At 71.3% G+C, this 115,343-nt stretch carries 93 protein-coding genes (1 of these 93 running past the window's edge); 37 read left to right on the forward strand and 56 right to left on the reverse strand.

Annotated features, from left to right (window positions below):
• Window positions 1-386 precede the first annotated feature (386 nt).
• The gene (locus LQU92_RS02885) at window positions 387-1,328 is read right to left on the reverse strand and encodes an aldo/keto reductase (protein WP_230660693.1); all 942 of its coding nucleotides are present in this window, start codon (window positions 1,326-1,328) and stop codon (window positions 387-389) included.
• A 178-nt stretch (window positions 1,329-1,506) separates the two neighbouring features.
• On the opposite strand from LQU92_RS02885, the gene LQU92_RS02890 reads away from it, so the two are divergent.
• Complete coding sequence (locus tag LQU92_RS02890) at window positions 1,507-2,880, forward strand: MFS transporter (RefSeq protein ID WP_230660696.1); 1,374 nt, start codon at window positions 1,507-1,509, stop codon at window positions 2,878-2,880.
• On the opposite strand, the gene ppgK is transcribed toward LQU92_RS02890, so the two are convergent.
• Both ppgK and LQU92_RS02900 read right to left on the reverse strand, forming a co-directional pair.
• Window positions 2,853-3,689: a polyphosphate--glucose phosphotransferase gene (gene ppgK / locus LQU92_RS02895; RefSeq protein ID WP_230660699.1), complete on the reverse strand. Its 837-nt coding sequence runs from the start codon at window positions 3,687-3,689 to the stop codon at window positions 2,853-2,855. The two genes, LQU92_RS02890 and ppgK, sit on opposite strands and share 28 nt — an antisense overlap.
• A gap of 344 nt (window positions 3,690-4,033) precedes the next feature.
• Window positions 4,034-4,486 carry an Lrp/AsnC family transcriptional regulator gene (locus tag LQU92_RS02900; protein ID WP_230660702.1) on the reverse strand — a complete coding sequence of 151 codons (453 nt, stop codon included), beginning with the start codon at window positions 4,484-4,486 and terminating at the stop codon, window positions 4,034-4,036.
• Between the two features lie 131 nt (window positions 4,487-4,617).
• On the opposite strand from LQU92_RS02900, the gene LQU92_RS02905 reads away from it, so the two are divergent.
• A complete protein-coding gene (locus LQU92_RS02905; protein WP_230660705.1) occupies window positions 4,618-5,235 on the forward strand; it encodes a LysE family translocator in 618 nt (205 codons plus the stop codon).
• A 161-nt stretch (window positions 5,236-5,396) separates the two neighbouring features.
• Here LQU92_RS02905 and treS read toward each other — a convergent pair whose 3' ends face one another.
• Window positions 5,397-7,751, reverse strand: a complete 2,355-nt coding sequence (treS, locus tag LQU92_RS02910) for a maltose alpha-D-glucosyltransferase (protein ID WP_230660708.1) — start codon at window positions 7,749-7,751, stop codon at window positions 5,397-5,399.
• Window positions 7,752-7,895: 144 nt separating this feature from the next.
• Window positions 7,896-8,549 carry a LysE family translocator gene (locus LQU92_RS02915; RefSeq protein ID WP_230660711.1) on the reverse strand — a complete coding sequence of 218 codons (654 nt, stop codon included), beginning with the start codon at window positions 8,547-8,549 and terminating at the stop codon, window positions 7,896-7,898.
• Window positions 8,550-8,613: 64 nt separating this feature from the next.
• On the opposite strand from LQU92_RS02915, the gene LQU92_RS02920 reads away from it, so the two are divergent.
• A complete protein-coding gene (locus LQU92_RS02920; protein ID WP_058857440.1) occupies window positions 8,614-9,714 on the forward strand; it encodes an alanine racemase in 1,101 nt (366 codons plus the stop codon).
• Window positions 9,715-9,730: 16 nt separating this feature from the next.
• Here the strand turns inward: LQU92_RS02920 and ygiD are convergent, their stop codons facing one another.
• From ygiD to LQU92_RS02950, 6 genes are all read right to left on the reverse strand, one after another.
• Window positions 9,731-10,609 carry a 4,5-DOPA dioxygenase extradiol gene (gene ygiD / locus LQU92_RS02925; RefSeq protein ID WP_230660714.1) on the reverse strand — a complete coding sequence of 293 codons (879 nt, stop codon included), beginning with the start codon at window positions 10,607-10,609 and terminating at the stop codon, window positions 9,731-9,733.
• Window positions 10,610-10,731: 122 nt separating this feature from the next.
• Window positions 10,732-12,276, reverse strand: coding sequence for a PTS ascorbate transporter subunit IIC (locus LQU92_RS02930; RefSeq protein ID WP_230660717.1), 1,545 nt, complete (start codon window positions 12,274-12,276; stop codon window positions 10,732-10,734).
• A gap of 13 nt (window positions 12,277-12,289) precedes the next feature.
• Complete coding sequence (locus LQU92_RS02935) at window positions 12,290-13,117, reverse strand: PTS sugar transporter subunit IIA (protein WP_230660720.1); 828 nt, start codon at window positions 13,115-13,117, stop codon at window positions 12,290-12,292.
• 60 nt (window positions 13,118-13,177) lie between these two features.
• The gene (locus tag LQU92_RS02940) at window positions 13,178-14,083 is read right to left on the reverse strand and encodes an esterase-like activity of phytase family protein (RefSeq protein WP_230660723.1); all 906 of its coding nucleotides are present in this window, start codon (window positions 14,081-14,083) and stop codon (window positions 13,178-13,180) included.
• A 394-nt stretch (window positions 14,084-14,477) separates the two neighbouring features.
• Entirely contained in the window at window positions 14,478-16,337 is a 1,860-nt protein-coding gene (locus LQU92_RS02945) for a hypothetical protein (RefSeq protein ID WP_143709865.1), read from the reverse strand.
• 412 nt (window positions 16,338-16,749) lie between these two features.
• Window positions 16,750-17,622: a potassium channel family protein gene (locus LQU92_RS02950; protein WP_230660725.1), complete on the reverse strand. Its 873-nt coding sequence runs from the start codon at window positions 17,620-17,622 to the stop codon at window positions 16,750-16,752.
• 193 nt (window positions 17,623-17,815) lie between these two features.
• Here LQU92_RS02950 and LQU92_RS02955 point away from each other — a divergent pair, with 193 nt between their 5' ends.
• The 4 genes from LQU92_RS02955 to LQU92_RS02970 are packed head-to-tail and all read left to right on the forward strand — an operon-like array spanning window position 17,816 to window position 21,173.
• On the forward strand, window positions 17,816-19,063 hold the full coding sequence (locus tag LQU92_RS02955) for a sodium:proton antiporter (protein ID WP_230660728.1): 1,248 nt from the start codon (window positions 17,816-17,818) through the stop codon (window positions 19,061-19,063).
• 49 nt (window positions 19,064-19,112) lie between these two features.
• Entirely contained in the window at window positions 19,113-19,631 is a 519-nt protein-coding gene (locus LQU92_RS02960) for a DUF421 domain-containing protein (protein WP_230660730.1), read from the forward strand.
• A complete protein-coding gene (locus LQU92_RS02965; protein WP_230660733.1) occupies window positions 19,628-20,383 on the forward strand; it encodes an ion transporter in 756 nt (251 codons plus the stop codon). The genes LQU92_RS02960 and LQU92_RS02965 overlap by 4 nt, the downstream gene beginning before the upstream one ends.
• A complete protein-coding gene (locus LQU92_RS02970) occupies window positions 20,370-21,173 on the forward strand; it encodes a ZIP family metal transporter (protein ID WP_230660736.1) in 804 nt (267 codons plus the stop codon). The genes LQU92_RS02965 and LQU92_RS02970 overlap by 14 nt, the downstream gene beginning before the upstream one ends.
• 11 nt (window positions 21,174-21,184) lie before the next feature.
• Here the strand turns inward: LQU92_RS02970 and LQU92_RS02975 are convergent, their stop codons facing one another.
• Window positions 21,185-21,727: a hypothetical protein gene (locus tag LQU92_RS02975; protein WP_230660739.1), complete on the reverse strand. Its 543-nt coding sequence runs from the start codon at window positions 21,725-21,727 to the stop codon at window positions 21,185-21,187.
• A gap of 185 nt (window positions 21,728-21,912) precedes the next feature.
• Between LQU92_RS02975 and LQU92_RS02980 the strand changes: the two genes are divergently transcribed.
• Complete coding sequence (locus tag LQU92_RS02980) at window positions 21,913-22,569, forward strand: Pr6Pr family membrane protein (protein WP_230660742.1); 657 nt, start codon at window positions 21,913-21,915, stop codon at window positions 22,567-22,569.
• On the opposite strand, the gene LQU92_RS02985 is transcribed toward LQU92_RS02980, so the two are convergent.
• The 6 genes from LQU92_RS02985 to LQU92_RS03010 form a co-directional block, all read right to left on the reverse strand.
• Window positions 22,547-23,086, reverse strand: coding sequence for a hypothetical protein (locus LQU92_RS02985; protein WP_101851397.1), 540 nt, complete (start codon window positions 23,084-23,086; stop codon window positions 22,547-22,549). The two genes, LQU92_RS02980 and LQU92_RS02985, sit on opposite strands and share 23 nt — an antisense overlap.
• Window positions 23,087-23,221: 135 nt before the next feature.
• On the reverse strand, window positions 23,222-24,622 hold the full coding sequence (gene xylB / locus LQU92_RS02990) for a xylulokinase (RefSeq protein WP_180814614.1): 1,401 nt from the start codon (window positions 24,620-24,622) through the stop codon (window positions 23,222-23,224).
• 29 nt (window positions 24,623-24,651) lie between these two features.
• Entirely contained in the window at window positions 24,652-25,410 is a 759-nt protein-coding gene (locus LQU92_RS15200) for an AraC family transcriptional regulator (protein ID WP_143709864.1), read from the reverse strand.
• Between the two features lie 146 nt (window positions 25,411-25,556).
• Window positions 25,557-26,666 (reverse strand): NAD(P)-dependent alcohol dehydrogenase, encoded by a 1,110-nt coding sequence (locus tag LQU92_RS03000; protein WP_101851395.1) that lies wholly within the window; start codon window positions 26,664-26,666, stop codon window positions 25,557-25,559.
• 14 nt (window positions 26,667-26,680) lie between these two features.
• The gene (locus LQU92_RS03005) at window positions 26,681-27,961 is read right to left on the reverse strand and encodes an MFS transporter (RefSeq protein ID WP_101851394.1); all 1,281 of its coding nucleotides are present in this window, start codon (window positions 27,959-27,961) and stop codon (window positions 26,681-26,683) included.
• A gap of 205 nt (window positions 27,962-28,166) precedes the next feature.
• Window positions 28,167-28,829: a YitT family protein gene (locus tag LQU92_RS03010; RefSeq protein WP_372906770.1), complete on the reverse strand. Its 663-nt coding sequence runs from the start codon at window positions 28,827-28,829 to the stop codon at window positions 28,167-28,169.
• Between the two features lie 217 nt (window positions 28,830-29,046).
• On the opposite strand from LQU92_RS03010, the gene LQU92_RS03015 reads away from it, so the two are divergent.
• On the forward strand, window positions 29,047-29,526 hold the full coding sequence (locus LQU92_RS03015; RefSeq protein WP_230660745.1) for a general stress protein: 480 nt from the start codon (window positions 29,047-29,049) through the stop codon (window positions 29,524-29,526).
• 153 nt (window positions 29,527-29,679) lie between these two features.
• Here the strand turns inward: LQU92_RS03015 and LQU92_RS03020 are convergent, their stop codons facing one another.
• Complete coding sequence (locus LQU92_RS03020) at window positions 29,680-30,300, reverse strand: helix-turn-helix domain-containing protein (protein ID WP_230660748.1); 621 nt, start codon at window positions 30,298-30,300, stop codon at window positions 29,680-29,682.
• A gap of 179 nt (window positions 30,301-30,479) precedes the next feature.
• On the opposite strand from LQU92_RS03020, the gene LQU92_RS03025 reads away from it, so the two are divergent.
• On the forward strand, window positions 30,480-31,505 hold the full coding sequence (locus tag LQU92_RS03025; RefSeq protein ID WP_230660751.1) for a zinc-dependent alcohol dehydrogenase family protein: 1,026 nt from the start codon (window positions 30,480-30,482) through the stop codon (window positions 31,503-31,505).
• Window positions 31,506-31,562: 57 nt separating this feature from the next.
• Here the strand turns inward: LQU92_RS03025 and LQU92_RS03030 are convergent, their stop codons facing one another.
• Both LQU92_RS03030 and LQU92_RS03035 read right to left on the reverse strand, forming a co-directional pair.
• Window positions 31,563-32,273 (reverse strand): HNH endonuclease family protein, encoded by a 711-nt coding sequence (locus tag LQU92_RS03030; protein ID WP_083529166.1) that lies wholly within the window; start codon window positions 32,271-32,273, stop codon window positions 31,563-31,565.
• Between the two features lie 135 nt (window positions 32,274-32,408).
• Window positions 32,409-32,906, reverse strand: coding sequence for an Lrp/AsnC family transcriptional regulator (locus LQU92_RS03035; protein WP_230660756.1), 498 nt, complete (start codon window positions 32,904-32,906; stop codon window positions 32,409-32,411).
• A gap of 121 nt (window positions 32,907-33,027) precedes the next feature.
• On the opposite strand from LQU92_RS03035, the gene ald reads away from it, so the two are divergent.
• Both ald and LQU92_RS03045 read left to right on the forward strand, forming a co-directional pair.
• Window positions 33,028-34,149, forward strand: coding sequence for an alanine dehydrogenase (gene ald / locus LQU92_RS03040; protein ID WP_230660759.1), 1,122 nt, complete (start codon window positions 33,028-33,030; stop codon window positions 34,147-34,149).
• Between the two features lie 120 nt (window positions 34,150-34,269).
• Entirely contained in the window at window positions 34,270-35,523 is a 1,254-nt protein-coding gene (locus LQU92_RS03045; protein WP_230660763.1) for a phosphatidylserine/phosphatidylglycerophosphate/cardiolipin synthase family protein, read from the forward strand.
• A gap of 31 nt (window positions 35,524-35,554) precedes the next feature.
• Here the strand turns inward: LQU92_RS03045 and LQU92_RS03050 are convergent, their stop codons facing one another.
• Window positions 35,555-36,367 (reverse strand): riboflavin kinase, encoded by an 813-nt coding sequence (locus LQU92_RS03050; protein WP_230660766.1) that lies wholly within the window; start codon window positions 36,365-36,367, stop codon window positions 35,555-35,557.
• A gap of 76 nt (window positions 36,368-36,443) precedes the next feature.
• Window positions 36,444-37,691: a flavin reductase family protein gene (locus LQU92_RS03055; protein ID WP_230660768.1), complete on the reverse strand. Its 1,248-nt coding sequence runs from the start codon at window positions 37,689-37,691 to the stop codon at window positions 36,444-36,446.
• Window positions 37,692-37,959: 268 nt separating this feature from the next.
• Here LQU92_RS03055 and LQU92_RS03060 point away from each other — a divergent pair, with 268 nt between their 5' ends.
• The 7 genes from LQU92_RS03060 (at window position 37,960) to LQU92_RS03090 (ending at window position 48,546) form a co-directional block, all read left to right on the forward strand.
• Entirely contained in the window at window positions 37,960-39,765 is a 1,806-nt protein-coding gene (locus LQU92_RS03060; protein ID WP_230660771.1) for an iron ABC transporter permease, read from the forward strand.
• 8 nt (window positions 39,766-39,773) lie between these two features.
• Entirely contained in the window at window positions 39,774-40,886 is a 1,113-nt protein-coding gene (locus tag LQU92_RS03065) for an ABC transporter ATP-binding protein (RefSeq protein ID WP_230660774.1), read from the forward strand.
• A 34-nt stretch (window positions 40,887-40,920) separates the two neighbouring features.
• Window positions 40,921-42,033, forward strand: a complete 1,113-nt coding sequence (locus tag LQU92_RS03070) for an ABC transporter substrate-binding protein (RefSeq protein ID WP_230660777.1) — start codon at window positions 40,921-40,923, stop codon at window positions 42,031-42,033.
• Between the two features lie 153 nt (window positions 42,034-42,186).
• Window positions 42,187-43,206, forward strand: coding sequence for an MBL fold metallo-hydrolase (locus tag LQU92_RS03075; protein ID WP_230660780.1), 1,020 nt, complete (start codon window positions 42,187-42,189; stop codon window positions 43,204-43,206).
• 263 nt (window positions 43,207-43,469) lie between these two features.
• Window positions 43,470-45,095: a bifunctional 3-(3-hydroxy-phenyl)propionate/3-hydroxycinnamic acid hydroxylase gene (locus LQU92_RS03080; protein WP_230660783.1), complete on the forward strand. Its 1,626-nt coding sequence runs from the start codon at window positions 43,470-43,472 to the stop codon at window positions 45,093-45,095.
• 41 nt (window positions 45,096-45,136) lie between these two features.
• Window positions 45,137-47,140: an NAD(P)/FAD-dependent oxidoreductase gene (locus LQU92_RS03085; protein ID WP_230660786.1), complete on the forward strand. Its 2,004-nt coding sequence runs from the start codon at window positions 45,137-45,139 to the stop codon at window positions 47,138-47,140.
• The gene (locus tag LQU92_RS03090) at window positions 47,137-48,546 is read left to right on the forward strand and encodes a carboxylesterase family protein (protein WP_230660789.1); all 1,410 of its coding nucleotides are present in this window, start codon (window positions 47,137-47,139) and stop codon (window positions 48,544-48,546) included. The genes LQU92_RS03085 and LQU92_RS03090 overlap by 4 nt, the downstream gene beginning before the upstream one ends.
• Window positions 48,547-48,745: 199 nt before the next feature.
• Here the strand turns inward: LQU92_RS03090 and LQU92_RS03095 are convergent, their stop codons facing one another.
• From LQU92_RS03095 to LQU92_RS03110, 4 genes are all read right to left on the reverse strand, one after another.
• A complete protein-coding gene (locus tag LQU92_RS03095; protein ID WP_230660792.1) occupies window positions 48,746-50,158 on the reverse strand; it encodes an MmgE/PrpD family protein in 1,413 nt (470 codons plus the stop codon).
• Between the two features lies 1 nt (window position 50,159).
• A complete protein-coding gene (locus tag LQU92_RS03100; protein WP_230660795.1) occupies window positions 50,160-51,602 on the reverse strand; it encodes an MFS transporter in 1,443 nt (480 codons plus the stop codon).
• A gap of 143 nt (window positions 51,603-51,745) precedes the next feature.
• Window positions 51,746-52,630, reverse strand: coding sequence for a VOC family protein (locus LQU92_RS03105; protein WP_230660799.1), 885 nt, complete (start codon window positions 52,628-52,630; stop codon window positions 51,746-51,748).
• A gap of 76 nt (window positions 52,631-52,706) precedes the next feature.
• On the reverse strand, window positions 52,707-54,191 hold the full coding sequence (locus LQU92_RS03110) for a 4-hydroxyphenylacetate 3-hydroxylase N-terminal domain-containing protein (protein ID WP_230660802.1): 1,485 nt from the start codon (window positions 54,189-54,191) through the stop codon (window positions 52,707-52,709).
• A 207-nt stretch (window positions 54,192-54,398) separates the two neighbouring features.
• Here LQU92_RS03110 and LQU92_RS03115 point away from each other — a divergent pair, with 207 nt between their 5' ends.
• Window positions 54,399-55,088, forward strand: a complete 690-nt coding sequence (locus tag LQU92_RS03115; protein ID WP_230660805.1) for a GntR family transcriptional regulator — start codon at window positions 54,399-54,401, stop codon at window positions 55,086-55,088.
• 28 nt (window positions 55,089-55,116) lie between these two features.
• On the opposite strand, the gene LQU92_RS03120 is transcribed toward LQU92_RS03115, so the two are convergent.
• On the reverse strand, window positions 55,117-56,703 hold the full coding sequence (locus LQU92_RS03120; RefSeq protein WP_230660808.1) for an FAD-binding oxidoreductase: 1,587 nt from the start codon (window positions 56,701-56,703) through the stop codon (window positions 55,117-55,119).
• A gap of 40 nt (window positions 56,704-56,743) precedes the next feature.
• Window positions 56,744-58,075, reverse strand: coding sequence for an LLM class flavin-dependent oxidoreductase (locus LQU92_RS03125; protein ID WP_230660811.1), 1,332 nt, complete (start codon window positions 58,073-58,075; stop codon window positions 56,744-56,746).
• A 268-nt stretch (window positions 58,076-58,343) separates the two neighbouring features.
• Here LQU92_RS03125 and LQU92_RS03130 point away from each other — a divergent pair, with 268 nt between their 5' ends.
• Window positions 58,344-59,246, forward strand: a complete 903-nt coding sequence (locus tag LQU92_RS03130; RefSeq protein ID WP_230660814.1) for a fumarylacetoacetate hydrolase family protein — start codon at window positions 58,344-58,346, stop codon at window positions 59,244-59,246.
• Between the two features lie 33 nt (window positions 59,247-59,279).
• Here the strand turns inward: LQU92_RS03130 and LQU92_RS03135 are convergent, their stop codons facing one another.
• From LQU92_RS03135 to LQU92_RS03150, 4 genes are all read right to left on the reverse strand, one after another.
• Entirely contained in the window at window positions 59,280-60,179 is a 900-nt protein-coding gene (locus LQU92_RS03135) for a sucrase ferredoxin (RefSeq protein WP_308071574.1), read from the reverse strand.
• Window positions 60,176-61,393, reverse strand: coding sequence for a JmjC domain-containing protein (locus LQU92_RS03140; RefSeq protein ID WP_230660817.1), 1,218 nt, complete (start codon window positions 61,391-61,393; stop codon window positions 60,176-60,178). Before LQU92_RS03140 ends, LQU92_RS03135 begins: the two co-directional genes overlap by 4 nt.
• 2 nt (window positions 61,394-61,395) lie before the next feature.
• Window positions 61,396-61,794, reverse strand: a complete 399-nt coding sequence (locus LQU92_RS03145; RefSeq protein WP_230660820.1) for a hypothetical protein — start codon at window positions 61,792-61,794, stop codon at window positions 61,396-61,398.
• 117 nt (window positions 61,795-61,911) lie between these two features.
• Window positions 61,912-62,364 carry an Lrp/AsnC family transcriptional regulator gene (locus LQU92_RS03150; RefSeq protein ID WP_112254704.1) on the reverse strand — a complete coding sequence of 151 codons (453 nt, stop codon included), beginning with the start codon at window positions 62,362-62,364 and terminating at the stop codon, window positions 61,912-61,914.
• Between the two features lie 124 nt (window positions 62,365-62,488).
• Here LQU92_RS03150 and LQU92_RS03155 point away from each other — a divergent pair, with 124 nt between their 5' ends.
• From LQU92_RS03155 to LQU92_RS03175, 5 genes are all read left to right on the forward strand, one after another.
• Window positions 62,489-63,919 (forward strand): DUF6421 family protein, encoded by a 1,431-nt coding sequence (locus LQU92_RS03155; RefSeq protein WP_230660824.1) that lies wholly within the window; start codon window positions 62,489-62,491, stop codon window positions 63,917-63,919.
• A 3-nt stretch (window positions 63,920-63,922) separates the two neighbouring features.
• Window positions 63,923-64,600: an SDR family oxidoreductase gene (locus tag LQU92_RS03160; protein WP_230660827.1), complete on the forward strand. Its 678-nt coding sequence runs from the start codon at window positions 63,923-63,925 to the stop codon at window positions 64,598-64,600.
• Between the two features lies 1 nt (window position 64,601).
• The gene (locus LQU92_RS03165; RefSeq protein ID WP_230660830.1) at window positions 64,602-65,675 is read left to right on the forward strand and encodes a low specificity L-threonine aldolase; all 1,074 of its coding nucleotides are present in this window, start codon (window positions 64,602-64,604) and stop codon (window positions 65,673-65,675) included.
• Window positions 65,676-65,903: 228 nt separating this feature from the next.
• Entirely contained in the window at window positions 65,904-67,319 is a 1,416-nt protein-coding gene (locus LQU92_RS03170) for an aldehyde dehydrogenase family protein (RefSeq protein WP_230660835.1), read from the forward strand.
• Between the two features lie 75 nt (window positions 67,320-67,394).
• Window positions 67,395-68,897 (forward strand): amino acid permease, encoded by a 1,503-nt coding sequence (locus LQU92_RS03175; protein ID WP_374229626.1) that lies wholly within the window; start codon window positions 67,395-67,397, stop codon window positions 68,895-68,897.
• Window positions 68,898-69,017: 120 nt separating this feature from the next.
• On the opposite strand, the gene drmB is transcribed toward LQU92_RS03175, so the two are convergent.
• From drmB to LQU92_RS03195, 4 genes are read right to left on the reverse strand one after another with little or no spacing between them, the layout of a single operon-like run.
• Entirely contained in the window at window positions 69,018-70,835 is a 1,818-nt protein-coding gene (gene drmB, locus LQU92_RS03180) for a DUF1998 domain-containing protein (RefSeq protein WP_230660838.1), read from the reverse strand.
• 1 nt (window position 70,836) lies between these two features.
• Entirely contained in the window at window positions 70,837-74,016 is a 3,180-nt protein-coding gene (locus LQU92_RS03185; RefSeq protein WP_230660841.1) for a helicase-related protein, read from the reverse strand.
• Window positions 74,013-75,524, reverse strand: a complete 1,512-nt coding sequence (locus LQU92_RS03190) for an NERD domain-containing protein (protein ID WP_230660844.1) — start codon at window positions 75,522-75,524, stop codon at window positions 74,013-74,015. Before LQU92_RS03190 ends, LQU92_RS03185 begins: the two co-directional genes overlap by 4 nt.
• Window positions 75,521-80,314: a DEAD/DEAH box helicase gene (locus LQU92_RS03195; protein WP_230660849.1), complete on the reverse strand. Its 4,794-nt coding sequence runs from the start codon at window positions 80,312-80,314 to the stop codon at window positions 75,521-75,523. The genes LQU92_RS03190 and LQU92_RS03195 overlap by 4 nt, the downstream gene beginning before the upstream one ends.
• A 670-nt stretch (window positions 80,315-80,984) precedes the next feature.
• Here LQU92_RS03195 and LQU92_RS03200 point away from each other — a divergent pair.
• Window positions 80,985-82,172, forward strand: a complete 1,188-nt coding sequence (locus LQU92_RS03200; RefSeq protein ID WP_230660852.1) for a DNA cytosine methyltransferase — start codon at window positions 80,985-80,987, stop codon at window positions 82,170-82,172.
• Window positions 82,173-82,283: 111 nt separating this feature from the next.
• On the opposite strand, the gene LQU92_RS03205 is transcribed toward LQU92_RS03200, so the two are convergent.
• Entirely contained in the window at window positions 82,284-83,420 is a 1,137-nt protein-coding gene (locus tag LQU92_RS03205) for a DNA cytosine methyltransferase (protein WP_230660855.1), read from the reverse strand.
• A 34-nt stretch (window positions 83,421-83,454) separates the two neighbouring features.
• Between LQU92_RS03205 and LQU92_RS03210 the strand changes: the two genes are divergently transcribed.
• Window positions 83,455-83,904, forward strand: coding sequence for a very short patch repair endonuclease (locus tag LQU92_RS03210; RefSeq protein WP_308071584.1), 450 nt, complete (start codon window positions 83,455-83,457; stop codon window positions 83,902-83,904).
• A gap of 150 nt (window positions 83,905-84,054) precedes the next feature.
• Here LQU92_RS03210 and LQU92_RS03215 read toward each other — a convergent pair whose 3' ends face one another.
• From LQU92_RS03215 to LQU92_RS03240, 6 genes are all read right to left on the reverse strand, one after another.
• Window positions 84,055-84,843: a DUF6339 family protein gene (locus LQU92_RS03215; protein ID WP_230660859.1), complete on the reverse strand. Its 789-nt coding sequence runs from the start codon at window positions 84,841-84,843 to the stop codon at window positions 84,055-84,057.
• The gene (locus tag LQU92_RS03220) at window positions 84,840-85,739 is read right to left on the reverse strand and encodes a hypothetical protein (protein WP_230660863.1); all 900 of its coding nucleotides are present in this window, start codon (window positions 85,737-85,739) and stop codon (window positions 84,840-84,842) included. Before LQU92_RS03220 ends, LQU92_RS03215 begins: the two co-directional genes overlap by 4 nt.
• Window positions 85,736-87,580 carry a hypothetical protein gene (locus LQU92_RS03225; protein WP_230660866.1) on the reverse strand — a complete coding sequence of 615 codons (1,845 nt, stop codon included), beginning with the start codon at window positions 87,578-87,580 and terminating at the stop codon, window positions 85,736-85,738. Before LQU92_RS03225 ends, LQU92_RS03220 begins: the two co-directional genes overlap by 4 nt.
• Complete coding sequence (locus LQU92_RS03230) at window positions 87,577-88,590, reverse strand: PD-(D/E)XK motif protein (protein WP_230660869.1); 1,014 nt, start codon at window positions 88,588-88,590, stop codon at window positions 87,577-87,579. Before LQU92_RS03230 ends, LQU92_RS03225 begins: the two co-directional genes overlap by 4 nt.
• On the reverse strand, window positions 88,587-91,145 hold the full coding sequence (locus LQU92_RS15205) for a Z1 domain-containing protein (RefSeq protein ID WP_230660872.1): 2,559 nt from the start codon (window positions 91,143-91,145) through the stop codon (window positions 88,587-88,589). Before LQU92_RS15205 ends, LQU92_RS03230 begins: the two co-directional genes overlap by 4 nt.
• 382 nt (window positions 91,146-91,527) lie before the next feature.
• Complete coding sequence (locus LQU92_RS03240) at window positions 91,528-92,634, reverse strand: zinc-binding dehydrogenase (RefSeq protein WP_230660877.1); 1,107 nt, start codon at window positions 92,632-92,634, stop codon at window positions 91,528-91,530.
• A gap of 170 nt (window positions 92,635-92,804) precedes the next feature.
• On the opposite strand from LQU92_RS03240, the gene LQU92_RS03245 reads away from it, so the two are divergent.
• The 4 genes from LQU92_RS03245 (at window position 92,805) to LQU92_RS03260 (ending at window position 96,723) form a co-directional block, all read left to right on the forward strand.
• Complete coding sequence (locus LQU92_RS03245; RefSeq protein WP_101851367.1) at window positions 92,805-93,173, forward strand: GntR family transcriptional regulator; 369 nt, start codon at window positions 92,805-92,807, stop codon at window positions 93,171-93,173.
• A gap of 39 nt (window positions 93,174-93,212) precedes the next feature.
• A complete protein-coding gene (locus tag LQU92_RS03250) occupies window positions 93,213-94,133 on the forward strand; it encodes an ABC transporter ATP-binding protein (RefSeq protein ID WP_101851366.1) in 921 nt (306 codons plus the stop codon).
• Window positions 94,130-94,864, forward strand: a complete 735-nt coding sequence (locus LQU92_RS03255; RefSeq protein ID WP_230660880.1) for a hypothetical protein — start codon at window positions 94,130-94,132, stop codon at window positions 94,862-94,864. Before LQU92_RS03250 ends, LQU92_RS03255 begins: the two co-directional genes overlap by 4 nt.
• A gap of 281 nt (window positions 94,865-95,145) precedes the next feature.
• On the forward strand, window positions 95,146-96,723 hold the full coding sequence (locus LQU92_RS03260; protein WP_230660882.1) for a NupC/NupG family nucleoside CNT transporter: 1,578 nt from the start codon (window positions 95,146-95,148) through the stop codon (window positions 96,721-96,723).
• A 10-nt stretch (window positions 96,724-96,733) separates the two neighbouring features.
• Here the strand turns inward: LQU92_RS03260 and LQU92_RS03265 are convergent, their stop codons facing one another.
• Together LQU92_RS03265 and LQU92_RS03270 are read right to left on the reverse strand one after the other, a co-directional pair.
• Window positions 96,734-97,810, reverse strand: coding sequence for an aldo/keto reductase (locus LQU92_RS03265; protein ID WP_230660897.1), 1,077 nt, complete (start codon window positions 97,808-97,810; stop codon window positions 96,734-96,736).
• A gap of 84 nt (window positions 97,811-97,894) precedes the next feature.
• A complete protein-coding gene (locus LQU92_RS03270) occupies window positions 97,895-98,800 on the reverse strand; it encodes a LysR family transcriptional regulator (RefSeq protein WP_230660906.1) in 906 nt (301 codons plus the stop codon).
• Window positions 98,801-98,987: 187 nt separating this feature from the next.
• Here LQU92_RS03270 and LQU92_RS03275 point away from each other — a divergent pair, with 187 nt between their 5' ends.
• The 3 genes from LQU92_RS03275 to LQU92_RS03285 all read left to right on the forward strand — a co-directional run bounded on the left by LQU92_RS03275 (window position 98,988) and on the right by LQU92_RS03285 (window position 103,048).
• On the forward strand, window positions 98,988-100,385 hold the full coding sequence (locus LQU92_RS03275) for an MFS transporter (protein ID WP_305067848.1): 1,398 nt from the start codon (window positions 98,988-98,990) through the stop codon (window positions 100,383-100,385).
• A 145-nt stretch (window positions 100,386-100,530) separates the two neighbouring features.
• A complete protein-coding gene (gene mmsB / locus LQU92_RS03280; RefSeq protein ID WP_230660914.1) occupies window positions 100,531-101,451 on the forward strand; it encodes a 3-hydroxyisobutyrate dehydrogenase in 921 nt (306 codons plus the stop codon).
• Between the two features lie 40 nt (window positions 101,452-101,491).
• The gene (locus LQU92_RS03285) at window positions 101,492-103,048 is read left to right on the forward strand and encodes a CoA-acylating methylmalonate-semialdehyde dehydrogenase (RefSeq protein ID WP_230660918.1); all 1,557 of its coding nucleotides are present in this window, start codon (window positions 101,492-101,494) and stop codon (window positions 103,046-103,048) included.
• A 103-nt stretch (window positions 103,049-103,151) separates the two neighbouring features.
• Here LQU92_RS03285 and LQU92_RS03290 read toward each other — a convergent pair whose 3' ends face one another.
• Window positions 103,152-103,514 (reverse strand): hypothetical protein, encoded by a 363-nt coding sequence (locus LQU92_RS03290; RefSeq protein ID WP_230660920.1) that lies wholly within the window; start codon window positions 103,512-103,514, stop codon window positions 103,152-103,154.
• A gap of 225 nt (window positions 103,515-103,739) precedes the next feature.
• Here LQU92_RS03290 and LQU92_RS03295 point away from each other — a divergent pair, with 225 nt between their 5' ends.
• Window positions 103,740-103,922, forward strand: coding sequence for a hypothetical protein (locus tag LQU92_RS03295; RefSeq protein ID WP_058857475.1), 183 nt, complete (start codon window positions 103,740-103,742; stop codon window positions 103,920-103,922).
• A gap of 60 nt (window positions 103,923-103,982) precedes the next feature.
• On the opposite strand, the gene LQU92_RS03300 is transcribed toward LQU92_RS03295, so the two are convergent.
• On the reverse strand, window positions 103,983-104,681 hold the full coding sequence (locus LQU92_RS03300; RefSeq protein ID WP_230660923.1) for a hypothetical protein: 699 nt from the start codon (window positions 104,679-104,681) through the stop codon (window positions 103,983-103,985).
• 308 nt (window positions 104,682-104,989) lie between these two features.
• On the opposite strand from LQU92_RS03300, the gene LQU92_RS03305 reads away from it, so the two are divergent.
• Window positions 104,990-105,970 carry a LysR family transcriptional regulator gene (locus LQU92_RS03305; RefSeq protein ID WP_230660926.1) on the forward strand — a complete coding sequence of 327 codons (981 nt, stop codon included), beginning with the start codon at window positions 104,990-104,992 and terminating at the stop codon, window positions 105,968-105,970.
• Between the two features lie 6 nt (window positions 105,971-105,976).
• Here the strand turns inward: LQU92_RS03305 and LQU92_RS03310 are convergent, their stop codons facing one another.
• From LQU92_RS03310 to LQU92_RS03345, 8 genes are all read right to left on the reverse strand, one after another.
• A complete protein-coding gene (locus LQU92_RS03310; RefSeq protein ID WP_230660931.1) occupies window positions 105,977-107,227 on the reverse strand; it encodes an acyl-CoA dehydrogenase family protein in 1,251 nt (416 codons plus the stop codon).
• Window positions 107,224-108,825, reverse strand: coding sequence for an MFS transporter (locus LQU92_RS03315; protein ID WP_230660934.1), 1,602 nt, complete (start codon window positions 108,823-108,825; stop codon window positions 107,224-107,226). Before LQU92_RS03315 ends, LQU92_RS03310 begins: the two co-directional genes overlap by 4 nt.
• The gene (locus LQU92_RS03320) at window positions 108,822-109,277 is read right to left on the reverse strand and encodes a thioesterase family protein (RefSeq protein ID WP_230660936.1); all 456 of its coding nucleotides are present in this window, start codon (window positions 109,275-109,277) and stop codon (window positions 108,822-108,824) included. Before LQU92_RS03320 ends, LQU92_RS03315 begins: the two co-directional genes overlap by 4 nt.
• A complete protein-coding gene (locus LQU92_RS03325) occupies window positions 109,274-110,509 on the reverse strand; it encodes a CaiB/BaiF CoA-transferase family protein (protein WP_230660939.1) in 1,236 nt (411 codons plus the stop codon). The genes LQU92_RS03320 and LQU92_RS03325 overlap by 4 nt, the downstream gene beginning before the upstream one ends.
• A 70-nt stretch (window positions 110,510-110,579) precedes the next feature.
• Window positions 110,580-111,464 (reverse strand): 3-hydroxyacyl-CoA dehydrogenase family protein, encoded by an 885-nt coding sequence (locus LQU92_RS03330; protein ID WP_230660942.1) that lies wholly within the window; start codon window positions 111,462-111,464, stop codon window positions 110,580-110,582.
• A gap of 70 nt (window positions 111,465-111,534) precedes the next feature.
• Complete coding sequence (locus LQU92_RS03335; RefSeq protein ID WP_230660945.1) at window positions 111,535-112,323, reverse strand: enoyl-CoA hydratase/isomerase family protein; 789 nt, start codon at window positions 112,321-112,323, stop codon at window positions 111,535-111,537.
• A 17-nt stretch (window positions 112,324-112,340) separates the two neighbouring features.
• Window positions 112,341-114,377: a TRAP transporter fused permease subunit gene (locus tag LQU92_RS03340; protein WP_230660948.1), complete on the reverse strand. Its 2,037-nt coding sequence runs from the start codon at window positions 114,375-114,377 to the stop codon at window positions 112,341-112,343.
• On the reverse strand, window positions 114,364-115,343 hold the 3' portion of the coding sequence (locus LQU92_RS03345) for a TAXI family TRAP transporter solute-binding subunit (protein ID WP_230660953.1). The gene runs 214 nt beyond the window's last position; 980 of the gene's 1,194 nt are visible here — the last part of the coding sequence; its start codon lies beyond the right edge, outside the window — the gene reads right to left on this strand; the stop codon is at window positions 114,364-114,366. Before LQU92_RS03345 ends, LQU92_RS03340 begins: the two co-directional genes overlap by 14 nt.

A 115,343-nucleotide genomic window follows, 5' to 3' on the forward strand; every position in this document is an offset into this window, starting at 1 on the left:
GCGACCCGCGGTGCCGGGACCGCGCGGTGGACAGGAGTTGCCGCGGACCGGGACGCGCCGGCGCCCGCACCCCGGACGGGGAGCGGGCGCCGGCCGGCCGGCACCCCCGAGAGCGATGCCCCAGGACGCGGCCGTGCGGGACCTCAGCGCAGCGAGGCGAGGAAGTCCAGGACCATCCCGAGGATGGCGGTGAAGTTGGGGTTGAAGAAGGCGTCGAGGACGAGGGACAGCTCGATCATGGGGGTTCCTTCCGAAGGGGGATGAAGGCGGTGCACGGACGACGACGGGGGTGCCGCCGCCCGACCTCAAGTTAGCCGAAGCGAACGCGGCGGCCCAGGGTCACGGCCCAGATGACGGCCCCGGCGGCGGTCCGTCCGCGGGCCGGGTCAGGCGAAGGGCCGGGAGGCCTCGTCCAGGGCGGCGACCTCGTCGGCGGTGAGCTCGAGGCCGGGTGCGGCCACGAGGGCCGGGACCTGCTCGGGCGCCGAGGCGGAGGCGATCGGGGCGGTGGCGCCCTTGGCGAGCAGCCAGGCGAGGGCGACGGTCGCGGGCTCGGCCCGGTGCGCCCCGGCCACGGCGACGAGGGCGTCGACGACGGCGAGGCCCTGCTCGTTCAGGTGCGCGGCGGCGGCCCCGCGGCGGGCGCGGCCCTCGAGGTCGGCCGGGGTGCGGTACTTGCCGGTGAGGAACCCGGAGGCCAGCCCGTAGTAGGGCAGCACGGCGGCGCCGTGCTCGCGGGCGACGGGGGCGATCTGCCGCTCGTAGTCCCGCCGGGCCACGAGGTTGTACTCCGGCTGGATGGCCGCGGGCACCGTCAGGCCCTCCCGCTCGGCGGTCTCGAACCACTCGCGCAGCCGCTCGGAGCCGTAGTTGGACAGCCCCACGGCGCGGATCTTCCCGGCGCGCACGAGCTCGTCGAAGACGGCCGCCTGCTCGGCGACGGGCACCGACTCGTCGTCGTGGTGGGCGTAGTAGAGGTCGATCCGGTCGGTGCCCAGCCGCCGCAGGGAGTCCTCGAGGGCGGCGACGACGTTCGCGCGCGCCAGCCCCGGCCGCTGCGGGTGGGCGCCGACCTTGGTGGCGAGCACGATCTCGTCACGGTTGCCGCGGGCGGCCAGCCACTGCCCCAGCACGGTCTCGGACTCGCCGCCGGTGTGGCCGTCGACCCACGCCGAGTAGACGTCGGCGGTGTCCACGAAGTTGCCGCCGGCGGCGGTGTAGGCGTCGAGGACGGCGAAGGACGCGTTTCGGTCGGCGGTCCAGCCGAAGGTGTTGCCGCCGAGGTTCAGCGGGAAGAGCTCGAGGTCGGTGCGGGGCAGACGGGCCATGGCGGGGCACTTCCGTTCTCTCGGGGGGCATCTCGTGGGGTCTCCACCCGGCACAAGCGGCGGCGGGCCCGGGCTGTTCCCGGCGGCCCCTTCCCCTGGCGGCGGGGATCCCTAGAATCGAGGGGTCCCGCCGCGGCGCCCGTCGTCGTCGGCGCCCTGACCCGAAGGATCCCCGCGCATGACCGCCTCCCCCGCCGCCCCCGCGTGGCCCGTGCCCCGGACGACGACGAACCGCGTGCTGCTGGCGTGCTGGCTCGCGATCCTCGCCGAGGGCTACGACGTCGGCGTGCTCGGCGCCGTCCTGCCCGCCCTCGCCGAGTACCGGGCGTGGGACCTGACCCCGCTCGAGCTGGGCGGGCTCGGCTCCTACGCCCTGGTCGGCATGCTCGTCGGGGCGATGGTCATCGGCACGCTCTCCGACCGGGTCGGCCGCCGCCGGATGATGCTCGTCTCGGTGGCGCTGTTCACCACGATGCAGCTGGGCGCCGCCCTGGCGCCCAGCCCGGAGCTGTTCGGGCTCTTCCGCCTGCTCGGCGGGCTCGGGATGGGCGGGATCATCCCGGTCGCGGCCGCGCTGACCATCGAGTACTCCCCGCCGCGGCGGCGCTCCTTCAACTACGGGGTGATGTACTCCGGCTACTCGCTGGGCATCCTCGTCGCGGCCCTCGTGGCCCTGGCCCTGCTCCCGGAGCTGGGCTGGCGCTGGGTCGTGGGCGTCGGCGCCCTGCCGGTCCTGCTGCTGCCCCTGCTGTCCTTCCTGGTCCCGGAGTCCCTCGAGCACCTCATGGCCAAGGGGCGCCACGAGGACGCCGCCCGCACGGCCGGGCGGCTGGGCGTGGACCCGTTCGTGCCCGCCGACTGGACCCCGGCCCCGGCGGCCGGTGCCACTGCCCGTCCGGTGGGCTGGAGGCAGTCCCTGGCGGCGATGTTCGCCCGCGGCTGGCTGCGCCCGACCGTCTTCTTCTGGATCTCCCTGTTCTGCGGGATGGTCCTGGTCTACGGGCTGAACACGTGGCTGCCCGCGATCATGCGCGCCGCCGGCTACGAACTGGGCCCGGCCCTGATGTTCCTCGTGGTCTTCAGCCTGGCCTCGGCGATCGGCGGCATGGTCCTCGGGCGGGCGGCCGACGCGTGGGGCAAGAAGCTGGTCCTCGTGGTGTTCTACCTGCTCGGCGGGGCCGGGATCCTGCTGCTGATGTTCCCCAACAGCCTCGTGGTCAACTACGTCTTCGTGGCGCTGGCCGGGGTCGGCTCGATCTCGACCTCGCTCGTGCTCACCGGCTGGGTCGCCGAGTACTACCCCGCGCACTCGCGGGCCACGGCCACGGGCTGGGCGCTGTCCTTCGCCCGCGTGGGGGCGATCTCGGGGCCGCTGATCGGCGGCTGGATCGGCTCGGCCCAGCTGCCGTTCCAGTGGAACTTCGGGGTCTTCGCCGCCGTGGCCCTCGTGGCCGCCGGCGCCGTGGCACTGATCCCGCGCACGCCGCGCACCCCGGCGGCGGGCGGACCGGCCGCGGCGGACGGTCAGGCCGCGGCCACGCTCGCCCGGTAGGCCTGCAGGGCGGTCCCCACGATCCCGGCGGCGTTGCGCAGCTGCGCCGGCACCACCCGGGCGCGCAGGCGCAGGTGCGGGACGAACTCCTCCTGCCGCTCGCTGATCCCGCCGCCGAGCACGATCAGGTCCGGGGAGATCAGCATCTCCAGGTGGGTGAGGTAGCGCTGCACGCGGTCGATGTAGGTGGGCCAGTCGAGGCCCTCGGCGATCCGCGCGGAGGCACCCGCCCAGCCGTCGACGTCGCGCCCGTCCAGCCACACGTGGCCGAGCTCGGTGTTGGGCACCAGGGTGCCGTCGAGGAACAGGGCGGAGCCGATGCCGGTGCCCAGGGTGATCATCAGGACGGTGCCCGGCTCGCCGCGGGCCGCGCCGAAGCCGGCCTCGGCGAGACCGGCGGCGTCGGCGTCGTTGAGCACGGCGATGCTCCGGTCGAGCCCCTCCGTGAGCAGCCGGCGGGCGTCGACGCCCAGCCAGGAGTCGTCGAGGTGGACGGCCGAGCGCACGATCCCGTCGTCGACGATCCCCGGCACACCCACGCCCACCGCGGCGAGCGGCTCCTCCGCCTCCGCCTCGAGCTCGGTGAGCACGCCCTGCAGGGCGGCCACCACGGCCGCGGGGGTGGCCGGGGAGGGGGTGGGCACGCGGCGCACCGGCCCGGTCGTGGTCCCGCGCAGCGGGTCGACCAGGGCGTACTTGATCGCCGTGCCGCCGATGTCCAGGCCCGCGCACAGCGGCGCGGACCGGCGCCCCTCCGGGGCGGCAGGGGGTGCGGGGATCGCCACGCCGGGCGAGGAGGTGCAGGTCATGAGGCGGTCCTGGTTCGAGGGAGAGCTGCGCGCCCACGGCAGGACGGCATCTCGTCGACTTTACCGCCGGACCCCGACGACGGACGTCGCCGCGGGCCGGCGCGGAGGAGCACCCCGGGCGCGGGCGTCCCGCCCCGGGCGGGACGGGCACACGAAGCGGCCCGGCGCGGGCGGGGCGCCGGGCCGCTTCCCCACACTCGAGGGGCGGTGTGGTCGGGAATCCGCTCGACCGTCCCGGGGAGGGTGGGAGCCTGATTCACCTCGCCGGGCGGCGGCCCGACGTTCCTCAGATTCTAGGCGCGATCCGTGTCCCTGTCACCCGGGACAGGGGAATCCCCGGGCGGTCACAGCGGCAGGGGCCGGTCCTCCACGACGCTCTTCATCACCAGCGTGGAGCTCAGCCGCTGCACCCCGGGCAGGGTCGCCAGGCGGTCGTCGTAGAGCACCTGGAAGGCGGGCAGGTCGGCGGTGACCACCCGCAGCAGGAAGTCGGGGTCGCCGAACAGCCGCTGGGCCTGCACCACGTTCGGGATCTCGGCGATCGCCGACTCGAAGGCCGCGACCGTGCCGCGGTCCTCCTCGCGCATGGTGACGAAGACCAGGGCCTCGAAGGCCAGCCCGAGGGCCCGGGCGTCGAGCTGGGCGCGGTAGCCGGTGATGGCCCCGGAGGCCTCCAGCGCGCGCAGCCGGCGGTGGCACGGCGAGACGCTGAGCCCCACCCGCGAGGCCAGCTCGGTCAGGCTCAGCCGCCCCTCCTGCTGGAGCTCGGCAAGAATCGTGCGATCGACGTGGTCCATGGAGCTGATTCTTCCCCGAACACCCCGGTTCCGGGGGAATCCTGGAAGCACTTTCGGCCCCGTGGCGCCTAGTCTCTGTCGAGGACCCGCCGGGTCCGGGGAGTCCAACTGCGGGCAGAGCGAGGTCGGGCATGGAGCTGAGCACGGTGGCCGCCTTCTGGGCGGTGTCCTTCCTGCTGGTACTGGTGCCGGGCGCGGACTGGGCCTACGCGATCACCGCCGGGCTGCGGGAGCGCACGGTGCTGCCGGCGGTCGGCGGGCTGGTCGCGGGCTACGTGGGGCTGACCGCCGTGGTCGTCGCCGGCGTGGCCGCCCTGGTCGCAGGCTCGCCGCTGGTCCTGACCGTGCTCATGACCGTCGGGGCGGGCTACCTCGTGTGGCTGGGCGTCGGGGCCCTGACCCGCCCGTCCGCGCCGGCGGCGGCCGGGGCCGCGAGCACGGGGTCGTGGCTGCGCCAGGCCGTGAAGGGGGCGGGGGTGAGCGGACTCAACCCCAAGGCGCTGCTGCTGTTCCTGGCGCTGCTGCCGCAGTTCACCGACCCGGGTGCGCCCTGGCCCTTCGCCGCCCAGATCGCCCTGCTGGGGCTCGTGCACACCGCCAGTTGCGCGGTCGTCTACACCGCGGTGGGCACCGGGGCCCGCCGGGTGCTCGGTGCGCGCCCGGCCGCGGCCCGCGCGGTGACCCGCCTGTCCGGTCTCGCGATGGTCGCCGTCGGCGTGGCCCTGCTCGTCGAGCAGCTGCCGGGCTGATCACCGCCGCGGACCGGTTCCGCGCCCGGCCGACCGGACCGGGGCACGACCGCGCCGCCCATCGGACAGGCCCCCGCAGCTCCCGGGCCGGGGCGCGGATGACACCCCGTCCCTGCAGCCCCGGTGGCGCGCCGGCGGCCTCCCGGGAGGTCGACCGGTCCTCAAGCGTCGTCCGGCTGCACCTCGGGTTCCACCAGCAGAGCGGTGCCCCCGTGGGCCGGCAGGGTCAGGAAGAAGCTGTGCAGGTCGTCGACGGTGCCGACCTCCTCCCCGGTGAACGCGTCGGTGATCCTCGCCCCGGTCTCCAGGTGGGCGGACCGGACGCTGCCGCTGACCTCCTGGGCCGAGAAGTTCAGGACGGTGAGCTGCAGCCGGCCCGTCGCCGGCCGGTGGACCATCACCAGCAGCCCCCGCTGGGAGACCTCCGGCACGTCCAGCAGCGCGGCCGTGGCGATCCCGTGCTCCTCCCGGACGGCCAGCACACGTGCCAGCCGGCGGGCGAAGGAGCTCTCGTCGGCCAGCTGGTCCGGCAGCGCCTCGTAGAGGGCCCTGGCCCGGGGCATGCCGGAGGCCGAGACCTCCGCGTCGGGCCCGGTCCCCATGAGGTCGTGGGCGCCGCGGTTGATCCACCGGGTGTCCCCCTGGGCGATCAGCGGCGCGACCTGCTCCCTGCTCAGCGGCAGGACGCCGCGCAGGTCCCAGCCCGACAGGGCGAAGACCCCGGGCTGCAGCGCGTTGTACATCGCCAACAGCACGTGGACGTCGCGGATCCGGGCGGTGTCCTCCTCGGTGATGGTGCTCAGGTCGCTGATGCCCAGGGCGGCGGTGATCACGCTGGCGGTGGTGCAGGCGATCCCGTTGGTGGTGAACACGAGGTTGTAGGGGGCGGCCTCCCCCGTGATCCGCTCCCGCAGGGTGGACTGCACCTGCTCGGCCAGCTCGGCCCCGGTGAGCTCCTGGCCGCCGAGCTCGAAGACCTCGTCCTTGTGCCGGGTGGTGAAGTGGACCAGTTCGTAGGTCAGCTCGTCGTGGTTCTGCATGGCGTGGACCAGCCCGGCCTGGTCCACGCCGATCTCCATCGCCTGGCGCAGGGTCAGGCGCAGGAACTCGGTGTCCCCGGTGACGAGCGCGTGGTGGTAGCCGGGGCGGGTGATGAAGTCGTAGGAGAGGTCCGGGCCGGTCCGGGAGGTGGTGTGGATGTCGTCGATGCTGAGGTTGAGCTCCTGGAAGGTGAACCCGCCGACCTTGCGCACCATCGAGCCGATGAGCTGGTTGGCGGCCTCGGACAGCGGGTGGCCCTCCGACCAGCCGGCGGCCTCCTCCGCGCCCTTCTCCACCCCGAGGAAGCCGTTGGCGTCCAGGCGCAGGGCGCCGGTGCCCAGGTCGACCAGGGAGTGCAGGGCGTCGCCGATGACCATGCGCATCCCCGAGAAGGTGGGGTCCAGCCAGTTCAGCGAGGGCTGCCCGGCCTTGAAGTAGTGCAGGTACACCCAGCGGCGCACCTGCCCGGTGGTGTCCACGACCGGGCGGGTGACGCTCCAGTTGGTCTCCTTGACCCCGGGCTCGTAGAAGATCACCCGCTGCAGCTCGCCGATGATGTACCCGGCCTCCTGCAGCGCCCGCTCGGCGTCGCGGTCGAGGTTGACCGAGTCCTCCCCCGCGGGCACCTCCGGCAGCAGGTGCCAGTCGGACTCGGGGATGTCGATCATGTGGTAGAGGCCCGGGTAGTCGCGGTAGTTCATCTCCGCCAGCCGGAAGTCCGCGCCCTTGCCGGTGTGCCCGGGCACGATGTCGTCGATGATCGTGCCCCCGTGCTCCTTGGCCACCTCGCACATGGCACGGAACTCCTCCTCGGTGCCGAACACGGGGTCGATGGCCATGCTGATCCGGTCGAAGTGCCCGTCCACGCTGGGGGTGTACTCCCAGCCCTTCAGTCCTCCGGCCCGCTTGACGGGACCGGTGTGCACGGCGTCGATGCCGATCCGCTCGAAGGTCTCCCAGAGCCCCGGATCGCCCATCGCGGCCAGGAACGACTGCCCCGGCGCGGTCATCAGTCCCAGGGGGTAGGCGGTGAACCACACCGAGGCCGCCTCCACCGCGCGCCGGGGGCTGGGGTGGGCGTACGGGTTCTGCCACATCCCCGCCTGGCCCGACAGCTGCCGGGCGAGGATCCGAGCGTCCCCGAGCATCGACTGGTTGCGCAGCCACTCCACGTAGGCCCTGTTGCGCCCGTCGGGCTCGAAGGGCGGCTTCAGGTCCGCGTACTGCTGGTTCCGCCGCGCCCGGGGCCGCAGGGCCCGCGGGCGCGCCGGGTAGAACGCCTCGTCGTAGGTGACCTCCGCGGGCGGGGCCTCGGGGAGCTCCTCCTCCGGCGGGGCACCCGCGGCGTCCTCGGCGGCCGGGCGCTCCCGGGTCTCCGGCACCTCCGGGGAACGGGACGCCGGACGGGAGTCCGCGCCGGGGGCGGGCGCGGCCGGGGCGGCATCGGCGGGCTGCGAGGGATCCGAACGGGACATGGTGCGGGCTCCTCCATCGAGGTCGCTGGGCCGGGGGGCCCAGAAGGTCCGGCTGGGGAACGGGACCTGGACCGGAACGTCCGGGGCCCCACCAGCCTTCACCAGCCTACTGATCAAGAACCCGGCCGTGCTACGGCCGGGCTTTCAGCGGGACGGCGCGTCCAGCAGCAGCTTCCCGCCGAAGGCCATCAGGACCGCCCCGGTGACCCGGTCGACCACCGCGAGCGCCCGCGGGTCGGAGAGCCACCGGCGGGCCCAGCCGCCGCCGAGGATCAGGGCCGCGAACCAGGTCATGGTCAAAGCGCAGTGCACGCCGGCGAGGACCGCGCCCATGAGCAGCGGGGAGGTGTCCGGCGGGAGGAACTGCGGGATCGTGGCGATGTAGAAGACGCCGACCTTGGGGTTGAGCAGGTTCGTCCCGGCACCGACGAGCCAGCCGCGCCAGGCCGAGCCGGGGACCTCCGGCGTCGTCGCGCCCGTGGCCCCCGTCCCGGGGCCGCCGCGGAAGGAGGCCCGGATCATCGAGATCCCCAGCCAGAGCATGTAGGCGGCCCCGGCCGTGGTGAGCACCCGGTAGGCGAGCTCGGAGGCGGTGAGCAGCGCGGAGATCCCCACGGCCGCGGCGACACCCCACACCATCGCGCCGGTGGCCACGCCCAGGGCCGTGGCCCAGGCGTAGGAGCGGGTGCGGGTGAGGGTGAGGGCGGAGCGCAGCACGAGGGCGGTGTCCAGGCCGGGGACGAGGGTCAGCAGCCCGGCGACCACGGCGAAGGCGAGCACGGCGTCGAGGATCGTCACCGGATCAGCATAAGGAGCCCCGTCCTACGATGGACGCATCCGCCCGCACCGCACGAGGAGTCCCGTGGACCGCATCCCCGAGCAGATCGACACCCCGGACGTCCTGATCGAGAAGGACGTGCTCGAGCGCAACGTCGAGCGGACGGCCGCGGCCGTGCGCGGGAAGGGGCTGGCGCTGCGCCCGCACGCCAAGACGCACAAGGTGCCCGAGATCGCGGCGCTGCAGCTGGCGGCCGGCGCGGCGGGGCTGACGGTGGCCACGATCGGGGAGGCCGAGGTCTTCGCCGCGCACGGGGCCGAGGACCTGTTCATCGCCTATCCGCTGTGGGTGGGCCCGCGGCAGGCCCAGCGCCTGCGGCGGCTCGCGCGGGACGCCCGGGTCGCCGTGGGCACGGACTCGGCCGAGGCCGCGACCACGATGGGCGCGCACCTCGGGGACGCGGCCGGGCGGATCGCGGTGCTCGTGGAGGTCGACAGCGGCCACCACCGCAGCGGCGTGCGCCCCGAGGCCGCCGGGGACGTCGCCCGCGCGGCGGTGCGGGCGGGACTGCGGGTGGAGGGGGTCTTCACCTTCCCCGGCCACAGCTACGCCCCCGGGATGCCCGCCGAGGCCGCCGCGCAGGAGCAGGAGGCGCTCGCCCGCGCCGCCGCGGCCCTCGAGGAGGCCGGGATCGAGGCGCGCGTGCGCAGCGGCGGGTCCACGCCCTCCGCGCTGCTGACCGAGGCCGGGACCGCGACCGAGGTGCGCCCCGGGGTCTACGTCCTGGGCGACGCCCAGCAGCTCGAGCTGGGCCGGTGCGCCCCGGAGGAGATCGCCCTGACCGTGGCCGCGACCGTGGTCAGCCGCCACGAGGGCGGCGGCGGGATCCCGCGGCGGGTGGTCCTCGACGCCGGGAGCAAGGTCCTCGGCAGCGACCGCCCCGCGTGGGCCACCGGCCACGGCCGGCTGCTCGACCACCCGGAAGCCCGGATCAGCGCGCTCTCGGAGCACCACGCGACCGTGCTGTGGCCCGCGGACCAGGAGCTGCCCGCGCTCGGGCGGCGGCTGCGGGTGGTGCCCAACCACGTGTGCCTGACGATGAACCTCGTCGACGACGTCGCCGTGGTCCGCGGCGGCGACCTGCTGGAGCGGTGGACCGTGGCCGCCCGCGGCCGCAACTCCTGAACCCCGCCGGGGCCGCTCAGATGTTGGAGCCGTCCGGGGGCAGGTCCGCCGGCGGGCGCGGGGAGCCCGCGCCGTCGGCACCCTGCGGGCACTCCAGGCCCAGGGTGTAGGCGGTCATCGACAGCGACCCGTAGGAGTAGCCGTCGACCAGCACCGAGGTGTCCGCTCCCCCGGCCGCGCCGGCGAGGCCGGCCAGGTACAGGGACGGGATGAAGTGGTCGGGGGTCGGCACGGCGTGGCCCCAGTCGCGGTGGGCGTCGAGGGTCGTCAGCTCGGTGGGGTCGGTGAGCATCCGCTCCTTGGCGTCCTCGTTGAACCGCCGCGCCCAGTCGTAGCCGTCGTCGGTGAGCGCCCAGTCCATCCCGCCGAGGTTGTGCACGATGTTGCCGCTGGTCACGATGAGCACGCCCTGCTCCCGCAGCGGGGCGAGCCGGGCACCGAGGTCGAGGTGGTAGTCCAGCGGCTTGTCGGCGTTGATGCTCATCTGCACCACGGGGATCGAGGCGTCGGGGAAGGCGTGGGTGAGCACCGACCACGTGCCGTGGTCGATCCCCCAGCTGTCGACGTCGGCCCCGACCCAGGTGGGGCGGACGGTGTCGCTGATCTCCTCGACCAGCCCGGGCAGCCCGGGCGCCGGGTACTGCACGTCGAAGAGCTCCTGCGGGAAGCCGTAGAAGTCGTGGATGGTGCGCGGGTCCGGCATCGCGGTGACCGCGGTGGCGTTGATGTACCAGTGGGCGCTGACCACGAGGATCGCCCGCGGCCGCGGCACCGCCGCCCCGAAGGCCCGCCACGCGCTGGTGTAGCGGTTGACCTCGAGGGCGTTCATGGGGCTGCCGTGGCCGAAGAACGCGGCGGGCATCGTGGTGGTCGGGGCGGGGGTCTCCGGGCTCATGGCGTCTCCTCGGCCCCGGGCGCCGGGGCCCGGTCGTGGCGGGTCTCCGTCGTCGTCATCGTCCCCCCGGGGACCACCGCGGGACAAGACCGGGACTCGGAGCGGGAGCTCGGGCCGGGAGCTCAGGCCGGGGGCGGCGGCGGGGCGGGCGCGCCCTTGGGGGGCGCGATCCGCGGGTAGGCGCGAGCCGAGCCGGCGGCGGCCGCGGCCGGCTCCTCCTCGCCGGCGTCCCCGGGCCAGGGCCGGCCCGGGGACGGGTCCCAGCGGGCGTCGACGACCTTGCGCTGGACCAGCACCGCCAGCCCCAGGACGGCCAGGCCGATGAGCGCCATGACCACGATCCCACCCACGGCGCCGATCCGCGCGGCGGAGCCGACGGCGACGCCGAACCAGCCGAAGTCGGCGTCGCCGAAGGTCGTGTTCTCGGAGCCGAAGGTCCCCAGCACCGAGAGCAGGAAGGCCGGCAGGAAGGTGATGAGCAGGCCGTTGACGAAGCCGCCGGCGAGCGCGCCGCGGCGGCCGCCGGTCGCGTTGCCGTAGACCCCGGCCGCACCACCCGTGAAGAAGTGCGGGACGAGCCCGGGCAGGATCAGGGCGAGCCCCAGGGCGGGGTTCAGCCACGCGGAGAGCACGAACAGTCCCACGAGCCCGCCCACGAAGCTGGAGACGAAGCCCAGCAGCACGGCGTTCTGGGCGTAGGGGAAGACGATGGGGGCGTCGAGGGCCGGGATGGCCCCGGGGACGACCTTCGCGGCGATGCCCTGGAAGGCCGGGACGAGCTCGCCGAGGATGGTGCGCACGCCGAAGAGGATCACGGCCACGGCCACGCCGAACTGCAGGCCCTGGGTGATCGACATCATGATGTAGTTGCCCACCCCGGTCGCCCCGTCGGCGAACGCGGTGAAGGCCTCCTCCTCCCCGGCACGCACGAGGAAGAGCACGGCGAGGACCACGTACATCAGCGCCATCGACAGCGCGGTGGCGACCATGGAGTCGCGCAGGAAGCGCAGGCCCTCCGGCAGGTGGGTCTCCTCGGTGGAACGGCTCCTCTTCCCCACCAGCTGCCCGACCGCGCCGGCGGCGACGTAGCCGGCGGTGCCGAAGTGGCCGATCGCCACGCTGTCGTCGCCGGTGATCCGGCGGGTCCACGGGTGGGCCAGGGCCGGCAGGGAGACCATGAGGATGCCCAGCAGCAGCGCGCCCAGCAGCACGGTCACCCAGGCGTCGTAGCCGGCGGTGGCGAGGATGATGGTCAGCATCGTCGCCATGAACAGCACGTGGTGGCCGGTGAGGAAGACGTAGCGCAGCGGGGTGAAGCGGGCCAGCAGGAGGCTGACGGCGAAGCCGAGGATCATCAGCCACGCGACCTGCGCCCCGTACTCGGCCTGGGCGATCCCGGCGATGGCCTCGTTGGTGGGGATCACGCCCTGGGCGCCGGTGGCGCCCAGGATCATCGCGCCCAGCGGCTCGAGGGAGGCGACCACGAGCGTGGCGCCGGCGCCGATGAGCAGGAAGCCCAGCGTCGCCTTGATCGCCCCGCCCACGATCTGCCCGACCCCCTTGCGCAGGGCGGCGAGGCCGACGGCGGTGATGATGCCGATGAGGAACGCCGGGACGGCGAGGATCTCGCTGACCAGGAACTCGGGGATGCTGACGAGCCAGTTCACGCTGCTCCTGCTCCTAGACGTCGTAGAGCTCGCGCAGGGCGGCGTCGAGCTCGGCGGTGCTGGTGAAGTTCTCCACGACCCGCACGGGCACGCCCACGTCCCCGAGGGTGCGGGCGATCTCCCCGGAGGTGAGGATGCAGTCGGCCTCCTTGGCCTTGCCGCGGGCCGAGATGGTGTCGGTCGCCTCGACCGTCAGGAACGGGGACCAGCCCCAGCGGTCCAGGACCTGCTCGAGGGTGTTCTTCAGGAACAGGCTCGTGCCGAGGCCGTTGCCGCACACGGTCAGGATCTTGTTGCGGCTGGCCGCGGCACCCGCCGTCGTCGCCCGCTCCGCCCCCGCGTCCGGCGCCGCGGCCCCCGCGGGGCGCTCGCCGGCCGGGGACGACGACGGGGCGCCCTCCGTGAGCACGGCGAGCACCTCGTCGGGCGTGGCCGCGCGGTCGAGGGCGGCCCGGCGCTCCGGGGAGCCCAGCACCGTGGCCAGCCGGCGCATCGCGCGCAGGTGCTCCTTCGGGTCCTTCGCGGCGAGGGCGACGACGAGGCTCACGGGGTCGTTGGCGTCGTGGCCGAACTCGACCGGCTCGGCCAGGCGGACCCAGGACATCGCCGTGCGGTGGACGGCCTCGGAGGGGCGGGCGTGGGCGAAGGCGAAGCCCGGCGCCACCACGATGTAGGGACCCTTCTCCTCGACGCTGTCGATCATCGCCCGCGTGTAGGCGCCGGTGACCGCGCCCTCCCGCTCGAGCAGCTCCCCCGCCGCGGCGATCGCGGCGCGCCAGTCGGCGGCGGCCGCGTCGAGGTGGATGGAGTCCCTGGTCAGCAGCCGGTCGAGGTCGGACATGTCCCCATGTTACGCCGGTGCCCGTGGGGTGTCCCGGGGTCGGCGCCGCCGGGGCCCGCGCTACCGCGTCTCGACCGCACCCGGCAGCAGGCGGTGGTCGACCCTGAGATCCTCCAGCAGGTCGATCGTGACGAACGGCATCCGGTACGTGCCGTCCGCGGCGGCCAGGCGCTGCGGGTCGGCGGCGTCGAGCAGGTCTACCAGCTCGCGGTTGTCCGCGCAGCCGTCCCGGTCCCGGTCGCGGGTGTCGACGAGAAAGACCTTCTTGAACTGTGCGTCCTCGGCCTGGGTGTCGTCGCGCTCGAGCATGAGGAACTGGTGGGCACTGACCGCGACGAGGTCGCCCACGCTGCACTCCGGCCGCTCCATCCGGTAGCCAATGAACTCGCCCGTGAAGGCCGTGGCCCGGTTCCCGGCCCCGAGGCGCACCTCGTAGATCCGGCGGTCGGCGGCGAGGCCGGCGGCCCCGTCCTCCGCCGTGACGCCCGCGAGCATCAGGTACAGCGTCCGGGAGCTGGGGACGATCGCCATGCCCTCGAAGCCCTTGGAGTCGGCGAAGTTCGCCGCCGGGGCCTGCGTGTCCGGGTCGGCGGGCGAAGTGACCCCGGGCAGCTTGACCGGTGCTTCGAGCAGCCGCCCCTGCGCGTCGGTGTGCAGCAGGCAGGGGCCGAACTCGTCGCCGAACCACAGGGTCCTGTCCTTCGCGACCTGTATCGACTCGAGGCCGAAGTCCCAACCGGTAAGCATCCGGTCCGGCGCGGGGCAGACGCAGCCGGCGGGCAGGTCACCGGCGGCCGCACAGCCGCCATCGCGCCAGATCTCCCAGCCGATGTGGCCCTCGGGGTCGGAGAAGGTCGTCGTCCCCAGCGCCCGGGTCCGCCCGCCGTCGAGGGCGGCGGCGATCCGGTGCACAGCCAGCTGGTAGTCGCGGCTGTTGGCCTTGGTGCCGAAGCCGTTGTCCGACATCGCCAGCTAGGTGCCGTCCCCGTTCGAGTGGACCCCGGAGAAGCCCTGGACGGGTGCGGCCGGGTAGGCCGCGTCCGAGCGGCCGTCGAGGAACGCGCCGGAGGGCCCGGAGCCGGGCCACGAACGTGTCGGCCAGCAGCACGGAGAACCCCGAGACCTCGGGCACGGCGGGACACTCCCCCACCGGTGCGTGCGGGTGGGCGGCGGCGAGGCAGGCGAGAGCAAGGACGGCGGGGACGAGGGTTGCGCGCGCGAGGTGCTCCTGGGGACGGGCCGCACAGGCCGGGGGCCGGGGCACCGCCGAGCGCAGGGGCGCCGCCCGACCGAGAGGTGACGAGGTGGTGAACGACTTCTGCCAGGCTCTTTCGTGCGCTCCCTTGCACGGCTACGAGAACTACGCATCCTCGGCCGAGTAGGCGATCAGTTCACCCAGGCGGATCCACTCCTTTGCCGGAGATTTACCTCGGAGAAGGTCGGCCCGCAGGGTGGCCAGAGTGGGATCGGTTTTGGCCCACACGAGCATGTCATGGCTGGAGCGTATGCGGTTGGACATAGGAGAGACGTCGCTGTAGTGATCAAAAACCTGCAAGAGCTCGTTGACGGACTCGTTCTTCGCACCCAACAGCGCCCATGCACAGGCTCGTTGATATCGCATTTTCAGAGACATGACCTCTCGTCCGCTCGCCTGGAGTCCGTACTGCTTTTCGGAAAGTTGCTCCTGGATGGTCAGCAGGGACATTGAATGAGGCCGATATCCTTCCGATGTGACATCCGGTCCTATTCCGTTCTTGACGAAATGCAGACCTTTCCTCTCCAGCCCAGCCTGGAGCCTTTGGGCAAGCCTCCTTGCACGCGGCGTGCCTCTTGGCGCAGAGTACACCGCCAGACATACCAGTAGTTTGTAGACCTCTTCGATGGACAAAGCGGAGACATCATCGACGATCACCCAGTCCCTGGCGATGTCATGCGCTCCTTCGGGGTGTGCATTGGTGGCACGGCTGTCCATGATGGCCATTGGAGCCACCCACAGGGTGGCCAAATCCGCACCGTCCCGATTAAGGAGATAGCTCAACTCTCTTCGACGCTTACGCGGAATACTCCACTTCCTCCACCTGCTCCGCAGGGTCAGCTCCGTAGCACCGACCGCCAGAGCTAGCTCCCGGCCCAACCGAAGTGCTTGCGTCAAGTCATCCTGAGCCCTCACCTCATACGCACGTTGCTCCTCCACCAGGTCAGTGACTTGATGTACGGGAAATGCAGGGCCCTCACCATCTGCTCGAACCGGCCTTCCGATTTCGGCCGCAGACCTGTAATCCATCAATGCGCAGTGCCGATTGATGTAGAAGCCCAGGAGAGCGTACGTCGTCTGATACCAGGTGAGATCCGCCCGCGCCCCCGGGAATTCCCACTGCCGCCAGGTCTCAAACCCTCTGCGCTCGTCCGATATGAGGTCTCGAGCCACTTCCATGTGATTCTTCCTTGTCGCGGAAGAACGCAAATAGTCTGAATCGTGCATGTCCAGACGTGCCAGGTCGACGAGGGCCTTGATATTCCGGTGATCTTCCCACAATGCCCCGTTCAACCACTCCCGCTTTTCGGATTTTGAACCTTCTGGTACGTGAGACGCCATGCGCATGAATGCGTAGCTCTCCCAGGATTCTGACTCGAAAATTCTGACGGGCTCGCACTTCTTCCGCTGTCGCCGGGTCCTGGAGTGGTGAGCAAGCATGAATACGAGCCACGCTCCGATCAGCGTCCCTACTTTTTCCCACAGATCAACTCCGGTCATCTTGTCAACAGACTGTGAAAAATGACGCTGTTCGAGGATTTGTCCCGATGAGGAATGCAACTCCACCTGCACCTCGATCTTCTTGTCCGTGATTCCATAGGGTCTGACCAGGACCGAAAGAGACCGTCGTCCGAGCCATCCGTTGACCACCGGTTCAGCCCATTTGAATTTGTCCGGCAACGAGACTGCGGGAGCAGGGATGTCCGCCTCGGCCCCATCAATGCGCGTCAGCGTGTCCGCCTCCTTGCGCGCGACATGGAGCTCATTGGTGATCTGGCTCCGCAGAGCGACCTGAACAGCCTGATGACTTTCGGCCCCCTCTGCACACTTGATGACGTACCTTCGGCGGAACGAATTTCTGATCAACAGAAGGAAAATAATGACGGCTACAGTGGCGAGCAGAATTGCAGGCGGATTCATAGCCTCCGCCAACCGCTGATTCCATTCTTCGAACCATGCCAACACCGATTCAGCCCCTTGGCCGAAAACGCTGGCTGCCGACGGCCCGATGCTTAGTTGACCGACCATAATTCCCCCGTCTCGTGCGAACCCGACCTTGGAGCACTCCCTCGAAACGGATGGTGCCGAAACGGCGGAACAGGAACCTCCTGCGGCAGTCGCTTCGAGACCTCCATCTGAAGTTTCCGCACGTCAAAGCATCAATACAATGGGCGGCCTCCAGTATGTCGATGCGGAACAGCGCTGCCCCGAACGCGAAGCCTGATTCGTTTGCAGGTGACGCAGGAGCACGCCTACGACATCGACATCCGCGTGATCACGACCTTCGGGTGGCGCAGATGAGGTACGTCGCTTGCGCATCCAGGCAGGGGAAGAATGCCGTCTCTGCTCACCGTTGCCTCGAGCCGGGAATCCCGTCTCAGCGGCGGAACTCCCGGCCGTGGTCGCGGGCGTAGTCGGCGAAGACGGCCTCGGGGTCCTCCCCGCCGCCCACGAACTCCCCCAGCTTCGCCCCGAGCTGCTCCAGCGACCGGTCGAGGACCTCGGCCGCGGCGGCCACCTCCGGCGCGGGGCTGCCCGCCGCGGCGTCGCGCAGCGCGAGCGCGGCGGGCAGCTGGGCGGCGAGGGAGAGATCGGGGTCCTGCTCCTGGAAGAAGTAGGTCTCGCTGTGCTGGGTGAAGTCGATGCGGGCCCGCCCGATCTGCCCGGCCAGGGGGTGCAGGACGCCGGCGGCCGCCACGGGGTCCAGCCGCGGCAGACGGTCCGCCCAGCCGGTGTCCGCCAGGCCCTTGAGCTCGAGGGCCAGGGCCCGGCGCCGGGACAGCGGCGGGTAGATCTGGGTGAACCACGTCAGGGCCGCGGTGAGCAGCGCGAACCCGGTCAGGGCCTCCAACGGGGCGGCCAGGCGCACCCACGCGTCCGTGGCGACCACGTCGCCGAAGCCGAGCGTCGCCAGGGTCACGAGGGAGACGTAGAGGGCCTCGGCGAAGTCGCCGTACCGGGCGGGGTCCACGCCCGGGGAGTACGTGAAGCCGCCGGGGACGTGCGGGAGGTAGACCAGGGCCCAGCCCAGGGCCTGGAGCCCCACCCACAGCAGCACGGCGGAGCCCATGGCGGCCGGGCCGACGGCCGAGCCGAAGCGGTGCCCCGTGGCCCTCGACAGCTTCCACACGCCCACCATGAGGCCGTGGCTGAGGGAGCCGCTGCCGCTGGGGTGCAGGAGGCTGTGGTACATGTCGCGCAGCCCCAGCACGACGATCGCCGCCCCCAGGAGCGTCAGCACGATCGGCACGGGATTCTCCTCCTCCAGTCTTCGGCGCCGGATCCCGCCCGGGGAACCGCGCGGGGCTCCCGCGGAGCACACCGGCGGGGCACGGTTGCCCCGCCCATCGTTGCTAAGGCTACTGTGGGATCGGCCGCGGCGCACCGCACCGGCGGGACCGCGGCCCCGAGGACTCCGACCGGGTGCAGGAGGGAGGAACACCGTGGACATCAACCTCGTGCTGGCGCTGTTCGCCGGGCTGATCCTGGTGCTCTCGGCGTTCTCGACCCTGCTGCAGCGGGTGAGCCTGCCGGGACCGGTGCTCGCCCTGGCCTTCGGGGTGCTGATCGGCCCCTACGCCACGGGACTGCTGCGGATCGAGGACTTCGGCGTGCCCACCGGCACGCTGCTGGAGCAGGCCGCGCGGATCACCCTGGGGATGGGCCTGGCCGGGGTGGCACTGCGCCTGCCCCACGGGTACTGGCGGGCCGAGACCCGCTGGATCGCCGTGATCATCGGCGCGGGCATGGTCCTGATGCTGGCCGTGGCCACCGGGGTCCTGTGGGGACTGCTGGGGGTGCCGTTCGTGCTGGCGCTGCTGCTGGGCGCGATCATCACGCCCACCGACCCGGTGGTGACCACCCCCGTGGTGACCGGCTCCCTGGCGGAGCAGCGGATCCCGGAGCGGGTCCGCCACAACCTCTCGGCCGAGAGCGGCCTCAACGACGGGCTGGGCTACCTCTTCGTGATGCTCCCCGTGCTGCTGCTGACGGCACCGGACCGGGCCTGGTCGGAGCTGCTCACCACGGTCCTGCTGTGGGAGGTCGTGGGCGCGGCGGTGTTCGGGGCCGTGGCCGGGTACCTGCTGGGGAGGCTGTTCGTGGCCGTGAAGGACAGGGGGCTCATGGAGGAGAGCTCCTACCTGGGCTTCCTCGTGCCGCTGGGGCTGTTCGTGCTGGGCGCCGGCAAGCTGCTGGGCACCGACGCCGTGCTGGCCGTGTTCGTGGCCGCCGCCGTCTTCGGCCAGGTCATCCCCCAGCGCGACGAGGAGCAGGAGGACAAGGTCGACGACGCGGTCAACCGCTTCGTCCTGCTGCCGGTCTTCGTGCTCGTCGGCCTGTCCCTGCCCCTCGACGAGTGGGCGCGGCTGGGCTGGACGGCCCCCGTGGTCGTGCTCGCCGCCGTGCTGCTGCGCCGGCTGGTCGCCCTGTGGGTGCTGCGCCCGCTGCTGCGGGGGGTCCACGACCGCCCCGAGACGGCGTTCCTGAGCTGGTTCGGGCCCATCGGCGTCTCGGCGCTGTTCTACGCCACCCTGGCCGAGCGGCACACCGGCCACCACGAGATCTTCACCTGGACCACCCTGGCGATCACCGGGTCCGTGCTGGTCCACGGGCTCTCCACCGCTCCGCTCAGCGCCTGGCTGCAGAAGCGGGAACCGGAGCAGACGCAGAAGCAGGAGGCCGACGCATGACGAACACGACCCCCTTCGCGCACGAGCGCCCCCGAGCGAGGTGACCGGCATGTGGTTCGACTCCTGGACGGACATCGGCCGCATCCTGCTGGTGGGCGCGGCCGCCTACACGGCGCTGGTGGTGATCCTGCGGGCCTCGGGCAAGCGCACCCTGGGCCAGCTCAACGCCTTCGACTTCGTCGTCACGGTCTCCCTGGGCTCCACGCTGGCGACCATCCTGCTCAGCTCGGACGTCTCCTGGGCCGAGGGCGCCACGGCCCTCGCGCTGCTGGCCGGGCTGCAGCTGCTCGTCGCCTGGATCTCGGCCCGGTGGCCGCGGGCCCGGGGCGTGTTCACGGCCGAGCCGGCCCTGCTGCTGGCCGACGGGCGGATCCGGCACGAGGCCCTGCACCGCAACCGCCTCACCGAGTCCGAGCTGCGCCAGGCCGTGCGGATGCAGGGCACCGGGGACCTGACGACGGTCAGGGCCGTGGTGCTCGAGACCAACGGCAAGCTCAGCGTGATCACCGACGCCCAGTACGGCGACGGCTCCGCGCTCCAGGACGTGCGCGGGCGCGAGGACCTGTGAGCCACGCGGCGCCGCCGGAGGAGCCGGCCGAGCAGCTGCGGGCCGCCGAGGCGCTGGCGGCCCGCCTGGACCGCCCCATGGGGTTCCTCGGGATCCTGTTCCTCTTCGTGGTCCTGGGCCAGCTGCTGGTCACCGACCCGGGCTGGAGCCGCGCCCTGACGGTGCTCGGGTGGGTGTTCTGGGGGATCTTCGTCGCCGAGTTCGGGCTGCGGGCCTATCTCGCCGGGTTCCAGGCCTCCTTCTGGCGGCACAACTGGTGGCAGGTGCTGTTCCTGCTGCTGCCGTTCCTGCGCTTCGTGCGCGCCCTGCAGGCCCTGCGCCTGGTCCGCCTCGCCCGGCTGAGCCGCCTGGCCCGCGCCGGGGGCATCGTCTCGGCGAGCGTGCGCGGGTCCCGCTCGGCCGGGCGGCTGCTGTCCAGCCGCATCGGGTGGCTGTCGGCCGTGACGGCCGTGGTCGTGCTGGCCGCCAGCCAGCTGCTCTACGCCTTCGAGGCGCACACCGACTACGGGACCGCCCTGCACGAGGCCGCACTGGCCACCGTGACCGGCAGCGGCATCACCACCGACGACCCCTTCTCGAAGGTGCTCCAGGTGGTCCTGGCGGTCTACTCCGTGGCGGTCTTCGCGACCCTGGCCGGCTCCCTGGGGGCCTACTTCCTGCGCGACCACGGCGCCGCACCGGCCGCGCCCCCGGCCCCGGGGCCGCCGCCCGCACCCGACCCCCGACAGGAGAACCCTCGTGGACTTCCTTGAGCCGAGCACGGCCGACAGCGTGTGGATCGCCGCGGCCCTGACCGCGGTGCTGGCCGCGCTGCACCTGGCCGCCCCGCGGATCCGCAGCCTGCCCCTGGTCCCGGAGCGCCGGATGGGCTCCTTCGCGGGCGGGCTGGCGGTCGCCTACGTCTTCCTGCACCTGCTGCCCGAGCTCGCCGCCGGCAACGAGGCCGTCGGCGAGGCGCTCTCCGACGTGGTCGAGCCGACCCCGCTGCTGGAGCTGGCCATCTTCCTCGTGGCGCTGACCGGGTTCACCGCCTTCTACGGCCTGGAGCGGCTGGCCACCGCTCACGGTGACCGGAACGGCGGCACGCCGTCGTCCGGAGGCTCCCCCACCGCCCGTGGACGGGCTGGAGTGTACTGGCTGCACCTGGGGTCGTTCATGGTCTACAACGTGCTGATCACCTACACCATGGTCCTGCGGGTGCGCACCGGCCTGCTCTTCGCGGTGCTGTTCACCGTGGCCATGGGCCTGCACTTCGTGCTCACCGACCGCGGGCTGGCCGAACACTATCCCCGCCGGTTCGCCACGAGCGGGCGCGCCCTGCTGGCGGCTGCACTGGTCGCCGGGTGGGTGCTGGCCTCCGTCCTCGCCCCCACGAGCACGGTGCTCGTGGCCGTGCTGACCGCCCTGCTGGGCGGGTCCGTGCTGCTGAACGTCTTCAAGGAGGAGGTCCCGACCAACCGCAGCTCCAGCTTCGCGTGGTTCTCGATCGGCCTGGTGCTGTACTCGGCGCTCCTGGCGGTGATCACGGGCGTCGGGGAGTAGGCGCGGCGGCGCTATCCGCCGTCCTCGGCGCACGCGTCCGCGAGCCACCGGCGCAGCGAGCCCAGCGAGTCCTCGAGCGCCCGCCGGTCGAACCGGGCCCGCGGGCCGTCGGGGGCGGCGGTGGCGGACTGCTCGGCGGCCAGGTCCTCGCCGTAGGAGTCGACCGTCAGCTGGATGCGGGCCAGGTCCGCGACGAGCTCCTCGGGGGCGGCCTCGGCCAGCTCCGCCACCCGGTCCTCGACCTGCTGCACGTCCTCGACCCGGTCGGTGACGGACAGGCTCGAGGGCAGCACCGAGAGCGTGAGCACGTGGTCGGCCACGGCCGCGCAGGCCTCCGCCCGGCCCCCGTAGCTCCCCCAGCGCCCATCGGCCGGGGCCGTGGCCGTGGGGGCCGGCGCCGACGACGACGGGCCCGGCGCGGCCCCGGTCTGCTCCGTCCCGCCCGGCCCCGGGTCGGCGCAGCCGGCCAGCAGCAGGCCGACCGCGACCGGCACGGCCCACCGCCCGACGCGGGCGGGGGCGCGCCGCGGTGTCGGCGTGGGGAACGGGTGCATGGTCGGGGTCCTCACCGGCGGGACGGGCTGCGGGTGCTGACAGCCTAGGCGCCGCCGCCCGCCCGGGAACACCCCCGCGCCCGCCGGGAAGCCCTCCGGGGCCGGAGGGCTTCGGTCCCCGGCGGGCGGCCCCTATCCTGGGCGGGTCGGGGCGGGCCCGTGCCGCCCGGACGGGAGGAGGACCCGTGCGCGTCGCCGTGCCGCTGCTGCGCGTCGCGGCCCTGACCGTGGCAGTCGCCGCCCTGGTCGCCCGCTCCCGCTGCGCCGTGGTGACCGGCACGTGCCTGGGCACGAACCTCTTCAGCTACTTCACGATCCACAGCACGGTCCTGCTCGTGCTGGCCCTGGTGCTCGCCCTGGCCCACCACGCCCTGCGCGGCGGCGAGCCCCCGTGGCTGACCGCGCTGCGGGCCCTGGCCACCACCTACGTGCTCGTCTCCGGGATCGTGTTCACCGTGATGCTGCTCAACGCGGAGCTGTTCGGCCACCTCTTCCTCGTGCCCCGGTCCTCGCAGGTGCTGCACTTCGTGCTGCCCGTCTACGCCCTGCTGGACTTCCTGGTGGGGCCGGGCCGGCACCGGCTGCGCCTGTCCACCGCGTGGGCGGCCATGGTCTACCCGGTGCTGTGGTCGCTCTACACCCTGGCCCGCGGGCGCCTGGTGGGCTGGTATCCCTACTTCTTCCTCGACCCGGACCGGGTCGGCGGCTACACCGCCGTGGGCGTCTACGCGATGGGGGTCTCCGCGCTGATCGTCGTGGTGGCCGTGGGCGTCACCGCGGCCACCCGCCTGCCGACCCCGGCCCCGGGGCGTGGCCTGCTCAGTCGAGCTCGACGACCGTGATCGGCAGGGGCAGCTCCTCGGCGTCGAAGCTCGTCTGCGCGGAGTAGGGCTGGCCGGTCTCGTCGCGGCCGAAGCACATCGCGAGGACCTCGCCCGGGCTCGTGCCCAGCATCAGGGTCCAGTGCTGGCCGGCCCCGTCCACGGCGTGGGCCTGGTGGTCCAGATCCAGCTCGCCCTCGACGTCGGCGAAGCGCTCGCGGTAGGCGGCCAGCTCCTCGGGGGTGTGCAGCACCCCGGCCGAGACGACCGACTCCTCCCCCGCGCCCACGGCCGGGGCCACCGGGTAGGCCACCCGGAACGGCGGCTCGAGCACCGACAGCAGCTCCTTGGCGGGGGTGGCGTCGTCGCCCTTGAGCCAGATCCGCCCCGTGCCGTCGAGGAAGCCCTCGTACTCCTCGTCGTTGGGGTAGAAGCACAGGAAGCCCGAGCCCGGGATCCGCTGGGCCAGCCCCTCGAGGTCGGAGGCGCTGTCCACGGCGAAGTAGCGCATCAGGGGTTCCAGCAGCTCGGGCTCCACGGGCGGGTCTCCTTGCGGTGGGGCCGTCGTGGGGGCGACGGCGGGGGCGCGGAGGCGGTCGCCTCCGGACGCTCCAGGCTACGCGCTCCGCGGCGCCCCGTGGGCCGGACGGGCTCCTGTCACGAACCGAGAGCGTCAGCCCCACCCCTCGGTCGCGTCCCGCAGCCGCCCGTACTGCTCCACGAGCCGGTCGCGCAGGCCGTCGTCCGTCACCGGCAGCGTCCGGGTCTCCGAGGCCGCGGGCCACGCCGGGGGCTCCGCTCCTCCGGCGAGCGCCCAGGCGGCCTGGCGCGCCGCGCCGAGGGCCACGTACTCGCCGGGAGCCGGAACCTCGACCTCGTGCCCGAGCACCGAGGGGGCGAGCGCTCGAACAGCCGCCGAGCGCGCTCCCCCGCCGATCAGCACGATTCGGCGGGGCGCTGTGCCGGTCGCCCGCACGAGGGCCTGGACGGCGTCGTCGAGGGAGCACAGCAGGCCCTCCACCACGGCCCGGGCGATGTCCTCCCGGGTGGTGGCAGTCGTGAACCCGTGCAGGGTGCCGCGGGCACCGGGCCGGTCAGGGGTGCGCTCGCCACCGAGGTAGGGCAGCAGCACGAGGCCGTGGGCCCCGGGGGTCCCGGCGAGCGCGAGCCGGTCGAACTCCTCCGCTTCCACGCCGAGCATCCGCCGGCCGAGCTCGAGGACTCGGGCGCCGTTGAGGGTACAGGCCAGCGGGAGACAGCGGCCCGTGGCGTCGGCGAACCCGGCGACCAGGCCTGAGGCGTCGTGCACGCTGTGCGGAACGACCATCGAGGCGACCCCCGAGGTTCCCACGGACACGCACACATCACCGGGACGGAGGTGGAGGCCGAGGGCGGCGCCCATGTTGTCCCCCGTGCCCGCGGCGACCACGGCTCCGCCGGCTGTGGTCCCCGCCCGCTCGGCCGGGTCCAGGATCCGGGGCAAGCCGGCCTCCCGGCCGAGCGCTTGGGTGGCCAGCTCGGGGTCGAAGGCCCGCTCCCGCGGGGACCAGTAGCCCGTGCCCGAGGCGTCCCCGTGGTCGGTGGTGGGTTCTCCGCGGCCGGTGAGCTGCCAGGTGAGCCAGTCGTGCGGAAGGAGGACCTCCCGGGTCCTCCGGGCCGAGTCCGGCTCGTGGTCGCGCAGCCACCGCAGCTTCGAGGCGGTGAAGGAGGCGACCGTGACGGAGCCCGTCCGCTCCGCGCAGGCGGCGGGACCGCCCAGCTCGGACACCAGGTCCCCCGCGGCGGCGGCCGAGCGCGTGTCGTTCCAGAGGAGAGCGTGGCGCACCGGCTCACGCCGGGCGTCCAGGGCGACGAGCCCGTGCTGCTGCCCGGCCACGGCCACGGCCCCCGCACGGGGCAGGAGATCCCCGGCGGCCCGGTGCAGCGCGGCCGTCCACTCCGCCGGGTCGACCTCGGTCCCTTCGGGGTGCGGTGCCCGGCCTGTGGCCAGCACCTTCCCGGTGGCGGCCGCCACGAGGACGGCTTTGCAGGACTGGGTGGACGAGTCGATGCCGAGGACGGCGTCGGGAATCAAGGGGCGCTCCGTTCGGGTGCTGGATGCGGTCAGGACCGGCCGATCCGGCGGTAGGCCGAGGGCGTGGTGCCGGTGGTGGCGCGGAACTGGCGGTTGAAGTTGGACAGGTTGGTGAAGCCCACCCGGTAGCAGATCTCCGAGACGGGCAGGTCGGTGCCGCTCAGCAGCCGGCGGGCCTCGCTGACCCGCATCCGGATCACGGTGCGGCTGAAGCCCACTCCCGTGGCCCGGGCGAAGAGCCGGGAGAAGGCATCACGGCTCAGGCCCACGACCTCGGCCACCTCGGACACGAGCATCCGTTCGCCCAGGTGCTCGGTGATGTGGTGCAGGGCCAGGTTGAAGACCTCGGCCTCGGCGGTGTCCAAGCGGTAGGTGCCGCCGTGGCTGTCGAGGAGGCGCCGTTCGGACTCCGGGGACTCGGCGAGGACCCCGAGCAGCTCCGCCACGGCGGCCAGCCGACGCAGGCTGAAGGTGCCCTCGATCGCTTCGAGGGCCTTCGCGCCCCGCAGGGCGGTGCGTCCGGAGAACTCGATGCCGCGAGCGGCGTCCTCCAGCAGCGGGCGCAGGGCATCCAGCTCAGGCAGAGCCCCAGCCGCGGAGAGGAACCGGTCCTGGTCGAACTGCAGCACCGCGTCCCGGTGGTGGACCACCTCGTCCTCGTCGAGGTGGGAGATCCAGTTGTGCGGGAGGTAGGGGCCGATCAGGCACAGGTTGCCGGGGCCGAAGGGCCCGGCGTGGTCCCCGACCATCATCGTCCCGGCGGACCGCCGGATCAGGTGCACCTCCACCTCGGGATGGTGGTGCCAGCGGGCGAGGGGGTGTGGCCAGTCGTGCTGGTGCCACCGCACGGAGCTTTGCGGGTCCGGGAGCACCAGCTCCCGGACCGGGGAGGTGACGTCCTCCGGCGTCGTGCTCCGTGCGGCGGCACCCACGGTCAGGCCCCGGCCACCCGGATCTGGATCTTCGTGTCGGTGGGCCGCCCCTCGGCGCCGCGCTCGAACGCGGCCACGGCCTGCTCGAACGGGTAGGTCGCGCTGATCAGGGCCGCGAGGTCCACGGCCGGCGACGCGGCGAGCTCGATGGCCCGCTGGTAGGAGTTGGCGTAGCGGAACACGGTCTCGATCCGCAGCTCCCGCGCCTGGGCCGCGGCGACGTCCAGCGGCACCGGGTCCACGGGGATGCCCACCAGGACCACGGTCCCGCCGGGGGCGGGGAGCTCCCACAGGCTGCCGAACACGTGCGGGCTGCCGCTGGCCTCGAAGACCACGTCCGCCCCCCATCCGTCGGTCGCCTCCCGCACGACCACCCCGAGGTCCTGCCGGGTCGCGTCCACCGGGTGGATCGTGGGGTAGGCCTCGAGCGCGGCGAACTTCTCGGGGGCCACGTCGGAGACATAGACCCGGGCGGCCCCGCTCGCCGCGGCGGCGACCGCGGTGAGGACACCGATGGTGCCGGCGCCCACGACGGCGACCACGTCGCCGGGCGCGATGCCGGCCTTGGTCACCGCGTGCACCGCTACCGCGAAGGGCTCGATGAGCGCGCCCTCCTCCAGGGAGAGCTGCCCGGGCAGCCGGTAGGTGAAGTCCGCCGGGTGGACGACCTCTGGCTGCAGGCACCCGTCCACGGGGGGCGTGGCCCAGAAGCGCACATCCGGATCGACGTTGTACATGCCCATCCGTGCGGCGCGCGAGCGCGGGTCGGGGATGCCCGGCTCCATGCAGACCCGGTCCCCCACGGCCAGGTGCTGCACGCCCTCCCCGATCTCGAGCACCGTGCCGGAGGCCTCGTGCCCCAGGACCATGGGACTCTCGACGACGTACGGGCCGATCCGCCCGTGCGTGAAGTAGTGGACGTCGCTGCCGCAGATGCCCACGGTGTGCACGGCGATCCGCACCTCACCGGGGCCGACCGGCGGAGGGCCGGGAACGGGCCGGACCCTGATTTCGTGCCGGCGCTCGAGGACCACGGCGTCCATGGTGGCATCCTCCTGGGGGTGCGGGGTGGTCGTGCGGTCGGGGGTGTCGGTGATCGTGCTGGGGTTCATGGTCTCAGGTCCTCTCAGGCGGCGACGGCGAGGCGGTCACGGCGCGGCAGCAGCCGGCCGTCCTCGGTGGTGAGCCCGGGCTGGGGCGGGCGGATGAAGAAGGTGAGGACGGTCCCGAGGAGCATCAGGCCGGCGAAGACCCAGCACACCCCAACGGGGCCGAGAACCGGCAGCAGCGCGGTGGCGATGCCCGGGCCCACGAAGGTGGTCAGCCCGGAGGCGAGGTTGTGGGCGGAGATCGCCGCGCCGCGGTGCTCGGGGGCCAGGGCCGGGAAGATCGCCCCCATCGGCACGAAGGCGGTCACGGACAGCGCGAAGAGCACGGCGGCACCGACCATCATCGGGAAGCTGGGGCCGAACCAGAGGGGGAAGTAGGCGAAGGCGAGGGCCGCCAGCGCCATCCCCCCGAAGCCGAACCAGCGCATCTGGCGCATCCAGCCGTAGCGGTCGCCCAGACGCCCCCAGACGATGTTGGTGACGATCGTGATGGTGTTCATGATCGCCCAGAGAGTCATCCACTCCGTGAGGCTGAACCAGGCCTCGCCGCCGATCTCACCGGTGGTGAGGTACAGGGGCATCATCATGGGGAACGCGTAGAGGGTGAGGTTGCACAGCACCCGGATGACCACCGAGAGCGCGATCTGGCGGTTCTCCACGAGGATGGTCACGCCGCGCATCAGCTCACGGGTCTTCTGCCCGCCGTCGAGCGTCCGGGACGGATCCGCCCCGGGAGGGGGACCCGGGACGAGGAAGAGGCACATCAAGGTGCCGGCCGCCACGAAGAGCAGGGAGACCCACAGTGTCGCGTACTCGCCGATGACCGGCACGAGGAGGCTGGGCACGTAGGCGCCCATGACGCCGATGCCGAGGGAGAACGAGGCCCAGAACCAGCCCATGGCCGAGGCCAGCCGGCCGGGGTGGACGGACTGGGCGATAAGCACCACGAACGAGTACATGAACAGGGGATAGGCGATCCCGCGCAGACTGTAGATGAGGATCGTCCCGGTCACGCTCTGCAGCCCCACAGTGAGGAACAGGACGTGCAGGACCATCCACAGCACGCCGCCGAGGACCATCAGGCGCTTGGCGCCGACGACCTCCGCGAGCACTCCGGTGGTCCAGGCCGAGAATGCGACGACCAGCCCGTAGACGGTGAAGGCCAGCCCTGCCTGGGTCGGCGTGAAACCGTTCTCGACGAGGAAGCGGGAGAGGAACGTGAGCTCGAAACCATCACCGGTCATGAAGACGGCGAGGGCGAGGTAGCCGAAGAGCAGGCGGCGTGGCATGCCGAACATGCGGGCACTCCTTCGTGGACACCGGATGTGGGGGCACCTGGCGAGCGGAGGAGCGGTCGGCCGGTGCGCGATGTCCTCAAAGCTACGAGGAGGTGACCGGTGCCACTAGCCGGTTAATTCGCCGTGAACTGATACTTTTGTGCGATCTGCGGTGGATCGACTCGCGGCAGGGATCCGGAACAGGCCGTGCCGGACCCCAGCCCGGTCACCGGTCGAGCCGCACGCTCAGCCGCGGCATCAGCGGCTGGACCAGCGGCCCGATGGCCAGGGCGTAGAGGACCGTGCCCAGCCCCACGGTGCCGCCGAGCAACCAGCCGACGAGCACCACGACCGCCTCGATCGAGGTGCGCACCACGCGCACGGAACCCCCGGTGCGCCGCACCAGGCCGGTCATCAGCCCGTCGCGCGGACCCGGCCCGAGGTGCACCCCGATGTACGCGGCGGTCGCCACGGCGTTGAGCGCCACCCCGGCGAGCACGAGCACCACCTGCAGCGGCAGGGTCCCGACCGGCGGGAGCAGGGCGAGGGTCGCGTCGAGCGCCAGCCCGACGACGACGGCGTTGGCGAGGGTGCCGATCCCGGGCCGTTCGCGCAGCGGGATCCACAGCAGGAGCAGCAGGAGGCTGAGCCCGATCACCACCGTGCCCATGCTCAGCCCGAGCCGCCCGGCCAGCCCCTGGTGCAGGACGTCCCAGGGGATCACGCCGAGCTGCGCGCGCACGAGCAGGCCCATGGAGAACCCGTAGAGCACCAGCCCGGCGAGCAGCTGCACCAGCCGCCGGGGCATCCGTCGCGCGGCCGGGGGCCGCTGCCCGCCGGGACCGGGGAGCTGGGGCGGGGTGCGCGGCGGAGTGCTCATGGGGACCATCCTCCCCCGGGCGGCGGACCGGGCAGCACCGGCGCAGCGGGCACCTGCGCTGCACCTCGGCACTCGCTGGGAGTCCGGTCCGAGATCCTTGAAAGCGGAAATATTGACGGCACAACACCTCGTTGTGCCGGATGCCCGCCCAGGAACGCCGCAGCGCGCCGGGCGGACCGATACGCAACCAGCACAGGACGAGACCACGCAGAGGAGAACCACCAGCATGTCCCAGCCCACCGCCGTTCCCGCCACCGCCGCCGTCGACTACCGGGTCCTGCGCACCGTGCCGACCTACGCGGAGGCACAGCGCGTCGTCGACACCCTCTCGGACGCCGGGTTCCCGGTCGAGCACGTGCGCGTGGTCGGCACGGGCCTGCGCTCGGTCGAGCAGGTCACCGGCCGGATGACCAACGGCCGGGCCGCGCTCTACGGCGCCGGCTCCGGTGCCTGGATGGGCCTGCTCCTGGGCCTGCTGCTGGGCATCTTCACCGTGGGTGCGTGGCTGTCCGTGGTGCTGTGGGGAGTGCTCCTGGGCGCGGTCTGGGGCCTGGTCCTCGGTCTGGTCGGCCACGCGGCCACCCGCGGGCGCCGGGACTTCCGCAGCGTCCAGGGCCTCGAGGCCGACGCCTACGACGTCCTGGTCGAGGCCGGGCACGTGGAGGCCGCCGCCGCGCACCTGGACGGCGTCCGCCCCACTGCCTGACCTGCGGTCCGGCGCGGGAGCCGCTCAGTCCCGCGCCGGGCCGGCGTCGGCCGGCACGACCGTCACGCCGTTCTCCCGCAGCAGCCGGAGCTGGCCCTCCCGCACCCGAGTCCGTCGGGACCCGGGACAGTACCTGCAGTCGCGCGCCCCGGCCTAGGGCCCGGGTGCGGATTCGGTCCCTGTGCCACCGGGTGCGACGGGATCGCCGGCGTGCAGGTGCGCGCGCTCGCCGTCGCGGTCGAAGATCGTGAGGATCTCGACCGGACCGCCGTGGGCGCCGATCGAGTGCGGGACCATGGTCGAGAACTGGGCGGCGTGGCCGGCCTCGACGAGCAGGGTCCGCTCCCCCAGGTGCAGCCGGGCGGTGCCCGAGAGCACGGTGAACCACTCCCGACCCGGGTGCACCGCGAGCCGGTCGCGGCCGGAGGGGTGCTCCTCGGTGAAGCGCATCTTCGCCACGGTCATCCCGTGCAGGTCCCGCTCCGGGGACAGCAGCCAGGTGGTCACCCCGCGGGCGTGCTCGGGCTCGGGCCGGATCACCACGTCCTCGTCCGCGGGGGACTCCACGAGCTCGTCGAGCGTGGTGCCCAGGGCCCGGGCGATGGGCACGAGCTGGTCCAGGGCGATCCGGCGGTGGCCGGTCTCGATCCGGCTCAGCGTCGAGGGGCTGAGCCAGCAGCGGGCCGCGAGCGCGTCGAGGGACCAGCCCCGGGCCAGTCGCAGCCCGCGGATGCGCCGGCGGATGACGGTGTCCAACTCGATCTCCTGCGTCATGGGCAAGAGTCTATGCTCCGGCAGCACGACCGGGGGCACCCGCCGACCGCACGTCAGGGGTTCCCGCGCTGCCGGGGCGCAGGGTTGACTGGGCACCGTATCGGGTGCGCCCCGCCGCGCTCCGGACCCCACCGCCCCGACCCCCGGGACGGACCCCATACCCGCGAGGAGCACTCGTCATGCGTGGAGTCCTGCTGTACGCCCCCGGCGACGTCCGCGTCGAGGAGCGCGAGGTCCCGGCGATCGTCGAGCCCACCGACGCGATCCTGAAGGTCGCCGCCGCCTGCGTGTGCGGCTCCGACCTGTGGCCCTACCGCGGCCTCGAGGACGTCGACGGACCGGCCCCGATGGGCCACGAGTACGTCGGCACCGTGGAGGAGGTCGGCGGCGCGGTGCACGGCGTGGCGGTCGGCGACTTCGTCGTCGGTTCCTTCTTCGCCTCGGACAACACCTGCGAGATCTGCCGGGCCGGCTACCAGACCCACTGCGTGCGCCGGCAGCCCGGGGCGGCCACCGGTGCCCAGTCGCAGTACGTGCGCGTCCCGCTGGCCGACGGCACGCTCGTGGCCACCCCCGGACAGCCCGGCCCGGAGCTGATCCCCTCGTTGCTGGCGGCCTCGGACGTGCTGGGCACCGGCTGGTTCGGCGCCGTGGCCGCCGAGGTGGGCCCCGGGAAGACCGTGGCCGTCGTCGGCGACGGCGCCGTCGGGCTGCTCGGCGTGCTGGCCGCGAGGCAGCTGGGCGCGGAGCGGATCATCGTGTTCTCCCGCCACGCCGACCGGCAGGCCCTGGCCCGGGAGTTCGGCGCCACCGACGTCGTGGCGGAGCGCGGCGACGAGGGCGTGGCAAGGATCAAGGAACTCACCGGTGGGCTGGGGGTCCACTCGGTCATCGAGGCCGTCGGCACCCAGGAGTCGATGCTGCAGGCCATCCGGTCGACCCGCCCCGGCGGCCACGTCGGCTACGTCGGGGTCTCCCACGACGTCTCGCTGCCCGGCCAGGAGCTGTTCTTCTCCGGCGTGCACCTGCACGGCGGTCCCGCGCCGGTGCGCCGGTTCCTGCCCGAGCTGATCCGGCTGATCTGGGAGCGGGAGATCGACCCGGGCAGGGTCTTCGACCTCACCCTGCCCCTCGAGCAGGCCGCCGAGGCCTACCGGGCCATGGACGAGCGCCGGGCGATCAAGGTCCTGCTCACCACCGACTGAGCTCGACCGGGCACCGCCATCCCTGGCGCAGGCCGGCGTCCCGCGGCCGTCCGCGGCTCAGGCCTTGCGCACGGTGAGGCCCACGTTGGGGCAGGACGCGGCGATCCGGGTGAGGGCGGCCTTCTCGGCGCTGTCGACCTTCAGGCCCCAGCGGATCTTCACAGCGACCCACTCCCCGACGTAGCCGCAGCGGTGGCGCGGCGGCATCCACTGCTCCGGGCCGCGGGCCTGCTTGGCGGAGTTCAGGGCGGAGGTCTGGGCGCTGAGCGTGCGGGAGTCGCCGAGGTCGTTGTAGAAGGCCACGCGCTTCGCCTTCGTCCAGTACCGGGCGCCGGAGCCCCAGGCCTCGTGGACGGGCACGGTGTGGTCGATCTGCACGGTGGTGGCCGAGGTGTGGGTCCGCCCGTCCCAGCTGGTGACCCAGCGCCCGCTCCGGACGGTGCACCGCTTGGCGGTGGTGAAGGTGAGGGACGCCCGGGTCTCGTTCTGCAGCACCTCGGCGCGGGTGTTCCGGCAGTCCCGGTCGGCGTCGTTCCAGGTCCCGAACTGCCGGTCGCGGTCGTAGCCGGCGTTGTTCTCCGCGGCCACGGGCAGGGACTTCACCGCGGTGCGCAACGGGGCGCTGTAGGTGGACGCCGCCTCGGCGGGCACGGCGCCGCCGAGGAGCACCAGTCCCGCCACGACCGCGGAGGCGGCGGCCGCCCGGAGCGGGCCGGCGGGGGAACCGGCGGAGCGGGTGCGAGCAGGGGACAGCAGTCCGAGGAACATCGGGGGCCTCCAGGATGGGGGGTGGAGCGCCGTCGGGGGCGTACCCTCATCCTGGCATTACAAATGCAAATGCATGCACTGTGTCGTGCTCGCACTTCTGGGGACAGTCTCCCGGCCGACGGCGGGCCCGTCCGCTCACAGCCCCTGCGGGCCGGGCACGTGCTCGAACACGAGGCTGGTCTGGGTCGCGGCCACGACCGGGTTCGAGGACAGGTGCTCGATCACGAACTGGCGGATGTGCTCGGTGTCGCGCACCCGGACGTGGATGAGGAAGTCGTCGACCCCGCCCAGGAAGAAGTACTGCGAGACCTCGGGGACCGTCTTCAGCGACTCCCCGAAGGCGGCCATCTGCTGCCGGGCCCCGGGACGCAGCCGCACGCTGATGAGCGCCTCGATGGTCTGGCCCAGGGCCTTGGGCTCGACCTCGACCGTGAAGCGGCGGATCACCCCGGCCCGCTGCAGCGCCTTCGTCCGGGCCAGGCACGTGGACGGCGCCACCCCGAGGGCCTCGCTGAGGGCCTGGTTGGTGGCCCGGGCGTTCTCGCGCAGCAGCCCGAGCAGGCGCAGGTCGAGGTCGTCGAGCTGATGGGCCGGCCGCAGATCCTGCGGCGGCCGCGGTGTGGGGTGCGTCACATTCCGTTCCGTTCTGCCGGTTCTGCGGCATGTGCCGAATGATCTTCGATTCTACTGCGCGACCGGGGAAGGAAGCGTAGGTTTTTCCCACCGAACCACCGTTTCTTCGGAAGGCCCCGCCATGATCGTCTCCGTTCCCCGCGAAGTGAAGAACAACGAGTACCGGGTGGCCATCACCGCCTCGGGCGTGCACGAGCTGGTCGCCCACGGCCACGAGGTCCTCGTCGAGGCCGGCGCCGGGACCGGGTCCGGGATCGACGACGACGCCTACACCGCCGCCGGCGCGCAGATCGTCGCCGATGCGGACGAGCTGTGGGCCCGGGCGGACATGGTCCTGAAGGTCAAGGAGCCGGTGGCCGCCGAGTACCACCGCTTCCGCGAGGGCCTGGTGCTGTTCACCTACCTGCACCTGGCCGCCGAGCCCGAGCTGACGGCCGCCCTGCTGGAGGCCGGGGTCACCGCGATCGCCTACGAGACGGTCCAGACCGCCGACCGCCGCCTGCCCCTGCTGGCCCCCATGAGCGAGGTCGCCGGGCGGCTGGCCGTGCAGGCCGGGGCCGCGGCCCTGACCGCCCCGGCCGGGGGCAAGGGCGTGCTGCTGGGCGGGGTGCCCGGGGTCCGCCCGGCGAAGGTCACCGTCCTGGGCGCCGGCGTGGCCGGCACCAACGCCGCCGCGATGGCCGTGGGCCTGGGCGCGGACGTGAGCATCCTCGACATCAACGTGGACCGGCTGCGCGCCCTCGACGCGCAGTACGCCGGGCGCCTGCGGACGATCGCCTCCAACGCCCTGGAGGTCGAGCGCGCCGTGACCGAGGCCGACCTCGTCGTCGGCTCCGTGCTGATCCCCGGGGCGCGGGCCCCGAAACTGGTGAGCAACGGGATGGTCGCGGCGATGAAGCCCGGCAGCGTGCTCGTGGACATCGCCGTGGACCAGGGCGGGTGCTTCGCCGACTCCCGCCCCACGACCCACGAGGACCCGACCTTCCGCGTCCACGACACGGTCTTCTACTGCGTGGCCAACATGCCCGGGGCCGTGCCGAACACCTCCACCTACGCGCTGACCAACGTCACCCTCCCCTACGCCGTGGCCCTGGCCGACAAGGGCGCCGAAGCCGCGCTGACCGCCGACCCGGCCCTGGCCGCCGGGCTCAACGTCCACGCCGGGCGGGTCACCCACCGCTCGGTGAGCGAGGCCCACGGGCTCGAGTACACCGACCGGGCGGAGCTCGTCCGCGCCGCCTGAGGCCCCGGGTCCGGCCGGGCCCCGGCCCCTCGGTGTCCGGGCCCCTTCCGGGACGGTCGGCCGTGCGACGGCGGCGGGCCGTCCCGGGAAGCGCCCAGCCCCGGTGGATAGGCTTCGCGGATGAGCCCCTCCCCCGCAGCGGACCCCCACCTCCTCCGCACGCTCGTCCTGCGCTCGGCGGCCGGCTTCGCCGCGGTGCAGGCCGCCGTCGTCGTCACCCTGGTCGGCACCGACGCGATCAAGCGTCAGCAGCGCGTCCGGCGCAGCGGCTTCCCCCGCCCGGGCACCTTCGAGGGGGAGGTCGCCGGGACCGGCACCACCGCCTACACCTACGGCGAGGACCTCTACCGGGACATGCTCGCCGCGATCCGCGGCGCGCAGCAGCGCATCCTGCTCGAGACCTACCTGTGGAAGGACGACGAGGTCGGCACCGCCTTCCGCGACGCCCTCAACGAGGCCGCCGAGCGCGGGGTCGAGGTCTACGTGATCTACGACGGCTTCGGCAACCTCGTGGTGCCCCGCTCCTTCTACGCGTTCCACCCGGACGTGCACGTCTACCGCTTCCCCGCGGTGCACGTGCGCCGGCTGCTCACCCCGCTGCAGGCCTCGGGGCTGACCCACCGCAAGCTGCTCGTGGTCGACGACGAGATCGGGTTCGTGGGCGGCTACAACATCGGCGACCTCTACGCGACGCAGTGGCGCGACACCCACGTGCGCCTCACCGGCCCCTCGGCCATGGAGCTCGGCCACTCCTTCACCGCCGTGTGGAACCACTCCTCGGGCCACCGGCCGGACCGGCTGCCGCACCTGAGCCCCGGTGAGTGGGACTCCCGGGTGCACGCGGTCAACAACATCCCGGCGAGCCTGGTCTACCCGATCCGCAGCGTCTACCTCGACGCGATCCACCGCGCGAGGCACCACATCCACCTCACCACGGCCTACTTCATCCCCGACCAGCAGATCCTCGAGGCGCTGATCGAGGCCTCCCGCCGGGGCGTGGACGTGCGGGTGATCATCCCGGAGAACTCCAACCACGTCCTCGCCGACTGGCTGGCCCGCGGCTTCTACTCGGCGCTGCTGGCCGAGGACATCACGCTGCTGCTCTACCGCAACGCGATGATCCACGCGAAGACGGTGACCGTCGACGGCCAGTGGTCGCTCGTGGGCACCGCCAACATCGACCGCCTGAGCCTGGGCTTCAACTACGAGACCACCCTCGAGATCCACGACTCCGCCTTCGCCGAGGACATGGAGCGGATCTTCGCCGCCGACAGCGGGAACTGCCGGAGGCTCACCGCCGAGGAGTGGGCCCGCCGCAACCCCGCCGCCCGCTTCGCGGAGGTCGTCCTGCGGCCGCTGTGGCGGTTCCTCTGATCCCGGCGAGGAGGCTCCGCGGACCCGCGGGTCAGCCGGCCCGGGCCACCGTGGCCGCGAGCATCTCCGCGGTGGGGTAGCGCGAGCGCAGGAAGTCCACCGGCAGGCCGGTGCGCCGGGCCACGAGGTCGTGGGTGGGCCGCCGGCCCTGACGGCTGAGGTCGAGCACCGTGGCCCCGATCAGCTCTTCGCGCTTCCGGTGACGCCGCTCGAGCAGGTGCTGGACCTCCTCGGGGCTGAGCCGCCGCTTGCGGCGCACCGGGTGGCGGCGGCCGCCGGCCGCCCCCTGCTCCGGCGCGCCCGGCGAGGAAGCGGGGGCCCGCCCGTCGTCCCGGCGGGAGGCCCAGGCCCGCACCCCGGTCACGTCGCGGTGCAGCTGCTCGACGAGCTCCGTCGACCCCGCGTACCGCCGCTGCGGCCGGAGCCGCTCGTGCAGCCGGACGAGGACGGTGCGCCCGTAGAGGTCGCCCGTGAAGTCGAGCAGGTGGGCCTCCAGCAGGCGCTCGCCGTCCCGGCCGTAGTAGGTCGGCCGGCGCCCGACCGACACCGCGGCCAGGTGCACCGGTCCGGACCGGTCCGGGTCGAGCTGCACGGTGGCCGCCCAGACCCCGTCGCGCCAGGGCTGGTCGGGCACCGCGACGTTGGCGGTGGGGAAGCCCAGCAGCCGGCCGCGCTGGTCCCCGGCGGCGACGGCGCCCTCGACCTCCCAGGCCGTGGCACGGGACCGGCTCAGCGCGAGGGCGTCCGGTGCGGAGGGCTCGGAGGAGGACGTGCTCGGGCGCGCGCCCGGGGCGGGCGGGCGCGGGGGCACGGCGGTCGGTGCGGCGGTGCGGAGGGTCGTCATGCGGGGCTCCCGTGGTGCTCGGGGTCGGTCGGGGACGGTGCGCCGGTCCCGGGAGGGGACGGCTCCGGTGGTGCGCTCAGGCGTCCCGGAGTCCGGCGGCGGCGTAGCGGGCGTAGTCCTTGCGGGCGGAGGTCCGGAGGGTCTCGGTGACCTCGGCGGCCGCGTCCTGCATGGCGCGGACCCACTCGTGGACGGTGGCGCCGTCCACCGCGGCGGGCAGGTGGCACAGGCGCAGCACCAGTCCCGAGTTGGCGGGCTCGTCGGTGTCCGGGGCGAAGACCGGCACGACGACGCTGGCCGGCGCGATCCCGGTCTCGGAGGTCTCGACGGAGCCGCCGAAGAAGGAGCTCGCGCCGGCGATGGTGGTGCGCACGGCGCGGTCGCGGGCCGGGGTCAGCTCGCCGCCGGCGTACTCGCTCAGCGCCTCGCCGAGCCGCTCGTAGCCCTCGGGGTCGTGGTCCGTGCGGGAGATGGCGTAGCCCTGCTCGCGGACCCGCTGCGCGGCCTCGCGGTAGGCGGTGCTGACCTGCTCGTCCGGCGGGTGGATCCGGGAGACCCAGCGCTCCACCTGCTCCGGGCTCCAGGCCACGGCGGCCTCGCCCAGCGGCGGGATGAGGGGCACGCGCACGCCGATGCGCTCGTCGGCGTCGGTGTCCCCGCCGTAGGAGGTCGCGCCGATCGTCTGGTCCAGGGCGCTGACCTGCACCAGCGCCGCGGCCGAGCAGCCGAACCGGCGCGCGAGCCGGTCCAGCTGCGGGCGGGCGGCCTCCGCGATCCGCACGGCGGAGATCAGCGACTCGTCCACGTGGGCGGACAGCCCCGTGGTGGAGAACCCGCCGTAGCCGCCCTGGAAGAACAGCAGCGGCGTCACCGGCCGGTTCACCGCGATGTCGTCGACGGCCACCAGGGTGATGTAGTGGTCGCCGGCCTCGACCTCCCGCTCGATGCGCCCGTGGATGTGCGCCACGGCGCCGGCGATCACCGGTGCCCCGGAGGCAGAGCGGCTCCACTCGATCTTGGCGAACTTCTCCGGGTCCTTCGAGGCGAGGGTCCGGCAGGCCTGCAGCTGGTCGTGGGCGAAGACGCTGATGCACACCCCGTCCGCCGCCCGCAGCTTCGCGTAGGTGGCGGAGGTCGTCATCGGCATGAAGGAGACCAGCGGCGGGTCCAGCGAGACGGAGCTGAAGGTGCCGACGACCATGCCCACGGGCTCGTCGTCGACCTCGGCGGTCACCACCACCACGCCCGTCGGGTAGTGGCCCATGACGTCGCGGAACGCCCGCGGGTCGAAGGTGGTCGGGGTGTCGAGAGTGCTCTCGCTCATGGCGTTCTCCTCGTGGTGTGGATCGGCGACCCCTCGGCCGACGGTTTGCACTTTCAAGAACAGAATATATTCGTGATACGGATCACGCCACCCCTGGTGCGAACTTGTTCTACTGCCCACCATTCCACGCTAGTGGGGACAAGATTTTTTGAAGTGGATTATGCACAATCCGTTGACAGTGTCATAAATCACACCCAGGATGGGGTTCCAGCACCCGGCCCCGCGAGCTCACGCGGGACGTGCCGGAGACACCCACGGAGAGGCCATCGTGAACCGACTCAGATCGCTCAGCGCACCGCTGCTCGTGTTCCTGCTGTTCATCGGCGCGTTCTTCGGCTACCCGCTGCTGATGCTCGTCTACGGCGCGTTCCGCAGCGGCCAGCCGGGGACCGACGGCGACCTCACGCTCTCGGGGTTCACGAACGCCTACGGGGACCCGGCCACGTGGGAGACCCTGTGGGCCTCCGTGCTCTACGCCGTCGGGGTCCAGACGATCGGCATCGTGGGCGGCTTCGTCTTCGCCTGGCTCGCCACCCGGACCAACACCCCGGGGGCCAAGGCCATCACCGCCACGATGGTCACCATCTTCGCCATCCCGACCCTGTTCTTCGCGATCAGCTGGGGCATGCTCACGGGCCCGACCGGGCTGGTCACCCAGGTCCTCGGAACGGGCGCGGACGGCCAGGCCCGCCTGGACGCGTTCTCCTGGACCGGGCTGATCCTCGTGAGCGGGCTCAAGGGCATCGCGGTGATGTACCTGCTCCTGCTGGGCCCCGTGCGCGCCCTGAACCGCTCGATGGAGGAGGCGGCCCGGCTCTCCGGGGCGAGCCGGCTCCGGCTGTTCGTGGACATCAACATCCCGATCCTGCTGCCCACCCTGTCCGGACTGGCGATCCTCGGCTTCGTGAACTCCCTGGGACAGCTCGACGTCGCCCTCATCCTGGGCGTGCCGGCCGGCATCTACGTCTTCCCGACGCAGATCTACGACTTCCTCGCCACCACCCCGATCCGCTACGACTCCGCCAGCGCGCTGTCCCTGCTGCTGATCGCCATCATCTACCTGCTCGTGCTGGTGCGCTCCAAGGCGCTCGGCAACCGGAACTTCATCACGGTCACCGGCAAGGCCTACCGCCTCGAGCGGGAGGACATCGGCGCCTGGCGGTGGGCCGGCCTGGCCCTGTTCCTGGCCTACGCCGCGGTGGCGCTGCTGCTGCCCCTGGTGCAGCTGGTCATCGGCTCGCTCCAGCCCGTCCTGGGCGTCTCCGGGATCACCCTCAAGCACTACCTCGACCTCTTCGACTCCCCCGACGTCCTGCGGGCCCTGCAGAACACCTTCTTCGTGGGCGTCATCGGCGGGTTCTTCGCCACGGCACTGGCCGTGCTCATCAGCTACGTGGCGCTGCGCAGCACGTCCCGCCTGGCCAAGGTCCCCGAACTCGTCGTCTGGGCCGTCGTCGCGGTCCCCGGCATCGTCCTGGCGCTGGCCATCACCTGGGCCTACCTGAGCGTGCCGGGCCTGAAGAACCTCTACGGCTCGATCTGGATCGTGCTGATCGCCCTGACCATCGTGGTGACGCCGATCGCCCAGCGCGCGACCAGCGGCCCGGTCGGCCAGCTCGGCGTCGAGCTGGAGGAGTCCGCCAGGGTCCACGGGGCCTCCGCCCCGCGCATGATGGGCACGATCGTCGTGCCGCTGATCGGGCCCACCTTCCTGGCCTCCTGGTTCATCACCGGCGTGATGGCCGCCGGCAGCCTGGACATCCCGATCCTGCTCTCCAGCACGCGGACGGAGACCGTCTCGCTGCTCGTCTACAACTACTACACCCAGCTCGGCAACGGGTCGCGGGCCGCCGCCCTCCTCCTGCTCCTGCTCGCGCTGCTGGCCCTGGGCGGGGCGGTCATGCTCGGCATCGGGCGCCTCCTGCGCCGGCGCGCCGAGCGCCGGACCCGGTCCCGCGGCGCCCTGGTGGACGCCGTCCGGCCCGACCCGCAGCCCGAGCGGACGGCGCCCGCGCCCGACGCGGACCAGATCCCCGACGACGCCCGCGCGGTCAGCGCGGCCTCCACCCGATAGGAAGACCCATGGCAAGAGTGAGCATCGAGTCCCTGGAGAAGCGGTACTCCCCCAAGGCGGCGCCGGCCGTGCCGTCGCTGGACCTGCAGATCGAGGAGGGCGAGTTCCTGACGCTGCTGGGCCCCTCCGGGTGCGGCAAGACCACCACCCTGCGCTGCGTCGCGGGCCTGGAGCGCCCGACCGGCGGGCGGGTGTCCATCGGGCACGAGGTGGTCGACGCCCCGGCGGAGCGCCGCCACGTGCCCCCGGAGAAGCGGGACATCGGGATGGTCTTCCAGAGCTACGCCCTGTGGCCCCACATGTCCGTGGCCGCCAACGTCGGCTACCCGCTGCGGATGCGCAAGGTCAGCGTGCCCGAGCGGGCCCGCCGGGTGCGCGACGTCCTCGAGATGGTGGGCCTGGACGAGTACGCGAGCCGCATGGCCACGGACCTCTCCGGCGGGCAGCAGCAGCGCGTGGCCCTGGCCCGCGCGCTGGTCGCCGACCCCCGCCTGCTGCTGTTCGACGAGCCGCTGTCCAACCTGGACGCCCGGCTCCGCCAGGACATGCGCAGCGAGCTGCGCGACATGCACCGCCGCGTGGGGACCACCTCCATCTACGTCACCCACGACCAGGAGGAGGCCGTCTCCCTGTCCACCCGCATCGTCCTGCTCAACAAGGGCCGGATCGAGCAGGTCGGCACGCCGCGGGAGATCTACTGGCACCCCGTCTCGCACTTCGTCGCCGACTTCGTGGGCTACGACAACTTCCTGCGGGCGACGGTCGTCACCGCCGGCGACCACGGCGTCGCCGTCCGCCTGGACGGCACCGACCTGCGGCTGGACTGCCCGGCCCGCGACGGGCTGCGCGAGGGGGACCAGGTCGAGATCGCCATGCGCTCGGCCTCCGTCATCATGGGCGAGCCGGCCGAGGCGATGCCCAACCGGTGCACCGGCACGGTGGTCGACATCGTCTACCTGGGGGACGAGTACATCTACGCCCTCGAGATGGGCCCGCAGCGCTTCTCCGTCTCCCTGCGCACGGCGGAGGTCGCCAACATCTGGCCCCACGGCGCGCCCTCCCGCGGCGACACCGTCACCGCAGCCATCCCGCCGGACTCCCTCGCCTGCCTGCCCCTCTGATCCCGCTCGCCCCACCCTCACGAAAGGTCCATCCATGAAAGCACGCAAGAGTCTCACCGTCCTGGGACTGGCCTCGGCCCTGGCGCTGACCGGCTGCGGCGGGGACGCCCCGGCCGCGGAAGGCCTCGGCCAGCGGGACGGGGTCGACGCGGAAGCCGGCCTCGGCGGTGCGGAGGCCGTCGCGGAGTTCGAGCAGATGTACGCCTCGGCGGTCGAGAGCGGGCAGACCACGATCAACGTCTACACGCCGCTGACGGCCACCTGGCCCGACGTCTTCGAGGGCTTCCAGGAGCGCTTCCCGGACATCCAGGTCGAGCCCCTCCAGATCGTCGGCGCCGAGCTCGACACCAAGGTCTCCCAGGAGCAGGCCTCGGGCCAGCGCATCGCCGACGTGGTCATCACCGGCGACACCGGTGCGGTCTCGCTCGCCGACCGGGACTACTTCTCGGAGTACCGCCCGTTCAACGCCGAGGAGCTCACCGGGGATCCGCAGTTCTCGCTCGGGACGGGGACCCTGACGGCGGTCTCGGCCTCCCCCCGCGGGTTCGTGTACGACACGCGCCAGGACGTGGGCCTCGTGCCGGAGAGCTGGGAGGACCTGCTCGACCCGGCGCTGAAGGGCAGGATCACCATGACCGACCCGGCCACGGACGGCGGCGGGATGCAGTGGGCCGACCTCGTGCTCAACGAGGAGTCCCTCGGGAAGGAGTACCTCGAGAAGCTGGCCGGCCAGGACGTGGTCATCTCGTCCAACACCGCCGAGTGCCACAACGCCGTGGTCCAGGGGCGCGCCTACGTCTGCCTCATGGGCGCCATGGGCAACTACCTGACCCTGACCGGGGACGGCGCGCCGGTCGAGATCACCTACCCCGTCGAGGGCGGCAACTGGGCGACCTACTGGTACGCCGGGGTCGTCGACGGCGCCGAGAACGCCGACGCGGCGAAGCTGCTCACCGCCTGGCTGAACAGCCCGGAGGCCAACGGGATCAAGGCCGAGGCCGGCCACGGCCCGGTGACCAACGCCGAGGACGTCGACCTCGAGTTCGAGAACCCGGCGGACGTGCCGCAGCTGCCGCGACCGGACCTCGCCGACGTCGCCGACCGGCAGAAGTCCAGCCAGCCGGTGATCGCGAGCATCTTCGGCTGATCCCCGCGCAGCGGCGGCGGGACCACCGGGTGCCGGTGGTCCCGCCGCCGCTGCGCACCGGCCCGCCCGCACCGGGCCACCCGCACCGACGCCGCCGCCCGAGGCGCGCACCCCGGACCGGCGCACCGGCCGGCCGGCGAACAGGAGAGCACCGTGGAACACGATCCCGCGCACGGCATGCGCGTCGTCACCCTGGGCACCGCCGGGGGCCCGCTGCTGCGGCCGGCACGGGACACTCGCCACCGCAGCGGCATCGCCACGGCCGTCGTGGTCGACTCGGCCGTCTACCTGGTCGACTGCGGGCACGGCGCGGGGCTGCGCCTGGCCGAGGCCGGGCTGTCCGTCACGGACCTCCGGGGCGTCTTCATCACCCACCACCACTCGGACCACACGATCGACCTCAACTCCCTCATGGTCCTGGGCGGGCTCGCCCTCCGCGGCCACCCGGAGCGGACCGTTCCCGTGCTGGGACCGGGCCGGCGCGGGACGCTCCCGCCGGCCTCCGGCCCCGGGGAGCAGCCCGACCCCGTCTTCCCCGACGCCCCGACGCCGGGGACCGCGGACCTGGTCGAGCTGCTGCTGCGCGCCCACGCCACCGACCTCAACGACCGCCGGCGGGACTCGCGCGCACCGGACCTCTCCCGCGTCTTCCGCGGCGAGGACATCGTCCTCCCGTCCCACGTGGGCTTCCACCCCGACGAGGCGAACCACCCCGAGATGGAGCCGCTGGAGGTCTTCCGCGACGACCGCGTGACGGTCACCGCCACGCTGGTCCAGCACCGGCCGATGGCGCCGGCCTTCGCCTTCCGCGTCGACTCCGCCCACGGGTCCGTCACGGTCTCCGGGGACACCGCGCCCAGCACGAACCTCGTCCGCCTGGCCGCAGGGTGCGACCTCCTGCTCCACGAGGCGATCGACCTGGAGGCCGTGGCCGGCAGCTACCGCGCCCCCGCGCAGCAGGACCTGGAGGCCAGCATGGGGCACCACCGGCGGGCGCACACGACCCCGGAGGACGCCGGGCGCATCGCGACGGCGGCCGGGGTCCGGACCCTGGCCCTGCACCACCTCGTCCCGGCCCACGCCCCGGAGGAGACCTGGCTGCGCGCCGCCGACACGTTCGCCGGGGAGCTGCTCGTGCCCGCGGACGGGGAGTCCATCCCGGTCCGACGCTGAGCGCCGCCCGCGGCGAGCGGCTTCGCACGGGCCCGGGCGCGTGCTGCGGCGGGCGCCGGACGAGGCGACGAGCCCGGCGTGCGTCGACCCGATCCAGGTCGCAAAGAATACATTCTTTGTTGACCTTTACACGATGACTAGTTTATTGTGATCGCAGATGTGATGTGCATTACCCCCTCTCCGCCCTGCCGGAGCGCGGGGAGCGGCAGCGGACACCCGTCCGGCCCCGGACACCGGCGGGCCGTCGACGCCAAGGAGGCACAGTGGAGAACCGATTCGACCCGGAGCGGAACGTCATCGTGGTGGGGGCCGGCCCCGTCGGCCTCACCGCCGCCCTGCTGCTGGCCGAGGCCGGCGTGCGCACCACGGTCGTGGAGCGGTCCACCGCCCCCGGCGACCTCCCCCGTGCCATCAGCCTGCAGGACGAGTCGTTCCGGATCCTCGAGCAGATCGGGATCGCCGAGGACCTCAAGGCGGAGTCCCTGCTGGACACCGGCAGCCGCTACTTCGGCCTCGGCGACCGCCTGCTGGCGGAGGCCCGGCCGATGCCCTCGCGGCTCGGCCACCCCGCCAAGACCCAGTTCGACCAGCCGGTGCTCGAGCAGCTGCTCTTCGACCGGGCGCTGGCCCACCCGCGGCTGGAGGTCCTGCTCGGGACCGAGGCCACGGAGCTGTCCCAGGACGCCGAGGGCGTCACCCTGGAGGTGCGCACCCCGGACGGCCCGCGCACCCTGACCGCCGGCTGGCTGGTCGGGGCCGACGGCGGGCGCAGCTTCACCCGCTCCGCCGTGGGGATCGACCTGGTCGGCACCACCCAGCCCCAGCGCTGGATCGTCATCGACCTGCTCAACGAGACCGCGCCGCGGGACCCGTACGCCGAGTTCCACTGCGACGGCCGGCGCCCCTACGTGCTGGTCCCCGGGATCAAGGGCCGCCTCCGGCTGGAGTTCATGCTCTTCGACCACGAGGACGCGGACGAGATGACCTCGCCGGCGCAGATCCGGGAGCTGATGCGGCCGTTCCGCGCCGAGCTGGATCCCGCCGACGTCCGGCGGGCGGCCGTGTACGTGGCCCACCAACGGGTCGCCCGCTCCTACCGCGCCGGCCGGGTCTTCCTGGCCGGGGACGCCGCCCACCTCATGCCGCCCTTCGCCGGGCAGGGGCTCAACGCGGGCCTGCGCGACGCCTCCAACATCGCCTGGAAGCTCGTCGAGGCCGTCCGGGGCGGTGCCACGGACCGGCTCCTGGACACCTACGGGACCGAGCGGCGCACGCACGGGGCCCGGATGATGGTCCTCTCGCGCCGGATCGGGGCCGTGGTGATGGCCACGAACCCGGTCGCGACCCGGGTGCGCGACGCCGTCGTCCAGCTGCTGCGCAAGGCGCCCCCGGTCCACGAGTTCCTCGCGACCATGCGGTTCGTGACCCCGCCGGACTACACCGGCGGCGTCGCCGTGCCTCCGGGCGAGGGCTCCCCCGAGCTGCCCGGGATCACGGTGGGCCGGTCCCTGGCCCAGCCCGTGGTCACCGACGCCTCCGGCGGCTCGGCCGGCCTCGACGCCCACCTCGGACGCGGCTGGGCGGTGCTCGCCCTGGGCGCCGAGCCCGGGGACCTGGACCCGTACTTCGCCCGGATCGGCGCCACCGTGCTCCGCCTGGACGGCCCCGGGGCCCCCGCACCCGCCGAGGACCGGGACGGGATCGTCCGCCTCCGGGAGGAGCGGGCGGTCCTCACCGCCGGCCTGCCCGCCGGGCCCGTGCTCGTCGTGGTCCGTCCGGACCGCTACGTCGCCGCCGTCCTCGCCCCGACCGAGCAGGCACGGGTCGTCGAGGTGCTGCGCACCCACGTCGACGACCGCGTCCGCGCCTCGCGCCAGCTCACCGCCTGACCGGCCGCACCAGGCCGCCCACCGCCGCACCAGGAGGACCGATGACCGCTCTCAGCACCCCGCTCACCGCCCAGCCCACCCACGGCGACCTGTACTGGACCGACGAGTTCCCGCCGATCACCGAGGACGACGAGACGCTGCGGCGGATGGTCGCCGGGGCGGAGGCCCCCGTGCTGCTGGCCGCCCTGGCCGCGGCGCTGCGCGACACCTCGGTCCTGCCCCCGGAGCTCTCCCCGCCCCTGCCGCCGATGGGCACGGCGCTCCAGCCCCACGGCGGGCTGACCCCCGAGCAGGTGGAGCAGGCCCGGGCGCTGGCGTTCGAGGGGCTGCGGCGGCTGCGCGACGAGGGCGTGCGGACGCTCGAGCCGCTGACCCCCGAGCAGGCGGACACGCTCCTGAACTGGTTCACCGGCGGGCGCACGGAGCGCGACCCGGCCTGGATGGGCCAGCTCAAGCACGAGTTCACCCTGGCCCCCGACCGCAACGGCTCCCCGGACTGGCACTACGAGGACTACCGCACCGACCCCGGGGCCGAGCCGTTCGAGACGCTGATCGTGGGGGCGGGGATCTCCGGCATCGCCGCCGCCCACCGGCTCCAGGATGCGGGCCTGCCCTTCACCTGGATCGAGGCCTCGCACCGCGTGGGCGGCACGTGGTGGAAGAACCACTACCCCGGGGTGCGCCTGGACACCCCCACCTACGGCTACAGCTTCTCCTTCGCCCAGCGCACGGACTGGCCGCACCAGTTCGCCCAGGGCCACGAGGTCCTCGACTACCTGGAGACCGTGGCCGAGCGGGCCGGGTTCGCCGAGCGGATCGAGCTGAACACCTCGCTGGTGCGCGCCGTGTGGGACGAGGACTCCGCCACGTGGTCGGCCACCACCCGCACCCGCGACGGCGCGGAGCAGGTCCGCCGGTTCAACGCGGTCGTCACCGGGGTCGGCCAGCTGGACCACCCCCACATCCCCGAGTGGCCGGGCCAGGAGGGCTTCCGCGGCGCGCAGATGCACTCCCAGGAGTGGGACCACGGCGTGGACCTCGCCGGCAAGCGCGTCGCGGTGATCGGCACCGGCGCCAGCGCCTACCAGATCGTGCCGGCGATCGTGGGCGAGGTGGAGCAGCTGTACCTGTTCCAGCGCAGCGCGCCGTGGATGCTGCCCGCCCCCACCTACCACGACCCGATGTCCGAGACCGCCGACTGGCTGCACACGAAGGTCCCCGGCTACGGCCAGCTGTTCCGCCTGTGGGTCACCGCCGGCGGCATCGACGGGCGCCTGCACATCGCCACCGCCGAGGAGGGCTGGGAGGGCGCCCCGCTGAGCGTCTCCCGCGCCAACGAGGAGTTCCGCCGGGCGATCGTCCGGCGCATGGAGGAGCAGTACGCGGGCCGCCCGGACCTGCTGGAGAAGGCGATCCCGCAGTACCCGCCCTCGGCCAAGCGCATGCTGCGGGACAACGGCGTGTGGGCCGCGGCGCTGCGGGCCCCGCAGACCGAGGTGATCTCCGAGGGGCTCGAGTCCTTCACCCCCGGCGGCCTCGTGACCGGGGACGGCCGGGAGCTCGACGTCGACGTCGTCGTCTACGCCACCGGCTTCCGCCCCTCCGACTACCTGGACCCGATCGAGATCGTGGGCCGCGGCGGGGTCGAGATCCACGACTACTGGGGCGGGGACGCCAAGGGCTTCGCCGGCATCACCGTGCCGAACTTCCCCAACTTCTTCATGCTGATGGGCCCCAACACCGGGGGCGTGGTGGCCGGCGGCCTCCACTTCATGATCGAGCGGGCCGCCGAGTACGCGGTCGAGGCCGTCCACCAGCTCCTCGAGCGCGGGGCCCGGGCCCTGGACCTCAAGCAGGAGGCCCTGGACCGGCACATCGCCTGGGTGGACGCCGAGAACTCCCGCATGACCTGGGGCCAGCCCTACGTGCGGACCTGGTACAAGAACCGCTTCGGCCGCGTCTCCCAGGTCTGGCCCTTCCGCACCACCGAGTACTGGCGGATCACCCAGGACGTCGCGGCGGACGACTACGAGTTCCTGCGGTGAGCGCACCCGGCGTCGACGTCGTCGTGCGCTACGCGCAGCCGGCGGAGCCCGGCGACCGGTTCGCCGAGGCCGTGGCCCCGGACGACGACGGCGCCCCTGCCGGCGCGGAGCCGCCCGCGGCGTTCCCGCAGCGCCCCGGCGCCCTGGACGCCCTGCTGGGCGGGGCCAACGGCGAGCTCGCCCGGAGCGGGATCGCGTTCCAGCTCCGGGTCCAGGCCCCGGCCGGCGCCGAGGGGCTGCCGGTGGTGGTCTTCGTCCCCGGCGGCGGCTTCCTCTCCGGCACCGGCCACGCCCGCTGGTTCACCTCCCCCGCCCTCGTGCAGGGCGGCCCGGTCGTCCTCGTGACCGTGAACTACCGGCTCGGCGTCCTGGGCCACCTCGGCCCGCGCGGGGACGCGCACGAGTCCCAGCGCCCCCTGCGGGACCTGCTGCAGGCGCTGCGCTGGGTGCGGGACGGGATCGCCGCCTTCGGCGGGGACCCGGACAACGTCACCCTCGCCGGGGACTCCGCCGGCGCCTGGTACGGCTACGCGCTGGCCGCGCACCCCGGGGCCGCGGGACTCTTCCGCCGCCTGGCCCTCGTCAGCCTGCCGTGGGAGCCGCCGCTGACCCCCGAGGCCCTGGAGCAGCGGTGGCGCCCGGTCGCCGACGCCCTGGCCGGCTCCGGCGGGTTCGCGCAGGCGCCCCTCGAAGCCGTCCTCGACGCCCAGCAGGAGCTGTCCCGGGCCTTCGCCGGCCGGGGCATGGCCCTGATGCCCGCCGCCGGCGGACCGGTGGGCGAGGACCTGCACGACTACGGGGCCTCCGCCGCGCGCCTGCACGTCGAGTCGCTGCTGCTGCTCTCCACCGCCGAGGAGGCCACGGCCTTCCTGCGCGCCGCCCCCGAGGAGGCGTTCCCGCCGGCGGCCGTGGACGGCTACCTGCGCTCGCGCTTCGCGGACCCGCAGGCCGCGGCCGCCTGGATCGACCGCAAGCGCCCCGGGGCCACCGGCAAGCAGCGCATGGCCGAGGCGATGACGCTGCACCAGTTCCGACTGGCCCACCTCGAGCTCGCGCACGCCGCCGTCCGGGCCGGCCTGGACGTCCACGTCGCCGGGTTCTCCGTGCCGAGCCCCCTGCCGGGGGCCGGCAGCCCGCACTGCATGCCGCTGCCCTTCCTCTTCGGCGAGCGCGGCTGCTGGGCGGACGCCCCGATGCTGGAGGGCCTGGACCCCGCCGTCTTCGACGCCACGGCGGGCGCGCTGCAGGAGTGGTTCCTGGGCTTCGCCCGCGACGGGCGGCCCCGGGCCGGCGGCCGCCCGGTCCCCGGCTTCGACCCGGCCGCACCCCGGCGCCTCGAGTTCGACGGCGGCGCCCCGGCCCTGCGGGCCCCGGCCGAGGAGCACCTGGTGGCGCTGCGCCCCTGAGGGCCCACGGCAGGGGCAGCTCCGCACACAGCGCCCTGCACGGCGGAAGGAGGGGGGGCGGGACCGGTCGGTCCCGCCCCCCTCCTTCCGCCGTGCCCGAAGCACCGGGCGGCACCCCCGGTGCACCCGGACCGGCACGGCTGCGGCCCCGGCCGGCACGTGCACCGGGCCGGGGCCGCAGAACCCGCTCACCGGGCGTTCAGCGCTCCGGGACGAAGCAGCCCGTCAGCGCGCCGAGGTCCTCGAGGTCCTCGAGGTGCGCGACCAGCTCCGCCGCCCGCTCGGCGCGGGCGGGACCGATCCGGCCGGAGAAGGCGGTGTTGAGCCGGTACTTCTCCAGGATCTGCGCCTCGGACAGCGGGGCGTGGTGGACGTCCCCGCGCGGGGTGTCGACCCGCTGGCGGGCCACGGTGCCGTCGCTCAGGTGCAGCTCGACCTCCGCCGTGAGCACCTCGCGGTCGTCGAGGCTCCCGCGGATCTCGACGACGTCCAGCAGGGCCCGGACCCGGGGGTCCGCCACGACCTCCGGCCCGAGGTGCTCGGGGCGGACCGTGCCGAAGACCAGTGCGGCGGCCGCGGTGTAGCGGATGCTGAAGGCCGCGGAGACCTCGGGGCACTCCCCCGGCTCGAAGGGCTGGCCCACGAAGCCGCCGGCGGTCCGCGGCGTCACGTGCACGACCACCTTCTCGATCCGCTCCGGGTCGACCCCGCCCTCCTCGACCAGCCGCACGCAGGCGTCCAGGGAGGGGTGCGCGGCGCGGCAGCACGACCAGGGCTTGATCACGGCGTCCGCGTAGAACTCCTCCCCCAGTCGCTCGAGCATCACCTCCGGGTCCGGGTCGGCGCAGTAGGTCTGCAGGAACCCGAACCGCCCGCCCAGCGGGTCCTCGGGCCCGGTCGTGCCGGCGGCGGCCAGCTCGGCGGCGGTGATCGCGTTGCGCGCCGCGAAGGCCATGGGCAGCGTGAAGGCGCTCGCCCGGTCGAAGATGGCGGCCACGGTGCCGGCGAGCTGGTTGACGGCGATGCCGAGCGCGTGCCGGGTGCGGGTCTCGTCCAGGCCCATCAGCAGGCAGGCGACCACGGTGGCGCCCACGCCGTTGACGGTGCCCGTGTTGTCCTGCCCGGAGTAGACGTCGAAGCCCGAGCCGAAGGCGAGCCGGGCGGCGATGTCCTCGCCGGCCAGCAGGGCCGTCAGCAGCGCCCGGCCGTCGGCCCCCTCGCGCTCGCCGACGGCGAGGGCGACGGGCACGGTCGTACCCGTGAGGTGCGCGGCGACCTGCCGGCGCCCGGGTCCCTCCGCGCCGACCGGCTCGAAGTCGAACGAGCGCATGAGGGCCGCGTTGAGCATCGCGGCGTGGTGGGCCGGGATCCGGCGCCCGTCCCCGAGGACGGGCGCGTCCGGGCGCCCGCCCCAGCCGACGACGGTCTCGACCAGCCGGCCCGTGCCCTGGGCGCGGTGGCCGGCGGCGGTGTTGCCGAGGGCGTCGAGCACCCGGTGCCGGGCGCGCTCCAGCACGGAGGGGCCGAAGTCCTCGAACCGGACCCGGTGGGCGTGCCGGACCAGGCGGTCGGTGAGGGTGGCCTGCGCGGTGAGCTGCCCGTCGCCGGCCATCTCAGGCCTCGTCCCCGGGGGTCCCGTGGCCGGCGCCCACGCTCTCCCGGGGGGCGCGGCGGGTGGCGATGCGCTTGGTGGCCTTGAACCGGGCGCGCTCCAGGTGGGTGCTCTGCATGCCCTCGGCGCCCTCGGGGACGCGGCGGATGCAGATCAGCCCGGCCACGAGCACGGCGACCCAGAAGACGCCGACCAGCGGCAGGCCGCCGGCGATCATCAGGCCTGTGACGATCATGGGCGTGAAGCCCGCCCCGAGCGTGGAGGCCAGCTGGTAGGACAGCGAGGCGCCGGTGTAGCGCACGCGCGGCGGGAACAGCTCGGAGATGAAGGCCCCGATCGGGCCGGCGAGGATGCCCTGGACCAGGCCGTTGCCGATGAGGATCGCCGCGACGAACAGCCAGGGGCTGCCGCTGGTGAGCATCACGAGGATCGGCCAGGCGAGGACGATCCCGGCCGTGGCGCCGATGGTGAGCACGGTCCGGCGGCCGATGCGGTCGCTCATCCGGGCGGCGAGGAAGGAGACGGCCACGGTGACGACCGCCGCGACGCCCTTCCAGTTGAGCACCCACTCGCGGTCGATGCCGTTGTTGACGGCCTGGGCCACGCCCCAGGAGGTGAGGATGCCCTGGCAGGCGTAGAAGCCAAGGCTGGCGACCAGGGTCAGGCCCACGGTCTTCGAGTGCCGGGCCAGGATCTCGCCCAGCGGGGTCTTGCGGGTCTCCTTGACCTGCTCCGCCTCGGCGGACAGCTGCTGGAACACCGGCGACTCCGCCACCTTGAGGCGGATCACCATGCCGATGGCGATGAGCACGGCGCTGAGCAGGAACGGCACGCGCCAGCCCCACTCGAGGAACTGCTCGCCGGTCAGGGCCGAGGTCGCGGAGACCACGAGCGTGGCCAGCAGGCCGCCGGCCGGGCCGCCGGCGTTGGCGAAGGCCGCGGCGAACCCGCGGCGGGAGGCCGGGGCGTGCTCGAGGGCCATGAGCGTGGCCCCGCCCCACTCGCCGCCCACGGAGATGCCCTGCACCATGCGCAGGAGGACCAGGATCACCGGGGAGATCCAGCCGATCACGTCCGGGGTGGGCAGCAGGCCGATGGCGATCGTGGCGGCGCCCATCATCATCATCGAGACCACGAGCATCTGCTTGCGGCCCATCCGGTCGCCGAAGTGCCCGAAGACCACCCCGCCGAGGGGCCGGGCCACGTACCCGGCGGCCAGGGTGCCGAAGGAGGCGAACAGCGCCAGGGCCGGGTCGAGGTTCGCGAAGAAGACCTTGTCGAAGACGATGGCGGCCGCCGTCGCGTAGAGGATGAAGTCGTAGTACTCGATGATCGAGCCGAGCATGCTGGACCCGAGGACCCGGCGCAGGTCCTTGGTGTTCAGGGTGTCGGGACGGGACGGCGATCCGCCGGGGACCGCGGGGTTCTGGTGCTGCTGAGACATGGGCTCCGACTTCCGGGTGCCGCGGTGGCACCGGGTGGACCCGCCGCTGCCGGGCCGGAGGGCCCGGGCCGGCGGCGAGGACGGCTGGCAGGGGAGGTGGCGGGCGCCGCGGCTCGTGGCCTGCGCCCGGGGAACGGGTCGGGTCAGACCGCGGTGAGGCGGCGGACCACGGGCGGGATGCCGAAGTCGCGGAAGTCCAGGGGGCGGTAGTCGCTCCACATGTTCCACCAGTTGTCCTCGGGCCCCCACAGGACCGGGTCCCGGTTGTCGTCGTAGATCTGCTCCAGGTCCGTGTACAGCTCCACGACCGCTCCCGAGTGCTCGACATAGTACGCCGCGATGTTGTGGCCCGCCCCGTGGCGGACGGGCCCCCAGATCAGCTCCCGGCCGGCCTTGTGCAGCCGGTCGCCGAGCTTGGCGAGGTCGGCCACCGACTGGGTCTGCCACGCGTGGTGGTGGAAGGTGCCCTTCCCGGGCAGCAGGGCGATCCCGTGGTGGTCCGGGTTGCAGCGCATGAAGTAGGCGTAGTCGTCGCCGATCACGTCGGAGAGGCGGAAGTCCAGGACGCGCTGGAGGAACTGCATCATGGAGCGGGTGTTCCGGGGGTGGAAGTTGAGGTGGCCGTAGCGGTCGGGCCCGAAGCCCTGCCGCGCGGCCACGTCCGCCTGCCGGCCGACGGTGATCTCGAAGACCCACCCCTCGGGGCCGACGAAGCTGAAGCCGTCCTCCACCCCGGCGGTGCGGGGCCGGTCGGCGAGCACCTCGAGGTTCTCGTCCTCGACGCGGCGCCGGACGGCCTTCAGGGCGTCGCCGTCGCGGGCCACAAGCCCGAGGGAGTCCACGCCGTTGACGTCCGACTCCCGGTAGACGAGCTCGTGGTGGACGTCGCCGGCGGCCAGGTAGACGGCGTCGCCGGCCTGCTCGGTGACGCGCAGCCCCAGCAGCTCGGTCGCGTCCCGCACGGAGGCCTCGACGTCCGTGGTCTGGATGCCCACGTGCCCCATCTCGCTGATCAGTCCCCAGGACATATCTGCTTCCTCAATTCCTTGTCGTGCCTCGTCGGTCCCGGCGCGCGCCACGGCGCGCCGGTCCGCTCGGCGGGGTTCAGTGGGCGACGGCGACGGGCTGCGGCAGGGCGGCGTCGTCGGCCTCCGGGACGCCGGCCTCCTCGAACAGGGCGCGGTAGGCGCCCGTCTCGCCCTTGGCCTGGGCCTTGCGGTGGTCGAGGCCGCGGGCCCGGCCCACCGAGCCGAGGTAGAAGCGCTCGTAGAGCTCGTTGCGCGAGCCCAGGGCGGACCCGGCGAAGTCCCAGGCGGTGCGGAAGATCCGTGCCCGCTCCCGGGCGGAGATGCCTTGGGCGCCGGGCAGGTACTTCTCGACCAGCGGGCCCAGCCGGGGGTGGTCGAAGGCCGCGGCGGTCGGGGTGGCCAGGAGGTTGTGCGAGCCCAGGGTCTTGATGATGTCGTTCACCCGCGCCATCCAGATCGGCATCATGGTGCGCAGCGACGAGATGTCGTCGTGGCAGAACCAGGCGCCCCCGCCCCAGTCCGAGGACCGCACCTCGGCGGAGTGGACCACGGCCCGGGCGATGCGCAGGTAGGAGTAGATCTCGCCCAGCATCGCGGCCGTCTCGGGCTTGGCGTCGGTGCCGGTGACCTTGGCCATCTGCACGCACAGGTCGTACGCGAACTCGAGCTTCACGCAGGCCCGGATCGCCGTCTGCTGCTGGGTGTTGCCGGTGGCGGTGCCGCCGTTGAGGCGGTTGTAGACGTCGAGGTTGCCGTCGATGAACACCCGGTGCCAGGGCACCAGGACGTCCTCGAAGATCACGACGGCGTCCTGCTCGTCGAAGCGGGCGGAGAAGGGCCGGTCCACGACCTCCATGTCGACCACGTACGGGTCCCGGCACACGGAGACCACCCCGGGGGTGCTGACGGGGATCGCGAAGGACACGGCGTGGGCCTCGTCCCCGGGGCGGATCGGGGTGGCGGGGTAGACGTAGAGCTCGTCGGCGATCGGGCCGAGGGTCGCGAGCATCTTCGCCCCGCGCACCACGAGGCCGTCGACGGTGCGGTCGACCACGCGCAGGGTGAGGTCCTCGTTGACGCCCTCGAACTCGCCGGTGGACTTGTCGATCGCCGCGTGGACGATGGTGTGGGTCAGGGCCAGGTCGCCCTCGATCACCTCGCGCTGGTAGGCCGCGAGGCGGTCGTGGAAGACCGGGTCGCCGTACTGCTCGAAGATGTCGCGGCGGGCGACGTGGCCGGCCAGCACCACGTTGACGTAGTCCGGGGTCCGGCCCAGCATGCCCACCGAGTAGCGGGCGAGGCGGTCGAAGGCCGTGTGCCGGCGCTCGAGGTCCTGCGCGCTGCGCGGCAGCAGGTGGGAGACGTTCATCTGCCCCCCGCCCGGTGCGGGCATCAGGACGTCGTCGGCGTGGGCGTGCTGGTAGTCGAAGTAGCCCGCCATCCCCTCGATGGACCGGGCCAGCGCGGGGTGGGTGGTGATGTCGATCCGCTCGTCGCCCAGCCACACCTCCCGCCCGTCCTTCAGGCCGGCCGTGTACTGAGCTCCAGTCCTGGCAGTCATGTCGTCTCCCGTGGTCTCTGCGGTGCATTGTGAGCTTGAAAATATTTTCTCTGCGGTCGAGTCTACGATGGCTCTGTGATGCACGCAATAGTCGGTGCTGCATTCATGAAGACATTCTGGGCGCAGAATGCAGAAGCTCCGCCACGGGAAGACCGGTCGTTTTTCGGGTGCGGTGTACATGATCCGCGCAGAACGTAGACTGGGCGCATGGCCAAGAGGACAGACGCGGAGACGCTCTCCAAGCACATCCGGGACGAGCTGCGCACCAACATGCTCAGCGGGCGGTGGGCGCCGGGCGACCGGCTCCAGCTCAACCAGATCTCGGAGCAGTTCAGCACCTCGTCCACGGTGGTGCGGGAGGCGCTCACGCGCCTGGCCGGCGAGCGGCTGGTGGTCCTGCGCCCCAACCGCGGCTTCTTCGTGCCGACCCTGTCCCTGGACGAGCTGCGCGACATCACGGAGCTGCGCTGCGTCAACGAGCAGTTCGGGGTCACCCTGGCCATCGAGCGCGGGGACCTGGCGTGGGAGGGCGAGCTCATGGCCGCCCACCACACGATGGAGCGCACCCCCAGCCGGGACGCGGAGAACCGGCTGACCGCCGAGTGGGCCGCCGCGCACCAGGCCTTCCACGCCCAGCTGCTGGCCGCCTGCGGGATCCCGGTGCTCATCGACCTGACGAACACGCTCTCCGACCTGGCCCAGCTCTACAACTGCTGGGCGACCTCGGCCACGAACTGGACCGGGCGCGACCTCAAGGCGGAGCACCAGGCGATCCTCGACGCGGCCCTGGCCCGGGACGCGGAGGCCACCTCGAGCCTGCTGGCCGAGCACTACCGGGGCACCCTGGAGGCGATCGCCCGGCTCGGCGTGGAGGTGGGCCTGCCGGCGTCGGCGTGAGCGCCGCCCGCCGGCAGGCCCGGCGGGCTCAGCGGCCGTCCCGGTACCGGGCGGGCCACACGCCCTGCTTGCCCGGGGCGAGGATGCCGGCAGGGTCCACGGCGTCCTTGAGCCGCTCCTGGAAGCGGAGCACGGCGTGGTCGTTGAAGTCGAACCCGGCGGCGATGCGGTCCATGTAGTCCACGTGGCTGCGGTAGGGCGCGTAGCCGCGGCGGCGGGCGGCGTCGAGCAGGCGCTCGTACAGCTCCCGGGCCCGGCCGAGCATCTCCTCGTTGTCGTTCTCGAAGTAGATCATCGTCACGTGCACCATGTGGCGCGGGTACAGGTGGTAGCCGATGTAGAGGTCGAAGCCGTACTGCGTGTAGAGCTCCTTGACCTCCTGGTAGAACTCCCAGACCTCCTCCCCGCGGGCGGGCAGGATGGGGGCGGCGTCGATGTGCCCGCCGTTCTCGGCCACGTAGTTGATCGTGTCCAGGGGCTTGAGGGTGGGCACGCCGGCCATCTGGGTGCGGTCGCGGTCGGCGATGTCCGCGTAGGCCACCCGCGCCCCCTCGGCGCCCTCGTAGAGCCGGGCGGTGACCGTGAAGCCCTCCAGGTCCGCGAAGCGCTCCCGGATGATCTCCAGGCGGCGCTCGGCCATGCCCTTGTCCCCGTAGATGCCGAACTTGGCGTTCCACTGCCCGATGCCCAGCTCCTGGCGGATCTCCTCGAGGCGCTCGGGCGGGATGGAGCCCTCCCCCTCGTACCAGCGGGAGCGCGGGCCGTTCATGGTCACCGCGCGCACCACGTTGCCGCACAGCGCGTTGTTCTGGATGACGTCCTCGCGCCGCAGCCGGGTGAGGACGTCGATCAGCTGCGGCAGGTCCTCCTCGCGCTCCACGGTGACCTCGCCGTTGACGTAGACCTCCGGCCACGGCATCAGCCACAGCCCGATCTGCGTGACGACCCCCAGGTTGGACTGGGTGAACAGCCCGTCGAGCGTGGGCCCGAAGCCGCCCTGGAAGATCGGCCCGAGGTCGGTGCCGTCCATCGCGCCCATCCCGGTGCGCAGCAGCTCGCCGTCGGGCAGGACGACCTCCATGCCGCAGATCTGCTTGGAGTGGTCGCCCAGCGGGGTCATGCCGTAGCCGCGGTCCAGCGCGTTGCCCAGGACCGAGCCCCAGCCCAGCGCCGGGACGGAGAGCCAGACCTTCAGGCCGCGCTCCTGGATGTGCTCGAACAGGTCGAAGAACGTCACCCCGGGCTCGACGACCGCGTAGCACAGCCGGTCGTCGACCTCGAGGATGCGGTTCATCCGGCCGAGGTCGAGGGCGACCGTGGCCCGGTCGCGCGGTTCCGGCCCGCCGTAGCCGAGGTTCTTGCCCCGGGAGAAGGTCCACAGCGGGGTCCCGGTCTCGTTGGCGAGCCGCACCAGGGCCTGGACCTCGGCGGTGTCCGCGGGCCGCACCCCCGGCCAGGGCGACCGGCCGGGCTGCAGCGGGTAGGGGTCCCGGTAGCCCTCGGTCGTCTCCGGGCGGATCACGTGCTCGGCCCCCACGATCGCCTCGGCCCGCCGCAGGAAGTCCTCCCGGGCGTCCTCGACGTCGAGGCCGGGCCCCACGGACAGTTCGGTCATTGCACTACCTCTCTCGGATGGGTGGTCGGGCCGGGCGGGCTCAGGCCGGCAGGAGCGTCGGGGAGACCTCGGGCAGGCCGAGGTTCTCGCGCAGCGTGGTGCCCTCGTACTCGGTGCGGAAGTACCCGCGGTCCTGCAGCTCGGGCACGAGCTTGTCGCAGATCAGCTTGAAGCCCCCCGGGTTGAACGGGGAGTTCAGGTTGAAGCCGTCGCAGGCCTTGGACTCGAACCAGTCGACCATCCGGTCGGCGACCTGCGAGGGGGTCCCCGCCATCCACTGGTGGCCGGTGGAGCGGGCGAGGTCGACGATCAGCTCGCGCAGCGTCATGCCCATCTCCACGGACTTCATCCGGTAGATCGTGTAGCGGCTGCCGTAGGCGTCGTCGTCGCGGAACCACTCCGCCGGGATGCGCTCGTCCCAGTCCAGGGAGGACAGGTCCATGCGCAGGTCGGCGCCGACCTGCGCCCGGCCGTTCTCGAGGTGGACGTGGCGGCCCAGCTCGTCGGCCAGCTCGCGGGCCTCCGCCTCGGTGTCGCCGAGGATCGGCAGGATGCCCGGGACGATCTTGACGTGGTCCGGATTGCGCCCCTTGGCCTTGGCCATCTGCTTGAACTTCGCATAGAACTCGATCGAGGGCTGCTTGTTCGGCTGCGCGGTGTAGATCATGTCGCCGATCGAGGAGCCCAGCTCCATGCCGGGGCCGGAGGAGCCGGCCTGCGCGAGCACGGGGTGGCGCTGCGGGCTGGTGGGCATGTTCAGCGGGCCCTGGACGCGGAAGAACTCGCCCTCGTGGTCGATCGGGTGCAGCCGGGCCCGGTCCAGGTACTCCCCCGACGCACGGTCGGCGATCACCGCGCCGTCGTCCCAGGAGTCCCAGAGCCGGCGCACCACGTCGACGAACTCGGTGGCCCGGCGGTAGCGGGTCGCCGGGTCCGGGGCCTCCTCGATCCCGTAGTTCCGGAAGCCGTCGGAGGAGGTCACGATGTTCCAGCCGGCGCGCCCGCCCGACATGTGGTCGAGGCCGCACAGCTGCCGGGCCACGGTGTAGGGCTCGGAGAAGGAGGTGGAGATCGTGCCCACCAGGCCGATGTGCTCCGTGCGGGCGGCGAGCGCCGCGAGCACGGTGACGGGCTCGTAGAAGCCGTTCATCTTGATGTCCCCGCGCAGCAGCGTGTTCGCGTGGACGACGTCCCCGAAGAAGACGGCGTCCAGCTTCGCGGCCTCGGCCATCTGCGTGAGCTCGAGGACGAAGTCGAGGTTGCCCAGCTCCTCCGCCCGGCTGCCGTCCATGCGCCAGCTGTCCTTGTGGTACCCGGCGGGGAGCATGAAGGTCGTCAGAACCATGTGCTGGGCCGGCGTGGGAGTGCTCATCAGCGCTCGTCCTTTCCAAAGAGTTCGAAACCCCTCCCGGCGTCGAGCGGGAACGGCGTGGCGCGGGGCCGCTGAGATCGTCATCACACAGCATGTCCCACTCGACGACATTTTTCCAGCGTTCGCGCACTATCGAGCAAAGAATATTTTCTGCTTGCCAAAGGCGTACGAGCGTGACTAGCGTGAGGCCCACGTCACTGCGCGGCACCACGCCCTTCCCGAGGACGGTGCGGGGACGCACGCCACCCGAACCCGATGGGAGAACCCTGTGAACTACGTCAGCTTCTCGACCCCGGACGGCACCGCCACCTGGGGCGTGGCCGAGCGCGGCACCGTGCACGACCTCGGCCCGACCGGCAAGGACCTGGCCCCCTCACTCCACGCGGCGGTGGCTGCCGGGCTCTTCGGCCGGCTGACCCCCGCCGACCTCGAGGGCGCCCCCGTGCACGCCGAGGAGGACGTCGCGTTCCTGCCCTGCCTGACCGAGCCCGGGAAGATCATCTGCATCGGGGTCAACTACCGGACCCACCAGGAGGAGTCCGGCAAGACGGGCCAGACGGCCCCGACGGTCTTCACCCGTTTCGCCGACACCCAGATGGGCCACCTCGCCCCGGCGGTCAAGCCCGCCTCGACCGGCAAGTTCGACTACGAGGGCGAGATGGCCCTGGTGATCGGTAAGGAGGCCTGGCACGTGGCCCCCGAGGACGCCTTCGACCACGTCGCCGGGTACGCCAACTACAACGACTTCTCGGTGCGCGACTGGCAGAAGGCCGCCAGCCAGTGGATCCCGGGCAAGAACTTCCCGGCCACCGGCGGGTTCGGCCCCTACCTGGTGCCCGCCTCGGACGTCGGCGACGTCCGCGAGCTGACGCTCGAGACCCGCGTCAACGGCGAGGTCCGCCAGCACGCCTCGGTCGCCGATCTCTACTTCGACATCCCCACGCTGATCGCCTACGTCACCGGCTTCACCCGGCTGCGTCCCGGCGACGTCGTCGTCACCGGCACCCCCGGCGGCGTCGGGCTGTTCTGGGGCGAGGACGGGCTGCTGAACGCGGGTGACGAGGTCGAGGTCGAGGTGACGGGCCTGGGCGTGCTGCGCAACACCGTGGTGGACGAGCCCGCCGCGGACCCCGCCTCCGAGGAGGCCGGCTCCCTCGCCCACGCCGGCTGAGCCCGGGGCCGAAGGCCCCGGCCGCGCGCACCGTCAGAGGACGCGCAGCGCGGTGAGCTCGTAGACCCGGGCCGAGCTCGGGGCCGTCCCGCGGCAGGTCAGCCGGTGCGGCGGGGCGGCCCGGGAGCACAGCTCGACCTCGACGGGACCCGGCCCGGACGGGCGCCCGGAGAGGCGGATCCGCCAGCGGCCGCCGTCGCGGGCGGTCCCGGTCACCGTCCAGTCGTGGCGGCCGGCCGGGCCGAAGCGTCCGAGCGCGGCCGCGACCGCGGCCTGCTGCGGCGGGTAGAGGTCGGTGTAGCCGCGCAGGTGCTCCGCGCCGATCCGGCCGGCGAGGTGCTCGGCGACCGTGGTGACGGCGGACTCCGCGTCGAGGCCCCCGTAGTAGACGCCGTCGGGGACGACGACGACGTTGGGGGCGAACCGGTCACCCCCGACGTGCGAGCACTCCCAGACCAGCTCCGGCCAGCGCTCGTCCAGGGCGTCCGCCACGGGGCGGCCGCGCACGGCGCAGCAGGGATCGTGCTGAGCGTGCGCGCAGACCAGCACCACCGGCGGACGGCCGGTCTCCCCGGGGCCGTCCAGGGCCGCGACGATGCCCGCCAGGTCCTCGTCGCGCCGCCACGTGCCCCAGTGCTGACGGTCCTCGCCGGAGCCGTCGTGGCGCAACACGGCCCACCGGGCGGGGCCCGCCTCGTGCCGGCGGCGGCCGTGGCGCCGGACCAGGAGGATCCGGGCCCCCGCGGCCTGGGCGGCGGAGACCACGCGCGCCTTCGTTCCCGGCTCGAGCTCGAGGCCCTCGAACCCGTTCACCGGCCAGCCGCCGCGGTGCTCGACCAGGACCCAGGCCAGCCCGCGCGGGGCCGTGCCCGCCATCGGGTCCCCGCGCTCCCGGGCGGCCTCGGCGCAGAAGAAGCGCTCCTCCGCCGTCACGGCGCCGTCACGGGGGCCGCGGGCACGAGCACGCCCGCGCGCAGCAGTCGTGCGGTGAGCTCGGTCCCGAGCTCCCCGGCGGTGCGGACCCCGCCGTCGAGCAGGCGGGCGACGGCGGGCAGGTCGGCCTCCGGGAGGTCGAGCCACCCCACGCGCGTGCTCAGGCGCGCTCCCTCCAGCCGTGCCTCCAGGGCGCCGCGCAGCCGGACGGTGGATCCGGGGTCCAGGCCCTGGACCGCCGCGAGCTGGGCCAGCGGTCCCAGCGGGGCCGGGCGCCCCTGGCCGCGCCGGGCGCGGTGGAAGCGCGGGGTGGGGTCGGCCGCGGCGAGCGCGGCGGCCAGGCGCTCCCGGACGGTGTCCAGCTCCGCGTCCGGTCCGTCGACGCCCAGGGGCAGCGACCGGCGCATGGCGGGGTCCTCGGCCAGCAGCGCCAGCGCCTCCTGGGCCAGCTGCTCGGCCAGGCCGTGGCGGGTCCAGGTGTGGATCCCGAGCGTGAGGTGGACGGAGACCGCCCCCTGCGCCTGAGCCGCGTGCAGCCAGCCGCGCGGCAGGTAGAGGGCGTCGCCGGGCTCGAGCACGACGTCGAGGTGCGCCCGGCCCTTCGCGGCCTCGGCCACGGCGGCGCGGCGGCCGGTCCACGGCTGGTCCCGCAGCGGGTCCGGGTGCACCGGCTCGTGGAGGACCCAGCGCTTGGTCCCCTCGATCTGCAGGACGAAGACGTCGTGGACGTCGTAGTGGTCGTCGAACCCGCGGTTCTGCGGCGGGGTGACGTAGGCGTTGGCCTGCACCGGGTGCCCGAGCTCGCCGCTCAGCGCCGCACTGAAGGCCGCGACCGGCTCCCACGTGCGGTGCAGGGCCTGCAGCACCAGCGTGGCACCGTCGGCGAACTGCCGCCACAGCGCGGTGTCGTCGAGCTGATCCGCAATGGTGGCGCCGACGCCGGCCGGCGCGGTGAAGGAGGCGTCGGGGAACGTCGAGCCGTCCTTGGCCACGCGCAGGAAGGGCGTGCGCAGCCCGCGGCGCGAGATCAGCTCGTCGACGGCCCCGGCGGAGAACAGGTCGGCGAAGCCCTCGACCCTGCGGGTGAGCAGCGGTTCCCGGCCCCAGACCTCGCGGGCGAACCGCTCCCGGCCGATGTCGATCAGACGGGTCTCCAGGACCCCGGAGCCGTCAGGGGCTCCGGGGTCCTGCCCGTCGGTGGGGAGACGGTCCACGCTCAGAGGCCTCGTGCTCCGGCTTCTCCGTCGGCGCCGCCGTCCGCACCGCCATCGGCGCCACCGTCCGCGCCACCATCGGCACCGCCGTCGTGGACACCCGGGGCCCCGGAGGCGCCACCGTCGGCCGGACCATCGGCGCCACCGTCGGCACCGCCGTCGTGGACACCCGGGACACCCGCGGCGCCGCCGTCGGCCGGGCCCTCGGCACCGCCGTCGGCACCACCGTCGGCACCGCCGTCGTGGACGCCCGGGACACCCGCGGCGCCGCCGTCGGCCGGGCCCTCGGCGCCGCCGTCGGCACCGCCGTCCGCCCCGCCGTCGTGGGCCCCCGGGGCGCCGAAGGCACCGCCGTCGGCGGGGCCCTCCTGCTGGTTCGGATCCTGCTGTGCATCGCTCATGCCGGCCTCCTCGAGTTCGGGCGGCCGGGCCGTCACCGGCCGGCCGCCAGGACGGGCGGTCCGTGAGCGGCACCGCCCACCCCGAGGCTATCCGCGCGGCGCGGGCGAGGGAACAGCTCAGCCCTCGGCGGGCAGCATCGGCCGGTGCTCGTAGAAGGTCTGCAGCACCACGGTCGTGCGGGTGCTCACGGAGGCCACGTGGCGCACCTCGTTGACGAGGGCCTCGAGCGCCTTCGGCGAGGCCACCCGGACGAAGAGCATGTAGGCGGCGTCCCCGGCCACCGAGTGGCAGGCCTCGATCGCGCTGATCGGCTCCAGCAGCTCGGGCGCGTTGTCCGGCTGGCGCGGGTCCAGGGGGGTGATCTCGATGAACGCCGCGAGCGGCTTGCCGATGGTCTCGGGGTCGAGGATCGCCTGGTAGCCGGTGATCACCCCGCTGCTCTCGAGCTTGCGCAGGCGCGCCTGCACGGCCGAGGTCGAGAGCCCGATCCGCTCGGAGAGCTGGGCGAGGGTGGCCCGCGGGTCGTGGGACACCTCGGTTGCCAGTCGCACGTCCACGGGGTCGTCCATGGGCCGAACGCTATCAGCTGCTCGCGCCGGAGGGGTTGACACCCCCTCCCCCACGTGTGAATGTTCCTGTGTGTGATCCCGATCACCGGAAAATTTCCGTTGACTTGACGACAGGAGGGTTTCAATGTCCACGTCTCTGCAGGCGGTGCAGGCCATCATCGGCGAACCTGAGGTCGTCGAGGACGTCCGCGCCGTGGAGACGCACCCGGCCTGGCTGCGTCTGAAGGCGGCGGCCACCGCGCTGCAGGGCCTGCAGGTCAAGGACGGCTCGGTCCCCGACCCCGCCGACCACCCGGCCGCCCGCGAGCACGTCGCGGTCATCACGGCCGCGGTCGCCGAGCTCGCCCCGCTGTTCCCGCACGACGCCGCCTACCTGGCGGCCCTGCCCCGCGACTTCGACCGCTGGGCCGAGGGCGGCTTCGGCGTGCCGGACTTCCTCGACTCCCTCGTGGCGTTCCGGCCGCAGGAGCACCGCGTCGACGGGATCCGCCACCTCGTGGTCTTCCCGATGCTCACCCAGAACGGGTCGGCGGACCGGCACGTCGAGGCCCTGGTCGTCGAGGCGATCTGGCCGGAGTTCATCGCGGCGCTGGAGGCCGGCGACTACGGCAACAAGCTCTTCCTGTCCCTGCGGCTGATCGACTTCACCCCGGGCTACGACACGAACTCGGCGGTGCTGTTCCCCGAGACGGTGGCCGTGCGGGAGGTCCCGGCGTTCACGTGGGGGGCGATCTTCCAGGACCGCGAGGCGGCCCGCTACCGCCGCGTGGTCACCGCGGCCGCCGGCATCACGAAGCTGGAGCTGCCCGAGGACGCGGCGGCGCTGCTGGCCGACCAGGACCTCGCCGAGAAGACCTTCGTGATGTGGGACCTCATCCACGACCGCACGCACATGCGCGGGGACCTGCCCTTCGACCCGTTCATGATCAAGCAGCGGATGCCGTTCTTCCTCTACACCCTCGAGGAGCTGCGCTGCGACCTGACGGCGTTCCGCGAGTCGGTGACCATCGAGCGGGCGCTCACGGCTCGCGCGGCGGCCGGCGAGGAGCTGACCGGGCTCGAGGAGCAGACCCGCCGGCACGCGAAGCTCGTGCAGTACGCGGTGCTCTTCGACCGGATCTTCCGCTTCGCCCTCACCGGGTCCCGGGTGCGCAACTACGACGGGCTCGGCGGGCAGCTGCTGTTCGCCTGGCTGCACCGCAAGCACGTGCTGCAGTGGCGCGACGTCGAGCTCAGCGTCGACTGGGAGCGGGTCGCGGACGCCGTCGTCGAGCTGGGCGAGGCGATCGACCGGCTCTACTGGGAGTCCATCGACCGCCCCAAGACGGTGCACTGGCTGAAGGCCTACGAGCTGATCTCCTCCGTGGTCCCCCCGCACCCGGCCTCGGCGTGGGCGCAGGGCCTGCCCCGCGAGGTCCTCGCCGGACCGCCCCGGGGCTACACGGACCTCGTGCTCGACGACGAGTTCCCGCTGTCGATGTTCTTCGAGGCGCTCGGGAAGAAGCTCAAGGGCGTCATCGAGTCCACCGCCGGCATCCGCGCCACGGACGCCTGAGCGATGCCGGAGCTGACCGGACGCACCGTCCTGCTCGCGGGCGCCACCAGTGCGTCCGGTCGGGCGGCGGCGCGGACCCTGCTCGCGCGCGGGGCCCGCGTCGTCGCCACCGGGCGCAGCGCGGAGAAACTGGAGCCCCTCGCGGCCCTGGGCGCGGAGACCGAGGTCCTCGACCCGGCCGACGAAGCCGCCGTGCGCGCGCTCGTCCGCCGGCTGCACGAGCGCGGGCTGTCGGTCGACGGGCTGCTGCACCTCGTCGGCGGCTGGCGCGGGGGTGGCGGGCTGGCCGGGCAGACGGAGGAGGACTACCGCGCGCTCGAGGCCTCCTTCACCGCGCTGCGGCACCTGAGCCGGGCCCTCGACGACGACCTGCGGGCCTCGCCGGCGGGGCGGCTGGCGATCGTCTCCTCGACCGCGGTGGCCCGGCCGCTCGCGGGCGGGGCGAACTACGCCGCGGTCAAGGCCGCGGGCGAGGCCTGGACCCGGGCCGTGGCCCAGGGCTGGGCGAAGGCCGCCCGCGAGGCCGGCGAGCCGCTGCGCGCCGCCGCGGTGGTCCTCCGGGTGAAGACCCTGGCCGGGCTGGAGGAGCGCCTCGCCGAGGCCTACGCCGAGCTGTGGGCCGACGACCCGGCGCAGCTCAACGACTCGATCCTGACGATCCAGGAGAAGGGAACCGACTGACATGCAGACCATCCACGACCCGCAGGTGCGCGGGTTCGCCTCGGACAACTACTCCGGGGTCCACCCGGAGGTGCTCGAGGCCCTGGCCGAGGCCAACGGCGGCCACCAGGTCGCCTACGGCGAGGACGTCTACACCGCGCGGCTGCAGGAGGTGGTCGCCCGCCACTTCGGCGAGGGCGCCACGGTGTGGCCGGTGTTCAACGGGACGGGCGCCAACGTCGTCGGCCTCCAGTCGATGCTCCCGCGCTGGGGCGCGGTGATCTGCGCGGCCACCGCGCACATCCACGTCGACGAGGGCGGGGCGCCCGAGAAGTCCGCCGGGCTCAAGCTGCTGCCCGTCCCCACCGACGACGGCAAGCTCACCCCCGAGCTCATCGCCGCCGAGGCCTGGGGCTGGGGGGACGAGCACCGCGCCCAGCCGCTGGTCGTCTACCTCACCCAGTCCACCGAGCTCGGCACCCTCTACACCCCGGAGGAGCTGCGGGCGATCACCGACTACGCCCACGCCCGCGGGATGTCCGTGTTCCTGGACGGGGCCCGGCTGGCCAACGCAGCGGCCGCCCTGGACCTGCCCCTGCGCGCGTTCACGACCGACGCCGGGATCGACGTGCTCTCCCTGGGCGGGACCAAGAACGGGGCCCTCGCCGCCGAGGCCGTGGTGGTGCTGAACCCGTCCGCCTCGCAGGGGCTGGTCTACCTGCGCAAGCACCAGATGCAGCTGGCCTCCAAGATGCGCTTCGTCTCGGCGCAGCTGCTGGCGCTCTACGACGGGGACCTGTACCTGCGCAGCGCGGGCCACGCGAACGCGATGGCCCGGCGCCTGCGCGCGGGCATCGAGGCCGGGCTCGCCGACGGGTCGATGCCCGGGGTGGCCTTCACCCAGGAGACCCGGGTCAACGCCGTCTTCGCGACCCTGCCCGCCGGCATCGCCGACCGGCTCCGGCAGCGCTTCCGCTTCTACGACTGGGACCCCGCCACGGGCGAGGTCCGCTGGGTGTGCAGCTTCGACACCACCGAGCAGGACGTCGACGCCTTCGTGGCCGCCCTGCGCGCGGAGCTCGTCCCGGTCGGCTGAGCCGCCGGGCACCGCCGGCCCCGTCCCACCGGGCGACCGCCCGCTCCCTCCCGCCGTGCCCGCGGGGGCAGGATCCTGCCCCCGCCGGCCCAGCACACCCTCGCCCGCCCCGGAAGCCCGTCCGCGGCGCGCTCCCGACCCCGCTTCCGCACCCGGAACGCCGCACCCGCGCCTGCCCGTGTCCGTCCCTGCCCACATGCCCTCCCCTGCCCGAAGGAGAACCGCACCATGACCGCCGCCCCGTCCCTGTCCGCCCGCACCGACCGGTCCGCCTACCGGTCCGTCGACCCCGCCACCGGCGAGCTCGTCGCCGAGGTCCCCACCGCCACCGACGCCGAGGTCGAGGAGGCGCTGACCGCCGCCGAGACCGCCTTCCGCGCCTGGCGCTCCCGCCCGATCCGGGAGCGGTCCGCCGTCGCCGCCCGGGTCGGCGAGCTCTTCGCCGAGCGCGCCGAGGAGCTCGCCGCGATCGCCACCCGGGAGATGGGCAAGCCGCTGAGCGAGGCCCGCGAGGAGGCGCAGTTCTGCGCCGAGATCTTCGCCTACTTCGCCGAGCACGGCCCGGACCTGGCCGCCGACCGGCCCCTGCCCACCCCGCACGGGACGGGCCGGGCGGTGCTCCAGCGGCGCCCGGTCGGGGTGCTGCTGGGGATCATGCCGTGGAACTACCCCTACTACCAGGTGGCCCGCTTCGCCGCCCCCAACCTCGTGCTCGGCAACACGGTCCTGCTCAAGCACGCCGAGTCCTGCCCGCGCTCGGCCCTGGCCCTCCAGCGACTGCTCGACGACGCCGGGGTGCCCGCCGGGGTGTACACCACCCTCTTCGCCACCCACGCCCAGATCGAGGACGTCGTCGCCGATCCCCGCGTGCAGGGCGTGTCCCTGACCGGCTCCGAGCGGGCCGGGGCGGCGGTCGGGGCGCTGGCCGGGCGGCACCTGAAGAAGGCCGTGCTGGAGCTGGGCGGGTCCGACCCCTACGTGGTGCTCGACACCGACGACGTCGCCGCCTCCGCCCGGGCCGCCCTCGCCACCCGGATGGGCAACACCGGCCAGGCCTGCAACTCCAACAAGCGCATGATCGTCTCCGCGGACATCTTCGACGAGTTCGTCGCCGAGCTGACCCGCGCCGCCGCCGCGCTGGTGCCCGGCGACCCGTCCGTGGAGGCCCCGGGCACCTACGCCCCGATGGCCTCCCGCGCCGCCGCCGAGGCCCTGGCCGATCAGATCCGCGAGGCCGTCGAGGCCGGCGCCACGCTGCACACCGGCGGGACCCTCGCCGAGGGCCCCGGGGCCTACCTCGCCCCGGCCGTGCTCACCGGCGTCACCCCCGCGATGGCCGCCCACCACCAGGAGCTCTTCGGTCCCGTCGCGGTCGTCTACCGGGCCGATGACGACGACGCGGCGCTCGCCCTGGCCAACGACACCCCCTACGGACTCGGCGGTGCGGTCTTCAGCACCGACCCCGAGCGGGCGCGGCGGCTGGCCGAGCAGCTGGAGTGTGGCATGGCCAACGTCAACGCCGCCGAGGCCGAGGGCGCCGGCATGCCCTTCGGCGGGGTCAAGCGCTCCGGCTACGGCCGCGAGCTGGGCCCGCTGGGCATGGACGAGTTCGTCAACAAGCGCCTGCTCTACATCAACGACTGACCTCCCGGGCCGGGGCGCACCGCCCCGGCCCTCTCCCCCGGCGTGCAGACCCGCCACCTCCGAGGAAAGGTTCCCGTGGACACCATCGCACCGCCCCAGACCACCGCCCCGGCCAGACCGGGCCCACCGGCTCCCGCCGAGGCGCACGCCCGGCTGCGGCGCAGCCTCAAACCGCGCCACCTGACGATGATCGCGATGGGTGGTGCCATCGGCACCGGCCTGTTCGTGGCCTCGGGCAACACCATCGCCACCGCCGGCCCCGGCGGGGCCCTGCTGGCCTATGTCGCCATCGGTTTGATGGTGTTCCTGCTCATGCAGTCGTTGGGTGAGATGTCGACCTACCTGCCGGTCTCCGGGGCCTTCGAGGAGTACTCCACCCGCTTCGTCAGCCCCTCCTTCGGCTTCGCCATCGGCTGGAACTACTGGTACAACTGGGCGATCACCGTCGCCGCCGAACTCGTGGCCGCAGCCCTGATCATGCGCTACTGGCTGCCCGACGTCCCCTCCTGGATCTGGTCGGCCCTGTTCCTGGCCGTCCTCTTCGGCCTCAACGCCCTGTCCACCCGGGCCTACGGGGAGAGCGAGTTCTGGTTCTCCCTCATCAAGGTCGCCACCGTGGTGATCTTCCTCGTCCTGGGGGTGCTGATGATCGTGGGCATCCTCGGCGGCACCTCCCCGGGCTTCGACAACTGGACCACCGGGGACGCCCCCTTCGTCGGGGGCGGGGCGGGGATCCTGGCGATCTTCATGGTCGCCGGCTTCTCCTTCCAGGGCACCGAACTCGTCGGTGTCGCCGCCGGTGAGGCCGAGGACCCCGAGAAGAACGTCCCGAAGGCGATCCGCACCGTGTTCGTGCGCATCCTGCTCTTCTACGTCGGGGCGATCACCATCGTCGGGTTCCTCATCCCCCACACCAGCCCGCACCTGCTGGGCTCCGGGGTCGAGGACATCTCCATCTCGCCTTTCACCCTGGTCTTCGAGAACGCCGGGGTCCTGGCCGCGGCCTCGGTGATGAACGCGGTGATCCTCACCGCGATCCTGTCGGCCGGCAACTCCGGGCTCTACGCCTCCACCCGCATGCTCTGGGCCCTGGCCGACTCCGGCAAAGCCCCGCGCTTCCTGGCCAAGGTCAACCGGCGCGGGGTGCCGATGAACGCCCTGCTGGCCACCACCACCGTCGGTGCGGCCTGCTTCCTGACCACCCTGATCGGGGACGGGGCCGCCTACGTCTGGCTCGTGAGCGCGTCGGGGCTGGCGGGGTTCATCGTGTGGATGGGCATCGCCTGGAGCCACTACCGCTTCCGCAAGGCCTACCTGGCCCAGGGCCACGACCTGGCCGACCTGCCCTACAAGGCCCGGTTCTTCCCGCTGGGGCCGATGATCGCCCTGGCGTTGTGCGCGATCGTGATCCTGGGACAGAACTACCAGGCCTTCATGGGCGAGGTCGACCTGCTCGCCGCAGCCACCGCCTACATCGGCCTGCCCCTCTTCCTCGCCCTGTGGGCCGGCCACAAACTGGTCACCGGCTCGAGGATGGTCCGCTACGAGGACGCCGACCTCACCCGCAGCTTCGACTGACCAGATTCATAGCGCAGGGACTGCCGCACCGATAGGTCAGGAATCCACCTATTTGCGCGGCAGTCCCGCTCATTCGTCGGTCCTCCTCGACAAACGGCATCACTCATCGCGTCTGAGGCCTCACTGTGCCAAGGAGGCCATGCTCCTGAGGTCGTCCAGCATCTGCTGCAATAGTCCGCGCTCCACCTCCATACCGCCGAACAGCAGCTGCCGGTCGAGCAGAAGGTTGCGGTTTTCACATGAGGTCTCGCTGATCAGGGCACACCCATGACACGCAGATAGATTCAGGTTCGATGCACCTTGACGGTCGGATTCAATACAGACCGGATCGTTGGAGCAGACCTCCGCATCACTGACTGCGGCAAGGAGCATCGGCAGCAGCTTGTCCTCGGCTCCCAGCCTTACGAGACCCCCGAGAGTGCCCTGCGCGTCTCCTGCCGCCGTGTAGATAAGGATCCCGGCCATCGGCTCTCCGCGTTGTGTCGAGGCGTAGATTCTCTCCTGGAGCGCGGCGGAGGCGTAACCGCTGGCGAACGCCAGCCGACGGACCAATAGATGGGCCAACGTATGGAGGGCAACGAACCGCGGTTCGGGATAGTCCAAGCGGTCAGTGAGGCCCTCGACGTCCAGCCGTTTCATCAAGGTTTGAGCCCGGTGCTGAACATCGGGGCGCGATTCCCATTGACGGACTCGATCCTCATCCAGACGCAGGAAGATTCCCTCACCGAAGAGCTCAAGGGCGGGATAACTGCGGCGGGTGCGGCCTGGTGGCTCTCCTGGATCCGCCGCAATCAGCCGGGCGTCCTGCCCGTGGCGTCGGAATCCCTGGAGCGCGCGCACCAGACGGAGGCGTCTGACCTGGCCGACGTGGGTGAACACCTCGAACACGGATGCCGGCACGTTTGGGTTCGTAGGGATTCGCCGCCCATCGACAATGAAACCGCTGGTCTCCTCATCGCGGCCGTTCTCGAGTTTCCCCTGAAGGGCGAGCCATTCACCGTCCTTCAGACCGAGGACCGGGCGTTCGTCCTCGTCGGACGTCTTGGCCGCCTCGTCGACCGTGTGCTCCGGGACGCCGAGGTCTTGGGCGATCTTCGTACGGAGCATTTCCGCAAGGAGGCCCCCGTTGTCCTGGACGAACATGGCGAAGGCATCGTGGGTGCGAACCCGCTCCAGGTCTCTCTCCTCACCGGCCTGGCCCTCCGGGATGTCGATCGCCGCAACGATCTCGGCGAGATAGTTGCTCGTGGCACCCCGCTGCTTTGCCACCAGAGGATGCTCGCATTCGGATGCAGTGCTACCTCGCCACGGTTGTCTCCCGAGACACCGCAATCCGTCCGCCGCCAGCGCCTTCTTTCCGACCAGCGCGGCCAGGCTTCGCTCCCGCCGGCAAGCCATGCAGCGGACGAACATGGACCCCAGTCCCTCGCCCCTGTCCGACCGCCTGGCGAACTTGAGCTGGTCGTCGGCTCTGCAGAGTCCCTGCTCTTCCGATAGGTCCTCATCACGGCCGCGGTGCACCCACAGTGGCCAAGGGACGTCCTGGAGATGGCTACCTCCCTCGCACGCAGCCACGTACCGCATCGGGATCAAGGTGCCGCCGCAGGGGCACTCGTTGGCGAATTTGCCCTTCTTCACCAAGGTCTTCCGGGTCATCCGCTCGCATCGTTCACAGAAGCGCCATTCGGGGAACCGCGAGTACTCCAGCGATCGCACGTCGGCCTCCAGGGGGCCCGAGAACGTGGGGGCAGCGAGCAGTCGTCCGCCGCCGAGCTTCGACGACAGCCGATCGCAGACGATCTCCTCGGCATGTTTCGGGTTCCATCTCGTCATATCGGGGGCCATCAGCGAAGCTCCGCTGACGTCCGTGATTGCCCCTGGGCCGAAGGGCGAGACCGTCTCCGATTGCCGAAGGCTGTACTTGATTTCCTTAGCCACGTCACTTTCCCCGCTCGTAGGGTTCCTGGACTTCGATCGCCACACTGGGTTCGACCGTTCGCATGGAGTCGGCGACGAGCCATCCATCGAAGCGGTCCTCGAATCGACGCAAGAGGACATTCTGGTCCTTGGACTGTCCTTCTTTCTCGTATTTCAGCGGGGCCTCAGCGCCCGACATCTGCGCTTTGTCATGCCATTCGGCCAAGTACTTGTCCACTTGGCGCCGCGTCGCGTCTCGCTCGGCGGTGTCAGCACGCTCGACCCGGCGAAGAAGCTGGTCCACGAGGCCGTCGACGGCCCGACTGACCCGTGCGTTCGTCCGGTCATATCGGCCCGCGTCATTGTTCTCGCAGAACGGCTGTAGTCCTTGTCGCACGAGCATCACCAGTGCGCCGGCCAATGAACGTTCCCTGGATGAACGCGACCAGGGAGTGACACTTGTCGGCTCGACGTTTCGATAGAGCGACTGGTGGAAGGCCCGGAACGACTCGTACTGGGATCGATCGCGGGCCCGGTTCGAGCGGAACAGGGTGACGACGACGCCGGCGATTTCTCCGCGACCGACCCGGCTGGTTGCCTGGATGTACTCGGAGGTGGTTTTCGGCTGGCCCACCATCAGCATCAGGGCGAGACGAGACACATCGATTCCCACCGACAGCATGTTCGAGGACAGCACGATGTCGATGGCCTCGTCGCTCTGGTCAACGCGCGTCTCCATTCGCTGGAGGTCACCCCGCAGCTCGTTGGAGTGCCTCCGGCTTGTCAGTTCGATGAGGCGGCCGCCTTCGAGGCGACGAGGTGGCCACCCCATCCGGTCTGCCCTCACAGCCAGGCGGGCATCGATGTCGTCGGCGATCAATGTCTCGCTCCGGCCCAGCTCCCGCAGGCTGTTGTGGTAGAAGACCGACGTCCAGTAGTCGTCGGAGACTTCGTCCGGAACATGTGGGTCCGCCAGGACCTGGGGAAGTTCAAGCAGCGGTGTCGCGGCCGCGATCAGTGCTGTCGTTTGTGGCAGCGACTGGGGCATGAGGCCGACGTAGAGACGTCCCTCACCGGAAGGGACGGGTCGCGAGAAGAAGCTGTGGTCCTCGTCGAGTCCGGCGGGTGGATAGAGAGCAACGGGCCGTCCGTACAGGCCTCGGATCTGCTCCTCCGAGGCCCTGATCGTCGCGGTCGAGGCGACGATCTTCGGATGCGTCCCCTGCCGGGACAGCAGGATCTGCAGGACCGCCTCGAACACCGCGACCGTCGTTCCCAACGGTCCAGACAACAGATGGAGTTCGTCTTGGATCAACAGCGAGGGCTGCAGGGTTGTCCCCCGGAGGCCCAGCAGTGATCCAGCTTTGGGCAAGAACTGGAGACGGGCGAACTTGTCGACGGTACCCAGCAGGAAGGTCGGTGGATTCTCGTACAGGTCGTCGTCGACCACGCTGAGCGGGATGGCGTCGTGGAACGCGCACTCAACCCGGGGGCAGTAGACCACCACCCGACCTGATTGCTCCCGGAAACCGTAACGGGACCGGTCTCCGGTCCACTCTTTCGGCACGAGTTCGGTCCGGCACCAGGGACAGTCGGTGACCTGGAACTGGTTTGCCTCTTGGGGGTGTTTGGCCTCGAAGAGTCTCTGCAGTGCTGCGATCGCGTCCTTGCTGTTGCCCGGAGTGACCTCGTTGCCCACCCACAGGCCGATGGTGAACGGCACCATCTTGGCTGCGCTGGCATCGGTGCGGCGGAGCGTCTCCATTGCGCAGATCAGCGCGGCCGAACGCTGGAACTGTTGGGAGGTGAGGAGGCGCAGCGTATATCGGGTGATGACCGCCGTCCCACCGCCCTTCTGCCCGTGCTCCAGCCGACGGCGGAACATCTCCACGGCTGCAAGGCCGAGGTACGCCTCGGTCTTCCCGCCTCCCGTGGGGAACCAGATGAGGTCCACGAGCTCCCGGTCCGGGTGCTGCGCATCGACCGTCGATGACAGCGAGACCAGGAGGAAACCCAACTGGAACGGCCGCCAGGCAGGCTCTTTCGAGCTGGCCTGGGTCTTCGTGGCAGCAGCCTGGCGCATCTGAAGTCGCATGGCCTTCATCGCCAGGGCGAAGGCCGAGCGCAAGGTGCCCTGATCTGGTTCGACGAGCAGGTCGATCGTCGCACCCATCCGTTCGGCCGCGAGGCGAGCACGAGCGACGATGCGTTCGGCCGGTTCGCGGTGCATGTCGAGTTCCTGGACCCGGGCTGTTTCTGCCTGGACCCAATCCCCGTAGGCGTCTGCGAATGCGCGGAGCTTCGCGGTTACGCCATCAGGATCCTCCACGATCCGGGCCAGTACGTCCAGGCGCAGCGCCTGCCCTTGGGGAGCGTCTTCCGGCATGGTGGTCCCTTCGACTGCGGGCACCACATGGGCCGGGACGGCCTCAAGGCGAACACTGACACATCGATCCCCCTCCATGGTCCAGTTCGCTGCCAGACCGTGCCCGACGGCAAAGGTCTTCCGTTTCCTGAATCTGAGCCGGAGTTCGGCCGCTTCGGGGTCGGCGTCCAGGACCTTGTCGAGGTCGTATTCCAGGATTTGGCCATCCGCCGGCGTGACAGCCAGACTGACCTGGAACATCGTCCGTTGCGCGTCCTGCAGTTTGGCCTCGGGCGTAGCGTCCTCGTCGCGCCCGATCGGCGAGATCTCCAGGTTCCGCAGGTGGACCGTCACCAGCCAGTTGTCGCCGTACGGTCGCCATCGTGAGCCGACCTGGAACAGGACGTCGCCGGCTCGACGGTTACGGGGCTGGTCGCCGGTCCTGGTGACGCTGATGCCTTCGAACAGGTGTGGTGTCCGTCGCCATTCGGAGACGCCACCACTCTCGACGTGCTCGTAGATGCCGAACGAAAGATCGACCTCGAGCTCCTCCGCATTTGTGACGAAGGAGATCCCCGTCGACGACGGCCGCCAGGCTTCAGCCAGAGAATTGCTTTCGGCCGGTTCCTCGATATCCCCGAGGACCGTATCCGCCAGGACGGTTGCTTCGTCGGTCGAGCCTGCGGACTGTCTGGCTTCCCGGGGGAACAACATGCCGACGACGTACTGGTAGACAGGGTTGTTCTTGACGATGACCTCGTGCGCGCCTCCTTCAGGACCCGCGTAGGTGTCCCGGAGATGCCCGAGGGCGGCCTGCTGTGATGGAGACAGGTTCATACGGCCATCACTTTCATGAGAAGTTCCTTGAGCTTCGCCTCTTCGTTGACGGACACCAGGATGGATAGCGAGACCCTGGCTCGAGTCAAGGCGACGTAGACGGACGCGATGGTCTCATCGGTGAACTCACTCGGCCAGCCGTACGCCACGACGTGTTCACGCTCCAGTCCTTTGACGGCTCGCGGCGAGACCAGCCGGAAACCTTCGACGGTTCGGGACTCATCGGCGCTCGTCATGTCGATCAACCAGAGCGAATCCCGTGCGACGCCCTGATCGACGAGCTCGCGCGCCCGGTTGATCGCTGCGCTCAGGTCGCCCGTGGATCCTCGCTTCCATTCGACCTTCTCCCCGTGGACGGTCCCCGGATCCCCGATGTCAGCGCCGAGATACTGACGCACCACCTGCACGATTGACTCCGTGTTCCGGACGTTGTTCGGCAGGGTGAGGACTGTCGCACCGGTTCTGACCAGCTCGAACACCTCGGAGTCGAAGGCGCCGTCGACATGGGTCTGGTTGTTCGGATCCATGAGCATCCTCCACCTCCCATCCTCGCGACCACCTTTCACGAGGGCGTCCAGATGGTCCATGTCGTCCACCGTCATCAGGTCTTGAGCCTCGTCGATCACCACGACGTCGTAGCCGCCTGAACCTGTCGTTTCGGCGAACGGCATGACGTCCACGGAGTGACCTTCGACGTACTTTTCAACGACGGTCCGCAGGGTCGGCGAACGGAAGGTGAGCAGCGTCGACCTCCCCAGAGCCGCTTCCTGCTTGGCGAGCTCGGCCGCTACGAGGGTCTTCCCCGTGCCCGCACCTCCCTTGACGATAATCCGGTCGTTCTCAGTGCTGATGGCCAGGATGCGCGCCTGCTCAGCGGTCGCCCGATGCTGCTGCTCGAGCACTCTCCCGGTGCTGCTGTCGACCGACGGCAGGCGGGTGAAATCCTTGTAGAACTGCTTGCGCAGATCCGCATCCGATGCCCTCCTGCTCGTGCGCGGCGGCTGGGCCACGTCGCTGAGGACTCTCCGCAGGGCGTTCGCCAGGCCTTTCGACGTCATATCCTCCCCGGTCAGCCAGTGAGTGGACTTCCACTCCGTCGACCCGGGAATGTTCGTCACGTCCGGAGTGATCACGAGCGCCTCCCATGGGTACCACCCCACGTTCTCGTCCCTCAGGATCTCCTGCAATGCGAACCCGGCGTCCTGAGCCTGCTTCATGGGCGGCTCCGCAAGGCGGTGGGACTCCCCTCGACGCGTCACGGTCCACCACTCCCGGTCACGCTGGACGATCCCGCCGCCCTTGACCTCGATGATGAGCACGACTCCCTTGATCAGGACCAGGAAGTCGATCTCGGCCTGCCTCTTATACCGGTGCGAGCGGAGCCGGAGGGAATGGAACGCGCGAGCGTTGTCCCCGAAGTCGAGTTCCGAAAGCAGGGTGGCCACGAGTATTTCGGCAGGACTGTTAGAGGTCCGCCTGATCTCCTCGAGAGTCGGAACCAGGATCATCGCGCCAGCTCCTTCCACTGGTCGACGTAGTCCAAATGCCCCAGCAGATGGTTCTCAGCTCCGAAGTTGTCCTCGATATCGACGATGAGGCATTCGTGCTTTCCGCCGTTCCTGGGCCCACGCAGCCCGCGTCCGACCATCTGGATGTACGCACTCGGACTGAAGGTGGGACGGGCGACATACAGGGCCCGGACTCCCGGGGCGTCGAACCCCTGGGTCAGGAGATCGCAGTTCGCGAGCACACGGATCTTGCCCGCTTTGAAGTCTTCAATGATCTTCCGACGTTCGTGGCGTCCCGTCTCCCCGCTGACGGAGGCGGCGGAGATGTCCTTGTACCGGAGAGTCGCGGCGAGCACCTGAGCCGAAAGAACGGAAGGAGTGAAGACGAGAACGGGCCAATCGGGGTCCAACTGCTCAATGTCGTGAACGACCATCTGCAGGCGGTTCCGGTCCCGCCCGATGCGTTCGAGCACCGTCGAGCTCACCCTCCGATATTTCTTCGCGTCCTTGAGCTCGTCCTGTCCGAGGACCACGTCGATACCCGTCATCCGCCGGTAGGCCACGCGCGCGAGCACTCCTGCCTGCGCAGCCTCCTCGAAGGGTGAGCCCGACTCGAAGGCACGGATGAGGTTCCCCCCGTACCGTCGAATCAAAGCGGTGGTGCCGGCGTCACCGCCCTTGAAGGGCGTCGCCGACAGGCCGACCAGCGGTTTCTCGTGATTGCGACCATCCACACTCAGCCAGCGGAAAAGCCTCGTGTAGAGCTCGGAGGAACCGGACCGGTGTGCCTCATCGACCACTACCACCGAGCAATCGCGCAGCCATTCGAATCGGGCGGCACGCGCGGGATCCGACACGATGGCATCGAGTTGCGCGTCCGTCGCGACGATTACGCTGAATTCCGTCTCCGGCTCTTCCATCCTGTCGTTCCCCCCCCACAGGCGACCGATCGTGAGGGGGCGCTCATCGAGCAGGCCCCGCCAGACAAAACCCCATGTCTGGACGGCCTGCTCGCACAGCTCCTGGGATTCGGCGATCCAGAGTACAGGTCCCGCCAACCGGTCACGGGAGAAGAGCTCGAGCACGGTCTGTGATGCGACCCGAGTCTTTCCGGCGCCCGTGGGCATTTCGACCATGGCCTTCGTGCGGTGCCCTTCCGGGGACACTGCCAGAATGGCCGATGCCAACTCGTCTCTGACCTTCTCCTGGTAGTCGTGGAGGGGCGGGAGGTTGACCGCGCCGGGGACCACGTGACTGATCGGCAAGTTGTCCGCCGGTTGGCTCGCGAAGTCGCCGCTGAACCCCATCTTGCGCAGCCACTTCAGCGTCGTGGAAGTTCGATTCCACCGATCCGGGACATCGCGGTAGCCAAGATCCCGGAAAAGCGGCCGGAGGTTCTTCACGGCGTCGTGGCCATTCACCGTCAGGTACAGCTCGGCAACGGAGGTCGTCGCGTCCACCAATCCCTGGTCCTCTAAGGTGCCCCAGAGACCTAGAGGGAGCTTGTCCTTGAGATCCTCGGGGCTGAAGTAGACCTCCAAGCGGTCCGCGTCCGACTCCATGCTCTGCGCCTCACGTCGCAGACCTTCCAGCATGTCGTCATGCCCGGTCTGGATGACCTCCTCGAGTTCCTTCGCAGTGAGTTCCAGAGTAAACGCCTCGTTGATGTTGCGCAGAACGGCGGTGTCATCGAGGTCGGACTTCACATAAAAAGTGTTTCCGTCGCGGTGCCACGGCAGGGAGATTGGTTCGACACCTTCGCCGGTCGAGGTGGTCACCCGTTTGACGATCTCCTGCGCCCTCACCAGGTAGGCCCCGCGCACTGTGTCGAGAGAGAAGGTGTTCCGAAGGCCGGTGAACACGTCAGTGATCACTTCCGCGTCCTGTTCACCTCCGATATGGAGTTCGAAGGAGAAGACCGCGGAGAAGGAGTTGGTGGACGTGAGCTCCACGAACTCCTCGGCAGCCTCCGCGGGAACACGCAAGAAGTACTTGCCCTTGTCGAGCAGATAGCCGACCTGTTCGTCGTCGACGGCGACGTAGACAGAGTCCACCGGAGCCGACTCCACGTTCCGTCCGATTCGTGCCGGAATCCGTCGCAGTCCTCCTTGATCAGCCAGTGCCCGAGCCGCTGCCGTCAGAAACTCTGTCAGGACGGCGTCGAGGTCTTTGGTGCTCACGAAGGCATATCGATCACGAGCGAGGGCTTCGCGGAAGAGGTCGGCGGAGACCCCCGAAAGCTCGGATTTGAGACTGAGCTGCTGCTCGAGACGCATCTCGTCGGCGAAGAGGGGAAGCAGCCCCTGGTACCGCAGCAGCCGACGCGACACCAAGTGATCTGGACGGCGGTAGCCCCAATCCGATTTCAGCAGACCCGCCTGTGCGACAGCCCATTCGCGGGGGGAGGGAACGTCGAACACCCTGCGGCTGTCCGGGTCTTCGGCTCTCCATGTTCCATCCGGCTGGGCCAGTAGACGGGTGGTCCACTGATTGATGAGCACCGGGTCCGCCGCCGAGTCCCTCAACAGGATCAATGCAGACACCGGGCCCGGCCCTTCCTCGAGGGACAAATCGATCTGGTCGATCGTTCTCTCGCCCGGCCCCAGGCTGCCGTTCACATGCTCCCGGATGAACTGCCGATAAGCGGCCTCTCCGACTTCATCGCTGAGCGCGAAGCGGGAGACAGGCTGGTCGATCACCCCCAGGCTCCGTGCGACAGGCACGACGCAGCGGTCGACGTCCAGGAGGTGCGCAGCGGCGACGGCCGCATCGATCCCTCCGAGATGGAGGACCTGTTGCGGCCAGGACCAATTCCCGTCGCGCGTGGGGACCTTTAGCATCTGCCCCTGCCTTTCGGCCGCTTTCACCGCCTGGGCTGGCGGCACCTCTTCGCGGACGATCTTCCACACCGCCTCATAGTCCTCAGCCACAGAAGTGGGCGTGAGGCGCGACATCAGTGCTTCCAAGCGCGTTTGGGCGTCGAGTTTCCGGAACCCCCGCTGTTCCAGTGCAGCTCTTACTCCAGGGACCTCCAGGAACGTGCTCGACACAAAGGTCGCGGCCTCGACATCGAACCCCTCGACGATGTCGAGAAAAGTGGTGGTCCGGTCCTTAAGCGTGACGAGTCCTTGATTCGTCGGAATGACTTTGGCGTCCCGTAGAAGCGGAACACTGCTTTCATGACGCAGGACGAAGTTCAGTGCACCTGCCGCGTCGATGTCTGTCCCGCCTTCAGCCCATTCTCGAATCCATGAAAGAACGCCGCGCTTGGGCATCTTCCCGAGAACACGTTCCTCGAGAGACTGTGACCACTCGGTCGCGGCATCGATCCCCGGAGCGGCGAGAATATGCCGCAGGCGATTGACCCTCGTGGGAGATGTATAGCAACGCCAATGGGGCACGTCGTCCCCGGTGTGCGCAGCAGACTGCCAGGCCCGATGGTCCTTAGCGTCAACCCTTTCAATGTTGAAATCGAGGGGCTTGAGATCGTCGGGCTTGGTCAACATTCCCACGGCATTGGGAACCAGTCCAATTGCGGCGGACCGGACTGGCCCGATTGCCCGGAAGTACCGATCGGCCGTCGAGAATGCCTCTCGTGGTCGGGACGGCAGGTAGTCGAGGTGCCGTGCGGGGTCCTCTTCTGTCCGGAGGCTCGGCATCTTTTCGAGGAAAAGATCCAAGAGCGTGGATAAGATTTCCCGGTTGTACGAGTTGTCGAGCAGGGTCGTGCGATCGCTGTTCAGACTCCAAGGTGCATTGAATAAGCCAGAGGCAGAAGTCTCGTCTTCGATGGGGAAGTACGCCCAAAAGCGCCCCTTGAAGCCAGAGCCGCCAGAGACCGGAATCGCGACTGACACCTTCATGCGGTCCCGTGATACGGCCTCACCGACCTCTCGACGCGCGGAGGCGCTGGGCGAGTGCATAGCCTCCGCGACGATCCACTCGTTGGCGGTACCGTGAGGGGTCTCAATCGAAAATCGGCCATTTCCTAGATCTCGGGACATGTGAGTTTTATCAATCGGCTCATCGCCGATGATGCGAATTTTGATTTCACGCACAGCAGTGACGAAGAGGAGAAATTCAGTCGAGAAGTTGAGCAGATCTCTCCGGAGCGAGGCCGTGTCGTCGATCTCAGGCAATCGGACGACTGTCGCCGCCCAATCCCCGAGCTCAGCCAATATGGGGTCCGTCTCCATTTCGGTGCTTGCATCGAGAAGGGATGGCGTTCTCAAGACCGGCACTTTAAGGCTGCTCGGCTGGACGCTGCCGATGATAGCTCGAGCTTCGGGCGCATTAAACTCGAAAGATACCGATCGACTGAAGACCTGTGGTCGGTCCGTGACGGCCAAGACTGACTTGAAACCGAGACCGAACCGCCCGATCTCGTCGCCTCTTTTGGCACTCAGATGCGCGTGAACGATGGCACGCAATCCGTTCTGCGAAAAAGGCCGGCCGCCATTGGCGACATAGAGCTGGCGATTGACCTCGTCGAGGACTACTTCGATGCGTCCGCCGGACATCGATGAATTAGCCGTGCCCGCTAACGCGTCAGCCGCGTTCTGCACGAGCTCCCGAACGGTCCGGCGGGCGTACCCCCCCACCTTGATGGACTCCTCCTGGTTGGTGTGCTCCTCGATGAGGTTTGGATTCTCTCGGTAAGCCGCCAAGGCACTGGAATTAAGCTGTTGGACGTAAACAATCAGCGATTTATCGGCATTCCACGCATCCCGCAATGACACCAAGTCCCCTTTCCCCATCCAGGCCCAGCGCCAGATGGATGAGCCGTTCAACGACCTTCACCCGACTCTATATCCGCCCGGGGCCCGTTACAGTCGGCCTCACGACGGGGCTGCCTGGCGTGTCGATGCCGTCCGCATACTCCATTTCAGGCGCTGGGCGGGTTAAACAACTCGCCAACGCGGTGTCGCCCATCCAGGACCTTCCGCAGCCGCGTGTTCATCAGGTGCTTCACTCATGCGTGGTCTGTGGCCGTGTGGACGCTCAGATCCGCGCCTTTTGGCCAGTACTGACACAGCAGCCCGTTCATGTTCCGGATCCCTCTCGTGCCCCCGGAACGGTTAGTGCGGTCAAGTACACGGCTTCGCTGAACCAGGCAGCCACCAGGTCACGGCGGGTCAGGTCCGAACGCTTGTCCCAGGTCAACGTCCTCTGTGTCGGCTGCGGTAGGCCCTCCTACCCCGGCGCGCCGCGACAGCGTTCACCCCGAAAAAGATCAGTGTTCAGTATTTGCTTTCCAGGGCCAGCCGCCGTTTGCGTCCCTTGAGTCCCTTATCTACGCCTTTTCCCTACGGGAGGTTTCGATAGCCACCGGGAACCACTCGGCGAGCGAGGAACACGGTGCATACGACACCGACGTCCGAGCGAGAATTTGGGTACTGCTGAAGAAACGCAGGTGGATACTGGTTGGACGTGGTCGAGAGACGGATAAAATTGACGGCCATGACCTCCATGCAGCTGGGCCCTCCCGCATCACCCTCCATCGATGTGGTGGACCTATTCGCCGGTCCCGGCGGGTTGGACGTTGCGGCCCACTGGTTGGGCCTATCGGTGGTTGGCATCGAGTGGGACGAGAACGCCTGCGCCACACGGCGCGCGGCCGGTCTGACCACGGTTCACGGGGACGTCCGCGAGTATGGCCCGGGGAACTTCCCAGAGGCGACCATCCTCGTGGGCGGTCCACCCTGCCAGACCTACACCGTGGCGGGCACAGGCGCCGGCCGTCAGGCGCTGGAGCAGGTCCAGAAGTACATCAGACGCATGGCCAGCGGACAAGATGTCACCGATGACCTGTCCCGGCTGGACGACGAACGCACCGGGATGGTGCTGCAGCCCCTGCGCTGGATCTTGGAAGCACACCGGCGAGGACACCCCTACAAGACCGTCGTATTGGAACAGGTTCCCGCTGTGCTGCCGGTCTGGGAGGCCATGGCGGGAGCTTTGCATGGTCTCGGATACAAGACGACCAGTGGGATCCTACGAGCGGAGGAGTTCGGGGTTCCTCAAACCCGTCGACGAGCCATTCTGATCGCCCACCAGGATTACATGCCCCGCCTGCCGCAGCCGACGCATTGCCGATTCCGGAAAAGAGAGGCGAGAAGCGACGATCAGTTGTCCCTGCTGTCCTGGGACTCCATGCTCCGGCCGTGCGAAACCATCCGCGGCACACTGAATCGCCCCGGGCCGTTCGTCATCGTCTCCAACTACGGCAGCGGTGGCGACCCGAAGGCCCGTGGTCTTCGCAGTTGGGAGGAGCCTGCCGCCACGGTCACCGGCAAGGTCTCACGCAATCGCGTGAGGTCCTACGACGGTACGGACCTCGGGTCGCTCGAGCTGTTCGAGGCCGGTCAACTGCAGACCTTCCCCGCGGACTACCCCTGGTCCGGGGGCGACCGGGCCCAGCAGATCGGTAACGCGATTCCCCCACGCCTGGGCGCCCATGTCCTGGCCGCTGCCCTGTGTCGAAATCTCGATCCAGCGGCCCTCGACCAAGTGGTACGGAGCAGTTGGACGGTCACCGGCAGCAGGCCACCGTTGCTGACCGACACCCCGGACACCGGATCACTGCCGCCAGTACGCCCTTCCCCGCCCAACAGCGTCGACGCACAACTGACACCCCAGCAACGGTGACTCTCTGCCGCCTCCGCCTCTTCTGAGAGCTGAACCCCCAATAGTGGTGTAGCGCGGTGGCCCTGCTCGTCGTGGCAGACGAGGGCACCGCCAGACCTACATTCCCGGGGCTCAGTTGGGGCTGATCCGAGCTGCGATGTGCTGGCCCAGTGCGCGTCCCAGAGGAATGGGGACGGCGTTGCCGATCTGTTTGGTGATCTGAGTCAGGGACCCGACGAATTTGTAGTCGTCAGGAAACCCCTGGATGCGGGACCCCTCGTGGATCGTAATGGCTCTCGGCTGTTCCGGGTGCAGGTACCGGCCCTTCTCGGGCTTGGTGAATTCCGTGCGGACGGTGACCGAGGGTCTGTCCCATCGCAGCCGGCCCATGACATCCATGGAACCTTTCGTATGCTTTCGCCAACACTCCATCTTCAGATCCTCGGGCAGGTCCTTGCGGCTCCCTCCCTGGGGGATGGCGTGAAATCGCGCGAGCGAAATGTCCTGATAACGACGGGTCAGATGCAACTCGTCCGCGCGGAAGGGACCGTCAAATCGGGTATCGCCGAACACTGTCCGCCTGTTCTCCGGGCGGAGCGACGTGACCACAGGATTCAAGTTACCGATCACTTCGCGTAGTGAAACCCACGAATCAACTGTGGGATGCGTTGGCTCCGGAAATCCAGGAGCGGGAACGGACCGGTGATGCCCGATCACGATGACCCGCTTCCTGACCTGCGCAGCGCCGTACTGTGCGGCGTTGAGCACCCGCGCCTCGAAAGCATAGTCCTCCAGAGCTCCTCCGCGAGAGGTTTCCTTCTGGAGCAGAGGAAACTGCGGGGATGTCAGAAAAGCGGGTACGTTCTCCATGACGAAATACAGAGGCTGCGCTTCACGGACGGTGCGGGCGTAGTAGCGCCACAGCGTATTCCGAACATCGTTCTCCTCCTGTTTCCCCAGGGTGGAGAACCCTTGGCAAGGCGGGCCGCCGAGAACGATATGGGCGCTGGGTACGAACTCGTCGTCGAGCCAGTCCTGGATAGTCCCGTTGTAAACGACATCACCGAAGTTCTCGGCATAGCTGGCCGCTGCTTCCGGGTTCATCTCCACAGCACGGACCACTTTGTAACGGTCGGATGCCTCGTGGAACCCCTGACTCAGTCCCCCGGCACCGGCGAAGACATCGAGGATCTCCAGAGGCCGGACTCGGGAGGGACCGGAGGTGACGCCGGGGGAAGCGTCCGAGGGGGACAATGTTGGGGTGGACACAGCAACGGAGTCTAGCCGGCCCGACGGACGCCGTGTGTCACCGCGGACCCCGGGACCGGGTGAGTCGACCTCCACGAGTACGTCCCATCGGATGTCGTTGCAGCGACGTCGTGACACTGAGCCGGAAATGCTTCTCCGTCGGGAGCTGCACCGGCGAGGTATGCGATATCGGGTGGACGCCGGGCTTCCCGGAATACCCAGAAGACGCGCCGATGTTCTTTTCCCCCGCCGTCGGATTGCCGTTTTCGTCGATGGGTGCTTCTGGCATGCCTGCCCTTTGCATGCCACAACTCCTCAGAACAACGGAGCGTGGTGGCAGAAGAAGCTGGAATCCAACGTGGCCAGGGATCGTGACACCGATTCTCGATTGAAGGCTCAGGGGTGGATCGTGCTGCGATTCTGGGAACACGAGGACATGGTGGTGGCCGCTGATGTGGTGGAGGCATCCGTCCGGTCGTGGGCCCTTCAGCAGCCGAACACCTGACGTCGTGGGCGGTCCCGCGGGCTCTGGTGCAGGCGCGCGACTGAATTGCTCTCGGCCGCAGAGCGGGGAGCCGGTCGACACCACGAACGGAGGATGTCCGGTGGAGTGTTCGCGCAGACGGACCCGTTGCCGGTTCTCTGCCGACCGAATTCACTCCCAGCGCTGCTGTTCCCGACAGGCGACGATCGTCTCATGGGCAACGGCTCGCAGCTCGACCTTCCGGTCGTGTTCCTGGACACTGTCGAAGTCCACGAAAGGGAAAAGCCGCAGTAGGCGCTTGAGATAGTCCTGCAGCACTTTTCGTTGTCCGAGTCCTCGGAGAAGGCCTTCCTTTTCGAGTTCCTGCCAGACCTCGAGGATTCCGCGCACAAGCGCCGGACTACCACCCAAAACCGCCCGGCGGGCGTAGATCTGGTCGAAGGCCGCCTCGCCCATCACCTGCAGGCCTGCGTACGGGTCGTGTGACTTCGGGTCGTGGACCAGTTGGGCCCGCCACCACAGACGTCCGAACACATGCCGGGTGAGGTCGGTGCCCAACACCCGATCACCAGGAGGATTCGGGTAGCGCCAGAACGCGACGTCGGGCAGCAGGCACAGCGCGAGGAACTGCCACACGTCACGAGCGGCGGCCTCGGCCGGCACCATGCCGGAGCGCAGATGAAGGAGTTGAGCGAGCTGGGTGTCGAACCAGGCCATGTTCCGGGATTCACCCGGGAACCCTGCTCCATGAGCCAGAGCAAGAATTGCGTCGCGTAGTGATCGGAGATGCTCACCGGTCGCGCGGCTCCCGCCCGTGGCGACATAAACGGCGGCCAAGTGCATCGTGCTCGCCCGTTCGGACAAATACTCGATGCCGTGGCCGTCGGCGAGCGCACTCCGGTATTCGGTGAACAGCGGCACGGCGTCGGCGTCGAGTAGCCGAGGATAGAGGATCGTCATCGACCACGCTCCTGGAAGAGGCCGGAGTCGGATTGCAGGGTGGAGAGGAACATGCCGGGGTTGCCTGCCAGCTCCAGCTTCACATCGGCGATGCTGCGTCCGGAGAAGGTGCGTTGGAAAAGGTCTGCGCACGTGGCGCCCAAGCTTCCTTCGGTGTATTCGGCGTCGTCGATGAAATCATGGTGCTGCAGGGCGTGCAGAAGGAGTCGAACGGCAATGTCCGTGTACGCCGTGGACAGTACGAGGCGATCGGCTTCAGTGGGTTTCGCAGCATTGCGGAAGGCGGCAAGGACGCGTTGATTCGTCTCGTTGAGCAGTAACAGGAGAGCTCCCATGGCTGCGCCGTCGAGACTTCCACCGATCTGCAGATGCCAGGGGGCGTCATCGGGGAAGGCCGTGTCGCGGAAGTCGATCACGGCCATCGGGAACTGCACGGCATCCCCTTGCAGTCGGACGGTGGAGGTCTCGCTCCAGAGGATGGAACCAGCGCGGTGAGCCACTCCGGGCACGGTGTTGTCCAGGTGTTCTGCGAGCACGATGCGGGTGTGAACGCTGAGCGTTCCTCCGAGGTCGCTGCCCGGAAGATGCACCGCGAGGGTGTGGGATTCCGTCTCCGCTCCCAGCTCGGTGTACGTCGCTCGACCGGAGACGTTGGGCCCACTGGCCGACCACACCACGACCAGAGCGATACGAGCGCCGTCCGGCAAACCACTGGTGGCCCGTACAGCCGCGGCATCGACAGCGACGGGTCGCCGAAGGGCCAGGTCCAGCTGATAGTCCCAGTCGGGCAGGAAGCCAGGAAGAGATACTTCTTCGTTCTCGACAGCGAGCAGCCACGGGCCCGCGGTCACCGCGTCGCGTGCAGGACGTCGGTACGGGAAGGCGTGGCGGCTCATGCCGGCTCCACCATCGCCGCGCCCAGGTCCAGGTCCGTCACCGTATCCGGCACCGGCCGGATCAGCACCTTCCACACTCCGTCGCCGCCCCTGGTCATCGGGCTGGTGGCCGCTACGAAGACACCGTGTGGGTCCTGCCAACCGATCAGTTCGGGCACACGAGCGTTGAGTGGCGGCACGTTCTCGCGTCCGGCTCCCTCACGGGCGATGAGGATGCCCAGGCGGGCCGAGATCCTCTGCATGCCGACGACAGGTGCGGTGAACTCCTGCACCAGAACGGATTCACCACATCGCTCGGTGAAATACGGCTCTCCCAGATACTGCACTTTGGCGCGCGGACCGGTGCCCCGGGAAGAGCCGGAACCGCGACGACCACCGCCCTCATCGACAGGCATGCTCGCCCCGCCGCTTCCCCAAGCTCCAGGCATGAGATCCGCGAAGACACTGCTGGCCGCTCCGAGGGAGAAGGTGTTCTTGCTCGGCCCCACCGCGGTGGACTCCCCGAACCGGCGATTCAGTACCTCACCGATACGGGTGAAGGTCGTGCGCACGTACGTACTGTCCGGCTTGTCGAGCATGCTCGGGTGCCAGGCGTCGTGTGTCGGAGGCTCCGCGGCGGCGAAGACCTGATCGAGATCTTCATCCGCCCGGAAGACTCCGGCGTACCCGAAGTTCTCACTCTGGGGCTTGGGGCCCTTGTGATACGTGACGACCAGTTCAGCCGGTCGCATCAGACACACATGGTGCACGACGTTCTCGATGTCGACCGTCTCCGAAGCCCGCGTGGGCTCCAACCCGACCATAGGTCTCTTGGCCACTCCCAGACGACCGAGGAGCTTCTTGGGGTTGCCGCACCACAGTTCCTCACCGGCCTCCCCGGACATGGCGTCGTAGGCTTTCACGAAAAGGTGCAGCGGACGGAAGGTCCGTGGGTTCGGCACCTCGTAGTCGACGTCATCGGAGCACACCCTGAACTCCATGGGGACAGATCCATCGGCGCGCGCCAACATCTTCGGCCACAGCTGCCAGCAAATCGTCTCCGCCAGGTATTGACCGAGTTCCGTGGGTCCCATGTCGCCCACGTTCGGGCTGAGCACCACAACAGTCGTTCCGGTCTCCTCAGCAGCGAAGGACTTCAAACCCAGCCGCGCAGCCATGTTCTCGGCGTCCTGATCGACCAGTGGTTCCATCAGGCCGTCCTCGCCGGGAACACCCCACCAATGACGCCCCGTGTACCTGCACGGCCGACCGTTCTCGGCATCGATCCACGTATAACTCTTGCGCAGCGCGCATCCGATCAGCCGAGTCTCCAGGACTCCGTCAGCGTTACGTGCCCGGGTGTGGATGAGGACCGTTCCGACCGACGACAGGAGGTAGAAGATGCCCTTGCCGAACCCGTAGGTTCCCCCACCCAAGTGACGATCGCGCGGTTCACCGATATTGCGCACGAACGTCACGAAGTCCCGAGAACCGTCCGTGACGACGTCGGCTCGCGTCGGTCCGCCCAATCCCTTGGTGCCCCGATCCGATACCTCCAGGACCTGCAACGCGGAATCACGAAGTCGCGCGCGGAGTTCGAACCCGTCGCTGTCGGGAGGAATATTCGGTTGGAGAGCTGCACGCCATGCCGGCATTTGCGCCGGACCGATATCCCTGAGTGAGATCTCGAACTTCACGGGTTCCGTGTCGGAGGCCCTGGCGTCCCAGCTGTTCTGCGCGGCTTCACGAACCAGGATCGTCAGCATGTCCAGTTCGGGGCGTCCGAGTTGGTTGCGGATGCCTTCGGCAGCGCTGGCGCCCTCAGGGGGAAAGGGCTGGGAGTGCCACGCAGCTTCGCTCATGCTTCCTCGCTGATGAAGTCGTCCAGGAGTTCCTCCACGGCGCCGGCCGGTGAGGGAGCCGGCAGGTCGCCCGACAGGTCGACCGTGTAGTCGATGTCGGTCACCCGCGGCGGTAACCACTCTCCGTCCAGCGACGAGACGGACAGCCGCGGGAAGTCAACGTCCACGGGATACCAACGTTCATCCAGGATCCGGAACCGGTCGTCGTCGTAACGGCTCTGGTCATAGCGTCGATAACCGATCTCGGCCAGGAGATCCAGGACCGCCGGTTCGTCATCGGCGAGTGCTAACACCTGACCCACGAGGTCGTTGAGGCCGAGCGCATCGTCCGCCTCGGAGCGCTCGAGGCGGAACCACGCGATCGTCAATGTTCCTCCGGCGGGAGGTTCGAGCTGATCGATGCCGTGGATGCGTATCCTGCGACCGTCGGTCCGGGTGGTCGCCTTGACCTCGATGGCCGTTGTCCGTGACAGGAAGTCCTTGGACGTTCCGGTGGGTCCCGTCCAGGTCCTGTGCGCACTGGGGTCCCGTACGAGCAGTCGTTCCAGCACGACGAGTTCGGCGAACAGTCCGGCGACTCCTTCGGCCGAGATCGCCGGGGAGGTCTGGAAGAGCGCTCGCCATCTGTTGATGACGCTGTACAGCGCTTTGGTCGGGCTCGAGGCGTCTTCCCGGAGCTCCTCGATCACCTCGTCACACAGCTCTTCGAACAGATCATCAATGCCCGGGTTGAGACACGCCAGGTCGGCATAGGTCTGATAAGTCGTATCGTCCTCCAGCGGACGCTTCCGCAGCATCAGCCCCGGGCCGTCCAGGCCCTGCCGCAGTCGGGTGCTGCCGGGGATCGGGATGAAGAGGTGACGACGATCCTGTGAGTCGAGACCGACCAACACTGCGCTGCCCTTCACTTCCACGGACAGCGCCTGGGTCCGGTAAGCCGTCGACGTACTGGGTGGACGGCTTGTCAGGACGGACCATGCAGCTGAGAGGTTCTCTCGTGTCGGGTTCATTCCTCGGCCTCGAGAAGGCTCAAGTCCTCTTCCTCGAGTTGGACTCGGGAGAGATCCGCACTGACGTACTCGTACTCGACAGTGTCATCAGATCCGGACGGCCGCGGGAACACCAGGCCCACGCCGATCACGTGCTCCGGTGCCTCGAGGGATACACGAGATTGCTGCCGGCCCGGGGCAGGTTGAGAGCCCTTGTCGATGGCATAGAGCACGATGAGACCGGTATCCGGTGCGACCTGCCGACGAAGTCTCCTGATCCCTTCTTCGTTCAGACTCGGATCCGCTTCCGGGATATCGGCAACGGCATCCGGCCGACTCATGAGGGTCTTGATATCGGCGAACGTCCGGTCCTGGGCGCCTTCCTTGAGCTTGGCGCGACTGACGAGTCCGACCACGGCTGATCCCGAGTATGCGAACTTCTTCTCCTCGGACTTCGGGGTACTGCCCAGAAGCACCAGATTCCAGCGCCGCAGGGCTCCGGCGTGCGTCACCCGCTGCTCGATGTACTTGGTGAGGAGCTCGGGACGGGCCTCGGTCGCATCCGGGTGGAAGGCATATGAGTTGAGGAACGCCAGCACATCTCGATACGGCACCTCGCGGTAAATGATGCGGTTGTCCGTCCCCTCGACGCGTGCTACCTGGCTCTCGACAGAACGCACGAAAGAACGCGCGGCTTCGATGTTCTGCTCGAGACGCGCCTGCGTGAGATCGAAGTAGTGCGTCTGGACGCGCTGCCCACCGTACGACGACGCGGCTTTCACGGCGGTCTTCATCTTCGCCGCAGCTGTGACCTGCAGCGCCGGGTGCGTACGCAAGCGGACCGCGAAGTCGAGTGGAGTCTTGTCCTCGGTCATGTAGACGTCGATGTCGCGACGCATCTCCGCTTCGACCGTGGCGAGGTGGCGGAACCAACGGGCCAGCTCGTCCGTCATCCAGATTCGCGGCAGATCCGCGTACCCGTGTCGGAAACCGAACCATCGGCCCATCTGGAGAAGGGTGTCGTAGGCGGACACCGCTCTGACGAAATAGCTGACCGCCAGACCTTCGAGGGTGAGTCCTCGCGAAAGGGTGTTCCCCCCGACGGCGATCGCGATCACCGGACCGTTGTCGTAGTCGAGCCGATCCTGGCTGTTCGAGTTGTCCATGATGATGCGGCAACGTGCGAGAACGGTCGGCAGGTGTTCCTCGAGCTCCTCGAACTCGATCTTCCTCTCACCGAAGTCCTCGGCCCGAACGGACGATGTCTCGGTATTCCACAGGTCACGCAGATGACGTCGGTACTCAGGGCTGTCGAGCTTCTTCGATGCCTCAGAGCGCAGTGCCAGCAAAGGCTCTCGGAAACTGTCGTGTACCGAGGTGTTGACGCTGGTGTGGATCAGCATCGTGCTGTGTTTCTTGCCTGTACCCCGGACCAGACGTGCAGCCGTGGCGAGCCAGAAGTACTCCACGGCAGAGCGCAGCGTGTCGGTGATCTCTGGTTCGAAACCCTCGACCTCCGCCTTCGTCATGGGCCGCACAAAGGGCTCGTCCGTGTCCGGGATACTGCGGATCATGTCGTAACCGTCATCGACGTCCTCGGCACTCTCTCCCTCGATGGATTCACGTCCGAAGAGCACCTCGGTACCGAAGTGGCCCTCCGGCTTCGGGAGGTTGACGATGAAGTCGCGTGGGTAGAGTCCACCGGGCTCCGCCGGGTCGATGAGCAGATTGGCGAACGGTGAGGCTGTATAGGCGAGATACACATTCTTCGGCAGACTGTCCAGGACGCCACGAATGAGCGGGTTGATGGATTTGGTGGCGACGGTGGCCTGATCGGCCTCATCATCGATGACCAGCGTCGGGCAGTCCTGTAGGTAGGCGCCCGCCTTCTTGAGCCAGATCGACAGCTTTCGGAGCACGGTGGCGTTCTTCTTCACCACGCACAGCACGTGAGTCCTGTTCTGAGCTCCGAAAAAAGCCGCGGGATTGGCCGGAGGGGTGAAGTCGTGCTCGAGTTCCGTCAGTTGTGTCCACTGTGTCGGGTTCGGTTCGACCAGCTGCTGCACGAGGCGGGCCTGAGTCTGTCGCCGCAGGCCATTATGGATTCCAGCGAGGACGATGACGAGTTTGTAGCCACGGTCGACCGCCTTGGCCGCGACCGAGGTGAAGCTCGTCGTCTTGCCGGACTGGACGTATCCGACGACCAGACCACGCGTCTGGAAGCGCTTTTCCTTCGGGTGGTTGAGGAGTGAGACGATACGCGTGGAGGATCGGTCCAGGGATCGGAGCGATTCCTCGCTCCAACCGTCGCCTCTCAGCAAACGCTCTACTGCGGGCCAGCAGGAGTCACCGGCTTTGGGCCCGGTGTACCAGGTGTCGCGCCCATCGGTGACGACGGTCCGAGGTTCTTCCAGTTCCCGAATCCTGAGAACTTCCGCTTCGTGGCGTTCCCGGATCGCGGAGATGATTTCCTCGTCGATCCTCCAACGCCGTAGCATCTTGACCGCACCCTCCGGCGTATCGGTCTCCAGGAATTTCACAAAGTCCTGATACCAGTCATCGATGTCGTCGACCACCGCACGCACGTGTTACCCCTTGTCACCGTGTCCGCTTCTCGGCCCGATGTACACAGCCGAGGATCCTTCACGGTAACAAATGCAACCGTATGCATGGGGCGAAAACAATGCTTGACGCCCTGCCGTCGTGTCGAGTTGCCCGGTCATCGAATCCGTACGGGCCCCACCATTCCGCTGCGGTGCCGGCCACAGCCTGCAACCGGATCACCGCAGAAAGACGCACCGTGCCCGCGATGCCATCGGATCGCTGACCCGTCGAATCGGCGGACAGCACCGCCCGCGCCGTCGGACGTCGCGGTCCACATGCGGTGCACCCGAATCCTTCCGCGTCTATCGGCCGAACGGCCACCGGGTGCTCCGCTCCCCACCGCTGGTGGAGGACTCAGAACTCGATCACCTGCCGCACCGCCCGGCCCGCGTCCAGCTCGTCCATCGCCTCGTTGATCTGCTCGAGCCGGATGTGGGAGGTGATCAGCTTCTCCAGGGGCAGCACGCCGTCGCGCCACATCTGCTCGTACTTGGGGATGTCGACGGCCGGCACGGCGGAGCCGAGGTAGCTGCCGATGACCTGGCGGGCCTCGGCGGTGAGCTTCAGGGGCTCGATCTCGGACATCGCCCCGGGGGCGGGCAGGCCCACGGTGACGGTCACCCCGCCCACGCCGGTGGCATTGAAGGCCGTCTCGAAGGCGCGGGGGTGGCCGGCGGCCTCGATGACCACGCGCGGCTTCTCCTTGAGCGCGACGACCTCGTCGGGGGTCAGCGTCTCGTCGGCGCCGAAGTCCTGGGCGATCCCGAGCTTCTCCGGCAGGGCGTCCACCGCGATCACGCGGCGGCAGCCGACCGCCTTGGCCACCAGCAGCGCGGCCAGGCCCACGCCGCCGAGGCCGACCACCGCCACGGCGTCGTCGGGGGTGGCCCTCGCCGCGTTGATCACGGCTCCTCCCCCGGTGAGCACGGCGCACCCCAGCACGGCCGCGACGGGCGCGGGGACGTCCGCGCCCACGGGCACCACCGAGCGGCGGTCGACCACGGCGTGGGTCGCGAAGCCCGAGACTCCGAGGTGGTGGTGGACCGTCCCGCCGCTGGGCGAGCTCAGGCGCCGGGCGCCCTCCATGAGCGTGCCCTCGGCGTTGGCGCGGGAGCCGACCGTGCACGGCAGCAGCCCCTCGGTGCGGCAGGCGGCACACCGCCCGCAGCGCGGCAGGAACGCCATGACCACGTGCTGGCCGACCTCCAGGTCGGTGACCTCGGGCCCGAGGACCTCGACGACGCCGGTGGCCTCGTGCCCCAGCAGCATCGGCAGGGGCCGCGGCCGGTTGCCGTTGACCACGGACAGGTCGGAGTGGCACACCCCGGCGGCGGTGATCCGCACGCGCAGCTCGGTGGACCCGGGCTCCCCGAGCTCGAGCTCCTCGACGGCCAGCGGCCGCGACGCGGCGTAGGGGGCGGGGGCCTCCATGGTGTGCAGGACGGCTCCACGGATCTTCACGGCGGACCTCCGGGACGACGACGGGGTGACGGTGCTCACGCTACCGCCGGGCGCTCCCCCGCCGCCGCAGGGCCGTGTCGCAATCCGGCCCGTTGCCATCGGCCTCTTGACGCACGACTGGTCCGGTGGTTCATTAGTGGAGTAACTAACCGACCAAGCAGGAGGCCCCGGTGATCGAGGAAGGCAAGCCCCTGTTCGTGCAGATCGCCGAGCAGGTCGAGGACTCGATCGTCGACGGCAGCCTCGCCGAGGAGGACCGGGCGCCGTCGACCAACGAGCTCGCCGCCTTCCACCGCATCAACCCGGCCACCGCCGCCAAGGGGGTGAACCTGCTCGTCGACAAGGGCGTGCTCCACAAGCGCCGCGGGATCGGCATGTTCGTCTCCCCCGGCGCCCGCGAACTGCTGCTGCGGGAGCGCCGCGATGCCTTCGCCGTCCGCTACGTCCGCCCGCTGCTCGCCGAGGCCCGCAGGATCGGGCTCGAGCCCGAGGACGTCGCCGAGCTCGTCCGCGCCGGCGCCGCCGAGCCGGCGTCCTGACCACCCGTTCCGCATCCCGTCTGCCGATCGAAGGACACCATGGAACCCGTCATCGAGGTCCGCAACCTCACGAAGCGCTACAAGGACAAGCTCGCCCTCGACGACGTCAGCTTCGACGTCCGGAAGGACACCATCTACGGGTTCCTGGGACGCAACGGCGCCGGGAAGACCACCACGATGTCGATCCTCACCGCGCAGAACCTCGCCACCAGCGGCGAGGTGCGCGTGTTCGGCGAGCACCCCTACGAGAACCCCCGCGTGCTGAGCAGGATGTGCTTCGTGCGCGAGGGCCAGAAGTACCCCGACGACGCCACGCCGCGCCACGCCTTCGCCGCCGCCCGGATGTTCTTCCCGCGGTGGGACCAGGAGTTCGCCGACGCGCTGGTCGAGGACTTCCAGCTGCCCCTCAAGCGCTGCATCAAGAAGCTCTCCCGGGGGCAGCTCTCCGCCGTCGGCGTCGTCATCGGTCTGGCCTCCCGCGCGGAGATCACGTTCTTCGACGAGCCCTACCTCGGCCTGGACGCGGTGGCCCGCCAGACCTTCTACGACCGGCTGCTCACCGACTACGCGGAGCACCCGCGCACGGTGCTGCTCTCGAGCCACCTCATCGACGAGGTCGCGAACCTCATCGAGCGGGTGCTCGTGATCGACGAGGGCCGGATCCTCATGGACCGGTCCACCGAGGAGGCCCGCGCCCAGGCCACCAACGTGGTCGGGGACGCCGCCGCGGTCGACCGCGCCGTCGGCGGCCGAGAGGTGATCCACCGCGAGCGCCTCGGGCGCGTGGCCTCCGTGACGTTCCTGGGCGCCCTCGACGACGCCGAGCGCGCCGCCCTCACCGCCGCCGGGCTGGACCTCGCTCCGGTCTCGCTGCAGCAGCTGATCGTGCGCCTCACCCAGCACCGCGCCCCCGGCCGCGGCACCACCGCCGCGGCCGCCCAGGAAGGAGTCCTCCGATGACCGCCCTGACCGCCGACCACGCCCCTGCCGGCGGGCGGCACCGCACGCTCAACGTGGTGCGCCTGCAGTTCGTCAACACGCAGACCTTCGTGTGGGTGCCGGCCCTGGTGCTCGGCGGCGCGTGGGTGCTCACGCTGCTCATCCACGCGATCATCCACAGCGCCGGCGGCACGGACCCCAAGTACGGCGGCGGCTCGCAGGCCCCGCTGTGGTACTTCCTGGTCATCGGCGTCCAGGCCATGACCATGACCTTCCCGTTCTCCCAGGCGATGAGCCTGACCCGCCGGGAGTTCTATCTCGGCTCCCTCGCCGCCGCGGCCGTCAGCGCGCTCGGGATGTCCCTGGCGTTCGTGCTGCTGGGGCTGGTCGAGCAGGCCACGGACGGGTACGGGTTCAACGGCTACTTCGCCTACCTCGACTGGATCTGGGCGGACGGGCCGCTGGCCGCGGGCCTGACCTACTTCGTGCTCACGATGCTGTTCTTCATCGTCGGCTTCTGGTTCGCGACCGTCTTCAAGCGCTTCGGCACGGCGGTCCTCGTGCTGGTGCTGCTCGCGATCGGCCTGGCGCTGATCGGGGTGGTCGCGCTGATCACCTGGCAGCAGGCGTGGCCGCAGGTCGGGCAGTGGCTCGCCGGGGCCGGCGCCCTGGGCCTGACGGCGTGGGGCATCGGCCTGAGCATCCTGCTCGCGGCCGGCTCCTACCTCACCCTGCGGAGGATGCCCGCCTGAGCCCGTCGGGTCCTCCGGCCCGGGCCGCCCGCCGCGGGTGCGCCTCGGAAGTGCTGAGCGCTGCGGAGTCCCCCGGAGCACTGAACGCCGCCGGCGGGGATGCGCGCCGTCCCCGCCGGCGGCGCCGTGCCGGACCGGCACGCCCGGCGGGCTGCCCCCGCGGACCGGACGCACGGGGCGGCGGCTAGAGTACGCCGTAGCTCGCCGGCGCCGCCGTCGGCACCCGGCCGGCGGCGCACCGACGGCACGGCCCGGGCGGCCTCGACGGAAGGACGACGCACATGCTCGACCTGCTCTGGGGCATCGGCGGGATGATCGTGATCATCGCCATCGCCCTCCTGTTCTCGGTGGACCGCCGCAAGATCCGCTTCCGGACCGTGGCCCTGGCGCTGGGCCTCCAGGTGGGCTTCGGGGTGCTGGTGCTCTACGTCCCGGCCGGCCGGGCCGCGCTCGAGACCGTCACCCTGGGCGTCCAGGCCGTCATCAACTCCTCCGGGGCGGGCATCGACTTCCTCTTCGGCCCGGTCCTGCCCGAGGAGGGCTCCGTCTTCGCCTTCCAGGTGCTGCCGGTGATCGTGTTCTTCGCCGCCCTGACCTCGGTGCTCTACCACCTGGGCGTGCTGCAGTGGGTCGTGAAGATCATCGGCGGCGGGCTGGCGAAACTGCTGGGCACCTCCACGCCCGAGTCGATGAACGCGGCCGCCAACATCTTCGTGGGCCAGACCGAGGCCCCGCTGGTCATCCGGCCCTACGTGGCCGCGATGTCCCGGTCCGAGCTGTTCGCCGTGATGTGCGGCGGGCTCGCGACCGTGGCGGGCTCGGTGCTCGTGGGCTACTCCCTGCTGGGCGCGCCGCTCGAGTACCTCATCGCCGCCTCGTTCATGGCCGCACCGGCCGCGCTGCTCATGGCCAAGCTCCTCGTCCCCTCCGGGGCGCTCGAGGACGCCCCGGCCCTCGCGGACGGAGCCGACGACGACGGAGCACGCCCCGGCGCCGGCGGGCCGGCGCAGGAGGACGAGGAGCGGACGGGACGCCGCGGCGTGCGGCAGTGGCTGGCCGGCGGCGCCCGCCGCGGGGCGACCTCCTACGCCGCCCTCGAGCTGACCCGCCGCCCGGACGCCCCGGCCCCGGAGCGGACGGATGCCGGCCACGGTGGGGCCGGCTCCTCCGCCGCCCGTCCCGGGGACGCCGACGGGGTCGCCGGGACCGCCGGCACCGGACGCCCCGGTGACGCCGACGGGCCGGCCGGCACCGGTGCGCCCGGCGACGCCGCCCGCACGCCGGACTCCGAGCCGGTCTCCGTGACCGACGCGGCCGGTGACGCGGCGGGCGAGGACGACGAGCCGGCCAACGTCATCGACGCCGCCGCCCGCGGCGCGTCCGACGGGCTGAGCCTGGCCCTCAACGTCGGGGCGATGCTCATCGCCTTCATCTCGCTCATCGCGCTCGTCAACGTCGTCCTCGGCGCGGTCGGCGGGCTGTTCGGGCTCGAGGCGCTGACCCTGGAGCAGCTCTTCGGGTACGTCTTCGCACCCGTGATGTTCGCGGTCGGGGTGCCCTGGTCCGAGGCCCTGGACGCCGGCAGCTTCCTCGGGCAGAAGCTCGTGCTCAACGAGTTCGTCGCGTTCGCCGACTTCGCCCCGCAGATCGGGGACTACTCCCCCAAGACCCAGGCCATCGTCACCTTCGCCCTGACCGGCTTCGCGAACTTCGGCTCCCTGGCGATCCTCCTCGGCGGCCTCGGCGGCATCGCCCCGAGCCGCCGCGCGGACATCGCCCGGCTCGGCCTGCTCTCCGTGCTCGGCGGGACGCTGGCCAACCTCATGAGCGCCACGATCGCGGGCATGCTCATCGGCTGACCGGCCGCCCTCAGTCCCCGTCCTCCCCGAGCACGTGGCTCCGCTGCTCCGCGTAGAACTCCGCCTCGGCCGGCTCGGGACGGTCCTGGCCGTTGAGCAGCCGGTGCCACAGCGGGTAGTAGGCGGGCAGCTGCGAGGCCTTCGTGATCCGGTCGCGGGCCTCCAGCGGCAGCTCGAGCTCGGCGGCGTCGAGGTCCTCCTGCAGGTGCTCGAAGCGCCGGGCGGCGATCACGGTCCCGGCGATGCCGGGGCGGCCGAGGATCCAGGAGATGACCACCTGCGGGATCGTCCACCCCAGCTCGCGGGCGATCCCGTCGAAGAGCTCGATGAGGTCGTAGGCGCGCTCGCGGTCCACCACGTGGGGCTCGGGCCAGCCGGTGCCCTGGCGGGTGTCGGCCGGGGTCTCGGTGCCGCGGCGGACCTTCCCGTTGAGCAGGCCCTCGCCGAGGGGACTCCAGCCGAAGGTCGCGACGCCGAGATCGCGGGCGGCGGGGATGATCTCGTACTCGATCTCGCGGGCCTCGGGCGTGTAGTAGGCCTGGTGGGCGATCGGGCCCTCGAGCCCGGCGGCCCGGGCCTCGTAGACGGTCTTGGCCAGCTGCCACCCGTTGTAGTTGGACACGCCCCAGTACCGGATCTTCCCGGCCCGGATCAGCTCGTTGGCGGTCGCGATGGTCTCGGTGATCGGGGTCTGCCCGTCCCACTGGTGCAGGTAGAGCAGGTCGAGGTGGTCGGTCCGCAGCCGGCGCAGGCTGTCCTCGACCGCCCGGGTGACGTGGATGCGGCTCGCCCCGCCGTCGTTGGGGCCCTCCCCGGTGGGGGTCCGCGCCTTGGAGGTGAGCACGACGTCGTCGCGGCGCGCCCCCAGGATCTCGCCCAGGACCCGCTCGGCGTCGCCGGCGGAGTAGAGGTTCGCGGTGTCGATGAAGTTCACGCCGCGGGCGAGGACCTCGTCGAGCTGGCGGCGGGCCTCGTCGGGGCCGAGGCCGGCGATCTTCTCGAACCCCCCGCCGGAGCCGAAGGGGATGGTGCCCAGGGCCAGGCGCGAGACCATCAGGCCGGAACGGCCGAGTCGGGTGTACTCCATGGGGTGCGGCTCCTCTGCTCGGGATCGGGAACGGGGCCGCTCCCGACCCTACGCCCCGGCTCCCCGGCGGGGCAGGGCTGGGGCTCAGGGGGCGGGGGCCGCGAGCAGCTCCTCGCGCATCTCCTCGACCGCCGCGCGGACCGCGTCCAGCACGGCCTGCACGGCGGGGCGGCGCAGCAGGTCGGTGCGGGAGACGACCCAGTAGGAGACGGGGAAGGTGAGCTCCTGGGGGAACAGCCGCACGAGGTCCTCGCAGCGCTCGGCGAGGAAGCACGGCAGCAGCCCGACCCCGGCCCCCGCGCGGGTGAGCTCCACGTGCACGACCGACGACGTCGCCCCCACGGCCTGGCGCATCCGCGGGAAGCGCTCCAGCGGGGCGGTGAGCTCGGCGACGTCCTGCATGGACGGGACGAAGTAGACCAGCGGGTGCTCCTGGACGTCGTCGGGAACCCTGATCGGGGTGTGGGAGATGAGGTAGGTGCGGGAGGCGTAGAGGCCCAGGGAGTAGTCGGCGAGGTGGAACGCCTCCTTGCGCGAGACCTCGGGCCGGCCGACCACCACCTCGAGGTCGATGCCCACCGGGTTCGTCTGGGCCCGGCGGGCGGCGTTGATCATCTCCACCCGCACCCCGGGGTGGGCGTCGATGAGCCGGCGCACGGCCGCGCCCATGACCACCCCGCCGAAGCCGTCCGGGGTGATCATCCGCACCACCCCGCCCACGGCGTGCCCCCGGCCACCGGGGCCCAGCGGCAGCGCGCCGAGGGCGAGCTCGACCTCCTCGCCCGCGGCCACGAACTCCCGGCCCAGCTCGGTGGGCTCCCACACGTCCCCGGAGCGCACGAGCAGCCGGGCGCCCACGGTGCGCTCGAGACCGGCCACGCGCCGGGAGACGGTCGTGTGGCTGAGCCCCAGCGCCCCGGCGGCCGCGGCGTAGGAGCCGTGGCGGACCACCGCGAGCAGCAGGAGCAGGTCGTCGGCGCCGTGTGTCACGGGACCACCTCCGTCGTCGTCGGGCGCGGACGGCACCGGACCTGGGCCGATGCACCTCTCCGCCGAGCATGTGCAGTTTTGCACAGGCGACGCGAGCTCCTGGTCATTGTGACCGCGCTCACCGGGGACCACACTGGGGTCAGCATGTCGTGACGACCGTCACGCCGGACCGCCACAGGAGGGCGCCATGAGCACTGAGGACCGGGTCGCCGCGAGCGCCGACCCCAACGACTCCCCCGAGAACCGGGGCGGGCTGAAGAAGGTCGTCGCCGCGTCGATGGCCGGCACGGTCGTGGAGTGGTACGAGTTCTTCCTCTTCGCCACCGCCTCGACCCTGGTCTTCGGCCAGCTGTTCTTCGTCGACACCGGCAACCCCCTGGACGGGATCCTCAAGGCGTTCCTGATCTACGCGGTGGGCTTCATCGCCCGCCCGCTGGGCGGGATCGTCTTCGGCCACTTCGGCGACAAGTACGGGCGCAAGCACCTGCTGCAGGTCTCGATCCTGATGGTCGGCATTGCCACGTTCCTCATGGGCTGCCTGCCCGGCTTCGACCAGGTGGGCTACTGGGCCCCGGCGATGCTCGTGGTCCTGCGCTTCGTGCAGGGCTTCGCGGTGGGCGGCGAGTGGGGCGGCGCGGTCCTGCTCGTGGCCGAGCACTCCCCCAACAAGGAGCGCGGCTTCTGGGCCTCGTGGCCGCAGGCCGCGGTGCCGCTGGGCAACCTGCTGGCGACCATCGTGCTGCTGGTCCTGTCCTCCGTGCTCTCCGAGGAGGCGTTCCTGTCCTGGGGCTGGCGCGTGGGCTTCTGGCTGTCGATCATCATCGTGGCCATCGGCTACTACATCCGCACCCACGTGACGGACGCGGCGATCTTCAAGGAGGCGCAGGAGGAGTTCGTCGAGGAGAAGAAGGCCGGTTACGGCGTGGGCGAGGTCTTCCGCCGCTACCCGCGCGGGGTCTTCGGCGCGATGGGCCTGCGCTTCGCGGAGAACATCCTCTACTACGTGGTGGTGACCTTCTCGATCACCTACCTCTCCACCCAGCGCGAGGTCGACACCAGCCGGATCCTGCTGCTGCTGCTCATCGCCCACGTGATCCACGCGATCACGGTGCCGCTCGTGGGCCGCTTCACGGACCGGGTGGGCCGGCGCCCGATGTACGCGACCGGCGCGGTGCTGGGCGCGGTGTGGGGGTTCATCGCCTTCCCGATGTTCAACACCGACAACAGCTTCATCATCCTGGCGGCCGTGACCCTGGGCCTGATGATCCACGCCCTGATGTACGCCGGGCAGCCCGCGATCATGGCCGAGATGTTCCCGACCCGGATGCGCTACTCCGGGGTCTCCCTGGGCTACCAGGTCACCTCGATCGTCGCCGGCTCGCTGGCCCCGATCATCGCCACCGCCCTGCTGCGCCAGTTCGGCACCTGGGTGCCGATCTCGGTCTACATCGCGATCGCCTGCGCGATCACCCTGGTCGCGGTGGTCACCCTCCGCGAGACCAAGGGGATCTCCTTGCAGGACGTCGACGCCGAGGACCGGCGCCGCCTCGCCGAGGAGCGCTCCGCGCGGGGGACCGGGGCCTGAGCACCGCACGCCCCGCACCGCCGCACCCGTGGGCGGACCGGATCGCCGGTCCGCCCACGGGCGCGCGCCGTGCCCGCCGCTCCCCCGGCTCCTCCGCGGGGCCGGCCAACCACCACTGCACGCCGTCGAAAGGAAGTCCCCGACCATGAGCACCATCGCCTGGATCGGCCTCGGCCACATGGGCAATCCGATGTCCGCGAACCTCGTGAAGGCCGGCCACACCGTGCGCGGCTACGACCTCAGCGAGCCCGCCCTGGCCGCCGCCCGGGACAACGGGGTGACGACCTGCGCCTCGATCGCCGAGACCCTGGAGGGCGCCGATGTCGTCTTCACCATGCTGCCCAAGGGCGAGCACTCCCGGGCCGTGTACCTCGGCGAGGACGGCGTGCTCGCCCACGCCCCGAAGGACGCCCTGCTCATCGACAGCTCCACGATCGACGTCGAGACCGCCGAGCAGCTGCACGCCGCCGCCGGGGAGGCCGGCTTCCGCTTCGTGGACGCCCCGGTCTCCGGCGGGATCAGCGGCGCGGCGGCGGCCACCCTGACCTTCATGGTCGGGGGCGAGCCCGAGGTCGTCGAGCAGGCCCGGGAGTTCATCCAGCCCATGGCTCGCAAGATCGTGGCCACCGGCCACGCCGGCACGGGCCAGGCCGCGAAGATCGTCAACAACATGATGCTGTTCATCTGCCTCGAGGCCTGCGCCGAGGGCTCCGTGCTCGCCGACCGGCTGGGCCTGGACCCCCAGGTGTTCTGGGACATCGCCTCGGTGTCCTCCGGCAACTCCTGGGCCCTGCAGACCTGGTACCCCGTGCCCGGGATCGTCGACTCGGCCGCCGCCAACCACAACTTCGAGGCGACCTTCAGCGCCGCCCTCGCCGCCAAGGACGCCGGGCTGGCGCTGATGGCCGGCGAGCAGACCGGGGTGGACCTGCCCGCGGCGAAGCTCGTGGCCGAGCGGCTGCAGCGCCTGATCGACGAGGGATACGCGGACAAGGACTGCTCCCTGATCACCAAGTACGCCGCGCCGGACGGGAAGATCCGGGGCTGGGACCCCGATCAGGCCTGAGCGCCACGCCACCACCGAACACCACGTGAGGAGATCCACCATGGAGGACACCAAGCAGGAGGCCGAGGCCCGCGCCCCGCAGGCGGCGGGCACCGACGGGCGGGCCGGGACCGGCCCCGAGGTCGAGCACGTCATCGGCGGCCGGCGCACGGCCGGGACCTCCGGGCGCACCGCGCCCGTCTACGACCCCGCGACCGGGCAGGTCGCCCGGCACGTGCACCTGGCCTCGGCCGAGGACGTCGCGGCCGCCGTGGAGACCGCCGAGGCCGCGCTGCCCGCGTGGCGGGCGACGAGCCTGGCCAAGCGCAGCACGATCCTGTTCAAGGTCGAGAACATCATCCGCGAGCGCACCCCCGAGCTGGCGGCGATCATCACCGCCGAGCACGGCAAGGTCCTCTCGGACGCGGCCGGGGAGGTCGCCCGCGGCCTGGAGAACGTGCAGTTCTGCACCGGGGTCATGCACCACATGAAGGGCGAGTTCCTCGAGCAGGCCGCCACCGGGGTGGACGTCCACCAGATCCGCCAGCCGGTGGGCGTGGTCGCGTGCATCACCCCGTTCAACTTCCCGGCCATGGTGCCGCTGTGGATGATCACCACCGCGATCGCCGCCGGCAACACCGTGATCCTCAAGCCCTCCGAGCGGGACCCCTCCGCGGCGGTGTGGATCGCCGAGGCCTTCGCCGAGGCGGGGCTGCCGCCGGGGGTGCTCAACGTGGTGCACGGGGACAAGGAGGCGGTCGACGAGCTGCTGACCAACCCGCTCGTGAAGGCCGTGTCCTTCGTGGGCTCGACCCCGATCGCGAAACACATCTACGAGACCTCCGCCGCGCACGGCAAGCGCGTGCAGGCCCTGGGCGGGGCGAAGAACCACATGGTGGTCATGCCCGACGCCGACCTCGACTCCGCGGCCGACGCCGCGGTCTCGGCGGCCTACGGCTCCGCCGGGGAGCGGTGCATGGCGGTCTCGGTGCTCGTGACCGTCGGCGACGTCGCGGACCCGCTGATCGAGCGGATCAAGGAGCGCGTCGAGAAGCTCACGATCGGCCCCGGCACCGACCCGGCCTCGGAGATGGGCCCGCTGATCACCCGCCAGGCCCTCGAGCGGGTCAACGGCTACGTGGCGAACGCCCCGGCCGAGGGCGCGACCGTGGTCGTGGACGGGACGCAGCAGCACTTCGACGGGGAGGGCTTCTTCACCGGCGTCTCCCTCGTGGACCACGTGCGGCCGGGGATGAAGGTCTACGACGAGGAGATCTTCGGCCCCGTGCTCTCCGTGGTGCGGGTCGACACCTTCGACGACGCCGTGCGGCTGATCAACACCAACCAGTACGCCAACGGCACCGCCGTGTTCACCCGCGACGGCAAGACCGCCCGGGAGTTCGAGTTCGCGATCGAGGTCGGCATGGTCGGGGTCAACGTCCCGATCCCGGTCCCGATCGGCGCGTTCTCCTTCGGCGGCTGGAAGAGCTCCCTGTTCGGCGACACCCACATGTACGGGCCGGAGTCGTTCAACTTCTACACCCGCCGCAAGCTCGTCACCACGCGCTGGCCCGAGCCCTCGGAGTCGCAGATCGACCTGGGCTTCCCCACGCACTGACCCGCCCCGGTCCGCCCCGGCCCGTGCCCTCCGCTCCCGGAGGGCACGGGCCGGGGCTCGTCCGCGACCGCCCGCCGCGCCGGGACCGGGTCCCCGCCGGCGCTCAGAGCGCGGAGACCGCGAGCAGGGCGAGGCCGGTGGTGCCGAGGGCGAGCGCGGCCACCAGGTGGGCCCGGGGCACGAAGGGCGCCCGGTCCGATCCGCCCTCCTGCTCCCGGTGGCGCCGGACGACCCGCTCGACCTGGTCCAGCGCCCACGTCAGCTCATCGCGCGCCGGGGCGCCCTGCCCCGGGTGGACGGCAGCGTGCGAGCAGATCGTGCCGTAGGAGCTCTCGAGGTCCACGTGCAGCGCGTCGAGGCCCTGGCACACCCACCGCCGCCGGCGCGCGGAGAGCCAGCGCCGCGCCGCCTGCACCGTCAGCCAGCCCACCGCCACGACCAGCGCCGCCGCTCCTGTGATCCACATCACCACGTCCCCATGATGCCCCACGCCCCGGCATCCGGCCACGGACGTCCGCGCGAACCGTTCCGGGACCGGCCCCTCGGCCGGGCGCGCGCACGACGAGGGGCCGGCCCGCCCTGGTCCGGCGCCCGCCTCCGCGCACCGGACCGGCCGCCACCGGGTGCACGGGGCGGGCGGCGTCTCGCTACGCTGGGAGGGCTCCCCGCCCCCGATCCGACGGAGATCCCCGTGAGAACCCTCGTGGCCTGGCTGCTGGTCGCCGCCCTGGTGCTGACCTCGGCGGGGGTGCTGCTGACCTCGATCGGGATCGGCGAGTGGCTGCCGGTGGTGGCGCTGGCCGCGCTCGCCTACGCGGGCACGTTCTCCCTCTACCGCCGCTGGCGGGAGAGGCTCGAGCGCCCGGAGGAGTGAGCGCCCCGGCGTCGTCGCCCCTCCCCGCCGCGGGGTGGTGCCCGGCGGAGCGGAGGGGGCTCAGGCGAAGTCGGCCTTGGCCAGCAGCACGTGCACGCCCAGCGGGCCGCCGCCGGCGCGGCAGGTCGAGAACTCCGCCGTGGCCGCGAGGTAGGCCTGGGCGATCGTGCGGTCCATCCGCTGGTCGCCCTCGAGGAAGTCCAGGCCCGCGGCCATCGCCCGGCGCATCGCCCCGGTGAGCCGGTAGGGGTGCTCCGCGTCCCCGGCCTCCGGGGCGCCGACGGCGACCCAGTGCGTGCCCGTCTCGGCGAACGCGTGGCGGGCGGTCACGGCCGGCACGCCGGCCTCCCCGGGCCGGCACAGGCCCAGCCGCAGGGCGTCCGCGGCCTCCGGGTCCTCGGGGGTGAACACGGCGCCCTCGGTGCGCACGGGCAGGTACAGCGCGGTGCCGGCGGCCGCGTCCTCGACCTTGAGGACCTGGCCCGGTCGCGCCCCGTCCAGCAGCACCGCTCCCGGCCCGGGCTCCGTGCCGGCGGGGTCCAGGCGGCCCCACGGCAGCCGTTCGGGCGCCGGCGGCTCCGGGGCCCGGCGCACCCCGAGCCCGGAGGAGGGGTGGGCGGCCATCGCCGCGGCCGTGGCGGCGGAGACCGTCCGGCGGGGCGCCTGCCCGGCCGCGGCCTCGCCGTCGATGACGCGCAGGGCGGGGCGGCGCGGCGCGCGCGCTCCGGGGCCGGCGCGGTGGTCGGCGGGATCGGTCATCGTGGTCTCCTCGGGGGCAGGTCGAGCGGGGTGCTCGGAACTGTATGGAGATCGTGTTTCCGCGCCGCGCTCCGGGGGTTTCCGGCTCGTGACGCATGCCACCCGCCCATGATGCCCGGGCGGAGCCAACGTGTAGCACTGTTGCGTCATCTTCGCGGCCCGGCCCGGCCGCCCGGTGACCTGCGGGCAGCGCTCCGGGGTCCCGGTGGGAACCGGTCCGCGCCGGGGCCGTCACCGGTGGGCGGGACACCGGGACCCGCCGCGCGGGCCGCCGTGACCCGCCCCACCCGGCGGCATAGCCTGGCGGGATGGAAGTCCACAAGGCCCAGGCGTTCCTGGCCGTCGCCGAGGAGCTGCACTTCGGGCGGGCCGCCCAGCGCCTGCACATGGCCCAACCCCCGCTGAGCCGGCTGATCCGCCAGCTCGAGTCCGAGCTCGGGGCGGCGCTGTTCGACCGCAACACCCGGCACGTGGCCCTCACCCCGCAGGGCGAGGCGCTGCTGGAGCCGGCCCGCGAGCTCGTGATGCTCTCCCAGCGGATGAAGGACGTGGTGCGCCGCTCCCAGGACGGGGAGATCGGGCGGGTCCGGCTGGGCTTCGCCGGGGCCTCCGTGAACCAGGCGGTGGGCGAGCTCGCCCGGCAGGTGCGCCGCCGCCACCCGGGGCTGAGCCTGGAGCTCTACAGCTCCCAGTTCTCCCACCTCGGGCTGGAGCGCGTCCTGGACGACTCCCTCGACCTGCTCATCGGCCGCTGGGACTTCCTGCCCGCGGGGATCGACTCCCGGCTCATCGCGATCGAGGAGCTGCTCATCGCGCTGCCCGAGAACCACCGGCTCGCCGACCGGGAGGCGGTGGCCGCCGAGGACCTCGCCGAGGAGGCCTGGCTGGTCCTGCCGGGCGGGGCGGGGGCGACCCTTCCGAACCGGCTGAACACCCTGGCCATGAACGCGGGCTTCGTTCCGCGCATCGTCCAGGTCGCCCCGGACTCCTGGACGCTCATCGTGCTGGTCGGCGCGGAGATGGGCATCTCCCTCATCCTCTCCAGCGTCCGGGACAACGTGCCCTCCCGGGGCGTGGTCTACCGGCCGCTGGTGGCCGAGCAGAAGCCGGTGGAGGTGCGGATGATCTGGCGGCGCGGGGACGACAGCCCGGCGCTGCGCTCGGTCGTCGAGCTCTCGCGCACGGTCTTCCCGGGCCCCGGGGAGGACGCAGGCCCCGGGGAGGAGCCGGGCTCCGGTGCGGCGCCGGAGCCCGGATCGTTCCCGGGGCCCGGCTCCGCACCGGCCTGAGCCGGCTCAGCTGAACGCGGAGATCCCGGTGACGTCGCGGCCCACGAGCAGGGCCTGGACGGAGTCGGTGCCCTCGTAGGTGGAGACGACCTCCATGTCGGTCAGGTGCCGGGCGATGTGGTGCTCGAGCAGCAGCCCGTTGCCGGCCAGCAGCTCGCGGGCCTCGTTGCAGATCCACTTGCCCTTCTGCGAGGTCGACATCTTCACCATCGAGGCCATCGCGGTGCTCAGCTGCCCCGCGTCGGCCAGCTCCGCCATGCGGTCGCACAGCAGCTGCATGGTGGTGAGCTCGCTGAGCATGTTGGCCAGCCGCGCCTGGACCAGCTGGTAGCCGCCGATCGGCCCGCCGAACTGGTGGCGGGTCGCGGCGTAGTCGGCGGCGATCTCGAAGGCGGCCATCGCGTGGCCCACGGCCTCCCACGAGGCTCCGCCGCGGGTGGCCTGCAGCACCCGGGAGACGTCCTTGAAGGAGTCGCAGTGGGCCAGCCGGTTCGCCGCCGGGACCCGCAGGTCCTCGATCACGATGTCGGCCTGCTGGATGGCGCGCTTGCCGATCTTGCCGGTGATCCTCTCCGGGGCGTAGCCGGCCGGGTGGTTGCCCTGATCGTCCTTCTCCACGACGAAGGCGTTGACCTGCCCGTCGACGGTGCTGCGCGCGAAGACGACGACGACGTCGGCCGCGTCGCCGTTGCCGATCCAGCGCTTGTGCCCGTTGAGCACCCACTCCTCGCCCTCCGGGCGGGCGGAGGTCTCCAGCGCGACCGAGTCGGAGCCGTGCTCGGGCTCGGTCAGGGCGAACGCCCCGGTCCTCTCCAGCCGGGCCATCGCCGGCAGCCAGCGCTCCTTCTGCTCCTCGGAGCCGAGCATGTTGATCGTGCCCATGCACAGGTTGGCGTGCACGCCCAGGAAGGTGTTGATGCTGCCGTCCACCCGGGCCATCTCCCGGGCCACCATGCCGGCGGCCTTCCGGGACATCCCGGGGCAGCCGTGGCCCTGGATGGTGGTGCCCACGATCCCCAGCTCGGCCAGCCCGGGCAGCAGCTCCCAGGGGAACTCGGCCCGCTCCCAGTAGTCGTTGATGATCGGCTGCACCCGCTCCCGGGCGAAGGCCCGGACCCTGTCGCGGATCGCGAGCTCCTCGGGGCTGAGCTGGTCGTCGAGGCGGAAGTAGTCCGAGCTCGCCCGGCCGCGGCGCACGGCGGCCGGATCGGTGCGCTCGGCGGCGGCGGGGGCGGGGGCGGTCGAGATCGTGGTCATGGTCGGTCCTCTCGTCGGGAGGCCCCGGCGGTCCGCGGCAGTGCCGGCGGGACGGGGGCGTCGGTGGGGTGGGGATGGTGGGTGCGGGCGGGGCCGCCGAGGGCGGCGTCGTCGTCGAGGCAGGGATCGGCGGATCCGTTCCCGCCAGCGGGGACGCGGTCGCCGGCAACGGCGCCGTCGGTCCGGCCGGGGACAGCAGGGTCGGGGGCGGTGGGGTCGGGTGCGGGGCGCCGGGGCGTGCGCAGGGCGACCAGCACGGCGAGCGCGGCCAGGCCGAGCGCGGGGAAGATCAGCCCGGGGGCGTCGAGGGCGTGGGCGAGGGAGACGGCGGAGTAGCCGAGGGCCATCGCGAGGAAGCGGACCATGTTGTGCAGCCCGACCGCCGTGCCGGAGCGCCCGGCCGGGGAGAGCAGCAGCTCGGTGGCGGCGGCGCTCTGGGCGCAGGCGATGCCCGCGCCGGCGACCACGAGGCCGGTGATCACCACGGCCACGACCACCCAGGTGTCCACGCCCAGGCGGGCGGCGACGGTCGCGGTCGTGAGCACCGGGGTGGCCAGCACGACCAGTGCCACGCCGCGGCCCAGCTGCACGCCGCTGCCGTGGCGGCGGCCCACCCGGGCCGCGAGCGGGCCGGTGGCCGTCATGGCGAGGGCGAGGGTGAGCACCACCAGGCCGATCTGGGCGGGGGCGAGGGCCAGCTCGGCGGCCAGGAACAGCGGGGTGGCCACGATCGCGACCGCCATGGCGCCCATGGCCAGTCCCGCCCCGGCCGCGGCAGTGCGGTAGCCGGGCCCGCGCAGCAGGGCCGGCTCCAGCAGCGGCCGGGGCGCGGCGGGGTCCGCGGCGGCCCGGCGCGAGCGGCGCCGGGACAGGTGCACGAACAGCACCCACCCGGCCGCCGCGGGGACCGCCAGCAGGCCCACGCCGGCCCACGGCCCGTTCTGCCCGGCCAGCACCACCGCGCTCGCGGTGGCCGCGCAGCCCACGACGAGCCAGCCCAGCGCTGCCGTGTGCAGGGGCGGGCGCCCCCGGGGGACGCCCGGCATGGCCGCGGCCAGGGCGGCCATGAGCACGAGCACCAGCCCGGCGTGGACGAGGAAGACCCAGCGCCAGCCCAGCGCGTCCGTGATGAACCCGCCGAAGGGCGGGCCGACCGCCTGGCCCAGGCCGATGGCCGAGGCCCACGTGCCCATGGTGCGGGCGGTGCGGTCGGGCCAGGCGGTCACCAGGGCGGTCTGCACGCACGGCGGGATCGCGCTGCAGGCCGCTCCCTGCACCGCCCGGGCGGCGACGAGCATCCCCAGCCCGCCGGCGGCCGCGGCCGCCAGCTCGGCCAGGACCATCACGGCCAGGGCGGCGAGCAGGAAGGGCTTGGCGCCCAGCCGGTCGCCGAGCCAGCCGGAGACCGGCACGGTCGTGGCCATCGCGACCGTGAACGCGGCCACGGCCAGCACCGCCTGCTCCGCCGTGAGGCCGAGGTCGGTGCGGATCACCCACAGCGGGGCGTTGACCACGGCCGAGGACATCGTGCCCAGCGCCGTGGTCGCCAGCAGGGCCGGGTAGGCGATCCGCCCGGGCCGGCGCGTGCGCGGGCTCATGCACGCCCGCCCGCCGCCCCGGCGGGCGCGGGCTCCTCCCCCGCCTGCGGGGTCTCGAGGGCGAGCAGCACCTCCCGCACCGCCGGGGGCAGCGGGGCCGCGGAGCCGGTGGCCGGGTCCGTCTGGACGAGCACGGTGCGGGCCCGGGCGGCCACGCTCCCGTGCTGGTGCAGCTCGTAGGCCACGGTGTAGGAGGAGCGCCCGACCCGGGCGACCCACACCTGCGCGGTGAGCGCCGGGCCGTGGTCGATGGGCCGCAGGTAGTCCAGGTGCAGGGAGGCGACCACCCGCGGGCGGGCCGGGTCCGGGATCCCGTCCTCCCCGAGCCACCGGGCCACCGCCGCCAGGCGCGCCTCCTCCAGGAGGGTGACGACCCGGGCGTTGTTCACGTGCCGGTTCAGGTCCTGGTCGGACCAGCGCACGGGCAGCTCGGTGGTGAAGACCGTGCTCACGACGCCTCCCGCACGGCCGCGCCGGCCACCGCGCCGACCGGGCGCCCGGCGGCGAGCCAGGCGAGCACGCGCTCGCGGTCGCCGTCCAGGGCCGGCGGGGCCTGGCCGTAGTCGACGGGGGTGCGGCTGAAGGAGGCCGGGTGGCGCACGGTCGGGATCCTCCGCTCCCCGGTGCCCGCGACCGCGACCGGCTCGAGGCCGAGGTCCGCGGCGAAGCGGACCCCCTCGTCCACGCCGAGGATCGGGGCGCAGGGCACCTTGACGGCCATGAGCCGCTCGAACCAGTCCTCGGCGTCGCGCGCGGCGAGGCGCTCGACCATCAGCTCGCGCAGCTGCGCCCGGTTCGCGTTGCGGGCGGCGACGGTCGCGAACCGCTCGTCGGCCGCCAGCTCGGGAGCGCCCAGGCAGGTGCACAGCCGGGCGAACTGGGCGTTGTTGCCCACCGCGATGACCAGTTCCTTGTTCCGGGCCGGGAACGGCTCGTAGGGGTAGAGGCTGGGGTGCTCGTTGCCCATCCGGGTGGGCACGGTGCCGCCGGCCACGAACGCGGCGGTCTGGTTGACCAGCCCCGACAGCGCCGAGGAGAGCAGGTTCAGCTCCACGTGCTGGCCGAGCCCGGAGGCCCGGCGCTCGTGGTGGGCGCCCAGGACGCCGACGGCGGCGTGCAGCCCGGTGATCACGTCGAAGAGCGCGACCCCGGCCCGGTAGGGCTCCCCGTGCTGGCTGCCGGTGAGGCTCATCATCCCGGACAGCGCCTGGGCGAGCAGGTCGTAGCCGGGCAGCTGCGCCCCGCCGTCGGTGCCGAAGCCCGTGATGGAGGCGTAGACGAGGTCGGGGCGCCAGGCGCTGACGCTCTCGTAGTCCAGGCCCCAGCGGGCCAGGCCGCCGGGCTTGAAGTTCTCCACGAGGATGTCGGCGCGCGCCACGATCTGCTCCACGAGCCCGAGGTCGCCGGGGTCGTCGAAGTCCAGGGCGATGGAGTACTTGTTGCGGTTGACCGACAGGAAGAAGGTGCTCTCCCCGTCGCGCTGCGGGGGCACCCAGGCGCGGGCGTCGTCCCCGGCGGTGCTCTCGACCTTGATGACGGTCGCGCCCATGTCCGCCAGCAGCATCGTGCAGTAGGGCCCGGCCAGGACCCGGCTGAGGTCGGCGACCACCACCCCGGCGAGCGGGCCCGTGCCGGGGCGCCCGAAGATCTCCTGCAGCAGGTCGGTGTGCGTGGACTGGTCCATGGTCGTCTCGTCTCCTCGTCGGTGCGGCGCGGCACCCGGGGGTGCGGCGCGGGGTGTCTGGGGCGGGGTCTCAGCCGGCGGCGTACTCGTACCAGCCGCGCCCGGACTTGCGCCCGTGGTGGCCCTGCTCGTAGAGCCGGGTCACGGAGGGGTGCGGCAGGTCGTCCGGGTCCCCGGTCTGCTCGTGGGCGGCCATGCGGATCAGGTAGGCGACGTCGATGCCGACGAGGTCCATCAGCTCGAACGGGCCCATGGGGTGGCCCAGGGCGGTGCGGGCGGCGACGTCGATGTCCTCGAAGGACGCGACCCCGGCCTCCTCGAGCCGCAGCGCCTCGTCGCGCAGCGCCCCGAGCAGCCGGTTGGCCACGAACCCGGGGACCTCCCGGTTCAGCCGCACGGGCTGCTTGCCGATCCGCCGGGCCAGCTCGAGGGTGGTCTCCACCGTGGCGTCGGAGGTCTGCGGGCCGCGGACCACCTCGACGCAGGCCATGACGAGGGCGGGGTTGAAGAAGTGCATGTTGCACACCCGGTCCGGCCGGTCGGTCGCGTCCACGAGCAGGGAGGAGGGGATGGTGGAGGAGTTCGTCGCGAGCACCGCGTGGGCGGGGGCGGCCTCGTCGAGCTCGGCGAACAGCCGGCGCTTGACGTCCAGGCGCTCGACGGCGGCCTCGACCACGAAGTCGGCGGTGCGGGCGGCCGCCGGGGTGTCGGTGGTCCACGCCATGCGGGCGAGGGTCTGCTCGACCTCCTCCCGGGTGCGCCGGCCCTTCTCGGCGAGGCGTTCGAGGCGGCGACGGGCCTCCTCCCGGGAGCGTTCGAGGGCAGCGGGGTCGAGGTCGCTGGTGGTGGTGTCGTAGCCGGCGAGGGCGAACACGGCGGCGATCTGGGTGCCCATCGTCCCGGATCCCACGACGAGGACGCGGCGGACGGAGTCGATGCTGGGCTGGGGGTTCATGGTTCTCCTTGAAGCGGACCCGCGGGTCCGGTGCGGTGACGGGGTGCAGGGCGGGGTGCGGGGCGGCCGGTCAGCCGGGGAAGCGGGCCGGGCGCTTCTCGAGGAAGGCGGCCGCGCCCTCGGCCTTCTCGTCGGCGGCGTAGAGCAGGGACTGGGCCAGGCGCTCGAGCAGCAGCCCGGTGCGCTGGTCGGTCTCGGCGCCGTGGCGGACCACGAGCTTGGCCATCCGCACGGCCAGCGGGCCCTTCGCGAGGATCGTCGCGGCCGTCCCCAGGGCGGCGTCCAGCAGCTCGGGGCCGGGCACCACGGAGGTGACGAGGCCGATGCGCAGCGCCTCCTCGGCGTCGACGAGGCGGCCGGTGAGGATCAGCTCCTGCGCCCGGCCGAGCCCGACCAGCCGGGACAGCCGCTGGGTGCCGCCCGCCCCGGGGATGATGCCCAGGGTCGCCTCGGGCAGCCCGAACCGGGCGCCGCCCGCGGCGATGCGGATGTCGCAGGCCATCGCGAGCTCGGTGCCCCCGCCCAGGGCGAAGCCGTTGACGGCCGCGATCGTGGGCAGCTCGAGGTCCTCGATCCGGTCCCACAGCCGCTGCATCCGGGCCCGCAGCCCGTCCCGCAGGGTGTAGCCGGCCAGCTGGGAGATGTCGGCGCCGGCCACGAAGGCCTTCTCCCCGGCGCCGGTGAGCACGACGGCGCGCACGTCCGCGCGGCGCTCGCACTCGTCGAGGGCGGCCTCGAGGCCGTCCAGCACGGCGGTGTTCAGGGCGTTGCGCACCTCGGGGCGGTCGACGGTGACGACGGCGACCCGGTCGCGGACCGCGAGGTCGACGACCCGGGTGTCGGCGGGGGTGGTGGTCATGGCGGGTCCTTCCGGGGTCACAGGGCCGCGGGGGCCGCGGCGGGGGTCGGGGCGGGGGCGGCGTCGTCGTCCTCCGCCGCGGGTGCGGGACGCGTGCCCGGCTCCGCGCCGGTGCCCGTCCGCACCGTGAGGAAGGTCAGCAGGACGCTGCCGGCGACGAGGGCCAGGCCGGTGACGGCGGGGAGCGCGGTGGGCAGGAAGAGCAGGAACCCGCCGACCGCGGCCGTGATGCGGAACAGCACGGGCATCCGCCGGTCGAAGCCCACGGTCCAGCCCTCGATCGCCGAGGCCAGGGCGTAGACGCCCACGAGGCTCAGGGCGAAGGCCAGCGCGATCCGCCCGGGCGAGTCCTGGGCCACGAGGGCGGGGTTGAGGGCGAAGCCGAAGGGCACGACGTACTTCACGGCGCCCAGGCGCATGGCCGCGAGGCTCGTGGCCATCGCCGGGGCCTTCGCGACCCCGGCCGCGGCGAAGGCGGCCAGGCCCACGGGCGGGGTGATGTAGGAGACGGAGGCCCAGTAGATGACGAACAGGTGGGCCGCGAGCGGGTTCACGCCCAGGTCGACCACGGCGGGGACCATGACGATGGCCAGGAACACGTAGGCGGCCGAGATGGTCATGCCCATGCCGAGGACGAAGCAGGTCAGGGCGCCGGCGATCAGGATCAGCACGACGTCGTCCCCCACGAGGGCCACGAGCTCGCGGGCCAGGGACAGGCTCACCCCGGTCGCGGTGAGCCCGCCGACGATCAGCCCCACCCCGGCGATGATGCCGATGATGCTGCTCAGGGTGCGGCCGCACTCCACGAGGAACGCGGTGAGCTCGCGCGGGCCGAAGCGGACCCCGGGGCGCAGCACGGCCACGGCGAGCAGCACCGCGACCACCCAGTAGGGCACCTGGGCCTCGGAGCCCGAGACGAACAGGAGCCCGGTCAGCAGCACGAGCGCCAGGACGTAGGGCCAGCCGGCGACGAGGGTCGCCAGGAAGCGCGGCAACCGGTCGGCGGGCACCCCCTCGAGGCCCTTGCGGGCGGCGTAGCCGTCGACCTGCAGGTAGATGCCGAGGAAGTAGAGGATCGCGGGGATCGTGGCCGCGACGAGGATCTCGGTGTAGGGCACGCCCACGAACGAGACCATGAGGAAGGCCGCGGTGCCCATGATGGGCGGGGTGATGGACCCGCCGGAGGAGGCGGTGGCCTCGATGCCGCCCGCGTAGGTGGGGCTGAACCCGGAGCGCTTCATCGCGGGGATCGTCATGGGCCCGGTGGTCAGCACGTTGGAGACGGCGCTGCCGCTCATCATGCCCATCGCGGCGCTGCTGGCCACGGAGACCTTGGCCGCGCCGCCGCGGTAGCGGCCGAAGACCGACATCGCGAGGCCGTGGAAGAAGTCGGCCCCGCCGGTGTGCTGGAGGGCCACGCCGAAGACGAGGAAGCCGACGAGGATGGTCGCGGCCGTCTGGATGGGCAGGCCCAGCACGGACTCGGCGCCCATCGCGTGGACCTGCGCCAGGGTGGGCAGGTCGTAGGTGACGCCCTGGAGCACCCCGATCGGCAGCCGCTCGGCCACGAGCGGGTAGAGGGAGAAGAGCAGGGCGATGACGGTCACGGCGGTCCCGCCGGTGCGGCGCAGGACCTCCAGGACGATCGCCCACAGCACGAACGCGGCGACCGTGGCGGCGGTGGGGGCCATGAACTCCCAGCCGAAGTTCTTGATCCGCGTGCCGTTGACGGCGAAGTACGTGCACACTGCGGCCGAGGCGACCATCAGGGCCACGTCGTACCACCGGACCGGGGACTCGCGCGGCGGGGCCGGCTCCCCGTCCTCCTGCGCGGCGCCGACCTTCGCGGCCAGGGGCACCTTGCGCAGCGGGTTGACCACGAAGACGACCGGCAGGAAGCAGGCCATCACGAGGTAGAGGTAGGAGTTGGTCAGCAGCGACAGGCCGAGCAGGTTCCAGAAGAACACCTGGTTCATGGCCAGCAGCACGCCCAGGACGGTCAGCACGATCACGACCGCCCGCCAGAAGGGGGTCACCCGGTCATCGGTTCGCATCGTCGGTCCTCTCGTCCTTCTCTCCCTCGGCCGGCCCGCCGGTGCGCGGACCGTCCAGTTCGGTCTTCTTCCAGGCCGCCCAGTTCGCGGCGAGGTCCTCCTCGTCGGAGGCCTCGACGACGCCGGGCCACGCCTCGCGCATCCGCTCGCCGCGCTCGATCAGCTCCTGGTTGCGCCGCTCGAGCTCCTCGGTCCACACGCCCTGCTCCTCGAAGTAGCGCACGGTGCCCTCGTGGAAGGGCACGACCAGCGGCTCCTTGAGCACGGCCTCGAAGGCGAACTGCTTCGCGTCCGGGGTGGTGCCCTCGTAGTGCTCGAAGTTCTCGGCGATCGCGCGCACCACGCCGTGGACCTCGTCCGCGTCGCGGGAGCCCATCGTGGTGAGGGGGATGGTGTACTCCAGCACCCGGGCGCTCTCGCCCTTCGCCATCCCGGCCCCGCCGGTGACCTCCCCGACCGTGACCATGGGCATCAGCTCGTCCCAGGTCGCGTAGCGGGCCGGGTCGGGGTCGTCGAAGCCGAGCCACTTCACGTCGTGCTGGGAGGCGAGCTCCTCGATGTTGGAGCCCACGACGTTCTGGTAGAGGGCGTCGAGCTGGCCGCTCTCGAGGGCGGCGATCTGCTCCCCGTAGGCGAGCGGGACCTGCTCGACGTCCTCCCAGCCCAGCCCGCCGTAGTTGAGGAAGCCCTCCATCTTGTTGTTGATGGAGGTGTTGGCGGTCAGCTTCGGGAACCGCTTGCCCTCGAGGTCGGCGAAGGAGTCGATCCCGCTGTCCTCGCGCACGAGCAGCCCGTAGTTGCCCAGCGGGGCCCACACCATGCGGATGTCCTGGGGACCCCACTCGGGGCTGGCGTACTCGTAGTCGCCCTCGAAGGCGTAGTAGTACTCGTCGCCGGCGCGGGAGTAGTCCACGGTGCCGTTGACCAGCGGGGCGAGCCGGCCGATGCCGGTGTCCGCGGTCATCA

This window comes from Kocuria sp. LUK (assembly GCF_021012935.1).
Classification (GTDB): Bacteria; Actinomycetota; Actinomycetes; order Actinomycetales; family Micrococcaceae; genus Kocuria; species Kocuria flava.

Excerpts from the sequence above, each read along its gene's own strand:
- LQU92_RS02885 (WP_230660693.1), bottom strand. The coding sequence starts at position 1,328 with ATGGCCCGTCTGCCCCGCACCGACCTCGAGCTCTTCCCGCTGAACCTC.
- LQU92_RS02890 (WP_230660696.1), top strand. The coding sequence starts at position 1,507 with ATGACCGCCTCCCCCGCCGCCCCCGCGTGGCCCGTGCCCCGGACGACG.
- ppgK (WP_230660699.1), bottom strand. The coding sequence starts at position 3,689 with ATGACCTGCACCTCCTCGCCCGGCGTGGCGATCCCCGCACCCCCTGCC.
- LQU92_RS02900 (WP_230660702.1), bottom strand. The coding sequence starts at position 4,486 with ATGGACCACGTCGATCGCACGATTCTTGCCGAGCTCCAGCAGGAGGGG.
- LQU92_RS02905 (WP_230660705.1), top strand. The coding sequence starts at position 4,618 with ATGGAGCTGAGCACGGTGGCCGCCTTCTGGGCGGTGTCCTTCCTGCTG.
- treS (WP_230660708.1), bottom strand. The coding sequence starts at position 7,751 with ATGTCCCGTTCGGATCCCTCGCAGCCCGCCGATGCCGCCCCGGCCGCG.
- ygiD (WP_230660714.1), bottom strand. The coding sequence starts at position 10,609 with ATGAGCCCGGAGACCCCCGCCCCGACCACCACGATGCCCGCCGCGTTC.
- LQU92_RS02935 (WP_230660720.1), bottom strand. The coding sequence starts at position 13,117 with ATGTCCGACCTCGACCGGCTGCTGACCAGGGACTCCATCCACCTCGAC.
- LQU92_RS02940 (WP_230660723.1), bottom strand. The coding sequence starts at position 14,083 with ATGTCGGACAACGGCTTCGGCACCAAGGCCAACAGCCGCGACTACCAG.
- LQU92_RS02960 (WP_230660730.1), top strand. The coding sequence starts at position 19,113 with ATGTGGTTCGACTCCTGGACGGACATCGGCCGCATCCTGCTGGTGGGC.
- LQU92_RS02975 (WP_230660739.1), bottom strand. The coding sequence starts at position 21,727 with ATGCACCCGTTCCCCACGCCGACACCGCGGCGCGCCCCCGCCCGCGTC.
- LQU92_RS03000 (WP_101851395.1), bottom strand. The coding sequence starts at position 26,666 with ATGAACCCCAGCACGATCACCGACACCCCCGACCGCACGACCACCCCG.
- LQU92_RS03005 (WP_101851394.1), bottom strand. The coding sequence starts at position 27,961 with ATGTTCGGCATGCCACGCCGCCTGCTCTTCGGCTACCTCGCCCTCGCC.
- LQU92_RS03010 (WP_372906770.1), bottom strand. The coding sequence starts at position 28,829 with ATGGTCCCCATGAGCACTCCGCCGCGCACCCCGCCCCAGCTCCCCGGT.
- LQU92_RS03015 (WP_230660745.1), top strand. The coding sequence starts at position 29,047 with ATGTCCCAGCCCACCGCCGTTCCCGCCACCGCCGCCGTCGACTACCGG.
- LQU92_RS03020 (WP_230660748.1), bottom strand. The coding sequence starts at position 30,300 with ATGACGCAGGAGATCGAGTTGGACACCGTCATCCGCCGGCGCATCCGC.
- LQU92_RS03025 (WP_230660751.1), top strand. The coding sequence starts at position 30,480 with ATGCGTGGAGTCCTGCTGTACGCCCCCGGCGACGTCCGCGTCGAGGAG.
- LQU92_RS03030 (WP_083529166.1), bottom strand. The coding sequence starts at position 32,273 with ATGTTCCTCGGACTGCTGTCCCCTGCTCGCACCCGCTCCGCCGGTTCC.
- ald (WP_230660759.1), top strand. The coding sequence starts at position 33,028 with ATGATCGTCTCCGTTCCCCGCGAAGTGAAGAACAACGAGTACCGGGTG.
- LQU92_RS03045 (WP_230660763.1), top strand. The coding sequence starts at position 34,270 with ATGAGCCCCTCCCCCGCAGCGGACCCCCACCTCCTCCGCACGCTCGTC.
- LQU92_RS03050 (WP_230660766.1), bottom strand. The coding sequence starts at position 36,367 with ATGACGACCCTCCGCACCGCCGCACCGACCGCCGTGCCCCCGCGCCCG.
- LQU92_RS03055 (WP_230660768.1), bottom strand. The coding sequence starts at position 37,691 with ATGAGCGAGAGCACTCTCGACACCCCGACCACCTTCGACCCGCGGGCG.
- LQU92_RS03065 (WP_230660774.1), top strand. The coding sequence starts at position 39,774 with ATGGCAAGAGTGAGCATCGAGTCCCTGGAGAAGCGGTACTCCCCCAAG.
- LQU92_RS03070 (WP_230660777.1), top strand. The coding sequence starts at position 40,921 with ATGAAAGCACGCAAGAGTCTCACCGTCCTGGGACTGGCCTCGGCCCTG.
- LQU92_RS03085 (WP_230660786.1), top strand. The coding sequence starts at position 45,137 with ATGACCGCTCTCAGCACCCCGCTCACCGCCCAGCCCACCCACGGCGAC.
- LQU92_RS03095 (WP_230660792.1), bottom strand. The coding sequence starts at position 50,158 with ATGGCCGGCGACGGGCAGCTCACCGCGCAGGCCACCCTCACCGACCGC.
- LQU92_RS03100 (WP_230660795.1), bottom strand. The coding sequence starts at position 51,602 with ATGTCTCAGCAGCACCAGAACCCCGCGGTCCCCGGCGGATCGCCGTCC.
- LQU92_RS03105 (WP_230660799.1), bottom strand. The coding sequence starts at position 52,630 with ATGTCCTGGGGACTGATCAGCGAGATGGGGCACGTGGGCATCCAGACC.
- LQU92_RS03110 (WP_230660802.1), bottom strand. The coding sequence starts at position 54,191 with ATGACTGCCAGGACTGGAGCTCAGTACACGGCCGGCCTGAAGGACGGG.
- LQU92_RS03115 (WP_230660805.1), top strand. The coding sequence starts at position 54,399 with ATGGCCAAGAGGACAGACGCGGAGACGCTCTCCAAGCACATCCGGGAC.
- LQU92_RS03120 (WP_230660808.1), bottom strand. The coding sequence starts at position 56,703 with ATGACCGAACTGTCCGTGGGGCCCGGCCTCGACGTCGAGGACGCCCGG.
- LQU92_RS03125 (WP_230660811.1), bottom strand. The coding sequence starts at position 58,075 with ATGAGCACTCCCACGCCGGCCCAGCACATGGTTCTGACGACCTTCATG.
- LQU92_RS03145 (WP_230660820.1), bottom strand. The coding sequence starts at position 61,794 with ATGAGCGATGCACAGCAGGATCCGAACCAGCAGGAGGGCCCCGCCGAC.
- LQU92_RS03150 (WP_112254704.1), bottom strand. The coding sequence starts at position 62,364 with ATGGACGACCCCGTGGACGTGCGACTGGCAACCGAGGTGTCCCACGAC.
- LQU92_RS03155 (WP_230660824.1), top strand. The coding sequence starts at position 62,489 with ATGTCCACGTCTCTGCAGGCGGTGCAGGCCATCATCGGCGAACCTGAG.
- LQU92_RS03160 (WP_230660827.1), top strand. The coding sequence starts at position 63,923 with ATGCCGGAGCTGACCGGACGCACCGTCCTGCTCGCGGGCGCCACCAGT.
- LQU92_RS03165 (WP_230660830.1), top strand. The coding sequence starts at position 64,602 with ATGCAGACCATCCACGACCCGCAGGTGCGCGGGTTCGCCTCGGACAAC.
- LQU92_RS03170 (WP_230660835.1), top strand. The coding sequence starts at position 65,904 with ATGACCGCCGCCCCGTCCCTGTCCGCCCGCACCGACCGGTCCGCCTAC.
- LQU92_RS03185 (WP_230660841.1), bottom strand. The coding sequence starts at position 74,016 with ATGAACCTGTCTCCATCACAGCAGGCCGCCCTCGGGCATCTCCGGGAC.
- LQU92_RS03190 (WP_230660844.1), bottom strand. The coding sequence starts at position 75,524 with ATGATCCTGGTTCCGACTCTCGAGGAGATCAGGCGGACCTCTAACAGT.
- LQU92_RS03200 (WP_230660852.1), top strand. The coding sequence starts at position 80,985 with ATGACCTCCATGCAGCTGGGCCCTCCCGCATCACCCTCCATCGATGTG.
- LQU92_RS03215 (WP_230660859.1), bottom strand. The coding sequence starts at position 84,843 with ATGACGATCCTCTATCCTCGGCTACTCGACGCCGACGCCGTGCCGCTG.
- LQU92_RS03220 (WP_230660863.1), bottom strand. The coding sequence starts at position 85,739 with ATGAGCCGCCACGCCTTCCCGTACCGACGTCCTGCACGCGACGCGGTG.
- LQU92_RS03225 (WP_230660866.1), bottom strand. The coding sequence starts at position 87,580 with ATGAGCGAAGCTGCGTGGCACTCCCAGCCCTTTCCCCCTGAGGGCGCC.
- LQU92_RS03230 (WP_230660869.1), bottom strand. The coding sequence starts at position 88,590 with ATGAACCCGACACGAGAGAACCTCTCAGCTGCATGGTCCGTCCTGACA.
- LQU92_RS03250 (WP_101851366.1), top strand. The coding sequence starts at position 93,213 with ATGGAACCCGTCATCGAGGTCCGCAACCTCACGAAGCGCTACAAGGAC.
- LQU92_RS03255 (WP_230660880.1), top strand. The coding sequence starts at position 94,130 with ATGACCGCCCTGACCGCCGACCACGCCCCTGCCGGCGGGCGGCACCGC.
- LQU92_RS03260 (WP_230660882.1), top strand. The coding sequence starts at position 95,146 with ATGCTCGACCTGCTCTGGGGCATCGGCGGGATGATCGTGATCATCGCC.
- LQU92_RS03265 (WP_230660897.1), bottom strand. The coding sequence starts at position 97,810 with ATGGAGTACACCCGACTCGGCCGTTCCGGCCTGATGGTCTCGCGCCTG.
- LQU92_RS03275 (WP_305067848.1), top strand. The coding sequence starts at position 98,988 with ATGAGCACTGAGGACCGGGTCGCCGCGAGCGCCGACCCCAACGACTCC.
- mmsB (WP_230660914.1), top strand. The coding sequence starts at position 100,531 with ATGAGCACCATCGCCTGGATCGGCCTCGGCCACATGGGCAATCCGATG.
- LQU92_RS03285 (WP_230660918.1), top strand. The coding sequence starts at position 101,492 with ATGGAGGACACCAAGCAGGAGGCCGAGGCCCGCGCCCCGCAGGCGGCG.
- LQU92_RS03290 (WP_230660920.1), bottom strand. The coding sequence starts at position 103,514 with ATGTGGATCACAGGAGCGGCGGCGCTGGTCGTGGCGGTGGGCTGGCTG.
- LQU92_RS03300 (WP_230660923.1), bottom strand. The coding sequence starts at position 104,681 with ATGACCGATCCCGCCGACCACCGCGCCGGCCCCGGAGCGCGCGCGCCG.
- LQU92_RS03305 (WP_230660926.1), top strand. The coding sequence starts at position 104,990 with ATGGAAGTCCACAAGGCCCAGGCGTTCCTGGCCGTCGCCGAGGAGCTG.
- LQU92_RS03310 (WP_230660931.1), bottom strand. The coding sequence starts at position 107,227 with ATGACCACGATCTCGACCGCCCCCGCCCCCGCCGCCGCCGAGCGCACC.
- LQU92_RS03315 (WP_230660934.1), bottom strand. The coding sequence starts at position 108,825 with ATGAGCCCGCGCACGCGCCGGCCCGGGCGGATCGCCTACCCGGCCCTG.
- LQU92_RS03325 (WP_230660939.1), bottom strand. The coding sequence starts at position 110,509 with ATGGACCAGTCCACGCACACCGACCTGCTGCAGGAGATCTTCGGGCGC.
- LQU92_RS03330 (WP_230660942.1), bottom strand. The coding sequence starts at position 111,464 with ATGAACCCCCAGCCCAGCATCGACTCCGTCCGCCGCGTCCTCGTCGTG.
- LQU92_RS03335 (WP_230660945.1), bottom strand. The coding sequence starts at position 112,323 with ATGACCACCACCCCCGCCGACACCCGGGTCGTCGACCTCGCGGTCCGC.
- LQU92_RS03340 (WP_230660948.1), bottom strand. The coding sequence starts at position 114,377 with ATGCGAACCGATGACCGGGTGACCCCCTTCTGGCGGGCGGTCGTGATC.